Here is a 107097-nt window from a genome sequence, read left to right as displayed (position 1 = left end):
CCTAAAGCGTTTATGCAATTGACAGCTTCAATAGTGTATCAAGTTCGTTGCTCGTTGTCAACAACAATTTGTAACTCACTTGATGACAAGGAATATCATATCAGCCAGAGCCTAATGGGTCAAGCAAAATTAATGCTTTTTTTCAAACCCGAACAAATCAAAAAGAGATGTCTCCTCGAATTGAGGAGACATCCCTTTCTAATCTGAATGAATATTAATTAGTCGTTGCTTATTGATGCCATCCGCTTAAATAACGCGTGCTACTTAATCCGGATGAAGTTGGTAAAAAGTGAATTAACGTTCAACTTTTTCAATCACTGTCTGGCCGCCCATATATGGTACCAACACTTCTGGAATTGTCACACTGCCATCAGCTTTTTGATAATTTTCTAAAATAGCAGCGACTGCACGACCGACAGCTAAGCCGGATCCGTTCAGTGTGTGGACTAATTGTGGCTTGCCGTTATCATCGCGATAACGAATCTGGGCCCGACGCGCTTGGAAATCAGTACAGTTACTGCAGCTTGAGATTTCACGATAACGATCTTGGGCGGGCAACCAGACTTCAAGATCATAGGTCTTAGCCGATGTAAAGCTGGCATCCCCACTCGCGAGTGTGATCACGTGATATGGTAAGCCCAGCTTTTGCAGCAAGTCTTCTGCATCGTGAACCAGGTTCTCAAGTTCTTGCCATGAGTCTTCTGGCTTGGTGAATTTCACCATTTCCACCTTATTGAATTGGTGCATCCGGATTAACCCACGTGTATCACGGCCGGCACTCCCCGCTTCTGAACGGAAAGCTGGTGACAGCGCAGTGAAGCTGATTGGTAATTGTTCCGTTGGAATGATTTCATCGCGGTAGTAATTCACCAATGGCACTTCTGCCGTTGGAATCAAAGTCATTGGTTCGCCTTCATTACTCATCGTGTAAACATCTTCGGTGAACTTAGGAAATTGTCCGGTTCCAAACATGGAATCATTGTTCACCAGGTAAGGTGTAATTAATTCTTCGTAACCTTCCTTTTGGTGTTCATCTAAAAAGAAGTTGTAAACAGCACGTTCTAAGCGTGCACCGGCACCACGATAGTAGACAAACCGACTACCAGACACTTTGCTGGCGCGTTCAAAGTCTAAGATGCCTAAATCTTCACCAATTTCATAGTGCGCTTTGGGCGTGAAATCAAATTCACGCGGTGTGGACCATTTGCGTTCTTCTCGTGCATCCGCTTCGTCCAAAGAAACAGGAACGGAATCATCAGGAAAGTTGGGTAACCGAACTAAGATATAGTTCACCTTGTCATTGAGCTCTGCTAACTGAGCGTCCAAGTCACTGATGGTTTGTCCCACTTCACGCATTGCCGCAATCTGTTCTGTGGCATCTTCCTTGTTGCGCTTCATCTGCGCAATGCTTGAGGAGACTTCATTGCGCTTAGCCTTCATATCTTCTGTTTGGACAATCACTTCACGCCGATCCTTATCCAGCGCGAGTAATTCATCGACTTCCGCGCCTTCAATCCCACGCGCAGCCAACTTTTCCTTGGCCCAATCTGGTTTTTGACGAATCAATTTGAGATCTAACATTGTTTTTCCTCCTTAATTGTACACAAAAAGCCTTCCATCACATTGGGACGAAAGGCTTTATTCCGCGGTACCACCCAAGTTTGATTGCAAGCAATCACACTCAATTGACTGATAACGGCCAGAACCGTGCAGTTCATCACTGCCCACTGTCATGCTGGAATCGGGTTTATTGTGGCTCGCACCAACCGCCACATCTCTGTACTACCCTGTATGCACCTATTCACGTGTTTGTTATTAGAATTAAAATACCGTACTTACCTCAAATTTGCAACTTGTTTCTTATTGCTGTGCTGCTTCGCGAGCCGCATTCACCTTGGCATCCCATGTTTCACGCAGCGCACTATAGAGCTGTCCGAAGTTATCATTGTTGTATTCTAGGCGCCACGGCAAAATCAGTGGCTTCTCAGAACCGATATCGTCACTATCGAGATAAGCGCTACTGATCACGATATCCGCGTCACTCAACGCATCGTCATGTTGGGCGATCTCCACAAATGGAATAGCATTCAAAAAGACCAAGAGATCGATATACCCGATAACCGTCTGTTCAATGACAGGTGCAACCTTGACTGTCACATCTGGCCGAATCTGATAGATATACTGATACAGATTGTTGTAGTACGCCTCACTGAGCTGCTCAACCATGGGTTCCAGCGCCGTCAATTGTCGATCATAGACAATATAGTCAATCGTCTGCTTCACTTGCGCGCGCAAGACATTATTCGTTGGCACCATCTGTAAGCGCAGATTGAGATCCTGTGCCACCATATAAGAGAAGTCGCGACCCAAAACCAACGTGCTCATGCTAATCGTGAGCAGATTGGCGACCAACAACCCATATTCCTCATTGTCCATGTGAAGTTGACCGCGAACATTGTATGGTAGCTGTTCTAGAAATTCGGTGACCAACGTATAGATGGCGGGGTTATAGTGACGGAACCGCTCGATGGTGTCGATGGACTGTTGACCATCTGGCAAAATATAGACCGGTGCAAAGTTGAACAGGAAAAATAGGTTTGCCGTCTCACCGAGTTGTTTTTCCACATCCAATGAATGAATCGCCGTATTGAGTGCTTCATCATCTAATTCCAAATCCCTAAACATATTAGGAATTGGGTAGTTCATCATTTTGCTCTGTTCATCGTAAGTCAACGCATGACCTGACTTAATGCGTAAGAATCCAACCGCCATGTAGATCATCCCCACACGTTCCGTGACGGAATTGGGCCGTTCTTCCTCAAGCATGTTCAGTGAATACCTAAACGTCTGGCGTGCGGTCTCTTCTGAAACAGTTTCAAAAGGCCATGAGGCACCATCTGTCGCTAACCAGAAAACAACACTCAAGAACAAACGTAATTTGCGCTCGTCCCCTTGAAAACGCATGGGTTCATACGCAAAAGAAATATCATATGTCTTGGCATAGTCACGCAAGGGCTTCAAGTGCCGCAGCATGGTTGCCTTTGAGCTATTCTCAGACTTCCAAAAGTCCTCAAACGAAACATTATTTTTCGTCAGAATCGTCATGATAAACCGATATGGATGGGATTTTTTGACCGAATAAAAAAACAGGTCATCCTCCGTCACGGCAAATAAGCGCTTGATAGAAGCGCCCTTACGGTGAGTCAGTTGTTCGAGTTCTTCAATTAAACTCGAATAGGTGTTATAGACACTGCTATAACTCTTGTGAGTGATGATAGCAATCTGCTTGAGATTGATGTCGGTCACGAAATTCTTGTGTTCACGCTGGTCGTTGATTCGATCAACGACGGACGATTGTGCGAGTCTTGCCCGCTTAATATTAACAAACAAACGATATTTTTCATTATCCGATGTCGTTAGAAAAATTTCTATCCTTTCGCATGTTGTGCTCCCCCTAAATATATCTCAAATTATATTACCATTGTTTGGTTAATGTTTGACTAAAAAAGATTAAAAAATTCTCGCTTGCATGCAACCCGCTCAACTCGTAATATAAAACAGATGTGCTTAACAAAATTATTGGGTAAAGAGGGAGCATGATGACTTTGATCGTACTTGCAGGAACTATTGGGGCGGGAAAAACCAGCCTCACACAAATGATTGCTGACCATTTCGGCACAGAAGCCTTCTATGAATCAGTTGATGATAATGAAGTTTTACCACTGTTTTACCAAGATCCAAAAAATATGCCTTTTTATTACAAATTTATTTCTTAAACAAGCGTTTTGACTCGATCAAACAAGCGTACCGTGATGACAACAACGTGCTCGATCGTTCCATTTTTGAAGATTCCTTGTTGTTCCACTTGAATGCTGACTTGGGTCGCGCCACTGATACTGAAGTCCGTGTCTATGATGCGCTGTTAGAGAATATGATGGAAGAACTGCCCTACGCCGCACACAAAAAGCGCCCTGATTTGCTGGTACATATCAAGGTCAGCTTTGATACCATGCTCTCTCGGATTCAGCGCCGTGGCCGCCCTTACGAACAGCTCGACGTCGATCCATCGCTCTACGACTATTACAAAGAATTAAACCAACGTTACGCCGCATGGTACGACGACTACGATGAAAGTCCAAAGATGCAAATCGATGGTGACAAGTTAGACTTTGTCGAAAATGAAGCCGATCGTAAAACCGTCATTGCCATGATTGATGACAAACTCAAGCAGCTAGATGCTGTGACAGATTAATATAAGCCTTAGCGCAATTTACTCTAATTTGATATACTTAAATTAGAGTATTATTGAAGGAGACCCATTGTGCTATTTGAAGAAACGTTTTTGGAAAAAGCTGATTTACAAAAGTTTCAAATGTTTCGCATTCTAAAAGCCAGCGGTACCGGTATCATGACTGTCAATGACCTGAGTAATGAGATGAACATCTCTTACCAGCAGGGATACAATATCTGCCGAGAACTACTGGCAGATCTCGAGACCATGAGCGATCTTCCAATAAAAACAATCCGTAAACAACTCATGCAATTGCGCAATTTCGATATATCGGTGGACGAATATCGGCTCCACCTGCTCGAAGACGCGATCCAGTTTCAATTCCTGGACTACTTGGTACAGGGCAACATTCCAAGCGTTGATCGGTTCTGTCAGGAGCGCTTCATCAGTCGCTCAACCCTTCTGCGCAAGACCGTGCCATTGCGCGACTTGTTAGCCAAGTACCATCTCAAGTTGTCACTGACCAAAGCCGAGATTCAGGGCGATGAAAAACAGGTCCGCTTATTCCTGTTTGCCTTTTATTAGCTTGGGTTCCACGGTGTGGCTTGGCCCATCAAGTCATTGCAGCTGGAACGGGTGGCCGCTCAGTATGAGAAATTGACTAATATTCGAACGAACCCCATCGAAGTCATCCAAGACGAATTGTTTTGGGCCATTTGTCGCTTGCGTATCGCTCGCGGTAAGGTGATTAATTCGTTCTCACGGTTCACAAAGCTGTTCAAAGGTTTTGCCCCGTTTGATGAACCCATCTATGACCAGAGCTCATTTCCAAGTCTCTCACCGCGAACGCTACAAGCGGAATCAGCTTTTTTCCATTTTCAACAAAACCGCGATATCAACTTCACGAATCTGAAGCCGATTGAGGCTCAGTTATATCAATATTTCGTGAGCACAGATACGATCATCCATCACTACGTCGCCCACTTCATCAATTATCTGAAGCCTTATTACAACGATGATGCGCGGCCATTGATTGAGGATCGGTTACTGGTCGTGAATCTGGCCAAAGTCTTCCTGAACTTCTTTCTGATGCAGGATGATCAGGTCAAACTGATCGATTTTTACAGTCCGCAGCGGTTGGAATATGAACAGGCCAAGCTATTGACCTACATCATGCAATTCACTGCGACCCTGCCCGATGATTCCGAGTATCAGGTACTTCGCGATAACAGTGATTCCTTGACGCATATTCTGTATTACCTGCTGGTGCCCTACCTGCGCCAATTCAAGTGGGACGAAGCGGTCAACGTCAAATGCTCATCGGCTTTACCGATTTGGTGAGCTATAACATGTTACTATTCTTACGCGACATCAACATCGTCAATATTTTGCCGGATGAGGCGCCAATCGAAGCGGCGGACCTCATCATCACGTCAATGGATGATCTGGATGAGTTCAATGAATACAATCCCGATGTGGCCGACGACCAAGCTGTGCTCAACTGGAATATTGATTCGACTGAGACAGATTTCTACAATCTCTACATCCGCATCAAACATATCTTCTTGAACAAGGTCATCGAAGTCCCTGTTTCAAAAGAAGCCTAACAGACAAAAATGGCGTTGTGTCAACTCCCACCGAGGGAATGACACAACGCCTTTTTCGTACCGTATTAAAGCACATCTTCTTTATCAACAATGGGCTGTAGCCACGCAAGCGATTGCCGCCACTGCCGTTCACTGCTGACTTGCTGCAACTCGTCGATGGCAGCCTGATTCTTCGTCACTTCATACATCACCCGCTGCATCATTTCAAACCGCGTGAGCAAGCTGTGTTGCATATTTTGGGCCTGCAACCAATCCGAAAACGCCACTCGAACTCATCGAGATTCCAATTCTGTGATTCCAGAAGTCGCAGCAGTAATTGCTTATCATATTGATTCAAGGCGGGTTGTTGCCGGCCATCGCCACCCAACCGTTGCCACAATAACTGCATCACATCGGTCTGCGCATAATCCAGATGTTGCGTTTCAAAATCCCACTTCAACTGCATGTGACGAATGGAATGCAAGACATCATCGTCCTGATTATGCGCTGCCGCGCGATCCAGGAGCCGGCGAATTACCATCGTCGACTCAAGGTCAGTGTGTTGTTTGCTGTAGCCCATCACCGCATGAATATCGATGATGCCCGGCAGATAGTACACCGGAATCAAATGCAAATCAGGAATGCGCTGGCTGATCTGCCGACCAATCTGCGTGAGTGCCATTGTTGGCGACACCCAACCACGCTGCTGTGCCTGTTGCACCCGCGAACACGGATCGTGATGGAACCGATTCTGCCACCACTGTGCCATATCGCTGAATCCGTCTCAACCAGTTGTAAGAGTAATTTGGTTGTTAATCGTATCCACATCATGTGTCACTGCCTTTTCTTTTCAAACTGATCATTACCACTGATAAGTGTAACGGCAAATGAAATCGGTTTCAAGTTATTTCTTTGTACCTTCTTGATGAGCGGACAAATCTGCCTCTTCTAAAGGAATCAGATGCGTCTTATATTTGATCTTGTAATAGAAGAACAGTATCAAGAACAATGGAATCGACATGTAACTGATCAATAACTTATCCCAGTGGAAATTCGTAATCGAGTTGATGTCCTGACCCGCAATGACCACCAAGCTCATCACAATGGCCAAAATTGGCCCGATTGGGAACCACTTTGCGTGATAGACCAGCTCGGTCAACTTGTGTCCCTGGGCAATAAAGGCCTTGCGGAAGCGATAATGTGAAATCGCGATTCCGAGCCAAGCCAGAAAGCCGGTCAGACCGGAGGCAGCCACGAGTAGCTGGTACACGTTGGGGCCCATCACACTGGTCAAGAAGGTCAATGCGCCGACTGCGGTTGTGCCCAGTAAGGCGGCCAGCGGAATCCCCCGATTGTTTGTCTTAGCAAAGATACGAGCCGCAAAGCCTGTCTCGCCCATGGCCCAGAGCATCCGTGTTGCCGCGTACATCCCCGAGTTGGCACTGGATAAAACAGAGGTCAAAATAACGGCGTTCATCACTGAAGCGGCACCGGCCATCCCAATACGATCAAACACTAAGGTGAATGGCGAAATGGCCACATCCTTGGCGCTAGCCCCGAGTAAGCTTGGACTTGTGTATGGAATAATCGCCGCAATCACAGCAATCGCCAGAATATAAAACAGTAAAATCCGCCAGAACACTTGCTTGATTGCCTTTGGAATACTGGTTTCAGGAGTTTCTGATTCCCCCGCTGTAATCCCAATCAACTCGGTGCCCTGAAATGAGAACCCAGCCACGACAAGACGGACAGGGTCGCCGGTAAGCCACCCACAAACGGTGCGTCGCCGATGGTGTAATTGTGCAAGCCGATGGCAGGACCGCCACCCAATACGCCGACAATGGTCAACAGACCAACCGCTAAGAAAGCCAGCACCGTGATCACCTTCACCAAGGATAACCAATATTCGGTCTCCCCGAAGGATTTGACTGAGACAATGTTAATCAAAAATCAACAGTAAGAAGCCGAGGCTAAAAATCCATCCTGGAACATTCGGCAGCCAAAAGTGCATCACAATCGCCGTGGTTGCGACGTCCACCGCCACCGTGATGGCCCAGTTGAACCAATAATTCCACCCCAGTGCGAAACCTAACGCGGGATCCACGAAGCGCGTGGCATAGGTTGAAAATGACCCGGAAACCGGCACAAATGTCGCCATTTCCCCTAAACTGGTCATCAAGAAGTACACCATCACCCCAATTGCTGCATAGGCGAGTAACGCACCACCAGGTCCAGCCGTTGCCACCGCGGAACCACTGGCGACGAATAAGCCGGTCCCGATACTACCACCTAACGCGATCATCGATAAGTGTCGCGTTTTTAACTCCCGTTTCATGCCGTTGTTGCCTGAATCTGCCACAATCCTAACTCCCTTTTTATTAAAATACGCAAAACGCGAATCAGCCCAAACAGACTGATCCGCGTGTGAATACAAAGATTCTGGGGATATCGTCATGTTAGCGCTCCGCATTCCTGCGACAGTCCAGTCATTATTCATGCCTGGCCCAGCAATCCCCTTCCACTCGGGTCTCACTTCGGCGCTCATCCCTTTTACCTTGGCTCATCCAGCTGTGGGCTGTCCTCAAGGTGACTCATGATTCACGCAACCTCTAATCATATGCACTAGACAGCTTATCAGAGCCTGCGTGTTGCTTCAAGGAAAATGACGAAATTCTAATTCTCAGCTTTAGCGATATCGCGCATCGCTTGCTTTGCATTATTTTGGTTTCCAAAAATCGGGGTCGTGCACGGGCAGATGCAGGTTGAAATTATCAAATGTCTCAATCTGCAAATTCCCCTTGGCCAGGTCAAAATCGAGGATGTGCCCACCCATGACATGATCTTCACTCAAGAAATGCAGGTGGAAGCCCGCTGCCACCGCACCCGCATAAATAACGGGTGAGAAATAACCAATAATGGTGCCCTTGATATTGGTGGCATTAAACTCGTGTTGGCCTTCAGCCGTCGCCGCTAATGTGGGATAAGGTTTGGTCTGTGGCAACACTGCCCGGGTATGCATTTGACTGAATTCACCATCCACGCGAATGGCGGCAAACAGGTTCTCAGTCTTCAATTCCTTCAGCGCGATCTGCTTGAGCGCATCACTTGAAGCATCCTCAACCGCAATTTTTGGTTGTGGATGGGCCTTATGAACGTTAGCAAATGGCACGGTTTCATCCGCGTTAACCACGCGCACTTGCCCCATTGCGTTGACCTGATAAACGATGCCGTCCATGATGATCAATTCGCCGTCGAGGCCCTCTAAGGTCCCGATGCCGGTATCACCATGCTTGAGCAATTCGCCCACAGTCTGCGTTCCGGTGAATAATCCGGGCACGAGTAATGCTAATGTGCCGTGCTGATACAGTGTTGTCATGACTTTTCCTCCCACAAATTCGTTGTTTGCTGCCACAATGCAGACAGCACTATCCTAATAGAATTGATCCGCAAGCATGGCTTGGCCGAGGGATTCGTTGTCGCTGTAATCAACAGGAACATCCACAATCACAGGGCCATCTGTGGCAAAGGCTTGATCGAGAACCTTGCCCAAGTCGGCTGGATCATCGACGCGTAAGCCGGTTGCCCCAAAGCTTTCAGCGTACTTCACGAAATCAACTGGGCCGAATTTAACCCCAGCGCTTTCACCATACTTCATCTCTTCTTGGAACTTAACCATATCATAATAGCCGTCATTCCAGATGATGTGAACCAAATTGGCCTTCAAGCGCACAGCCGTTTCCAGTTCTTGTGCTGAGAACAGGAAGCCACCGTCACCGGACACCGAAACAGCCTTCTTACCTGGCCGAACCAATGTGGCCGCAATGGCCCAAGGTAAGGCAACCCCCAGCGTCTGCATCCCGTTTGAGAACAACAGATGCCGTGGTTGATAACTTCTGAAGTGACGCGCCATCCAGATGTAGTGGCTACCGACATCGACAGAAACGGTCATGTCATCATCGACTCGATCTTGCAGGGCCCGAATGATGGCTAATGGGTGATTCAACTTACCCTTGGCTGCAGGCGGTACATCGCGGTCAACCAGTTTTTCTTGCAAGTCTGCCAGATAGTTCTTGGCACTTGGACTCACCTGATAGCCACGCAGCAATGGCGTTAAGATTTCGAGTGTTTGTGAAATATCACCGACCAACTCGGTTTCAGGTTCAAAATTATGATCAATTTCGGCTGGCAGATTGTCGATCACGATAATCCGTGAATCGCGTTCTGCGTTCCAGTTCCGTGGTTCGTATTCGATTGGGTCGTAACCCACCGCAATGACCAAGTCACTTTGCTTGAGCAACATGTCCCCTGGTTGGTTACGGAACAGACCCACACGGCCAAAGAAGTTCTTCACTTGCTTGTGAGAGATGATGCCGGCGCCTTGGAAGGTTTCGACAACAGGTAATTCCGTTACATCGATCAGATTACGGATTGCTTCTGTGACATCACTAGAGGATGCACGCATACCGAGCAGTAAGACAGGCAATTGGGCATCCTTGATTTGGCGTGCCAGGTAAGTTAGGTCACTGGGACTAGCGGGTCCTAACTTAGGTTCCGCTAATGGCTTGATCGGTGCGGAGCTGACTGCTGAATCCGTCACATCCTGTGGCACAGAAACAAAACTTGCGCCCTGCTTCCCAGATGAGGCCGCGCGGTATGCGTTGGCGATAATTTCGGAAACATTGTCCGGATCTTGGACTTCGGCTGAGTACTTGGTGATAGGTGCAAACAAATCGGCATTGCGCATGCTTTGATGTGATGAACGCAATAAGTCGGCCCGTTTAACCTGACCCGCAATCGCAACGACGGGATCCCCTTCAGCGGTAGCCGTCACCAACCCAGTCGCTAAGTTAGACGCACCAGGACCGGAAGTCGCCATCACAACACCTGGTTTGCCGGTCAATCGACCAACGGCAGCCGCCATGAAGGCCGCATTCTGTTCATGCCGGGCCACAATGAGTTGTGGGGCATTCGGATTAATAGGATGTTCAAGACGTTCAAATACACGATCAATTTTTGCACCGGGAATCCCAAATACGTAATCGACATGATGATTTGCCAAACTATCTACGATCAAATCGGCACCAAAGTGTTCTGTTTCGGCCATTTCTGTCTCCTCTTTCCGTGACAACTGTATTATAAAATAATGGACGCTGTTGCTAAAATGAAAAATAAAAACAGCTCAATGCAATTAATTTAGCACTTGAGCTGTTACAAGTCAAACTTAAATCTGTATCATTTTCTAAAAAGCCACCAGTAGCGAATCACGGCCACCAGCACGACAATGCCGAGGAAAACCCCGATCAGTGTGGCCCAGATAGTCCATGGCCAAGGCAAATCACGATTGAAGTCCGCAATCGCTTCGGCGTTCGGATGCAAGACCTGTTTAATCGGCCAGGTTTGACTACCCGCCTGAATCGTCCCGCTCACTTGATAGCTGCTTTCAAATCGATTGCCCGGTGCCTTCACTTTCAGTGGCAACACGCTGTTGGGCGCGATGGTCACATTCGTCATCGTCACCTGCTGAACTGTCGGCGCGACAAACCGATTCCACCAGTGTTGCTCTTGCACTTTTAGCGTCACCTTGACGTGCCGCATCGTGCGCGCCTGCCGATTCTCAACCGGAATCGTCAGCCAAGGATGTTGCTTATCCATGCTGGAAATCGGTGTACCGACCGTTGGATTGAACTCCGGTAGTCGGTCGGTCATCGTGATTGCGACAGGTACCGTAATTTGACCGCGATCTTCAGGCAAGAGCGATTGGTCAATCTGAACTGCAATGGCGCCCAGCACCTCGCCATCAAAGGCGATTGCCGGCAATGTGATTGGGATCGCCACTTCCTTTGAGGTCTGTGGCAGTAACGTCAGCGTCTGTGACTTGACCAGCTGAGTCACTGATGTTGCCGCAGCCAGTGGGCGACTCGCACTGTAACCCAATGTCCCACTCGCTGTGGTCATCGCATTCAGCGGTTTAATCACAATCTGCTTGGCCGCATAACCAAAGTTTGCGACTGATAAAGTCAATGTCTGCTTGCTGCCCGCACTGCCAGAAACTTCAAATCGGTCACTCGGCTGCCGCGTCGTCACTGGTGAGACCGACAAATCGCTGATCGCAGCATGGACCATCTGCTGCGGCCATGCGAACCACGCGAGAAGAATTCCTAACCATAGCCATCTGCGCATGTCTTCACCTCCGACTGTCTTGTTTGCCACGCCAAATACCAATTCCCATCACAATTTCAAACAGCAACAGGGCCACGATAAAACAGGCGAGAAAAAATCTTCCGGCAAGACATTGATGACCGGATCTGTCACTGGATCGAATAGCCAATCCGAGTTTCGAAACAGGATGTGATGGAACGTCACGAAGACTTCATCAAAATTAATCGCCATCAACGCGCCCAAAATAACGGGCACCACGGCACCGATTTGAAACGGACGGACCAGAACGTAACGTCGATGCTGTTGGCGCAACTGATGCCAGTAACGAATGGCGGGCACAATGGTGACAATCAGCACGATGAGCGCCAGCACGAATAGGTTTTTGACATCTGCAAAGTGATGAGCACCACTGACGCTGACCGGGAAGTCACGCATTTTAAGCGGCGAAATCCATGGCACCACCAAGTACAACATCAGTTGCCAATAATTTTGGTTCAACCGGCCAAAGGAGAGATTCGCGATTTGATCGAGGTGGTCAAAATGCACAAAAGTGGAAACAATCCCACTGAAAGTAGAATCGTACCCACTACGGCACCGCTAATAATGGCAATCCACAACAAAACGGTTTTCAAGATTCGCATTAGATTTCCCACTCTGCCAGAGAATCAACAACGTGTGTCGGTTGGATGGCTGCCTGTGCGACTTGTTCTTTAGTCGAGATACCGGTGTAAACCAATAACTGCGGAATCCCAGCATTGATGCCGGCCTTAATGTCCGTGTTGTAATTGTCACCGACCATGACCACTTCATCCGCCTTCAAGCCAATTTTCTTCAAGGCCTGCTGCATGATGATGGCTTCCGGTTTGCCGATGTAAAAGGCGCGCTGCTGTGTGGCCCGTTCAACCATCGCAATCACGGAACCAGCACCGGGCACATGACCGCGTTCATTGGGCAGATTGGTATCGGCGTTTGTGCCGATAAACATCCCGCCGCGTTGAATCGCCAGTGTTGCTAATTCAAACTTGTGATAGGTCGCATCGTAATCCAGACCGACAATCACATAATCTGGATCATACTCATTGAAACGCATGCCGGTATCGAGTAAAGCCTGCTTCAAGCCCAGTTCGCCGATGACGTACATGGACTTATCACTGGCATCGCCATTATTTTGTTCCTGAATATACGCCGCGGTCGCAAGTGATGGCGTGTACACCTGGTCTGGTGTGGCGTGAATATCGTGGTTGGTTGCCAAATTAGCAACAACGTCCTCAGGTGACTTGGTGGTGTTGTTGGTCAAGAACAGGAACGGAATATGCGCTGCCTGCAGGCGTTCAATGAATGCCTTCGCTTCAGGAATACGTTCCTTACCGCGATACATCGTGCCGTCTAAATCAATGAGATAACCTTTATAAGTCAAAATACATGCCTACTTTATTTAGTCTCACGCTGGCGAATGGTAAAGTGCCGTTTGCGTGGCGTTTTGGCCGACCGTTGTTGCCGGGCCGGTTTTCTTGGTGGTTTTTTGTTAGTTGGTGCTGATTGCTTCTTGGGTGCTGCCGGCTTTTGGTGTTGTGCGGCGCAGCCTTTTTTGTATTTTGGTTGTCTTTTTCTTTTGATGCTGGGCGCTTGTTTGACCGGTTAGGCCGCCGATTGCGCGAATGCTTGGGTTTCGGTGCATCCAAGCGGGTCAGCACAAAAATACGCACAACCAAAATTGCAGTATTCATAGAGGTAATCCTCTAGTGCCGTAATCACCTGGTCGTGATTGGCGTGGCGATTGCCGGGCTGATAAAAGCCGCGCAACCGCAGCTGGTCATAACCCCAATCACCGACGATATAGTCATACTTACTCAAGATATCGTTATAGCGATTCTCGAGTGCTTCACGATCGAACGCCTCACGATAATTCTCTACCAGTTGATAGCGACGATCGTCAATCGTTAATAAGTCCTTGCCCAAAACAACGACGCGTTGATCCGTTTCTGGTGCAATCAATGTGTCGATTTGGTCCAGTGACTTTGGTGGCTCTGTTTCTGCCATCCTCATTCCTCCAGTGTGTTGTGCCACGTTTCTCAATCCAAGGGGTACCGCTTGGCCAGATAGCGACCAAAGGCATCACGCAAGAAATCGGGAAACAGCAATTCGTTTTGGCCCATAATTTCGATTGTTGGGAAAAACGGAATAAATAAATAGTGATCGAGTGTTGTTAGGGTATACGTCGCGTCAGCCTCAAGTGATTGGTCCTGCCAGGTGACCACACGCTTAGGCGATACCTGAAGCCCAGCGTAACCGATGTCACCAAAAATCTTACCGCGGAAACTCATGCCCACCATGTGGAATTGACGCAGGAAAGGCCGATTCTTCTCGCCTTCCATCGCTAAGCGCCACATGTCTCGACCCGTTAGCGTCACCCGCATCAGATGCATAGGGTGAGGCAAGAGTGAATGCAGTGTGGCTTTGGTCACCACGCCGGCGTCCAAATCGTGCAGGAAGAGTCCCGCATTCATCAGACTGACATCGGTGTGACCCTCTGCCGCCAAGGCCTCAAGCCCCAATTGGCGCAATGGTGAATCGTGGCGATAGTCGATTGCAAACGCGTGTGGTAATCGGGCCACAGGTTGGGCCGCCAACATGGCGAGTCCCTTATCCCGATAACCGTCGATGATTGCTTGGTCGTCCGGCTCTGTCGGCATCTCACTGACAGGATAGGTGGCCGCCCGGGAGGCCATCACGCGATGATTGTCGTCCAATTCAAGCGTGATTTGACCAACGTAATGACCGTACTTCTCAGCAGCCGTGATTAGCGTGTGACCAACCATCTCGCCCTGTTTTAATAGATGATGGGTATGCCCACCGATAATGACGTTAATCTGTGGATAATGTTTGGCCAAGTAGCGATCCGCTTCAATGCCCAGATGAGACAGCATCACCAAGTCATCATAGGTGCCGGCGATATCATCGAGCAAATCGGGTAGCAAGTCGCCCACTGTTTTAACCCGCCAGCCGTTAGGTGTGTAGGTCAAAAAGAACGGTGCGGTAAACCCAATAATAGCAACCCGTGTGCCTGCCGGTGTCACCTTGTGGACAACCGGATGGGCAAACTTTGGCCGTGTGCCATCGGGTTCAAAGAGATTAGCGAGCGCAACCGGAAAATTCGCATGGTCGTACAGATGTGAAAGGACCGCATGTGAATTGCCGATACCTTCGTTGTTGCCAATGGTCACCGCATCGTATTGCAACTCATTCAGCATCTCGATATTGATCTGGCCATCCGTTGCTTCAGACAGTGGATGTGAACGATCCATCGCGTCACCGTCATCGAGCAGCAAGACACTGTGGCCCGCCGCCCGTTCGCGTTCACGCGTTGTGCGCAAGAACCGCGTAATCTTAGGCCAGTTTTCAAAATGTGAATGCAAATCATTGGTATGCAATATCGTCAGTGTTTCCATCGGCTCACTCCTCCCGCATTAATCCCTATGACCTCTATCTTAAAGAAGTGTGGTTTTCTGGTCAATGCGTATCGTTGACCGATGCCAAGTAGGCGCGCTTCTTTTCAAAAATAGTGAAGATCTCAGCGGCCGTGAGTGGTGCCCCAAAAGGCAATGGTTCAGGGAGCAAGTCGCGTTCCGGTGCGTCCACCCCCACGTTGATATTCTCAGCAACGGGCACCATGCTGTGATGGATATGGCCATGAATATTCAGTGTCTGTTTCACAATCCCCATCAGCAATGGGTAATGTGTCAGGAACAGTTGCGTGTGATTGTCCTTGACGATGGCACCGACATCATGGAATTGATATTTTGGCGTGCCACCCGGCATGGGATCATGCGCGGCGAGATACTTGAACAAGGCGCGATAATCGTGATTACCTTTGATAAAAACAATGCGGCCGTTCAATTGTTCAAGGATTGCGGCCGTCTGTTCGTTGGTCGGTACCTGCTCAGGATTCATGGCGATATCGCCCAAGTGATAGACGACATCGTTATCGTCCACGCGGTCGTTCCACGCCTTAATCATGGCGTTATTCATGTCTGTGACATTAGCAAACAACCGAGGCGCAAAATCATTTTGGCCCAGTAAGTCTGCGTGAAAGAAATGGGTATCTGCGATATAGAATTGCATAAGCGCTCACTTTCTACGCCGGCGGTTGATAATCCAGGTGGTCAGCGGGCCCGTCACCAAAACGGCGAGCATCGCGGCGAGGACCTGGAAGAGTTCCCCCACCAGCACTTTATTATTCAGTAATTGTGATACATCATAGTGCAACCGGACAAACCAGATGAATAGCGCGGCAAAGCCACCAAAGAACCCAAAGAACAAGGTGTTCATGGCGGTGCCGATAATTTCACTGGTCAGTTCATGTTGTGCCTGCGGGGTGTCGAGATCAGCTGTGGTCAATCCAGCCGCAACGGCAATGGCGACCTCAGCGACAGCACCCAATGCACTCATAATACCAGTCGCAATCATAATCTGCTTGAAACTGACTCCGATGAGCAGTGAAAAGCCTTCTAGGGTCTCCCCATCCTCATCGCCAAAACCACCGGTCACGCCATATGTCACCAGCACCCACATCAAACCCGCTAGGCCCAAAAGTACGAGCATCGAGGCTAAAAATGCCGGGCCGGCAATCTTGGTGTTTTGGCTGTTCATAAAGATGGTGATGCTCAAGCCGAGCACCCCTAACACCAGTGCCACGCCAATCGGTTGAAACCCGCCCGCTATGAGAATGATGGTGACAATCAGCAGTAGGGCATTCAGCGCTAACGACGTAAATGTCGTCACCGCGTGTTTGCCTTCCACCGCGAGTAAGAGAACAAAGAGCACTAAAATCAACGCAAGAATGCCATTCATCGTGTTGTCCCCCTTCTCATACTCATCAATAGACTCGTGATGGGCACCGCGAGCACAATCCCAAAGGCACTAATCAATGTCTGTGCCAGACCGAGCCCCATGACCCATTCCACGGTTTGCGCAATGGAGTTACTGTTGCGCAACCACAAAATAGCTTCACTGAAGGTCCCGACCATAAAAATCATCAACAGCACATTGATTAGTGGGCCCAAGATATCGCGACCCAGTGCCATGCCGGTTTGAAATCGCGCCTTACCCGTCTGTGGGCTAGCTGCCAGCGTCATGCTGATGTCACCGACAATGTCCAGCACCGCACCGAGCGCCCCAATCACGACTTGAATATAAAACAGGAGTTGCGGCGCCTGGGTCACGTACTTCACGGTTTCAAGATGAATCCCGGCATAGTTAGTCAAGGTCATGATGGCATACCCTAATGCCACTGCGAGTCCCGTTGCGAGCACCGTCACGCCACTGATGACCCCGGCGAGTGGCTTTAATCCCACAATGAAAACCGCGGTGATTAATGTGAAGGCAATCGCGAGACCACTGAACAACAGACCGACCGACAGCTGCTGATTGGTCACGTCAACGTGCACGGCAAGATAAAATAAACCGGTATTGAGGACCAAACTGATCAACGTCATCCAGAATTGACGGCGCATGGTCAATGCCAGCACCACGATGAACAAGCTCAAGAGACTGAGCAACAGCCAATCCCGCTTGAGATCCTTGATCTGCGGACTTTTACCGCTCGTCACAAACAGTTGGTTGCCTGTTTTCACTTCAAAATCAATCGTGCCACTGTCAGTAAACGTGTTGTTAAGCGATACAGTTTGCCCCTTACGTTTGGTGTTCAGGTACCGCGCTCGAATCTCTTGGTTGGTCTGATGATCCTGATTTTGATTCTCATCCGTTATGGCCTCTGCCTTTTGATTCGTCACCCGGGTCGCCTCGACAATCGGCGCCTGATACAACGGGGCATCCACCCACGCCAACGCGGCGACAATCAGCGGCACAATCACAACGAGCAATAATTTGAGCCAACGTGGCATGGTGGGCCTCCTTTGTTAACCGATGTGGTTTTGTGCCATGATTTCTTGATACGCCTGCTTGATGGGGCCTTCGGGTTTTGCCCATTCTTCCCATGCATCCAGGTCTACCGTTGGAAACGTATAGGTTTCATTGATATAGCTCTCGTAGCGATTCACCGCCGTTGAGTGTGGGATGTTCAGTTGCAAGATGCGCACTGATTTGATCAAATGCTTGAGTGCAGCCGATTCGGCCACTCCATTCATCATGATGTTGCCCAGCTCATTGTAGCGGGTGCCATCGTTACGTGTAATCTCTTGAATCAGGTCGAAAGTTTGGTATCGTTCAGCCATGAGTTGCCTCCCCAAAAGTTGTTTTGCATGTCTTCTATAATAACGCATATCACCGATAATTGTTTTTGATTTGATTTCGTGGTAAGGTTTTACCTAGTCTTAATAAAGGAGGAGGAGCCATGCATCGCCTTTTTCAACTCACTTTTCTCGTCAGTGCCTTTCTGCTACTGAGCGGCTTCACGGTAATCGGTCATCGTGGCGACCCCACCGTGTATCCTGAAGAGACCTTTCAAAGCTTCGATAGTGCGTTCGCGCAAGGCGCCAATTACGTCGAGCTCGACGTGCACGAAACAAGTGACGGCCAAATCGTTGTGCAACACGACAATAATCTGGTGCGGATGACCGGGGTCAATCGCCTGATCAGTAGCAGCACGTTGGCACAAGTGCAGCAGGCCAAAACCAAAACGGTGAGGCCGTCCACAGTCTGGCCGACGTCTTCGCTCATTATCAACACACCAACGCCAAAATTTAATTGAAACCAAAATTGCAAAGGGTGAACCCCATCCAGACCTTGAGGCCAAAATTGCTGCTCTGATTAATCAATATCACTACCAGAATCGGGTCATGTTCCATTCATTCTCACTCAGCAGTCTCAAGCGCCTGCAAAAGGTCTTACCAAATGTCCCGCGCATCCTCATTGTCGGATCCCTGAAGCGCATCACTTTCGACAGCTTCAAGTACGTGGATGGTATCAACATCAGCTCTGACTTAATTACCCCTGACCTTGTCAGCCAATTGCACTACATTGGCAAGAAAGTCTACATCTGGGATGAAATGAACGAGAATCGCGTCCTCTGGAACTGGTTGGTCAACTTGAACATCGATGGTGTCGTCACCAATTATCCGGGTCTCGGCCATGAATTTCAGTCACTCAAGGCCAACGCCGTTTCTGAGAACGTGAATTCGCTCGCCAGCAACACCAGCAATAACGCGTTGCCCATCTACATGAATCCCTACCAACCAGCCGTTCGCAAACGCACCTTGGCACCAAACGCGGTCGTTGACGTCACCAAACGCGTGCGCCTCAATCAGGCCGTTTATTATCAGATTGGTCAAAACGCATTTGTACCGGCCGAAACCATCAATGTGGTCCCGCAAGCGGGTTGGGCCCATCTCTTCTTGAATCATCGCATCATCATCAAGACAGAGGCGCTTCAACTCAGATTGGTGGATGATCCGCTGCAGCCGAGTCCAACCGCGACACAATTGACCAATGGCACCATCGCCACGGTCACCGCGGCGCGTTACTACAACAACCAACTGTGGCTACGGGTTGAATCGGGCTGGTTACCAGCCAGTGAAGCACAGGTGCTGCCACCCGAGACAGATAACCAACTGTGGTTTTACCAATACAGTCAGATTCCACAACAGCTCAAGCCCGTGATTCATTTGCCGAATAATACAGCCCCACTCGTGAGCAATTAGTCATTATTAACCCAAAATAGCGTCTGGAACAACCCCAATCAGGGTTGTTCCAGACGCTATTTTTTACTCTGTGACTAGGCCACAACCACCGCAAACGCCTCAAATGGTGCCAGTGTCTGATCAGCCAACGTAATCGCATGATCGGGATAGTTTTGAATCAACACGTCACTCACAGTGTAACCAGGTAGGGCGATGTGCGCTTCGGTCTTGCCAAAGTTGGCGACAACTAACCACTTCTTGCCCTCCCACTGCCGGGTGTAAGCGAAGACCTGGTCGGGTACCGCCTCGATGGCACTGAATTCACCCCACACCATGATTGGATTCACTTTACGCATCGCAATCAATTGCTGATACGTGTAAAAGATGGACTCAGGGTCGGCCAATGCATCGTGTACATTAATGACCGGGTAATTCGGATTGACCGCTAACCACGGCGTGCCGGTTGTAAAGCCAGCATTGGCACTTTCATCCCACTGCATCGGGGTGCGGGCGTTATCACGGCCCTTGGCATTGATTGACTGCAAAATATCATCCACCGCGTAACCCGCTGCCAAGCGTTCCTGATACATGTTGCGCGATTCGATATCTTCGATTTGATCCAAGTCGGTCACCGTGTGATTCGTCATGCCGATTTCCTCACCCTGATACACGTACGGTGTGCCCTTCATGAAGTGCAGCGCAATCGCAAACATCTTAGCAGAGACCTCGCGCAAGTCGCCGTCATCACCGAAGCGTGACACAATGCGTGGCAAGTCATGGTTGTTCCAAAACAGGCTATTCCACCCCTCATCGCCGAGTTGCGTTTGCCATTTAATGAATACCTCTTTCAATTTCTTGACGTCTAGTGGCACCAAATCCCATTTTTCGCCATCAGGTTTTTGATCCAACATCATGGCTTCAAATTGAAAGACCATCGATAATTCGTGGCGATCGGGATTGGAATACAGCTTGGCGCTTTCTGGTGTCGCCGACCAAGTTTCACCGACCGTCAACAGATCCTTATCCCCAAATGTTGCCTGATTCATCTCCTGCAGATAAGGATGCAACTGTGGACCGTTGCCCGTGATTGCTTGTTCGGGAATCTTCCCAATCAAATCGATCACATCCATCCGGAAACCGCCGATTCCCTTGTCGATCCAGAAGTTCATCATCTGATACACAGCCTGACGCAATTCGGGATTCGTCCAGTTCAAGTCGGGTTGCTTCTTGGAGAAAAGATGCAGATAGTATTGGCCGCTGGCTTCATCAAATTGCCACGCTGAACCAGAGAAACTGGATCGCAAAGCATTGGGTTCATGCCCATCGACCGGATCAGCCCAAACATAGTAATCGCGCTTGGGGTTGTCCTTGCCTTTTTAGCTTCGACAAACCACGCGTGCTCGTCACTGGTGTGATTCACGACGAGATCCATGACGATGCGGATATCGCGTTTCTTGGCTTCCGCAATCAAGCGGTCCATGTCTTGCATGTTGCCAAATTCGGTCATAATGGCCTGATAATCCGAGATATCATACCCGTTATCATCATTTGGACTCTGATAGACAGGACTCAACCAAATCGCGCCAATCCCCAATTTTGCAAGTAATCGAGCCGGGAAATAATGCCCTGCAGGTCGCCAATCCCATCCCCATTACTGTCCTGAAAACTGCGTGGATAAATCTGGTAAATCACTGTGGTCTGCCACCAATGCTGCATGCTGCTTCCTCCTTATGTCATCTGCACCACTCATTGAGCCGCGCATCTATGTATCCGATTTCAATTCACTTCAAACCTTATCATAGCCAACCGATAATGCAACCGCCAATCGCCCTGTTAACGGTAACAACAGCCCGTTGAACCATGGTGCTTTTGTATGCCTGATGTGATAAGGTAGTACTAATCTAACGAAGAAAGCAGGTTGACTCAATGGCAATTAACTGGCAAGCCGAAGCGGCTAAATATGAAAAAGATCTTCTCGCAGATTTAACCACCTTACTGCGAATCAAATCTGAACGCGATATCGAACACAAGACAGATGACGCACCTCTTGGCCCCGGCCCTGCAAAAGCATTACAAGCAATGCTCGCACTGGCAGAACGTGATGGCTTCAAGACCTTAAACGTGGACAACGTGGCTGGTCGCATCGAAATGGGCGACGGCGACGAAATCTTCGGTTTATTCGGTCACATGGACGTTGTGCCTGCTGGTCCAGGCTGGAACACCGATCCTTATGAACCCGTAATCAAAGACGGCAAGATTTATGCGCGTGGTTCATCCGATGACAAGGGCCCAAGCATCGCAGCCTACTATGCCTTGAAGATGATCAAGGATCTGGGCTTACCTGTTAATAAGAAGATTCATTTTATTATCGGGACCGATGAAGAATCCGAATGGGTCGGCATCAACCGCTACATGGAAGTTGAACCAGCACCCGACTTTGGTTTCTCACCTGATGCTGAATTTCCTATTATCAATGGTGAAAAAGGGATTGCCACTTTTGCCGTTAACTTGAAGAATATCGCAGCCAAGTCCGCTGCCTTGACCCTGCAACAATTCACTGCTGGGATTCGGGTTAATATGGTGCCACAATCAGCAACAGCAGTCATCGGTGGCCAACTGCCAGCCGACTTTGATGCCCAGTTGCAAGACTTCACCAAAGCAAATCACGTCACAGCCACCACAGAAGCCAAGGGTAATGCAACTGAACTCACCCTCGTTGGTAAGGGCGCTCATGCGCAAGAACCAAAAGCTGGTGTCAATGCTGCCACCTACTTGGCTACTTTCCTGAATACCTTTGACTTCGATCCTGCGGGCAAGACTTACCTGCACTTGATTGCTGACTTCATGCATGAAGACTCACGCGGCCACAAGCTACAAATCAACTACACGGACAAAGTGATGGGTGAATTGACCGCCAGTCCTGACATGTTTGACTTCAACCAAGATGGCAACAAGCAAATCATGATCAACATCCGCTACCCTCAAGGGACAGATGCCAGTCAGATTCGCGACCAAATCGAAAGCACATTAGGTGAAGACTTGGTTGACGTTACCATCAACGGTCACGCTCAAGGTCCTCACTATGTTTCCGGTGATGATCCATTGGTACAAACCTTGCTCGGTGTCTTCGAACGCCAAACTGGCTTAAAGGGTCACGAACAAGTTATCGGTGGTGGGACTTACGGTCGCATCATCGAACGCGGGGTTGCCTTTGGTGCCCAAATGCCTGATCAAGAAAACGTCATGCATCAAGCAAACGAATATATGCCAATTAAAGATATTATGGCTGCCGTGGCGATTTATGCCGAAGCAATCAGCGAACTCGCTAAGTAAGTCAAATTCTTTTAGATTTAGACCGCTTGCGACTATAATGTAGTTACAGCTGACGGGGATGTCTGCTGTGACCAAAAGGGCCCCACACGATAACAATCGTGTGGGGCCTGCTTTGTGTCTTCATCAAATACTGGGATATCGGCCAGTCGTCATCGCGATAGGCACGATTTAGTGATCGGCCACAATCTTGAGTAAATCGGTCAACCGGCTGATCTGATAAGTCGGTAGAATGGTCGTCCGATTAGGCACGAAATGAGGATTGAACCACACCGAATCGATTTTGGCATTGATGCCACCCTGAATATCGGACGTCAGTGAGTCCCCGATAATCAACGCCTGTTTGGGATCGAATTTAGGGATCCGCTGCATCACGTAGTTGAAGAACGCCATAGTGGGTTTGGGGCTGCCCACCGTATCACTGACAAAAATATCATCGAAATAGTCAATCAAGCCACTCTCTTCTAAGCGACTGATCTGCACGGGCTCGATGCCATTTGAGACGATGTAGCGCTGATAATCACCGAGTTGGGCCAACACCTCAGCACTTTCCGGTAAAATAATCGCCTGTTGATCCAGTAATTGACGGTAGTGCCGTTCTGCCTCCTCACCATCCGCATCGAGGTGCAGGCGAGCAAAAGTTTTCGCAAACCGCTGCTTAAAAATCTGCGGCCGCAAAATTTTACCACTTTCGTAATCTTGCCACAGCTTGGCATTGGTCGCTAAATAGGTCGCCTCAACTTGTGGGGTGTATGGGATATTCATTTTTTCAAAGGTCTGGCCTAAACTCAATAACTCCCCGGCCTTGAAGTCCAGCAACGTGTCGTCGATATCAAATAACAAATAGCGATACATGGTTTCCCTACTCTCTGTCCTGTAATTGTTACTGTTTCTAGCATACCAAATCTTCACTGGAAAACCATTATTTCCTGAAACCTGCGCCTGTTTGGTATATAATTACGATTAACGCACGAATAAAGGTGGGAAATCAATTTGAAGACACTCTCAACGTGGGTGCAGAATTTCAAGGTCTGGCTTGCCAAACACTTAGCACGTTTCTTTGGCGCCAAAAAACTCGAAGTCATCACAATGCAGACGCTAATCAGTCTGCCGCCTTCTATGCCGATGTCAGTTTACAGACGTTTAAAACCGTCGTTTACTACATTATTGGTGTTGCGGGCGTCCTTTTTGTTTAGGCTTAGGGCTATTAACCGGTTATTTTGCAGCCATCATTGACGATACGCCGGTACCAACCCGCGCGGCGCTCAGTACAACGTTACATAACGTTTCACAATCATCGTCACTTTACTTCGCTAATGATGTCAAACTCAGCAATGTCAAAACCGATCTGGTTCGCCAAAATGTCGATCTGAATCAGATGACACCTTGGGTCACCAAGGCATTGGTCGCCACAGAAGATAGCGATTTTTATCAACACCATGGGGTCGTCCCTAAGGCGGTTGTTCGCGCGGTCTTCTCTGACCTCACCGGTGTCGGGAGCCAAACGGGTGGCTCAACCCTAACCCAACAAGTGGTCAAAATGCAGTTTCTGTCTTCAGAAACCACATTCAAACGTAAGGCTGTCGAAATGATGCTGGCGTTACGCCTGGATCACTTTTTCAGTAAAGGCGAAATTCTGCAGGCCTACTTAAATACCGCCACATTGGGCCGCAACAATAAGGGCCAAAATATTGCTGGTGTGCAGGCCGCAGCTGAAGGTTTATTCGGTAAAACTGCCAAAACGCTGACTCTTCCTGAAGCGGCCTTCATCGCTGGGTTGCCACAGAGTCCTTCCGTTTATACGCCATACACCCAAAGCGGCGCCCTTAAAAAGGACCTCTCGGCTGGAGTCGAACGGCAAAAAACGGTGCTCTTTCGGATGTATCGCGCCAACATGTTGAGCAAGACAGAATACAACAACGCTAAAAACTATGACATCACAAAGGACTTCCTGCCAACGGGTAAAGCTACCCAGAGCAGCCAAGAATACAGTTATGTCTATAACATGGTTAACAGTGAAGCGACTGTCATTCTCGCCCAACAATTGGCTAAAGAAGATGGTCATTCAAAGGCTGAGCTGAATAATGACAGTAGTCTCAATCAGCAATACACCGAACAGGCCACCGAATTATTAACCACCAAGGGCTATCGCGTTCACAGTACCATCAATAAGCAAGTTTACGACGCAATGCAGACGGTTGTTAATGAAAACAAATACAGCTTCGGTCAGACCTACACCTCGACACAGATCAACCCTGAGACGGGTGATACTGAAGTTGTCCAGAGCCCCGTTCAAAATGGCTCTGTCTTGTTGGACAATGCCACGGGGGCCATTCTTGGTTTCGTCGGTGGTGTCGATGGTGGTATCAACCATACCTATACAACCCGGTCACCTGGGTCGACCATCAAGCCACTGTTGGTGTATGGACCCGCGGTTGAAAATAAGCTGATCGGTACGCAAACCATGATTGCCGACTTCAAGACCAACTTCAAGAATAATTATAATGTGACGGACTTCGGCGGTCAGATTCAAAACCGGTTCATTCCTGCCAAAGAAGCCTTAGCAGAGTCCTATAATATCCCCGCCGTTAACCTCTACCAGAAACTGCGTGAAACAGTCAACGTCAAGCCTTACATCGATAAGATGGGGATCACGACCTTGACCAAAAACGACTACTCACAACTCGGCTTAGCGCTTGGGGGGACCGATTACGGGGTCACCGTTCAAGAACAAGCGAGTGCCTTTTCAACCTTTGCTCGCGGTGGCACCCACACCGATGCCTATGTCATTGACGCCATTCTCGATCCTGCTGGTAATGCGGTGTACAAGCACAAGGGCAAGACAACCCGCGTCTTCTCACCAAGTACGAGCTACATCATGAGCAACATGCTCAAGGGTGTTGTCACGGATGGGACGGCATCAAGTCTGAACTATCAACTCAATTTCAACACCGATAATTTGATCGGTAAGACCGGGACCAGTAATGAGTACAAGGATATCTGGTTCATCGGGAGTACACCGGGTGTGACCCTGGCCAGCTGGATGGGTTACGATAACGCGGATGGCCGCAGTTATAACCTGAACGAAAGTGCTTCAGAAACCAACTTAGCCTACTGGGCCAAGTTAGCCAATGCCTCATACAAGCTCCTCCCTAACCAGTTCAAATTGGGCAGCACCATGGAACGCCCTGCTGGTGTGAAGAGTGTCAGTGTGAACAAGCAGACTGGGCAAAAGCCGGGCAACGTCACGGTGGATGGTTCCACATACACCGTTAATGGGGACTCCGTCACTGGACTCTACAACGACTGGGAACCCGGTGTGACAACGGCCAACTTTGGTATTGGCGGCACAACCGCTAACTACCACGCCTTCTGGAGTCGTTACTACGGTGGTTATTACACCGATGCCACACAAAATTATGGCTTAGTGACCACAGAAGCTTCAGCGGTCGGCACTGCTGGCTAGCGATTTAGACATGCAAAAGGGGTTGTGACAAAACGTAGTTTTGTCACAACCCCTATTTCAATTTCCGAACAAACTAGACTAATCGCGTTCCAAAACCACAAAAAAGCGAGCCCTCGCAATCCATTTGGATTTTGAAGGGCTCGCTTTGGCGTGACCTAATTATTTTGTTGAATTACGTTCGGTGATATCAAAGCCTAACATCACTGTCTTAGCGTCGATATCTTCTTTGTTCATCATCTTTGTCAACAGACGCATTGCCACCGCACCGATATCGTACAGAGGTTGGTCAATCGATGTGAGTTGTGGGCGAGCCATTTCGGTTAACTTCGTATTGTTACTTGTGATCAATTCGAAATCATCGGGAATGGATACACCCGCATCAACCGCACCATCGAGCACACCGACTGCCAATTCGTCGTCACCGACAACAGCAGCGGTTGCGCCAATCTTTTGCATCTGCTTGAAGGCGGCCATACCAGCGTTATAACTATATTCGGTTTCAAAGACCAAGCTTTCGTCATAAGCGATACCAGCTGCATCAAGTGCTTGCTTGTAGCCCTTTAAGCGGTATTGGCCGTTGATAGGTTGGCGCATTGGGCCGGTAATCAAGGCCACTTGCTTGTTACCATCTTCGATTAACTTGGTTGTCGCAGCCTTCACCGCTTCAACGTAGTCAATGTTCACACTGCCGACTTGTTCATCAGGATCGACTGAACCAGCCAAAACAATCGGTGTCTTGCTACGGGAGAATTCCGCCCGCACTTCATCACTGATTTCGTGACCCATGTAGATCAGGCCATCGACTTGCTTAGCCAACAATGTATTCAGCACTTGCACTTCTTTTTGGCTGTTCTCGTCTGAGTTAGCCAAAATAATGTTGTACTTGTACATCGTCGCAACGTCGTCAATCCCCCGCGCAAGGCTGGAGAAGAACATGTTTGTCACATCGGGGATAATCACACCGACTGTGGTTGTCTTCTTGCTGGCAAGGCACGTGCAACTGCGTTTGGCCGATAGTCCAAACGATCGATCACTTCGAGCACCTTTTTACGGGTGGCTGGTTTAACGTTAGGGTTACCATTCACGACACGAGAAACGGTTGCCATTGAAACGCTAGCTTCACGGGCAACATCATAGATTGTAATTGTTTGCTTTTCCAAAATATTTGCTCCTTAAAATTTGTGTTTTCACTGAACACAATTTCTACTTTCAGTCTACTTTAGCAGATAGCCATCAACAATGCAAGCGTTTTACTGAATTTTTGCATGAAAATTTCAAAACATTTTTCAGAAAGCCGTACCAACATAGGTATGTTATACTGTGGGGGTGCTTATTAACATCACTTGACCCTTTCACTGAAAAATATTGAAAAACATTCTTTTCATATGGAAGGCGAGAATAAGGAGGATTTCGATTTGAACTCACATTTACGCGCATTACAAGACTGGTTAGGCCAACAGAACTTAGACCTTGGTTACATCAGCAATCCTGTCAACATCAACTACTTAACCGGGTTTTACAGTGATCCCGAAGAACGGGTAACCGCATTGATTGCCTTTCCTGATCACGACCCATTCCTATTTGTCCCTGCTCTTTCCGTTGAAGCGGTCAAATTAACGGGTTGGCCCTATGATGTCTTTGGTTATCTCGATCACGAAGAACCATTCAAGTTAATTGCGGATCACATCAATGCCGCAACCAGTACCACCAAGCTTTGGGCCATTGAAAAAGATGACTTACCCGTTTTCCGTTATGAAGCCATCTTGAAGAATTTCCCACAAGCAGCCTTCCCTGCGGATGCATCTCGTTTCTTAGAAGGTCAGAAGTTATTCAAAACGCCTGATGAAATCGCCTTGATGGTCGAAGCCGGACAACAGGCTGATCGTGCCTTTGCTGCTGGCTTTGCCGCAATTAAGGCCGGCGTCACCGAACAAGAAGTCGTGGCCGAAATTGAATACGCCATGATGAAAGAAGGCGTGATGAACATGAGCTTCGACACCATTGTGCAAGCCGGTGCCGATGCTGCTAATCCTCACGGTGGTCCAGAAAAGACGAAGTTGCAACCAGGCGAACTCGTGCTGTTTGACTTAGGGACCGACAACAAGGGCTACATGTCTGATGCCACTCGGACCGTTGCCTTTGGCGAAGTCACTGGTAAGGCCAAGGATATCTATGACGTCTGTCTTGAAGCGCAATTAACCGCTCAAGCAGCCATCAAGCCAGGCTTAACTGCCGCAGAGCTCGACAAATCGCGCGTGACGTGATTACCAAGGCCGGCTACGGTGAATACTTCATCCACCGTCTGGGCCATGGTATCGGGACAAGTACCCACGAATTCCCATCCATCATGGAAGGCAACGACATGACACTTGAACCAGGCATGTGCTTCTCAATCGAACCTGGGATTTATATTCCTGGTGTTGCCGGTGTCCGGATTGAAGACTGTGTCCACGTGACTGAAACTGGTTCCGAAAGCTTCACTCACACAAGCAAGGAATTCACACGTATTGACTAGAGTGCGACAATCCCCGGTCAGCAATCGAGTACTAACGGACTTTGAGTAGCATGGCGGGTTCTGCCATGCGCGAAAAGTGAGTTAGACGGAGATTGTTGGGGTGGGAGCACGTTTAGAGTGCGAAGCCACACGATTTGGCTGTGAGTACTAACGGAGACAAGCGCTACAATTGCGATTTGTGCAATTGGCGCTTGTTTTTGTTAGGCGAAGATTGTTGGGGGGCGGAGCGTGTTTAGAGTGCGACAAAAGGCGCTTAAAACATGAGGATTAGCAATATCTTGGCTAGAAGCTGATATGTGGCTTCGGCAAAGATGAGCTAACCGGTGCTTTGCCTTTTGAAACACGTTTCAGACAAACAAAAGGAGTTGCGCTGGACCCATTGCGGGTCTGGCACAACTCCTTTTTCGTTTCTAAAGTTTGTTTATTTAGCTGAGTCAGGTGTTTCACTCGCTGCTTCTGGTGCTTGGCTTGCCGCAGCTTCTGGTTCAGCAGCCGCTGATTCAGGTGCTGCTGGCGTATCATCATTCTTTGCTTGAACAAAAGCACTTTGACCATCTAAGACAATGTCGTCAAAGTCATCGTTGGCAGCAACTTCAGGGGTTGCGGTGAGCTCGTCACGCAACTGCGCGGTTTGTTCATCGAAATCGCTCAAGCCATCATCACTGACTGTTGGCATCACTTTGGTCTTCAAATCACCAACAACGCCACTTGCGTTTTCGCGCAGGTCTTCGGTGGCTTCCATTGCAAAATCATAATAGTCAGCCGCACGATCAGAAAGTTTGTCTAACTTCTTTTTGGCTTGTGCCTTCAAATCCTCACTTGTTTGTGGGGTTAAGAAATAGGTCGCTGCTAATGCACTTACACCACCGACAATAAAGCCGAGTAAGAAATGTCCATTTTTGCCATGTTAATGCCCTCCTATTTGGTTGGTTGTTCAGTCTTATTCTTTTTAAACATCGCGTAGGCTTTTTGACCAGCCCGTGCGACAACTGTTGCCTTGGTTGTGTTCACAACCCCACCGGAAACTCGAGTGACCAAGTTTCGGGTTGAATTGTTCAATGCGGATACACTCTCACCGAGTTCGCCAACAGCGGTGAAGACAGGATCAATGGTTGCAACCTTCCCGTTCACATCGTTGAGCAAGGTATTGGCTTTGACCAACAACCCCTCTACTTCATGGGTGAGCCCACCCATTTCACTGTTCACAACATCCAATGTCTTGTTGACCTCGGATACGGTTTGTTTCACTTCTTTGGTGACCGCTGCGACCCGCAATACGAAAATCGCAATGCCGACTGCCAAGATTAAGAACGCGATTGCCGCGATTAATCCTGCTACTTCTCCACCTGTCATCTTTCATCCTCCTCGCCGCGTTTGGCTTGAATATATTAAGAATATCATCATTACCGACGCTATTCAATTTATGGCTCGGTTTTGTTACACTGAAATGACAAGTTAGGAGGCCTTTTTGTGCAGTTACTTGCAAAATCATCCACCGACACCCTCGCGCAACAGACCAATTTGGTGCGCCGCTACATCGATTCAATCAATTGGGACGCGATGTTGTCGTCTTTTGTGACGTTAGTTTTTGAACTTTTATTTTCACCATTCTTTTTGGCTGATCAATCGTATCGGCAAACGCATCTTGCGCCACAGCTTTACGCGCTATCAAGCAAAGCGCGCACTCGCAGGTGGTCGCATTTCGACGATTGAGACCTTAGCCACCAATGCCTTTTCTTACCTGGTTGGCTTCTTCTACTTCTACGCCATTCTCTCCACACTCGGTGTTCCCGTCGGCACGCTGATTGCTGGGGCTGGGGTCTTGAGTTTAGCGATTGGGCTAGGGGCACAAGGGTTTGTCAACGATGTCGTGACCGGCTTCTTTATTATTTTGGAAGGCCAGTTAGATGTTGGCGACAGTGTCCAGCTGAATCAGATTTCGGGCACGGTTACGAGTGTTGGTCTCCGCACAACCATCATCAAAAGCGCGGACGGCACGATGAATTTCATTCCCAACCGCAATATCAGTATTGTCAGCAATCGTTCACGCAACAACATGCTCGTCTCAATCAGTCTACCGGTTGAACCCAACGTTGATGTGCACAAGCTCACCGATGTCATCAACCAGGTGAATACTGATCTGGTGCCAAAGTATCAAACCATCATCAAGGCACCCGATCTCTTAGGAATAGCCGCTAATCCCGATGGCACGTTTAGCTATCAGATTCAGATGTACGCCGAAAACGGGGAACAACTCAATCTGCAACGCACCTTCTTGAGTGCCTATCTCAACGCGCTCACCCAGGCGGGCATCACGATTCCGCAGCCCAAGTTAAATCTCAAATAGGCATCTATTCTTACCATCCTTACCAGACACCCAATATTTCCCATATCACTTCACACAATACGTGCACAGTCACGTCACCTCAGGAGGTCCTATGCTTAATTTCATTAAAGGTGCCATCATCGGTATCGCACTGGTTATCCCCCGGTTTATCCGGTAGTATTTTTGCTGTTGTGGTCGGTTTATATGATCGCTTGTTAGACGCCGTTAATCATTTTCGTGATGACCCCAAAGCTCACATGCGCTTTCTATTGCCTGTGGGGCTGGGCGCAGTACTTGGAATTCTGTTATCGACAAAGGCCGTCTTATGGATTACCACCAGCTGGCCGATTCCAAGTTACGCCTTCTTTGTCGGTTTAGTCATTGGAATTGGCCCCTTCATCGCGCGTAAAGTTCGCCAGGTGCCATTCAAATGGGCATATGTCGGCTTGGTTGTATTGGGCTTCTTAGCCATCTATGGTTTGGCCAAACTCGGTGGCACTGAACCCGAGAACATGATTGCGCTCACCAAGCTCAATTCATTAGGGGATTGGGGCACGATGGGCTTTGCTGGGTTGTTCTCCGTGTCCTTGATGGCAATTCCCGGCATTTCGGGTTCCGTCATGCTGATGGTGATCGACCAATACGGCACAATCTATAATGCGGTCGGTGAAATCGGCACGGCGGCCCGATTGCTGCTCAGTGGTAAAACTGCTGAAGCCGGTGTCGCACTGCAGAGTGTGGCGTTACTGGTCCCCTTCATGATCGGTGCCATTATCGGTCTGATTCTGATTGCCAAATTAATGGGTTATCTACTCGCACATTTTGAAGCGCAGGTTTATTACGCCGTCATCGGGATTGTGATTGCTGCCATTGTGATTCTGATTGAAACCGGCATGGTGCCGTATTGGCAAGCCACCTCTGGCCTCCTCGACATCGGACTGGCGATTGTCAGTGTTGTCATTGGGGTTCTCGCCACCCTATTCCTGGACAAACCCGACGCCAAATAAATGTGAGCAAGGGCATCAATGCAAAAGAGGCTGTGACCGACCCCATGCGGGTTGTCACAACCTCTTTTTTGTGGCCATTATTCCAATGGCTTTTTCAGTTTCAAATCATAGTACTCATCCAAGTTATGACTGACAAAGTTAAAACTCTTCATAAACTCGCGCCGTGTCACAATGCCGGTGAATTCGCCGGTTTGCGCGACGACGGGAATGAATGGATCATCAACTAAAATATGCATCACGTTTTCGACATCATAGGGATTCTCGATGGTGCGAACATTGGTGTCCATCACATCGCGAACACAGAGCTCGTCCAGAGGGGCCAAGCTCAAGTTATCGAGGCCCAACATGGTTTCAGTGATCATTGGCATGGATATCAGGCCCTTAAACTTAGAATCGCGATCAAGGACCGGAATCCGGGCGTAACGAACCTTGGTGAGCACCAAGAAAGCATGAGATAATCTGTTCTCTTCACTCACACTGGCAACCATTTCACCGGGGATCAAAAAGTGTTCCTTGTGCGACATCATCATGGCGTTAATCGCTGGATCAATCATGGCTTCGCATCCTCTTTTCCTTTTACACTAATGCTATCTTAACAAGATTCCAGTCAGAAACCAAATGTAAGCGGAAACCTTTACAGAAACTGTAAAAGAGATTTACTATATCATCATAACTTGATAGAATATTCTCATGCGGCTTTTTGCCAGAAATTTAATTGGAGGATTATTATGACTTACGCTTTGGGGACGCGCTTAATTGCCGAGTTCATTGGTACTGCTATTATGGTTATTTTAGGGAATGGCTCAGTGGCCAACGTTGACTTAAAAGGAACTAAGGGGAACGGCTCTGACTGGTTAGTCATCGCTGTCGGTTACGGTTCAGGGGTTATGATCCCTGCCATGATGTTCGGTGGTATTTCCGGTAACCACATCAATCCGGCCTTCACCCTTGGATTAGCCTTCTCTGGCCTCTTTCCTTGGGCAGAAGTTCTGCCTTACATCCTCGTTCAATTTGCTGGAGCAATGGTCGGTCAATTACTCGTGGTTGCGGCATACAAGCCTCACTACGATTTGACGACCAACACCCAACACGTCTTAGGTACATTCAGCACCATCAATGCTACTAAGAGCAAATTAAATGGTTTCATCAACGAATTCTTAGGTTCATTCATTCTTTTCATCGGTGCCTTAGGGATTACCAAAGCACCGTTTTTCAAGGATAACTTGGGAACAGCTCACATGGCTTTAGGTTTCTTAGTGATGACATTGGTTGCCTCATTAGGTGGGCCAACTGGTCCCGCATTGAATCCCGCTCGTGACTTAGGTCCTCGGATTCTGCACGCTATCTTACCACTGCGCCATAAAGGCGATTCAGACTGGGGTTATGCCTGGGTACCCGTTGTGGCACCAATCTTAGCTTCCATCTGTGCGGTTGCCGTTTATAAGTTATTCTTCTTATAGGCCAGTCGAAATCTATCAAGTTAAAACAAAAACTGCCGACACAATGTGTGTCGGCGTTTTTTGTTTATACCAGAGTGAATGTCCTGCTCAACTCAGGCTGCACCTGTGATTGACGATTCAGATATTGAACGTTCAAGGCATGCCGATTACCTGTCACCACAGCATAAGTGCCACCGATGTCGGCAAACTGACCGCGTGGTTGACTGATACTGCCAGGGTTGAGCACGACCATGTTGTCATGGCGCTCCACGCCCAATTGATGCGTGTGCCCGAAGACGATGAGTTGCGCCCCCACTTCTTGGCCCGCCGCAATCAGTTGCGTGAGGTCAAAGTTCACCCCAAAGCGATGGCCATGAGTCATAAAGACCGTAATCCCTGCCACCTCAATCGTGCGCGTCATTGGGAAGGCATCAAAATCCATATTCCCTTGAACCGCCTGATAGGTTTCAAAAATTGAATCCGATGCAGCCAGTTCGGAATCACCCGCATACAGGTAAGCATCCGCGTGTGGATGTTGCTGTTGAATCGATTCGAGAATGGCCCGATCGCCGTGCGTATCGCTGACAATAACCAGTTCCATGAGTATCTCCTCCGTCTTTTAGTGTCACAATGCGTGATTGCTGTACCAGTCACGCCATAGTTGTTCCAGTTGCCGCATGGCATTACCGCGATGGCTCACAGCGTTCTTCTCATCTGCCGTCATCTCGGCCAGGGTTTGATCCGTGCCCTCGACTTCAAAAATGGATCATAGCCGAAGCCGTTGTCTCCGCGTGGAATGCCCACAATGCGGCCCAATACATCCCCCGTCAACGACCAAATCCTGCTCAGGATGATTGGGTTTGGCAAACACCAGTGTGGTGTGGAAATTAGCGGTGCGCGCTTCGGCAGGCACCTCTGAGAGCTCCGATAAGAGCTTTGCGTTGTTGGCGGCGTCATTGTGCCCATCCCCCGCATAACGCGCTGAAAAGACCCCTGGTTGGCCACCTAGCGCATCGACTTGTAACCCTGAGTCATCCGCTAATACGGGTAGCTCTAATTGCCGTGCATAGCCGTCAGCTTTGAGGCGTGCGTTCTCTTCAAACGTGGTCCCAGTTTCCGCGACCGATTCGAGTTCGGGAAAATCGAGCAGCGACTTGACTGTAATCCCATCTTTAGCAAACATCGCCGCAAACTCACGCGCTTTACCCGCATTCTTCGTGGCCACAACCACGGTCGACACCGGCGTTGTTGATAGGTGACCGGTAAGTCTTCGATCTCCGCACGTTGGGCGTTCAATTGGTCCAATTGAAGCCAATCCTGGGCAATCTGCTCAAACATCTCTGGTGAGCCTGTGGTGTAGAACTCGCGCATTTTTGGTTCCGTCACGTCATCGTTTGCGATATCAAAATAATCCAGCAAGGTGGACACTTCACTCACGGTCTCGCTACCGGGATCAATCAGTGTGATGTCATCGCCCATCACGTTGAATCAATGGTCGCAACAATGGATAATGTGTGCAACCCAAAATGAGCGTGTCGAGCCCCGCGTGTTTGAGTGGCGCCAAGGTTTCCATGACAATGCGTTTGGCAATTGGCGAACGATATTCGTTGCTCTCGACAACGGGCACAAACTTGGGTGCTGCCAGACTGGTCACTTTGACCGCGGCATCTTTTTGATGAATTGTCCGCGCATAGGCATCTGAGCGCACGGTTCCCTCGGTCGCAATGACACCTAAGTGCTTGTTCTTGGTCACCTTGAGGGCGGCGCGACTACCGGGGAGAATCACCCCAACAACAGGAATAGGCAGCTGTGACTTCACGATATCAAGGGCTGCAGCGGTCGCCGTGTTACAGGCAATCACCAGTAATTTGATGTCCTTTTTGAGCAAAAATTGACCATTTGCCAAGTAAAATCGACCACTTGTGCGGCCGGACGTGGACCGTATGGCAGGCGTGCTTGGTCCCCTAGAAAAATCATGTTCTCGTGTGGCAATTGCTTGAGTGCTTCTTTGAAGACAGTCAATCCTCCCACACCCGAGTCAATAAACCCAATTGGCTGTTTGTTCATTTCTAAAGGTCCTCTCTTAGATAAGTCTGAACCTTTATTGTGGAATTTTTCGACTAAAAATTCAAGTCCGGCTGTTTTCATGGTTGATTTCGTATATACTTATGAGCAGGAGAATGCCCCCACAGTGGGGATTAAAGGAGTAAATTATGTCATCAGATTATTCAGCAATGCGTACTAATACAATCACCAGTCCACTTTTTGGGCAAACTTTCTTGCGCGACTTACTACTGCCCGACCTCTTGGGTGAACAGCAATCCAATATCCTCTATTGGGCGGGGCGTGAGCTTGCGATCAAGTTGCCCACCGCAGAAGCGGATGTGCCAGCGCTTTTTGAACAGGCCGGGCTTGGGACCCTCAGCCTGCTCTCCAGCAAGAAAGCTGAACGTCATTACCAATTGACCGGTGATGTTGTCCAAGCACGCCTGGATCATATTGACCAACCCGACTTTCAACTTGAAGCCGGTTTCTTGGCTCAGCTTCTCCAACAAGATTTGGGTATTGTTGTGGAAGCCAATAGCCAACCCGACGCCAAGCGGCACAGTGTTGAACTGATTGTTGGCCTCGATCCAAAAGAGGCGCAACCAATGGCATCCCCTTTGATTGATGATCTCGTCGACTAATCTTAATTTCAACTAAAAAAGAAAGCATCTGTGATTCCCCTTTTACAGGGCGTCACAGATGCTTTCTTTTTGTTGTCGAGACCAAACGCGTTCACACGCGACTAGTCAACTTTCACCGGTGCCTTGGCGTTTTGCCAAGATTTGGTGTAGAAGTGATTATTCATCTTGTAGTGCTGAGGATCAGCCTTCAAGTCCTTCAAGAATGGTGCGACACTTTGATCCATCTTGAGCCAGCCACGCCAGCCAATGTGAATCGTATCTTCCATGAAGTAAGGTTCCGCGCCATCTTGTGTCAAATCGAGAATATGCTCGAAGCCTTGAGACCGCAATTGATACTCAATCTTGCGGGTAAAGTCGTTGATCATGTTCATATCGAGGCCAGTGTAATCAGCCCAACGCGCATTGATTGGCGGAATGACGAACATGACGTCCATCTTCTTTTGGCCATCGTGTTCAGCAACAATTGGAAGTCAGAAAATTCAGGTGAATAACGATAATCAAAGTTCTCTTGAGAATCCTTGAGCCGCTTGATATGTGATTTCACACGCTGGTTGTAGAAACTGTTCTTGATTTCATACGGATTACCAGCAGTTTCTTTCTTCCCAATCTTGATGGCTAACTGATCGAGCGTACCGAAGTTGTAGTCAGCTGGTAAGGCTTTTGCCGCCTTATCGATAGTAGCTTGGTTACTACCCGGTGCAATCTGTGAGAATAAGGCATCTTCGTGGTCGAGCATGTTGGCCTTAAAGTCAGTGATATAAGCTCGTTGGTACCCCGTGATTGGTTTGCCCAACGCGATATTCTTCAGGGCATCCTCGACGGTCCCATCTGAACTCCCGGAAGGAAAGTCCAACATCCGTGAAGCCGCATAACGGTCCGCGGTATTGTTCTTGGCATGTTCGACAAAGTACGCCACCTGAGCGGGTGAGTAGAAGAAGTCGAACATGTTCTTATTGACCCCTTGTTTCACAAACCACTGTGGTGAAATGATCACAACGGCCTTCTTCCCGGTCATATTCGTCATCGCATTCATGGACAGGAAATGGGTCAATGATTGCGTGCCGGCCTTCCCGAGCAGGAATGGGGTGTAATCACGGTGGTACTTCTGGGCCAGAACAGAGGGATGGAAGCTATCCATCCGCAACAGTTCAGATGAACCGATAAACGGCACATAATTGTCTTTGGCAGCGGCATTCTTGATTCGTTGCCCCTTCAAAACATTATCAGAAAGAGATGTCGCTGCTTTACTCATCGTTGATTGGCTGGGGGTGCCGAAGCTAAACGGCAAAAGCAGCAGTCCCAGTACTAAGACCGCAGCAATGGCTAAGGGGCCGAGCACCCGCCAAATGGTCTTATTTATTTTCATTGCATACTTTCTACTTTCGCAATAATTTTGTTTGGTGTGGACCATTCGTTACGATCGAATTCTGAAACGGGCACATCGATACCGAACTGATTTTGAAGTTCCAGTAATAATTGCACAGTCCCCATTGAATCCAGCAAGCCGGTTTCAAATAAATCAAGGTCCAAGTCTGTTGCAACTTCGTCAGAACCTGTCAAGTCTTCTAACGCTTCAATGACACCATTTTTAATCGCTTCATCAGCCATAATATGTTACCTCACTTAGTTTTATTTTTAGTGGAACCAGAGTTTGTCTAAGAATCCTGAGAAAATCAAGAACGAGAAGCAGACCGTGTTAAAGGTCAAGAATACAGATAAGGCGTAAGTGAACTTGTTACTTGGCAATGAATCCTTGTGCTTCTTCTTGAAGCGAATCCAAGCATCCGTCAAGTTGATCAACAAGGCATGGAACAGCCCGTAGACGATGTAATACCAAGTTTCACCGTGCCAAATCCCCATAATCCCGAAGAGAACGAAATAACCAATCGCGGCGGTGACCACGCGGCTTTTGACCCACTTGTGTTTCATCATGAAGAAGACAAACCGCATGTAGATATAATCACGGAACCAGAAACTCAAGCTCATGTGCCAACGATTCCAGAAGTCCTTGATATTGTATGAGATGAACGGCTTGTTGAAGTTCATTGGTGTTTCGACCCCCATCAGATAGGAGATCGCAACGGCGAACAAGCTGTAACCCGCAAAGTCAAAGAACAGATACATGGAATAGCTGTACATGACACCGACCAACGGCCATGACAGGCCTAAGAAATTACCGTGTGCGAGAAGTGCGAGATGCTCATAGTGTGGATACAACAGCGTCCCGAACAGATAGCCCAGAATGAACTTGTACAGGAAGCCAAGCATCAGATAATGGATGGCCTTACTGAAAAGTTCCGTATACTTCTCAGGTGTTGGGGCTGAATCGTAATCCTTTAGGAAACGCCGGTAACGGTCGATTGGCCCACTTGAGATGGTCGGGAAGAACAGCAAGAATTGCAGGAATCGAACAAAATTAACTTCTTTGATGGCACCGTCACGCAGTTCCATGATCATGCCGACCACTTTGAAGGTCAGGTAACTGATCCCTAAGAAGCCTAATAACGAAGGGTGCGTGGAAAACAGTGGTGTGAATTTGACCACCGTTAAGGGTGCAATCCCCAAGATAACCGCCATGTAGAAGACCCAGGTCTTATTGCTTGAGTTCTCCTTGGTGCGGTACTTGGCATAGAGCCAAACCAATAACGTGTTATACGCGATGTACAAGATAAGTGCCTTACCTTGCGGCCATTTGTCAGCATCAAAAATCAATACCAGAAAGAACAGTGAAAAGATGCTCTCATAGATGCGGTGTCGGCGGCCGTGGAACATACCGATAATGACGGGCACCAAGCCGATCAGGAGGTAGACAAAGTACATCGGATTTTCATAAGGTTGTAAATTAAGCATGCGGGTTAACCTCGGCAATCAAGGCCTTGCGATCGACCTTCCCATTTGCCGTCAGTGGCAGTGCGTCACGGTACACGATTCGTTGTGGAATCATATACTCCATCACTAACTCGCCTAGTTCGGCCTTAATTGTTTTGGTCAAGGCCATCGCGTTATCGACCGGGGATGTCTGAGGGACCACATAGGCGATCAATTGCGTCACCTTGTGCTCCTTGTCATAACGCGGAACGGTGGTAGCTTGTTTAACTTCCTTGACCTGCGCAAGGTTGTGATCGATGTCTTCCAGCTCAATCCGATACCCGTGAAGCTTAACCTGGAAATCAGTCCGCCCACGATAGAAGACTAACCCATCTTCATCCATGGTCACCAAATCACCTGTGCGATAGCCGGCATGACCATCTGCATCAAAGAAGGCTTTGGTTGTCTTTTCGGGATTGTTGAGATAGCCCTTTGAAACACTTGGGCCAACAATCATCAATTCGCCTTCAACACCAGGTGCGACCTTCTTACCGGCTTCATCAACGACATAGACTGTTGTGTCCGCCTTAGCATACCCGATAGGCAAGCGATCATACTTGGCAGTAATTTCTGATGTGATTTGCATCCCGGTGACCGCAACTGTGGCTTCGGTTGGGCCATAAGTATTGTAAACTGCTGCATTTGGGAATCGTGTGTTCAAGGCAACAGCGGTCTTGTTGGTCAGTTCCTCACCGCAGAACAAGAAGTGACTCAGGTCTGGATAGTGTGCTTGATCAAAATTAGGATCGAGCAAGGCAATTTCAACAAATGATGGTGTTGACACCCATTCGTTCAAGCCCAGTTCTGGCAAGACCTCAAACAGGCGCTTGAAGTTGTCAGTCACTTGCTTTGGAATAGCCTTCAGTGTGCCACCCAGTACTAATGTTGGATACAGATCCATAACGGATAAGTCAAATGAATATGGTGGTTGCGACATGGCAACGACGCCAGGCTTCAACCCGAAGTCATCCACGTTCCAGTTCACATAGCTGAGCAAGTTGCTGTGGCTGATTTGAACCCCCTTAGGGAAACCAGTCGTCCCACTGGTGAAGATGATGTAGTAATTATCGTCACCCTTCACTTGCTTACTTGCATCGTAATTAGGATTGCCCGTCTTAACAGCCTCTTGAAGTAATGCAGCATCGATAATTTGCACATCGGGTACTTCAATGGGTAATGGTTCAACCGCAATAATGGCTGGTGAGCCGGCAACCTCTTGCACCTGAGTAATCCGTTCGCTAGGGCTGTGCGTATCGATTGGAATATACGCGTGACCTGACTTAGACAGACCCAAGAAGGTTGTAATCATTTCGAATGTTTGCCCACCATAGACAATGATTGGTGCCTTCTCTGGTAATACCTGACTGAAGAAATTAGCTAACCGATCTGAGTCTGCTTTGAGTGTGGCATATGTGTATTGGTTGTCTCCGTAAACATATGCGATTTGGTTGGGTTGATCAGTGGCAACCTGATCAATTGCATGAATAATATTGTCGACCATAAGCGACTCCCCTCCACTAGAATTCATTATAGATAAACTTGCTGTTGTTGATGCCACTGTAGCTGTACAGATATACGAGCGCCATCAAAATGAAAAAATATGCGATAGTCCAAAAACGAACTGAAATGTCGCGTTGTGCCACAATTGTTTTAATTTGGCGATCACGCTTCCCCACCCCATTTATTTTTAAGTTCTTGACCATTATAGTTTTTCTGGAAATTGCTAAACTGTTTCGCCTCTCAATCACCTAACATTTTGTTAGATGAGCTCATTTTGAGCTGAAAGCAAGTAATTACAATCAATTTTCCAGGATTTTCCGCTATTTATAGATTTCGCAAGTGCAGGTATTTTGATCAATCGCCCACAAAAAAGAGGTCACGACAATTGCCGTAACCTCTTTCTGATTGAGACACCATTAGGCCGTGTACTTAGCCAATGCTTCTTCGAGTTGTTCCTTGGTGTGATAACCAACTAACTTCTCGACAACTTCGCCATCTTTTTTGATGATCATTGTTGGAATCGCCATAATCCCAAAAGATTGTGGGGTTTCTGGATTGGCATCAACGTCCATCTTGACGAACTTCACATCATCGCGGCTTTCAGACAGCTTTTCGATGACAGGACTTTGCATCCGACAAGGACCACACCATGTTGCCCAAAATCAGTCAGGACAACGCCTGAATCGGTCTCTGCTTTGTAATCTGTATCTGTAACAGCTTGAACCATTTGAAATACCCCCTTACTTTTTGTAACCACAAGTATACCGCGTTTAACGCAGTTGTGCAAACGCCCTGTTTACTACTTGAATTCAACGATGGTCGCGCCGGAGCCACCCGAGTTTGAGGGGCAAAGCCAAATTTTTTAACTTGGCGGTTGCGCTTCAAGTACTGCGTGACCCCATTGCGAATCGCACCCGTGCCCAAACCATGCACAATAGTGATCTGGGGATAGCCGGCCAGCAAGGCAGCATCGATATAACTATCCAAGTTGGCCATTGCTTCATCATAGCGCTGACCGCGCAGATCAAGCGTGGTGGATGGGCCACTATTCATGCCGCCACGCACCGTAGCGACACGACGCTTAGGCTGACTCTTTTCCACCTGTGCTTTTTGAAGATCAGTCGTCGCAACTTTCATCTTCAGAATCCCGAGTTGGACCTGCCAGTGCGTCTTATCCAGTTGTTCGAGCAAGGTCCCTTTTTGACCATAGCTGGTCACCATGACCTCGTCGCCAACCTTGAATGACTGCTTGGCCTTTTCGCGTTTCAGCACCTTGTTCTTCTTCAGTGGCGCCTCTTCTTGACGCAACTGCCGCAGCCCTGTCTTGGCATCAATCAATTGATTTCTTTGATGCTACCGGCGTTATCCAGTTGCATCTGACGCAAATCCTTGATGATTTTATCTGCCTTAACCTCGGCATTTTCAACGATTTGGTTGGCCTGCCGCTTAGCTTGTGCCACTTGCTTGTCGCGTTCTTCTTGCAACGTGGTATAAGCAGTTTGTAGTTCTTGATGCAACTTCTGCGCATCCGCCAACTGTTTCGTCAAATCGCGATACTCGCTTTCGGCCGCATTGCGCTGGTTTTCGAGGTCACTGATCATATTGTTCAGCTCGTGGCTGTCATCACTGATCAATAACTTTGCGCGATTGACAATATCCGGATTCAAGCCCAAACGCAGGGAGATATCAAACGCGTTACTGCGCCCTGGCACCCCGATCAACAGGCGATAGGTCGGTTGCAAGGTGGTGACATCGAATTCCATGGAGGCATTGATGGTCCCCGGTGTATTGTAACCGTATAACTTGAGTTCGGGATAATGCGTGCTGGCAACCACATAGGCCCCAATTGCCCCCACTTGATCCAGGATGGCAATCGCTAGTGCTGCCCCCTCTTGAGGGTCAGTCCCGGCGCCCAATTCATCAAACAGGACTAAGCTCTTGTCGTCCAAATCCGCCAGAATCTGCGTAATATTTTGCATGTGTGAGGAGAATGTACTCAGGTTCTGTTCAATCGACTGTTCGTCACCGATATCAGCGAACACCTGACTGAAGATACCGACCGTACTCTCTTCCGTTGCGGGAATAAATAAACCCGATTGGGCCATCAACTGAATCAATCCCAAGGTCTTCAGTGTGATGGTCTTCCCACCGGTGTTTGGCCCAGTGACCACAATGGCCTGATACTTCTCACCGATTGTAATCGTATTGGCAACCACTTGCTTGGGATCGAGTAAGGGGTGCCGCGCATCGATCAGATTCACGAAATTGCTGTCACTGATCAATGGCTCTGTGGCCTTCATTTGTTGCGCATACTTTGCTTTAGCATTGATAAAGTCAAAATGACCTAAGATATTGGCATTATCGGCCAACTCACTGGTATATGGTGCAACCTGATTCGAGAGTTCAGCCAAAATCCGATTGATCTCGGTATTTTCTTCAATCTGTGCTTCGCGCAACTGATTGTTCATATCCACAACTGCTTGCGGTTCGATGAACAGCGTCTGTCCGGTCGCACTCTGATCGTGGACCACACCACCGAACTGATTCCGATATTCGGCCCGTACGGGAATCACGTAACGGTCATCCCGAATCGTCACAATCGGATCACTCAGGTACTTGGCAGAATTGCCACGCGTGTACCCTTCCAGACGCTTGCGAATATCATTTTCTAGGCGCTTGATCTGTTGGCGCACACCGCGCAGATGGGCACTGGCATCATCCAGAATGCGACCATCTTCATCCACGGCCGTGCGTAATGCTTTGGCTAGTGCCGGTACGGCGGTCAATTGATCTTGCAATTGATACACCTGACGCAGATCAACGTTATCTTGCAGATCGACCAAGAAGCGATCCACCGCGGCAACAGTCGAAAGAATGCGACTCAGGCCAGCGAGTTCCTGCCCATTGAGCACGGCACCGATATCGACCCGCTTGAGTGCCGGGCGAATGTTTTCAAGCATCGGCACGGGAATACCACCCTTGAGACGTAAAATGGTGACCCCGTCTGCGGTTTCATCTAACGCGGTTTGCATCGTGAGCGCGTCACTCACGGGTTTGAGCTGGGCAACCATATCAAACCCCACAGCCGTCACAATATAGCTCTGCAACGTCTGCTGGATGCGATTAAATTCGAGAATATCTAGTATTTTTTATTCATCATTCACCACTGTTTTCTTGTTAATAAAATACGGAAAGGTTGTGCCAAAACATCTTCCGTTTTGCGCACAACCTTTTTGACGGACTATTATGATTGAACTACGCGGCAATAATCCACCACTGCGTAAAGAGATTGGTTAAACCTGGGCTATAGCGCACAATCAGGCGTGCCAGGAGCGAGTTTTGCAGCCCGCTTTGAATGCCTGCAACTGGAATCAACGCGAGCAGATACAAGATCATAAAGACAATCAGGTATCCGACCAGCAAGTTGAGCAAGCCGCCCAGTATCCAGCTGAGTCGTGGATTGTGGCCCGCATACGTGAGCTGATGGAACCAAAGCGCCACAAACCGCGTCACCAACCAGCCGATGCCAAAGATAAACACAAAGGCAAAGCCACGATAAAACGCAGCGTCGAGCGTTAAGCCCACCTGATTGGTAAAGAACGTAAACGTGCTCTGCTCCGTTGCGGATGGGTATGGCACAACGAGAGTCAATTGCTTGCCCAAACCATCAGCCAACAAATAGGCCACGCCGAAACTCAACGCATAGCCCAAGGTATTGAACAGCTGCATGTAGAGTCCTCTGCGTGCACCTGAGTAGAAAAAATATGCCAAAGTTAAAAGTATTAGTATCGAAAGCATCTATCCCAAAGTCCTCTAATCTGCTTGATTCTGATCGTGAGCCAATTGATTGACCTGATCAGATAGCGCATTAAATGCCAGTAGCATTGCTGCCTCCTCGCGCGATAACTTCGGGTCGAGTCGGTGGATTTGTGTCAGTTGTTCATTTAAGAGTTGCGTCACTGTTTCAAAGTGAGCCTGAGAACCGGGACCCACGATTGTGTAACTTTTACCCGCGATAACGGCTTTAAACCGTCTTTTTGCTCTGCCAAAAACGTCCTCCTTGAGTGTATCAACGGCTTATTTTACCATGAAAACACGTAATGTGCCAGAGCGTGACAAAAGGCGCGTAAACATGAGGATTAGCAATATCTTTGCCAGAAGCTGGTTTGTGGTTTCGGCAAAGATGCGCTAAACGGAATTTTTTGCCTTGTGGAGCGCGTTTATAATCGACAATTTCCGTTTAGCAATCCACAACACAACGAAAGAGACTGTAACCACCCACTTGGGCAATCACAGTCTCTTTTGTCGAAAAATGGTTTGATTTACTTGTCTTCCAAGTGTGAATCGTCATCCGCTAAGAATGTGTTCAACACTTCTTCAATCATTGCCCATTCGTCATCGTTTTCAATGGGATACAGGTCGCCTTGGCTCGCATCGCCATTCTCGTCTGGTGTGAAGGAGAAAGCTTGAATTTCAACTTCCTCGTCGTCTTCAGCACTTTGTGGGTAAAGCAAGACATAGCTCTTACCATAATCTTCGGAATCAAAAGTGAACAAAACTTGATAGAGTTCTTCGTTCCCTTTATCGTCAATTAAGGTGATCAATTGTTCGTCTTCACCTGGTTGTAAATGTTCATCAGCCATGACTGACCCTCCTTTAGTGGTGGCAATCGCCTACCAATTATTATTCTTTTGTTAACTTACCTTTGCCATCCAAGTAGCCCTGAAGAATCATCTGTGCAGCTAACTTGTCGATCACTTGTTTTTGGCGCTTGCGACTCGCATCCGCTTGCTCAATGAGCATGCGGGATGCTTCGACCGTTGTTAAGCGTTCATCGACAAAATCAATCGGTAAACCGAATTTGTCGACCAACATCTGACCGTATTCTCTCGCCTTCTCCGCACGAGGCCCTTGTGTGTTGTTCATGTTCTTAGGCAAGCCCAGAACAAAACCAGTCACCTCGTACTGCGCAACGAGTTCAGCCACACGATCGAGACCAAAAATGGCCTCATCTTCGTTAATACGGATAATTTCAAGTCCTTGTGCGGTCCAGCCCAGCGGATCGCTGATGGCGACGCCGACTGTGCGTGATCCCACATCCAGACCCATAAGCCGCATTATGCTTTCTCCTTATTCAGGTAATGACGAACCAATTCTTCAATGATTTCGTCACGCTCGTGCTTCCGAATAAGACTTCGTGCATCGTTGTAGCGTGGAATGTACGCAGGATCTCCCGAAATCAGGTAGCCCACGATTTGATTGATGGGGTCATACCCTTTTTCTTCAAGTGCCGCATACACGGTCTCTAATGTTTCACGAACATTCTTAGGATTGTTATCCCGAAAATCAAAGTGGACGGTTTGATCTAATGTGCTCATTCTTAACACCTCTATTCTGCCCAATTCATCTTATATTTTACTTGAAACGCTCTCAAAGTACAATCATCGACTCTGAATTAGCCCAGTAAAATTGTTTTTGCCATGTTGAGGGCGGCAGAAATCCCATCTGGCTTCTTACCACCGGCTTGGGCGAGGTCATCACGACCACCGCCACCGCCACCAACGCTTGGTGCGATTTGCTTAATCAATTGACCAGCCTTCACGTCGTGGTCGTTGGCATTCTTATTGGCACCAACCAACAGACTCACCTTGCCATCGACGGCAGTTGCTAAGACCAGCACATCTGATGCATTCTTTTGTTTCCATTCATCAGCCAATTGCCGCAATTCATTCATCCCGGCAACCTTGACGGCTTGGGCGATCAAGGTCAGCTCCCCTACCGTTTCAGCAGAATCAAAAATCCCAGCGGCCGCTTGTGCCGCTAATTGTGCCTGGAGACCTTCAATTGTCTTTTGGGCCGCCTTCAAGTCTGCCTGTAATTGTGCAGCCTTCTGTGGCGTCTTGTTGATCTGATCGACCTTCAATTCATGCGCGGTATCGTTCAACAAGGCCTGTTGCTGGTTGAGGTATTCGAAGGCTTCACGTGATGTGACGGCTTCAACCCGGCGAACACCGGCACCAATCCCGGATTCAGATGTAATCTTGAACAGACCGAGTGCACTGGTGTTGCTTGGGTGTGTCCCACCATCGAATTCCTTGTTGAAATCGCCGATGGAAACCACCCGCACGATATCGCCGTACTTGTCGCCAAACATCGCGATAGCGCCCAATTGCTTGGCGTGTTCAATGTCAGTTTCAATCGCACTGATTGGCAGGCTTGCCCAGATCTGTTCATTAACAATGCGTTCCACTTCTTGCAGTTGTTCTGGGGTCACTTGACCAAAATTAGTGAAGTCAAAACGCAGGTAGTCAGGTTCAACCAATGAACCCGCTTGATGCGTGTGTTCGCCAAGTACCATCCGCAAGGCTTGATCGAGCAAATGCGTCGCCGTATGATTCTTTGAAATCTTATTGCGGCGTTCTGCTTCGACCTCGAGCCAATAGGTTTGGCCGACCTTGAGTTCACCCACAACATCAACGGTGTGCAGGTTCTGGCCGTTTGGTGCGTGTTGAACATCGGTTACGTGAGCAACCACGGTGCCATCGATCAACTTGATATCCCCGTGATCGGCCACTTGGCCACCCATTTCGGCATAAATGGTGTTTCGTCAAATAACAGTTGCGCTGTCCCATGATCCAGACTGTCCAGTGCTTTGTCCGCGGTAATGATGTCCATCAACTTGGCATGCTTGTCGCTCAATTCAGTGTAACCGACAAACTTGCTTTCCGTCTTGATGTCCATCAATAATTCGTTTTGACTCCCCATGGATTGATCATCGGAACGAGCGGAACGAGCACGTTGGCGTTGTGCTTCCATTTGGGCCTTGAAGCCATCCATATCGACACTCATGCCCTCATCTTCAGCGTATTCAGCAGTCATTTCAACGGGGAAGCCAAAGGTATCAAACAACTTGAAGGCTTCTTCACCGGCAATTTGGGTCTTGTTCTCGGCCTTTAAGCCATCAATAATCTGGTTCAACAGATTAACCCCAGCATCCAAAGTTTCACGGAAACGGGCTTCTTCAGACCGAATCACCTTTTGAATGAAGGCTTGGTTATCCAGAATTTCTGGATAGTAACTCTTCATGATATCGCCAACGACGGGCACTAATTGATACAAGAAATCCTGCTCAATGCCCAACTTCTTGCCATTCAACACAGCCCGACGAATCAAGCGCCGCAGCACGTAGCCACGGCCTTCATTACTTGGTAACGCGCCGTCACCGATAGCAAATGTGACTGTCCGTGCGTGGTCGGCAATAATCTTGAATGACACATCGTCTGCCGCATTCTTGCCGTATTCGCGGTGATCGCTGAGCTTAGCGGTCGCCTGAATAATTGGCATGAATAGATCGGTTTCAAAATTGGTCTTGGCGTCCTGAATCACAGCGACGAGGCGTTCTAAGCCCATCCCGGTATCAATGTTCTTATGTGGTTGTTCCACGTAGCGGCCATCTGGTAAGTGATTGAATTCAGAGAACACGATGTTCCAGATTTCAAGGTAGCGTTCATTTTCGCCACCAGGATAATTTTCAGGGTCATCGTCTGCCACATTGTTGAAGGATTGACCACGATCATAGAAGATTTCGGAGTCTGGACCACTTGGGCCTTCACCGATATCCCAGAAGTTATCTTCCACTTCAAAAATATGATCATCACTCAAGCCAACGACATCATGCCAGATGCGCTTAGCTTCTGTATCTTTAGGATAAACGGTCACGTACAACTTAGCGGGATCGAGTGCCAGCCATTGGGGACTGGTCAAGAACTCCCAGGCCCACGGAATCGCCTGTTCCTTGAAGTAATCACCGACGGAGAAGTTCCCGAGCATTTCAAAGAAAGTCAGATGCCGTGCGGTCTTACCGACGTTTTCGATATCGTTTGTCCGAATCGATTTTTGCGCATTGGTAATTCGGGGATTCTCGGGCACGACGGAGCCGTCAAAATACTTCTTGAGGGTGGCCACACCGGAATTAATCCACAAAAGGGTTGGATCATCCACTGGTACTAATGATGCACTGGGTTCAATTGCATGTCCCTTGCTCTTAAAAAAGTCTAGAAACATCTGGCGAATTTCGCCACTACTGAGTTGTTTCACTGCTATCCCTCCAAAATAAAAACACCGCTGCAATATCAAGGACGCTCACGCGCGGTACCACCTTGTTTGCAACGATGTTTATCGTTTACCACTTCATTTGTCTCGTTCACTTGTCAAAACAGGGAGCGCGCGTCACACCGACTGAGAATCTCGCAGCTATGATTCTCTTTCTGAACAGTGGGCAGTGCAAACGCGTATATCCTGATTCGTGTTTCATTATAAAAGTTTTAGCAAAGAAGTGCAAGCGAGCTAACGGCTCTTGTTGGCCTTCTTGGACGCACGCAACGCTTCACGTTTTGCAATCCGTGAGTTCTTGCGCCGTTCTTCAGAAATCGCCTTTTGCACACGCTTCTTGTAACCGGGCTTGTGCTTGGCCTTTTCCTTCTTGGCCAGCCCCTGAATGGTTTGGCTCAATTCTTCTTGCTTGGGCTTGCGGTTGACCCGGCGATTGCGATCGTACCCGTCCACAATCTCGCCGTTTTTGATGGACTTGGGTTCAAACTTGATGCCCAAGTGTTCCAATTCCGCAATCTGTGCTTCTTGCCCTGGCATGTATAACGTAATCGCTGTTCCAGACATGCCATTACGGCCGGTCCGACCGACACGGTGAATGAAGAATTCATTGTCGGCTGGAATTTCGGCATTGATGACATGAGAGACACCCTTGATATCGATCCCACGAGCGGCCAAATCGGTTGCCACGACGAATTGATACTTGAGGTCTGCGACTTCCTTCATGATGCGATTGCGTTCACGTGGTGGCACGTCCCCATGAATCTTAGCGACATTGAGCCCCTGATCTGTCAGGTAAGCATGAATCTTGTCGACGCTGGTTTTGGTATTCGCAAAAATCAGCACTAAGAATGGTTGGCCAATTGTCAGCAATTGATAGATCAATTGGTTGCGATCACGACTGTTCACGGCAATCAACCAGTTTTCAACCGTGTCGGCGATCACGCTCTGTGGCTTGATTTCAAACACGGTCGGATTGGCCATATATTTCTTCAGGAACGGCTGTAACTTTTGTGGAATGGTAGCTGAGAACACCAGCATCTGCAACTGACCTGGGAAGGTGGACGCAATCTTATCGACTGTGTTCAGGAAACCCATGTCGAGTGTCATATCCGCTTCATCGACAACAAAAGTGTTAGCCGTGTAACTCTTCAATGCGTTGGCATCGATCAGGTCGAGAATCCGCCCCGGTGTCCCGATCACAACGTGTGGTTGTTGACGCTTCAGCTTATCGATTTGGCGGGCCTTATCGGTACCCCCGACGAAACGACTGATGCGAATTGGTGAGTCCTTATCGAGCAGCTGGCTCGCAACCGAATAAATCTGGTTGGCGAGTTCACGGCTAGGTGCCGTGATTACTGCTTGAACGGTATCACTATCGGCATTGATTCGGCTGATGATTGGCACTAAGAAGGCATGTGTCTTCCCACTACCGGTTTGACTCTGCCCAATGACACTTTCACCACGTAAAACAGCGGGAATTACCTGCTGCTGAATCGGGGTTGGGTTTACAATATCCATCTTGGTCAGTGCCTGAATCATTGTTTCTGGTAATTGGTATTGCTTAAATTGATTATCCATTCGTCACTCTTTCTCGTAATTTGTTGCGATGGTGATTAATTCTTGCACCATCTGGTCAATTTCTTGTTTGTCAGCCGCTTTGGCACCGCTGGCCAGTGGATGACCACCGCCATTGTGCGCCTTAGCCAACTCGTTGATGATGGGGCCTTTGGAGCGCAGGTTGACGCGATAAGTGCCATCAACCTGTTCCACAAACAGCATCCAGGCTAACACATTGCCCAACCGACTGGGGGTGTTAACCGCGGCTTGAACCTGGTCATCTTCCAGGCCAAGCTCCTTGATGCGCTGCCGCGTGATAATGGTGTATGCGGCACCGCCCTGCTCGATATGCAGGTTCTCAAACACTTCACCCTGTAACCGTGCTTGACTCAGCGTAATTTCGTTCATCTTCTGATTCACAGCAGTCGGATCAAAATCATAACTGATCAACTTAGCGGCCGTTTCTAAGGTATGTGGGGTGGTGTTATTGAACATGAAGCGTCCCGTGTCACCCACAATCCCGGCATAAAACAGGCGAGCGGCAGGTGCAACCAACTTCAACTTGCCATCCATACTATCGATGAAGCTCATCAACAGTTCGGATGTCGAGCTGGCCGTTGTGTCCACCCACGTGATGTCCCCATATGGATCGTCATTGGGATGGTGGTCGATTTTGATCAACATCTTGCCCATGTTGTAGCGTTGATTAGCGACCCGCGGTGTATCTGCGGTGTCCGTCACAATCACCAAGGCATCGCGATAGGTTTCGTCTGGGATTTCATCCATCTCAGCCAACCATGACAAGTTGCCAACGTCACCATCGCCCACGGCATAGACCGACTTGTCAGGGAAAGTTGCCTTAATCGTCGTCGCCAGGCCGACCTGTGATCCCAATGCATCGGGATCGGGCCGTTCGTGACGGTGAATGATGATCACGTCATTTTGTTCGATTGCGTTAAAAATATCTTGCTGAATTGTCATCGATTAGTTCCTCTCTAATAATTGGCAAGTCACGACAGCTTTCGCGATGCGGCGACCATCACTGGTCAGATCGACATCGAGACTGGCATGACTGCGATTGAGTTCGAGTGCGGTAATCGCCAAGTTGACCCGCGACTCCAACGGCACCGGCCGAAAGTTATTCAAGGCCATCTGCTCCACCAACACATTCTGATATTGATTGTGGCCCAAAAAGGCGGTGACCGCTTGATTGACAACCTCGGTAAGGACCCCGAAACTCAGCGCCCCTAAGCTATTGGTCATCATTGGCAGTGGCTGGAACTGATAGTTATTCCCCGAAAGATCGGCGGCCTCAATTTGTTGCGCCACCTGATCGGCAAACGTGCCATCACTGGTGCCTTGGTGTGCAGTACCACTCAGGCTATTAGCGATTGCCCGCTGTGTCACCATGCCGAGAAGTTGCCAACTGTCATCCACCACGGGGAGGCGTTCGACGCCATTGCCCTGCATGGTATGACTCACCGTTGCCACACTGAGATACGGCTTCACCGTCAGCGGATCACGTTGCATCACCCGATCGATCAACATCGATGGCTTTTTACCCGCAACATCTTTTGGCGTCACTACCCCAACCAAACGGCCGGTATTGGTTACCACAGGAACAGTCACAGGCGACAGTTGTTGATAATCTGCCACGGTATCTTCTGGATGCAAGACGACCAATTGTAACTTAGGCGTATAGACACTGGCAACCGTCACAATATCTTGCTTGATGGCTTGATCCGATAATGCGCGGTTAATCAGTGTCGCCACTGTAAAGGTATCGTTATTGGTCTGCAGCACTGGTAGCGCCAGTTCATTGGCCAATTGAATCACAGCCTGACTGGTTTCAAAGCCACCGGTAATCAACACTGCAGCCCCATTTTCAAGTGCCAACTGTTGGGCCTCTTCCCGATTCCCCACAATCATCAGTGAGTTCTGGGTGATATATGGCCCCATCGCAGCCTTGGTCATGGCCCCAATCACAAACTTATTCAAGCGCTTATTCAAGCCGGACTCACCGCCAAGAACGCGTGCATCGAGCATCTCAACCAGTTCCGCAAAACTGAGTTGATCGTCCGGATTAGCGGGCTTTTGTTCGATCCGAATCGTCCCTACGCGTTCAATCGTGGACACAATGCCCGCGGTTTCAGCGTCCTTGATTGCACGATATGCAGTGCCTTCACTGACGCGTAAAGCCTTGGCAATGGAACGCACTGATATTTTTCGCCGACAGCGAGGTCAGCGATATAATTTAGAATTTGTTCATGCTTGGTTGCCATCTCAATTTCCTCCACAGTCTACTTGAGTATAACATAGCATTCACAGCTATTGATTGAGATTCAGGTCAATATTTTCATATTGAATCGGATCGAGATTCGTCACCGTAATCCCGAGCAGCCTAATCAATAACTCGCTGGGTTTCTCTTGCTGCCACAGTTCTTGCGCCGCCGCTAATATTGTCGCCTCGTCTTGAATGTAGTGATCCATCGTCACCCGTTTGGTGTGGGTTTCAAAATCCCGATCGCGCACTTTCAGCACCACTGTCTTGCCGTGCTTTTGGCCTTTTTGCAGCGCCGTCGCGACCAGATTGGCCAGGAACTGTAACTGATTTTGAACTTGCTCTTCAGTTGTCAACACGGCGCCATATGTGCGTTCTTTCCCGATCGATTTGGCATCACGCACCGCGACCGGGCGATTATCCACACCACGGGCATGTTGATAGAGCAGAAAACCCATCTTGCCGAACAGATCGATTAGCGTTTGCTGATTGAGTTGGCGCAAGGTCTTGCCATCCGTGACCCCCAAATCGGTGAGTTTGGGCAACGTCTTTTTACCGACGCCGCGAAATTGACCGATTGGGAGCTGATCCAGGAATAAAAGCGCCTGCTCGGGCATGACCACCGTTCGGCCCGCCGGCTTGTTGTAGTCAGACGCCTGTTTGGCCAAAAACTTGTTGTACGAGATCCCGATCGAACTGGTCAGGTGTGTTTGGGCACTGATCTGTTGTTGCAGCCACAGCGCCAACTGGATGGTGCTACTGAAATGATGATTCGCCGTTACATCCAGATACGCTTCATCGAAAGCCACGGGTTCGACCAAATCTGTCACCTGATGAAAATCGTGTGTATCTGCGCCGAGACCGCCCGATACTTGGTGAAATCAGGATCTTTGAACACCAATAACTGTTTGGGAATCAGCTTGAGCGCCTGATTCGATGGCATCGCCGAGTTGACCCCATACTGTCGCGCGATGTAATTGGCCGTCGTGATGACACCCTTGCTCCCTGTTTGGCGCGGATCGTGAGCAATCACCAAGGCCTTTGACTTGTATGCGGGGTGATCGCGTTCTTCAATCGACGCGTAAAAAGCATCCATGTCCACGTGAATAATTTTGCGCGACGTATCATTGGGCAATGGCAGATCAAATAGTGCCAAGTGACTCACTCCTTTCCACGCTAGCTTTGCTACCAAATAAAATAGGGGATCTGACAATATTGCCAGCCCCTACTGTGTTGCATCGTGAGTTAGTCTGCTAACTCGATTTTGTTGGTTGGAATACCCAGTGATGGCCATCCGCTTCAAGCAGCGCTGCCGCCGCCACAGGCCCCATTGTGCCAGCCGCATAAGTTGGCATATTAGGCATTTGATCCCAGGCCTTGCGAATCACATCCACGAATTGCCAAGTCTGAGCGAGTTCTGTCCAGTGCGTAAAGTTGGTTTGATTCCCACTCAATGCATCTAAGAGTAACCGTTCGTAGGCTTCAGGCGCCTTGTTAACGGACTTATCGTCATGTGTAAAGCTCAAGGTCTCGTTTTCGAGTTCGAACTCTTGGCCCATGTTCTTCCCGTTGATTTGAAGGCTGTACCCTTCCTTTGGTTCAACGTAGATGGTGAGTTGGTTTGGCTTGTTCTCGCCGTTGGCTGCAAAATATTTGGTGCCGTTGGCTTGAAGGTAATCGTGACCTGCGTTGACTTTTGGGTCAGGCGCTTACCGGTCCGCACATAGATTGGCACACCACGCCATTCAGGCATATCCAATTGCAACTTCCCAGCCACAAAGGTTTCAGTCATGGAATCAGGTGCAACGCCATCTTCTTGACGATAACCAGGGACCGTTTTGCCATCAATCGTTGCTTCAGTGTACTGTGCGCGAATGAAGTTGGCACTGGCTTCAGCAACCGTGTAAGGGTGTAAGGCATTGAAGACTTCATCCTTCGCCGCATGAACGGCATCGGCTGTAAAGGCAGTTGGCTTCTTCATAGTCAAGTAAGCGAGCAATTGCATGATGTGGTTTTGCACCATATCGCGCAAGGCCCCCGCCGTTTCGTAATAACCGGCACGTTCTTCAACCCCGACCACTTCGGCCAAGGTGACCTGAATGTTATCGATATACTTGTTAGACCAGACAGGTTCAAAGAACTGGTTGCCAAACCGCAAGGCGAGCAACGCTTGAATCATTTCCTTACCTAAGTAGTGGTCAATCCGATAAATCTGATCTTCATTGAAGGTGGCGCTGATGGAATCGTTCAACGTCTTTGCACTCTCGTAATCATGCCCGAATGGCTTTTCGATCACCAGCCGGTTAAAGCCATCATCTGTGAGTAACTTTTCAGACTTCAGGTGACTCGCGATTGTGCCAAAGAAGTTAGGTGCCATCGCCATGTAGTACAAGCGATTGCCACCGACACCGTATTTGTCATCGAGCTTCTGCGCTAATGTCTTCAAAGTGACATAGTGTTCGGCGTCTGTCACGTCATGGGATTGATAGTAGAAATGGCTCGCAAAAGCGGCCACTTTCTTAGGCGTTGCTTGTGGCAAGTTCGTCACAGCAGCTGTCACGATTTCTTGATAGTAATCGTCACTCCAAGGCCGCCGGGCCGTACCGATCACCGCAAAGTGATCTTGTAATTCACCACGGTTAAACAATTGAAACAGGGCTGGGTAAAGTTTACGCTTCGCCAAGTCGCCAGAACCACCGAATAAAATAATGACTGCTTTTTTTCATCCATTTGTGACACCGCCTTTTTAATGTATGTGCGCTTGTGGTTGGACAAAAACATGCCCACTGCGCGCGTTCATGAATGGGATCTGCCGGCCATCGACCGTTTTTAACGTGATGGTATCGTCCGACTTAGCCGTAATTTCGACCTGATCACCAATCTTTAAGTTCAGCTGTCCAATATAGTCAATTAATGCGGATTCGTCAAGAATTCGATCGATAATCGCAAAATCGCCGACTTCTAGCTGTTCGAGGCTCAAGCGACTCTGCGGTTGATAGTGACCGCTCGCATCTGGAATCACGCCACCGTGTGGACAGAATTGTGGGTAATTGAGCCGTGCTGCCAAGCGATTGGCCATCTCGGCCGTTGTGGCATGTTCGAGTGCTTCTGCTTCCACGTGAATGGCATCCACAGGATATTGTAATTCTTGCACCAAGAACACTTCCCACAGGCGATGATTGCGCACTAATAGCGCGGCTGCCCGCCGACCGGACTCAGTCAATTGAATCCCTTGGTAAGGCGTATGCGTCACATAATTTTGTTCCACTAATTTGCTGATCATTTCACTGACCGATGCTGCTGAAACCTGCATCCCGCCGACAATTTGCTTGTTACTAATCAGCTCTTCGTCGCCACCCAGTTCCATGATTAACTTCAGATAATCTTCTTTGTTTGGCGTCATTGTTTCCCTACCTTATTTTAAATAAGCATTATTTACCTCTCTCTATTATGCCTGATTTGACACAAAAAACACGCTTTTTGACGGCGTGTTTTCAGTAAAGGAGGAAAAATTAGTGTTGCTTTTGAGGACCGTTGTATTCGTCCAAGATAATTTGCTTCAAATCGCTGATTAATGGTTCTTGAGGGTTCGTCACCGTGCAGTTATCGGTGTAAGCTAATTCGGCTAAGTTATCCACAGCTGCATCGACTGCCTGCTTGCTGATACCTTGATCCTTCAAACTCATCTTGATGCCAACCCGATCGGCCAGATCAATGATTGCTTGGACATAAGCTTCAACCAATTCAGCTGTCGTGTTCCCCTTCAAGCCCAAGTAGCGCGCAATTTCAGCGTAATCTTCATCGGCACGGAAGTAGTTGTACTTCGACCAGATGGCCCGCTTCTTTGGTTGACTCGCGTTGAAGCGGATTACGTGTGGCATTGTGATTGCGATACAACGGCCATGAGGCAAGTGGAACTCCTGACCCAGTTTGTGAGCGATACTGTGGTTGATCCCAAGTAATGCATTCGCAAAGGCCATCCCGGCAATGGTGGAGGCATCATGCATCTTGGCCTTGGCAACCAGGTCACCCTTGTAGCTATCTTCCAAGTTATCAAAGACAGACTTGATAGCTTGCAGGCTCAGACCGCGCGTATAGTCTGTCGCCATTGTGGAAACAAAGCTTTCTGTGGCGTGACACAAAACATCCAATCCGGTATCTGCAACAACCACTGGTGGCACACTTTCGATGAATTGGCTATCGACCAAGGCAACGTTTGGTGTCAACGCATAGTCGGCTAATGGGTACTTGATGTGGGTCTTGGAATCCGTGATGACCGCAAATGGGGTCACTTCAGAACCGGTCCCACTGGTGGTTGGAATACATACCAACTGGGTCTTGCGCAGCTTAGGGAACTTGTAAGTCCGTTTACGGATATCCAAGAACTTTTGCTTTGCACCAAAGAAGTCAGCGTCTTCTGCTTCATAGAATAACCACATACCCTTGGCCGCATCCATGACGGACCCACCACCGATGGCAATAATCGTATCGGGTTTGAAGTCCTTCATCATTTCAGCGCCCTTGTAGACGGTGTCGGTACTTGGATCAGGCTCAACATCGACAAAGGTTTGCATTTGGATAGGATCAACACGTTGACCCAAAACATCTTCAACGACTTTGATGTAGCCGAGTTTCTCCATGCCACGATCACCGACGATAAAAACGCGGTTGAGGCCTTCCATCTTTTCGAGGTAACGAACAGCATTCTTTTCAAAATAAATCTTAGGTGGCAGCTTCATCCATTGCATGTTGTCGCGGCGCTTTGCCAATGTCTTGATGTTCAACAGATCAACGGTGCCGACGTATGTGAGACGGAGTTGCCACCGTATGAGCCACAGCCCAGTGTCAGACTAGGAATCATTTCGTTATAGAGATCCCCGATCCCACCTAAAGCGCTCGGTGTGTTGACAAGAATCCGGCAGGCTTGCATGCGTGTGGCGTAGTCAAGTGCCAAGTCGTCATCTTGGGTATGGATTACAGCGGTGTGGCCCAAACCACCTAAGTCGAGCATGGCTTCTGCCTTGTTGAAGGCATCCGCATGATCCTTTGCTTTAATCATCGCTAAGACTGGGGATAACTTTTCGCGAGACAATGGGTACTTGTCACCCACATCCTTGATTTCAGCTACCAGAATTGGTGTTGCCTCTGGTACCTCGATGCCGGCCCATTCAGCGATTTGGTGGGCGCTCTTCCCGACAATGCGTGGGTTAACCGCGTGCTTTTCTGGGTTGATGACTGTTTCTGTTAATGCAGGGATTTCCTTGTTCTTTACAATGTAAGCCCCTTGTGCTGCAAATTCGGCTTTGACTTCTGCGTAGATGCTTTCGTCAACAATCACGGCTTGTTCAGAGGCACAAATCATCCCGTTATCAAAACTCTTACTGAGAATCAAATCGTTAACCGCTTGCTTAATATTCGCTGTGGCTTCGATATAGGAAGGTGCATTCCCCGCGCCAACCCCGAGTGCTGGCTTACCTGATGAATAAGCGGACTTGACCATGCCTGGGCCCCCAGTTGCTAAGATGGTGGCGATACCAGGGTGCGTCATCAATTCCTTTGTCGCATCCATGCTTGGTGTTTCGATGTATTGCAGGGCACCGTGTGGTAAACCGGCCTTTTCAGCGGCAACACGCAAGGTATCGAGCGCTGCGGCAGAACTCTTTTGAGCACCTGGGTGGAAGGCAAAAATGATTGGGTTACGTGTCTTAATCGCAATTTCTGCCTTGAACATGGTGGTACTTGTTGGGTTTGTGACAGGTGTGACACCTGCAATCACCCCGATTGGTTCAGCGATTTGGACCAGATTACGTTGCTTATCTTCATTGATGACACCCACTGTTTTGTTGTCTTTGATGGCGTGCCAGATTTCTTCGGTCGCAAACATGTTTTTGATGGCCTTGTCTTCATAGACACCACGACCTGTTTCTTCAACCGCAAGTTTTGCCAACTCCATGTGTTGGTCGAGACCGGCAATCGCCATTTGGTGCACGATGTGGTCAATCTTTTCTTGGTCAAAAGTACGTAATTCAGCGAGAGCTTGCTTGGCGTTCACAACTAATTTGTCAATCATTGTTTCGACGGTTTCTGTAGAAGCGGCTTGATCTGTAACTACGGTTGATTTCAACATGATGTTTCCTCCGTTTTTGTTTGTTAATTATTTCACGAGTAAAATATACCGCGATTTTGTGAATTTGTAAACAAAAACTTGCGAGTTTTTTTTAAAATATTTTTTATCCGCTTTGTAACAACGTTTGTCATTTAATTTAATTGTGTAACTGTGATCAACGAGTCGGTCGCAACCACAAAAAGAAGAAGCGAGAACAAATCCTTTCGGATCATTCTCGCTTCTCTATTTGTGAAGAAATTACTTGTCGTCGTTTGATGTTGGTTCGGTGTAAGGCTTGTCATCGGCTGCTGGGGCATCCTTTTCAGGTGCTGCACTGGCAGCTGGTGCATCAACAGGCTTTGCAGCGGCAACAGGTGTTGTTGCTGCACCGTTATCAACAGTCCGAATGGCGGACAAGTTGAAGGTTAAGAAGATACCATCAGCATCAATGACAACAGTTTGCTTGTCTTCGTTGATTTCATCAATCTTCCCGTGTAAGCCACCGATTGTGACGATAGCATCGCCCTTTTTCATGGCGTTTAACATTTGTTTGCGTTGTTCTTGTTGTTTCCGTTGTGGCCGAATCATGCTGAAATACATGAAACCACCCATCACAACTAACAAGATAATCATACTCATTCCTTGCACTTAAGGCACCTCATTTTCATAGTTTTTCATCTCTAACTGTAACAGATTCAGCGATTGAGTACCAGTTTTGGCTAGAAATTCTTCGCGTTTGCGGTATTGTACCCATACTCTTCAAAGAAGCTTTCTTTGAAGTCAAGCAAGGCGTCATTGGCGATAGCTTCGCGAACCTGTTGCATCAGGTGCAACAAGAAGTACAAGTTGTGATATGTCGTCAATCGCATCCCAAAGGCTTCATCGGTATGGATCAAGTGACGGATGTACGCGCGGGTGAAATTGCGACATGCATAGCAGTTGCAGTTATCATCCAGCGGTGAGAAGTCACGTGCATACTTCGCGTTCTTGACTACCAACCGACCGTGACTCGTCATCACGGTCCCATTACGGGCAATCCGTGTTGGCAGAACACAGTCAAACATGTCAATCCCGCGCAGTGCGCCATCAATCAAGGCATCGGCAGAACCCACACCCATCAGGTAACGTGGCTTGTTTTCTGGCAATAATGGTGTTGTGAAATCGAGCACCCGGTTCATCTCGTCCTTGGATTCACCGACGGACAACCCACCAATAGAATATCCAGGAAAGTCCATGCTGACCAGATCTTTTGCGCTCTGTTCGCGCAGGTCTTGGAAACCGGCACCCTGAACAATCCCAAACAGGGCTTGATAATCAGGGTTCTTATGGGCTTCCAAACCACGTTCTGCCCAGCGGCTGGTCCGAGCGACACTCTTTTTGACATAGTCATAGCTTTCGAAGAATGGTGGACATTCATCAAAACTCATCATGATGTCTGGCCCCAAGGCGTTTTCAATCGCGATGGCCTTCTCTGGACTCAAGAACATTGGCGCGCGTTCAAGTGATTCTTGAAGTGCACACCCTCTTCTTTGATGTCACGCATGCCGGCTAATGAGAACACTTGGAAGCCACCGGAATCAGTCAAAATCCCCTTATCCCAGTTCATAAACTTGTGCAGGCCACCGGCTTCTTCGATGAGGTCTTCACCGGGGCGCAACCACAAGTGGTAAGTGTTGGCCAAAATAATTCCGGCACCCATTTCATCGAGTTCTTCAGGGGCCATGGTCTTAACGCTGGCTAATGTCCCCACGGGCATAAACATTGGCGTTGGAAATGTCCCATGCGGGGTGATAATTTCACCCAGACGGGCGCCAGAATGCTTATCTTGGTGAATCAGACGGTACTTGATCGCTGGTTCCATAAATTAAATAACTCCTTTTCAAATCATCGCGTTAGTTATCAACAAGTTTGTCCTAAAATAAATAACAATCGTCACTCAGTCTAACAAACCTGATCAATTTTGACCAGCGCAATTATTTGATAAACATCGCGTCCCCGAAGCTGAAGAAGCGGTAGCGTTCATCGATTGCGTGTTGATAAGCATTCAGAATGTTATCACGACCGGTAAATGCGGCCACTAACATCACAAGGGTTGACTTAGGTAAGTGGAAATTCGTAATGAAGGCATTGACCACACGCCATTGATAGCCAGGCTTGATGAAGATATCAGTCCAACCAGAATCTGCCTTGATTTCACCATCAAACTTGGTCCCAATGGTTTCCAAAGTCCGAATCGATGTCGTCCCGGTGGCGATAATCCGGCCACCGTTTTGCTTCACTTCGTTCAACGTGTCGGCTGCGTCTTGCGTCAGACGATAGAATTCACTGTGCATCTTGTGATCTTCGATATTGTCCACAGAAACAGGTCGGAACGTGCCCAGACCAACGTGCAAGGTCAAATAAACCAACTTCACACCCTTAGCTTGCGCTTGGTCCAATAATTCCTTGGTCCAGTGCAATCCGGCTGTTGGTGCCGCTGCGGAACCAATTTCCTTGGCATAGACGGTTTGATACATCTCGGGATCGTCCAGCTTTTCCTTGATATATGGTGGCAATGGGGTTTCACCCAATTGTTCCAAGACTTCCATGAAGATGCCATCATAGCTGAATTCAACAATCCGGCCACCGTGTTCGAGTTCTTCGGTCACCGTTGCGACCAGCAAGCCGTCACCAAAAGTAATCTTGGTGCCAACGGGTGCTTTGCGTGAATGCTTCACCAGTGTTTCCCACTTGTCGCCTTCAATGTTATTGAGCAAGAGGACTTCCATGTGGGCACCGGTATCTTCTTTGACACCGTATAAGCGTGCTGGCATCACGCGGGTATCGTTCATTACCACCGCGTCACCGGGATTCAAGTAGTCCAAAATATCATAGAAATGTTTGTCTGCCATTTCGCCGGTTTCATGGTCCAAGACCAACATGCGGCTGGCGTCACGTTCCTTGAGTGGTGTTTGCGCAATTAATTCTTCGGGTAAGTTGTAATCAAAGTCTTCAGTTGTTAACACAGTAAATCCTTCCAATCCATTAAATTAGTTGTTATATGGTAATCCCAAGTGCTCATAAGCTGCTTGTGTCGCCATCCGCCCACGCGGGGTGCGCTTCAAAAAGCCAATTTGCAACAGATAAGGTTCATACATTTCTTCAATTGTGGCGCGTTCTTCGCCGATATTTGCGGCAATGGTATTCAACCCAACCGGGCCGCCATTATAATCGCGAATCATCAGTGCGAGCAGCTTACGATCGATTTGATCCAAGCCTCGTGCATCCACCTGCAGCTGCGTCAGCGCGTGCTGCACAATATCGAGCGACACGGTTTGAGCATCCGCCACATCCGCAAAATCGCGCACGCGCTTGAGCAGGCGATTGGCAATCCGTGGCGTACCACGCGATCGCCGTGCGATTTCGTGAGCACCTTGATCCTCTAAGGTGAGATCAAACACATCGGCAGATCGGAACACAATCTGCGTCAATTCTTCATCGGTGTAATAGGCCATGTGTGCCGAAATACCGAAGCGATCACGCAATGGTGCCGACAGCACCCCAGCGCGCGTTGTCGCCCCAATCAGGGTGAATGGTGGCAACGGGAAATGTACCGGATGTGCGGTCGGTCCCTCACCCACCACGATATCGATATAGAAGTCTTCCATCGCGGAATACAGCATTTCTTCGACAATTTTAGGTAAGCGATGGATTTCATCGATAAAGAGCACATCACCTGGTTGTAATTCATTGAGTAACGCAACCAAGTCTCCTGGCCGCTCGATGGCGGGACCGCTAGTCGTGCGGATATTCACACCCAGCTCATTAGCGATAACTAAAGCCAATGTCGTTTTACCCAACCCAGGTGGGCCGTACAGCAACACGTGATCAAGTGACTCTTCACGCTTCTTGGCGGCGGTGATATAGATGTCGAGCTGATTCTTCACTGCCGTTTGCCCGATATATTGCGCAAGCGTTTTGGGGCGCAAGGTCTGCTCGATTACCGTCTCAGCCGAACTGGCCGGCTCTTGTTCAACTAGACGTTCATCATTTGCCATGATTTCCTCCCTACTTAGTGGTCAAAAGCCGCAAGCCGGTGCGTAGGTACTCATCGGTTGATAGTGCAGCCTCTTTCAGTAATGCCTTTTCAACTTTTGCAACTTCACGATCGGAATAACCCAGCGCACTCAATGCGGCCAACGCATCAGCTAGCGCAGTCGGCACATCACTTGTTGGTTCATCCAACAGGCTCGGCTGTTCAACCTTGTTTTTCAGATCCAATACAATCTGAGAAGCGGTCTTCTTCCCAATACCCGGAAACTTGGTCAAAAAGTTGATATTCTCTTCTGCAATCGCATTGCTCAGTGTCTGTTGATCGCCGTTGGCCAAAATCGCGAGTGCGGATTTCGGACCAATCCCAGTGACCGATAACAGTTGATTGAACATGCGTTTTTCGTCCGCGGTTTGAAAGCCGTATAGACTCTGATCGTTCTCGCGAATGATCTGTTGCACATAAACGGTCATGGCTTGTTTTTCAGCAAACGCATAAGGATTGCCAACCAATAACCGATAACCTACACCCTGCACATCGAGCACGATATAGGATGGAAAGCGGTCAACAACTTGACCAGTAAGATATTCGTACATTATTTTCAACTCCACAGCACGTATGTTTGGTCTATTGTAGCATATTATGTACCTAATTGTGAGCCAATGCCGGAACTGTCGCGGCAAATGTGATTCAGTGATGACACATCGCATTCAATCATAACACCGGTTCTAGTCAAGCGCATACATGCTCTGGTAAAATATAACAAAAGGTGGTGAAGCCATGTCTTCAGTGACATCACGGCGGCTAATCAATCTCATGACAGTCGTCACACTTGGGGCAACAGTTGCCCTGACGATTTACTGGTTCAATTTGGGGCTGTTCGATGATATCCCGACGCTCCAAAACTACCTCAATCACTCCGGCTTACTCGGGCCACTCATCTTTATTTTGATTCAAATCATTCAGGTCGTGATTCCCGTCATCCCCGGCGGAATCAGCACCGCTGCCGGTGTCATTTTATTTGGCCCTTGGTGGGGCTTTGTCTACAACGACATCGGCATCACGATCGGTTCGCTTATCAACTTCTGGTTGGCGCGCCGATATGGTAAACCATTTATTCTACACATTATTTCTGAAAAGACCTATGACCGCTACATCGGCTATACCACAAATCAACGCAAATTTGACTGGTTATTCGGCCTCGCCATTGTCCTTCCTGTGGCCCCCGATGATATTTTATGTCTGTTGGCCGGGCTCACCAAAATGACCTGGCGCCGATTCTTTTGGATTATCGTCTTGGGTAAGCCAATCACCATTGCGGCCTACAGCTTAATTCTCGTGACGGGCGCGCACTGGCTGGGACTGTAGCAGAGTGTGACCATTCCTGATCAACAATCGAGTACTAACGGGCTTTGATGGACATGGCTGGTCTGTGCCATGTGCGAAAAGCGAGTTGGACGGAGATTGTTAGGAATGGGAGCACGTTTAGAGCGTGAGCACTAACGGGACTAGCGCAATAATTGCGGGTTATGCAATTGGCGCTAGTGTTGTTAGGCGGAACAGGCAGTGTGGGTGAACACGTTTAGAGCGCGAACAGCCGACACCCTTGTCATTACAAAAAAAGAGAGTCATCACACAACTTCCTGTGCGATGGCTCTCTTTTTAATACACTAAATTTCATTTGTCAGCATGCGATACAGGGTACTGATAGGTAGACCCATCACGTTATAGAAATCACCATGGATTTCTTTGACCAATAGCGCACCATCACCCTGAATCCCATACGCTCCAGCCTTATCGGCATATTCATCGGTTTCAAGATAAGTCTCAAGCATCGCCTCATCGAGGTCCCAGAACAAGACATCGGTTTGAACCACCGCTGTCTTGACCACCTGATTACCCAGGTGCACATACAGACCAGTATAGACTTGATGTGTTTGACCGCTGAGTTCTTGAAGCATCCGCCGGGCATCGGCTTCGTCCTTTGGCTTACCCAACAACTCATCATGGAAGCTGACCATCGTGTCCGCCGCAATAATTGTCGCATCGGGATAATCTTTGGCCAGTGCCTCTCCTTTTGCAGTCGCAAGTTGTTGCACGTATTCTTGGTGGCAGCACGGGGAGCGCTCGCTCATCAATCTTGGCTGGCTTCACTTCAAAAGCCGGCACAATGCGTTGCAACAATTCCTGCCGCCGTGGCGACTGACTGGCTAAAATAAACATTATTCCCACACTCCACTTTCATGACTGTCTTGAATTCGTTTGAACATCTTATTGAGATCGTTATCTGAGAAATGAATCAATACGGGCCGACCGTGCGGGCAGTTGTAAGGATTCTCTGCCGTTGTCAACTGCGTGAGCAATGCACTGGCCTGTGCCGCATCCAGATGGTGATTGGCCTTGATGGCACGGCGACAACTCATCATGATGGCTGTGGCTTCACGGAACTTGGCCACGCTGATGCGACCATCCTTCAATACCCAATCAATCATCTCGCGAATCGTGGCCTCTTCTTGCCCTTCCTTAAACCAGGTTGGATGACTCTGGACGATAAAGGTGTTCTGACCGAAGTCTTCCAGAATCACACCAACATCCGCGAGTAATTCACGGTGTTCCCGAATGCTAACTGCATCACTGGCTGGATAATCCAAGACGATTGGGACCAATAAGCGTTGTTGATCATTACTGACCTCACCAATGGCTTGCCGATAGTACTCGTAATTGACCCGTTCCTGTGCCGCATGCTGGTCCACGATATAAAACCCATCCGGGCCTTCTGCCAACAGGAACGTCCCGTGCATCTGGGCCAGGAACCGAAGCTCTGGAAATCCCGTCGGTTGTGGCTCATGAATCGGTTCCTCAACAACCGGTTCCGGTGAGACTTGTGTGGCCGGCTCACGGTTGTATTTGTCATCCCACGCTGCGAGACGCTCTGGTTCCTTAAAAATCGAGGTGCCATCCAGTTGCGTGATGTCTAACCCATAATCGGGATCTGTGCTGGTATCTTCTTCAACCCGTGGCTCTTCAGTCGGTGTTGGCGTTGGTGGCGATACCACTTTTTCGCGTGCCGGTGCCTCATGAATCGGCGCACTCACCGCATTCATTTGAAGCGCGAGTTGATCCATGTCGAGCGGCTTACTCTTTTGAAGATTGTGTAAAGCGTCTGGAATCAAATTCTGTTGTGCAAACCGTTGCCGGACCGCCTGTTCAATCAGATCTCCGAGCTGATCCTCTTTGCTCAACCGCACCTCTTGCTTCGTCGGATGCACGTTGACATCAACCAACAACGGGTCCATCTGAATATCGAGAACCGCAACGGGATAGCGACCAACCATCAGTTTAGAGCCGTAGCCGGCAATGAGTGCCTTGGTCAATTGATAATTCTTGATATAGCGACCGTTAATCATCAGTGACAGATAGTTACGGCTGGCGCGAGTTGTATCCGGCAGGCTCGTGTACCCAGTCACCTTGAAATCGAGGTCTTCGGCTTCAATACCCACCATGGCTTTTGCCACATTCACGCCATAGATACCGGCAAGCGTCTGTTGCAAATCATTATGGCCCGCTGTTTTGAGCATCAGGTTATTATCATTCCGCAATGTGAATGCAATCTGTGGATTGGCCAGCGCTAATCGATTCAAGATATCCACAATTTTGGCCAGCTCAGTCTGTTGCGACTTCACATATTTGAGCCGCGCTGGGGTGTTGTAGAACAGCGACTGCACCTTAATCTGGGTCCCTGGACGCACCGCTACGGTCTGTGGCTCTTCCATTTGACCGCCTTCGACAGCGACCTTGGTGCCGATACCTGACTCAGTGGCCGTTTCCAATTGCACCTTGGCCACCGCGGCAATACTAGCCAGCGCTTCACCGCGGAACCCCAGTGAATGCACATTAAATAAATCCCGAGTCGTCAGAATTTTGGATGTGGCATGCCGCAGAAATGCGGTGGGCACATCTTCCGCCTCAATTCCGGAGCCATTGTCTTGAACCTGAACCAGGCTGAGACCTGCATCTTGAATGCGCACATCAATCTGAGTGGCACCCGCATCAATACTATTTTCAACCAGTTCCTTGACCACCGATGCAGGACGTTCAATCACTTCACCGGCAGCGATCTGGTTGCTCAAATCAACCGAAAGTTGATGAATTTTGCCATAAGATCACTTCTTTAATTGTTTTTGTAAATGATAAATCAGATTCATCGCATCCATTGGCGTGGCCGTCAAGAGATCGAATTGACTTAATTTCTTCAATACCGGATTAGACTTGTTCTGTTGAACGGGCTCTGGCTCAAAAAGATCTAGTTGCCCGGTTTCTTCTTCGACTTGACTGTCCTCAGGCTGCGTTTCTTCGACTTGAACAGCCGCAACGTGTGGCGTTGTGACATCCTGGTCGCCTTCAAGGTCCGACAAAATACTGTCGGCACGCGTTAACAGGTCATCTGGTAATCCCGCCAGTTTGGCGACATGAATCCCATATGACTTGTCTGCAGGACCTGCTAGCATCTTGTGCAAGAAGACCAAGTTACCGTGTTCCTCAACGGCACCAACGTGGACATTTTGCAGTTTGTCGAGCGTGGTCTCAAGTCCTGTCAGTTCGTGATAATGCGTTGAGAACAGCGTCTTGGCATGCACGTGGTCGTGCAGATACTCGATGATGGCTTGGGCTAGTGCCATCCCATCATACGTCGCTGTCCCGCGACCAATCTCATCAAACAGAATCAAACTGGATGCTGTCGCGTGACTCAAGGCAGCGTTAGCCTCCAACATTTCAACCATGAAGGTACTTTGACCTGAAGCCAGATCATCTGCCGCCCCAATGCGAGTGAAGATTTGATCGAACACGGGCAAGTCGGCTTGATCGGCGGGCACAAAAGAACCGATCTGCGCCATCACCACAATCAGCGCGAGTTGGCGCATGTAGGTACTCTTACCCGACATGTTGGGTCCCGTAATCAGGAGCATGTCGACATTATCATCCATCACGACATCATTGGGAATATACTGTTGTTCACCCAAGACCTTCTCAACCACTGGGTGTCGGCCATTCTTGATATCAAGCGCGTGCGTCCCCGCGTGCATCACTGGCCGCACATAGTGTTGGTTCTCGGCAACGACGGCAAAACTCTGTAAGACATCTAACGTGGCAATCTGCGCGGCCAATTTTTGCAGCCGTTCAATCTGGGCCTTCACCTGTTCGCGAATTTCTTGGAACAAGGTGTATTCCAATGTTGTTGCGGACTCCTCAGCTTCCAGAATCAGGGTTTCCTTCTCCTTCAATTCCGGCGTGATGAAGCGTTCCGCGTTGGTTAACGTCTGTTTGCGCTCGTAACGTCCCTCTGGCACATTCGCCAGTTGGCCCTTGGTGACCTCAATATAGTAGCCAAAGACTTTGTTGTAGCGAATTTTGAGGTTGTGAATGCCGGTTGCCTCACGTTCGGAGGCTTCCAGCTCAGCCAGCCATTGCTTACTGTTGGCCATTACGTCGCGATAATTGTCCAACTTTTCGTTATAACCGCGCAAAATCAGATTGCCCTCGGTCACTGAGATCGGTGCCTCCGGTTCAATTGCGCGACGAATCAGATTGGCAATATCGCTGACCGGATCAATGGCCTTTTCCAATGAGGTGAGACTGTCATCCTCAAAACGCAACAGAATATCTTGCACCGCTGGAATTTGATCCAGTGAGGTCTGCAGCTGAATCAGGTCTCGGCCATTGACGGTACCAAACGCCACCCGGCCTGCCAAACGTTCCAGATCATAAACCTTGGTCAAGCGCTCTTGCAGTTCACTGCGTTCAAAGAAATGATCGAGCAGTGCTTGAACCTGTTGCTGGCGGCGATTAATCGCCACCATGTCGATTAATGGGCGCTCCAACCACTGCTTCAAGAGGCGGCCACCCATGGCGGTCTTGGTCTCATCCAGCAGCCACAGTAACGTATCTGCCTTTTTGCCGGTCCGACTGTTCGAGAGAATATCCAAGTTAGCGCGCGCGTCCTGATCCATTTCAAGGAAAGCTGATGGCTGATAGGCCACCGCTTTTTGAATGTGGGCCAGGCCCCGTTTTGGGTAATCAAGAGATATTGCATCAAGCGCTCAACAACAGCGACTTGATCAGCATCAGCCAAGTCCTGCGCGACATAACTCGCCTCGGCTTGTGCACCCGTATCAGGTTGAACGGAGAGAAGCCGGTCGCCCTGCTTGAAAGCGGCTTGGTCGTCCTCACTGAGAGCGGGGTCAATCACGATTTCCTTGCTGCTCAAAGCAGCCAATTCATTTTGCACCGCAAACCGACTCGGAAGCGTGGTGACCTTGAGTTCACCGGTCGTCAAATCGGTATAAGCGAACGCATAACCGGACGGCAAGGCCAGTACCGCAGCCAGGTAATTATTGGACTTCGCAGCGCCCGCCTTGATATCCATCGTGGTCCCTGGGGTGACCAATTGGACCACCTCACGCTTGACCATCCCCACTGCGAGCTTAGGATCTTCCACCTGTTCACAGATGGCAACCTTGTAGCCTTGATCCACCAGAATATCGATATAGCTAGCGGCTGCATGATGCGGTACACCCGCCATAGGAATGGGATCATCCGCATTTTTATTCCGCGCCGTGAGCGTCAATTCGAGCAGTTGCGCGCCCTTAATCGCATCATCATAAAATAATTCATAGAAGTCACCGATACGATAAAACAAAAAGCATCAGGATATTGATCCTTGATGGCCTGATACTGCTGCATCATCGGTGTTTCACTGGTTTTTGCGGCATGTGTGTCTCCCTTACTTTCTTGACTTTCTTTGACCTATTGTAGCAACAGACTGTCCTAACGGCAAGAAGGCGCATTAATGAACAAGCGCTTCGGGCCGGTGGCAAAAATGAAGTTGTGACAAAAGACGCTTTGAGTGGGAGGATTAATCTATTTGTTCGGAAATTGAAACAGGAGGCTGTGACAGCACCCTTACGGGTCGTCACAGCCTCCTATTTCTACTTGTCACATCTTCAACTATTCTTTCAAGTGGTAACTATAGGTTGAAATAATGATGTTCTCGCGACTCGCAAACGCAGCCCGCAGACGCAAACTGGTCTGGTTATGCAAGATATTTTGCCAAGGTTTCTTTGGCGTAAATTGTGGAATCAAGACGGTTGTCGTAAAGTTCCGTTTGTCCGCGTTTCGCGCAATGATATCCACGAAGCGAATGACAGGACCTTCGACTGACCGGTATGAGGAATGCAGGTCAACAAACCGCACATTCGGGAAGTCTTCCCTGAATTCAGATTGTGTCTCCTGTTCCTTATTTGGATTCTCATCCATCGAGACGTGCATCGCAATGACGTAATCACCAATCGATTGCGCGTAGTTCAGCGCGCCGCGGGTAACCCGTGTCACATTACCGACTAACACGATAACGGTACTACCATCGTATTGATGCATGGCAATGTCATCGGGCAGGCGTAATTGTGCGGCCACCTTGTCATAGTGATCGCGAATCTTGTAGAAGACAAAGATCAGCAATGGCATGATGATGAAGAATGGCCAGATATCTGGCAAGCGATAAACGAACAAGATGACTAAGATGGCAAATGAGATCAAAGCCCCGGTAAAGTTAGCCAGGCTCTTGTTGATCCAGCCCTTACCGCGATGGCGCCACCAGTGAATAATCATCCCTGATTGCGACAGCGTGAACGGAATGAACACGCCGACCGCATACAGCGGAATCAAGCGTTCGGTGCTCCCTTGGAAGATGGCAATCAAGATGGCAGAGCCAAATGCCAGCGTCAAAATCCCGTTAGAATAACCCAACCGATCGCCACGATCCATATACATGTGCGGCATGAACTTGTCTTTAGCCAAGTTGAAGGCCAACACGGGAAACGCTGAGAAACCGGTATTAGCAGCCACGGCCAAAATCAGGGCCGTGGACAGTTGAATCACGTAATACATGATGCCGCTGCCGCCAAAGGTTGCTTTCGCGACTTGTGAGAGCACGGTTACTTTTGCGACGGGCACAATACCGTACCAGTAGTTCAAGAATGTAATCCCGGCAAAGAAGAAGCCAAGAATGGCCGCCATGATTGCCAGTGTCGCTGCCGCGTTCTTTTCACGTGGCTTCTTGAAGAATGGGACCGCGTTACTGATTGCTTCAACCCCGGTCAGCGAACTGGAACCACTCGAGAAGGCACGGAAGATTAACGCCATGGAAATCCCAGGCACCGCCGCGCCGACAACAGATGTCGCCTTAAATGGAATGGCACCTGTCGCGATTTGATAAATCCCCCAAACAATCATAATCGTGATCGTAATGACGAATAGATAGACCGGAATCATCAGGAACGACGCCGATTCGCTCATCCCCCGCAGATTCATTGCGGTCAAAATGACGATAATGATCAGCGATATCGCGACTTGATGCCCGTAAAGCGCCGGAATGGCCGATGTGATGGCCTCGCGCCCGCGGATATGGAAACCGCCACCGTTAGCATGTAATCGATCAACAACGAGCCCCCAGCGACCAACCCGGCATTCTTACCCAGGTTCTCGCTAGAAACCACATACGCACCGCCACCGCTTGGATAAGCATGAATATCTGGCGATACGATAACGTGAGTGAGATCAATAAGACTAAAACAAACGCAGCAATCGGTAATGAATACCAGATTGCGGCTGCAGACAAGGTCGTCAGCACCAAGACAATTTGTTCGGTCCCGTAAGCGACTGATGACAATGCATCAGAGGATAACATGGCGAGCGCTTTAAACTTGGTAAGTTTCTGCCCGCCTTCCTCAGAGGATTTCAATGGTCGCCCAATAAAATCCGTTTTAACTGTGACATATTTTATGAACTCCATTCACTTTAGAAAATATTGAATTTCTCTCAAACAGAAGCCATTCTACCCCAATTGAACCATGAATTCTATCAAAGTTAAAAATAATTGTGATTTACGATATAAACGCTTACTTTTTGTTAGCTATAAAACCGCCGATGTCGCGTAATAGCAGCATCGGCGGTCAGCACTAATCGATTTTGTGTTCGATAATCACGAGGTCCTTGAACCTCTTCAACTTCTTGTGAGTTTCACTTTCAATTTCAGCTTTGGCAGCTTGATTGATTTCGATATCGGTTCTCGCAACATCCGGCATCAACTTCTCAATCACAAAGTTGATTTGATCGTCGGTAATCCGGCGGCTGTCGTTGGTCATCACGATATCGATTTGGGAAAAGGCATCGATGTAGTAGACATGCACCGCACCTAACGTGTACGTCGTAAAGAATTTAATCGCCCGTGACCCGTACAAGTGGCGGACCGTATTTGGAATCATTTTGTGAAGACTGGCATTTAATCGAATGGGATTCTCAATTAATTTCATCATATCATCCTTTCCCTATTTCACTATGGATTTATTTTAACACTTTGCACGCCTAACGCGCGCGTAAACGCCTCTAAAATATCAGCTAGCGGACCAAATCGAAGGCACAAAAAAGAGCCAGGCACCACCCTGGCTCTACGATTCTAAACCCGATTGTGTTTAATTTAATTACATCATGCCGCCCATAGCAGCAGGATCCATACCACCAGCAGCTGGTGCAGCGGCACCGGCTGGTTCTGGCTTATCAGCCACAACAGCTTCAGTCGTCAACATCAATGCTGCAACAGAGGCCGCATTTTGTAATGCTGAACGTGTTACCTTAGTAGGGTCGATGATACCAGCCTTAGCCATATCAACCCATTCGTCAGTAGCAGCGTTGTAACCAAAGCCAACCTTTTCGCCCTTCATCCGTTCAACAATGACAGAGCCTTCAAGCCCAGCATTGATCGCGATTTGACGAACAGGTTCTTCTAAGGCACGCAGAACGATGTTAATCCCTGTTTGGACATCGCCAGTTTCCTTGAGGTCACTGACAGCCTTGATTGTGTTGATCAAAGCAACACCACCACCAGCAACATAGCCTTCTTCAACGGCCGCACGGGTCGCATTCAAAGCATCTTCAATCCGATACTTGCGTTCCTTCAATTCTGTTTCAGTAGCCGCACCGACCTTGATGACAGCAACACCGCCGGCTAACTTAGCCAGACGTTCTTGCAGCTTTTCACGGTCGAAATCACTTGTTGTTTCAGCGATTTGGCTCTTGATGATATTGACACGTTCTTCAATGGCATCCTTAGAACCAGCACCTTCAACAATTGTGGTGTTGTCCTTTGTCACGGTGACCTTGCCAGCTTGACCTAATTGTTCAAGCTTGGTGTCCTTCAAGTCTAAGCCGAGATCGGATGTGATCACTGTTGCACCAGTCAAGGTTGCGATATCTTCAAGTTGTTCCTTACGCCGGTCACCAAAGCCAGGTGCCTTAACCGCAACAACATTGAAGGTCCCACGAATCTTGTTCAGAACTAATGTTGGTAATGCTTCGCCATCAACATCGTCAGCAATGATTAACAAAGCCTTGCCTTGTTGCACGATTTCTTGGAGTAATGGTAAAACATCTTGGATATTTGAAATCTTCTTATCTGTGATCAAGATGTAAGGATTGTCGAGGTCTGCTTCCATCTTATCGTTGTCGGTCACCATGTATTGTGACAAGTAGCCGCGATCGAACTGCATCCCTTCAACAACAGAGAGTTCAGTATCAATCCCTTTACTTTCTTCAATGGTGATAACACCGTCATTACCCACTTTTTCCATCGCGTCAGCAATCAGTTGACCGACTTCTTCGTTAGCAGAAGAAACGGAAGCAACTTGTGCAATTTCGCTCTTGTTGGAAACCTTGTGAGAAATCTTGTGTAATTCATCAACAGCCGCATTGGTTGCGAGTTCAATCCCACGACGAATGCCAACAGGGTTAGCACCGGCAGTGACGTTCTTCATTCCTTCGCGAATGATGGCTTGTGCCAATACCGTCGCGGTGGTTGTCCCGTCACCAGCGATATCGTTGGTCTTGCTTGCAACTTCGGCAACTAACTTAGCACCCATATTTTCATAGTGGTCTTCAAGTTCGATGCCCTTAGCGATTGTGACACCATCATTTGTGATTTCTGGTGAGCCATAAGACTTTTCGAGCACAACATTACGACCCTTTGGCCCAATTGTTGTCTTAACTGTATCTGCTAATTTGTCGACACCACGGAGCATTGCTGCGCGGGCGTCTTCAGCGAATTTAATTTCTTTGCCATATTTTATCACCTCAAAAATAGTTTTTAATTACTCAGCGATTGCCATCAAATCTTTTCGTGGAGTACGAGGTAATCCTTACCTTCATACTTCACTTCGGAACCGGCGTACTTGTCATACATCACAACGTCGCCTACTTTAACGGCAACAGGAAGTCGTTTGCCTTCGGGGCTCAATGCGCCTTCGCCGACAGCGACAATCTTGCCTGATTGAGGCTTTTCTTTCGCATTGTTAGCGAGCACGATGCCACCAACAGTTTCTTCTTGATCTTCTAAAACTTCAACAATAACGCGATCACCTAATGGTTTTAACACGACAATCCCTCCACTTAAAACAAATTGATTTTTAGCACTCTTTATTCTCAAGTGCTAACCACAACTGCTATGATACCCAGTTTCGACCTGAATTGCAACCCTTAATTTGCACTCTCACGGGTTGATTGCTAAAAATCCACGAATAGGCCGAAATAACAAGATTTTCATCCACATCAAATCAATCATTGGCCGCCAATTTCCTTAAAGATTTCAACAAATTTGGCCTGTAAGTCAATTTTTCCGCAAACTTTGCTACACTAGGCAGATAAGATTGCACGACAAAGGAGTTAATGAAATGGAGAGGCGGATGAAGAACCGGCCCACAAAGTCTCGGCCGATACTCAAGCTACTGCTCATGATTGTCAGTATCGCCCTGTTTACAGCGGCTGCGTATGGGTTACGGCTGTACAGCCAAACACGCTATGCACTGGGGGATACTTACCGAACACTCAATAACGGCAAGGTGGCAACGGCCATTAAAGATAAGAAGCCGTTTGCCGCCCTGCTCCTCGGGGTTGATACTGGCGCGGATGGCCGAATTGATAAGGGGAATTCCGACACCATGATCGTGGTGGTCGTGAATCCGGCCAAGAAGAAAACCACAATGATCAGTATTCCGCGGGATACGGCGGCGCAACTGATTGGCACCGAACACTTCAATATGCAAAAGATCAATGCGGCCTATAATGTTGGGGGCTCCGATATGGCGATCAACACGGTATCGAAACTGACCAACGTGCCTATCAATTATTTCCTCACCGTCAACATGGGCGCACTCGAAAAATTGTAGATGCGGTTGGTGGCATCGATGTCAATGTGCCATTCTCATTCACCAGCCATCACACAAATAACGAGCACTTCACAAAGGGCCCGATGCACCTCGATGGCAAAATGGCATTGGTCTACTCGCGGATGCGGTACGAAGATCCCAATGGTGACTACGGTCGGCAGGCACGGCAGCAACAGGTCATCAAGGCAATTTTGAAGAAGGCCACCTCAATGGATGCGCTGGGTAATTTCACCGATCTGCTGAACACCGTCTCCAAAAACATCGCCACCAACCTGAGTTTGATGACATGTTAGGGGTATTCCAGAACTACCGAGCGGCCGCAACCACAGTCTCATCGGATCACTTAGCCGGCAAGAACGCCTGGGTCTATCCGGGCCCCGCTTCCTACCAGATTCCATCGACTGAGGAACTGCAACGCGTGTCAGACAAGCTACGCAAGGCACTCGATTTGGAACCTGAAACCATCAATAATCAAAACGTGCGTGAAAATAATGCGAATACCTCATTTGATTTCAATAGTGACCAAGATCAGACCTACACGATCTTCAATCCTGAAGAATAAAGTCACTTGCAAAGAAATGAACACAAAAGGCGCTGTCAACATCCACTTAGGATGATGACAGCGCCTTTTTGCTAGTGATTATTCTGCTTCTGAATCCTTATCTTGCAAGGTTGGCCCGTAGTGTTCCAAGAAGTAGATCAATGTCTGTAATTCTGTAGCCAAGTCCACGTTCTGAACGCGAACATAATCTGGCACGGAGATACGCAATGGGGTAAAGTTCATGATCCCCTTAATGCCCGCCTTAACCAAATCATCGGTGAGTCCTTGTGCTGCGTCCGTTGGTACAGTTAAAATCACAATCTCAATTTGTTGCTCTCTGAGTTGTTCCACCATATCTTCCATCGGATACACTGGCACACCACTTTGAATGGTGCCCGCCAAATTAGGATCAACATCAAATGCGGCACTGATGCGGATGTTATTGGCTTGCCGGAAGTTATAGTTGAGTAAGGCATGCCCCAAGTTACCAACCCCGACTAACGCCACGTTGGTCAACCGATCCTGATTGAGGATTTTCTTGAAAAACTTCAAGAGGGCCAGGACATCATAGCCGTAACCACGCTTACCCAATGCCCCAAAATAGGAAAAATCGCGGCGAATGGTGGCTGAATCCACCTTCACTGCTTCTGAAAGTTCTGTGGAAGAAACCTTAGTTGTGCCTGAATTTGCTAAAAAGTTGAGGTACCGATAATACAATGGGAGTCGCTTTGCTGTCGCCTTTGGAATGACTGCTTCAGCCATGAATCTCCCCTCCTAACCATGAATTTGTCTTGTGAATATCCCGACATACTGTAAAGCCAGCATAACTGGTTTATGCCTTTAACGCAAGAGATTGGCTCTAGATTGTTCAATTTTTTTTCACATGCGGTTCAAAAAATCCAAGGCGAGATATGTTATAGTTAATCCTAGACACTATTAACGGAAGAAGGAACAACAACGTGATTATTCTTCAAGCCCAACAGGTCGGCCGAAGCTTTGATGGCATCACCCTCTTTGCTGGTGTTAACCTTGAAGTTCAAACCAATTCGCGCATCGGATTGGTCGGCCCAAACGGTATTGGGAAAACCTCTTTACTCAAAATTCTCGCGGGTGAAGTCGCCCCCGACGAAGGTCAGGTAACGACAACCAAAGGCATGCGCTTGGGTTATTTAGCACAAGACTCAGGCCTTGATTCGAGTCGCACAATCTTTGCAGAAATGCTGACTGTATTCGAACCCTTGATGGCACTCGAACAGCGCATGCACGACTTGGAAGCACAAATTGCTTCCCCTGATCTCGATGATGACACTATGGCGCAAGTGATGAAGCAATACGACCAGGTGCAGCATGATTTTGCTGAACAAAATGGATACGGCTATCAAGCCGAAATCCGCACCGTGTTGCATGGCTTCCAATTCGATGAAGCCACCTATGAGATGCCCATCAGTAACCTCTCCGGTGGTGAGCGCTCGCGTCTGGCACTGGCCAAGTTACTGCTCGAAAAGCCTGACCTGTTGATTCTGGACGAACCAACCAACCATCTGGATATCACCACACTGGACTGGTTAGAAGGCTATCTGCGCGGCTATGACGGTGCTATTTTGACCGTCAGCCATGACAATACTTCTTGGATCATGTGGTCAACGAAATCTACGAAATCACACAACACCACGCTGAGCACTACAAAACCAACTACTCGGGCTACCTCAAGGAGAAGGCCGAACGCTCCGCTCAATTGTGGAAAGCATACGAACGCCAACAAGCAGAGATCGACAAGCTGCAAACCTTTGTCGATAAGAATATTGTGCGCGCAAGTACCACCAAACAGGCGCAGAGTCGCCGCAAACAGTTAGAAAAGATGGATCGCATCGAGCGGCCCATCAACGACAATCAATCGGTGCACTTCCAGTTCACCCCTGAAAAATCCAGCGGGAATGAGGTCTTGCAGGTGCGGGACGCGACCGTTGGCTACGAAGCCGACGAACCCATGGCTGGCCCAATCAACTTCCAGGTCAATAAATACGACCGCATCGCTATCATCGGTCAAAATGGGGTCGGTAAGTCGACCCTGCTCAAGAGTATTCTCGATCAGATTCCATTTTTGACTGGATCAGCACGGTTTGGGGCGAACGTCTCAACAGGCTACTACGATCAGGATCAAACCCAACTGCACAACAACAAGACCGTCATCAGCGAAATCTGGGACGACCATCCCACCACACCGGAAAAAGATATTCGCAGCATCTTGGCTGCCTTCTTGTTTGACGCGGATGATGTGCAAAAGTCAGTGCACTCACTCTCTGGTGGTCAAAAGGCGCGGCTCGAATTAGTCAAACTCGCGATGAACCACGACAACTTCCTCATCTTGGATGAACCGACCAACCATCTGGATATCAATAGTAAGGAAGTGCTCGAACACGCACTCGCCGATTTTGACGGTACTATTTTGTTCGTCTCACATGACCGTTACTTCATCAACGAACTCGCCACACAGATTATCTCGATTCAACCCGATGGTAGCACCACTTACCTGGGTAATTGGGACTATTATCAAGAGAAGCTGGCGGAACAAACGGCTGAGGCTGAAGCCGCTCAGGCACCTGCTGAAGCGGAAGCTGCTCCTAAGGCCGCAACCGCCTATCAGGCATCCAAGGCTGATCAGCGGCAACAGCGCAAGCTCGAGCGTGAAATCGAAAGTCTTGAAGCCAAGATGAGCGATCTGGAGGAAGCGGTCACCAAAGTCGAACAGGATATGACCGCACCCGACGTCTTGACCGATTACGTCAAGATGCAAGAGCTCCAAACCAAGCTCGACAATTTGCATCAAGAACTGAGCGAAACTGAGACAGAGTGGGAACAAACCAGTCTGGATTTGGAAGAGTTAACAAATAAATAAATTAAAAACACTTGGCCTGATAATGAGCCAAGTGTTTTTTAATTTCAAAATATTAACAACCATTAAAAACATTTTTTTGAACATGCAAGATAAAACCATTAATTCAGTTACTGTGCATCAACAAGTCGTTTGGTGATAGCCCATAGCTGTTCAACATCTTCAGGGCGTGTTAACCCAGTCTCTTTATCTATAATTGAACTATAAATATGTGGAATAACTTGTTTAACCCCAGCATCTAATGCAATCTGAAGAATCTCTTCAAAATTATCAAGATCAATGCCGCCAGTAGGCTCGAGGTTGAAATCATACTTTGCACAAGCTTCTGCTACAGCCTTAAATTCATCCTCATGCTTTAAGCCGCCCATTGGGAAAAATTTAAATGAAGTGGCACCCATATCTTGTAACAGGGCAATCGCTGTTTCAACTGGTACTTCAGCTGCTGGTTGTTGGCTACTCAATGGACCTGTCGCAATGTTAACAATACCAACTTTTCCAGTTGGAGAAACTAAACCGTTAATAGCGGTCTCATTTTGTCCAATCAAAGCTCGGCTTGTGCCCACTCCGGTAAACACCTGATTAACATGCTGAGGTTGTAAAACTGCTGAAACACGGCTCACCATCTGACTCTGTTTTGGGTCGCCCGCACCAAGACCTACTGAAATCGCATTTTCAGTAACTTTTTGATACCGTTTCATATCCTCGATGGCAGCATCGTCGCTACTATAATTTTTGGTCAGAACACCGACAACAACATGGCCTTCAGCAACTTTGTAAATTTCTTCGGCATTGTCCACGCTGCCTGCTAACACATTCAGTGCAACTCGGTTTTTGTAATAATTTGGGGTTTTATTCATTATTATTTCTCTCCTAAAATTTCTTGTAAACGACTCGTAATAGCGTCCATCTCAGCTTGATCAACTGCGCGAATATCAAATTCAATAATACCTTCATTGGCACGATACTCACGCGTATAGATTGCCGGATCGCCGGACTTCAATTCAGTCGTGATTTGCTTTGCATTCTTTGGACTATCTTCATCAACACTCAAGGCCGCCCGATAAATTTCCCGGCCTGCACTATCTTGCACTGCAGTGACGTGAATATGTGGCAAGTCATTGAGTGCATCCACAAATGGTGTCAGCCGCTTCTTCATATCCTCGCCAGATTCAGATCCAACTTCTAAGTAATGTGTCAATGCTGCTGTAAATCCAAGAATATTTTCTTTACCAATCTTCATTGCGCGGCCAATACCAACAGATTGAAGTTTCAACCAGTCAATATATTGCTTTTTACCAAAGACGAGGCCTGACGCTGGGCCTTCAAGGGCCTTTGCGCCGCTAAAGATAACAATATCGACACCCATATCAACGTATTGTTTAAGGTCTTCTTCTGCTGCAGCGTCGAGAATCAGTGGCAATTGATGTGCATGCGCAACATCAAGCGCTTCTTTAATTGTCAGCATGCTCTTCTGAACGGCGTGATGACTCTTAACATATAAGACAGCGACAGTCTGATCAGTAATCATCATATCGACATGCTCTGGTGTACACATGTTAGCGTAGCCTGCCTCAACTAAGTGGCCTCCACCAAGTTCAATCATCACTTCTTCAGGTGCACCGTAGTCCACATTGTGCCCTTTTGGCATCACAATTTCACGCTTTTGATACCGTGTATCAAAAGGATGATATGCATGATAGCGCTCCCCATGACCAATCAGCCCTGCAATTGCCTCAGCGATACCAGCGGATGCTGAATTAACAACCACTGCCCCCTCTGCACCTAATTGCTTGGCAATGAATGCCCCAGTTTGATCAACAAGATCAGCAATTTCAAAGAAGTGCGTATCCCCGAACCGTTGTGCATCAATAGCGACCTCAGGAACCTTTGACACCCCAAGAATTGTCATTTTCCCACTTGCGTTGATTACATGTTTGAGTTGATACTCTGAATAAACGTCTGCCATTACTTCTCCTCCAAGTTAAATACTTCACCCGCAACGATTGCGTGAGTCGGGATAATCTGCTCATGACCAATCATTTCAAAGCCATTTGAATCTGTCAGTACTTTATCATCATGTGTCGTTCTGAAGATTGTAAGATCACCATCCGCTCCAGGGCGTAAGCGACCCTTTTGTAGTAAGTTGAAATTGTCAGCAGGAGCAAAGGTTACCATCCGCACAACTTCTGGCAAAGTATAGCCAATTGCCAACATCTTCTCCATGGTCGTTGCCATGTCATACACTGGCCCATTTTCACGATTACGATGATAAATATCTGTACTCAATGATTTCGGTGCCAATCCTAAATCGCGGGATATTTGGGCGGTACGGAAATTAAAACTGTCTGTCCCATGGCCGACATCAAAAATAACACCACGATCGTATGCATCATAAACATAGTCGAAGACATTACCATCTTTGTCGAGCATCCCGTTTTCCTTGCCATTATATGCGTGAGTCAAAACATCGCCTTTACTCATGGCTTGTAGGATATCTTTTAAATCAGGGGGATTAGCTCCGACATGCACCATAATTGGCATGTGCCCTAACAACGCTTGGTATGACTTCGCTGCCAACAAAGGTTTAATCCCATTATCAACAACAACAGAATGACTTTCTCGTGCCTTGATACCAATAATAAATTCTGGTAACCGTTTTACAGCATCAAACAGTGCTTGCTTATTCACCCTGGAAATATCCCCGAGTTCATCTTGGGCTAAGATTCCTGTCCGCGAAATGTTAATCAAGGCATAGACATTCGTCTTTTTGCTTGCGTTAATTGATAGAAATCATCGATGTTATCGGCACCTGTTGATCCAGCATCAATAACGGTTGTAACCCCACTCTTATAGCCATCTAAATCAGGATCATCATAGTAGAGGGTTAACTTTTCATAACAGTGAACGTGATCATCAATCCAGCCAGCTGTCACGATTGCTTGATGATTGAGATCAATCACCTTTTACCTGTTGCACCCTCGAGCTTTGTTGCAACTGCACTAATTTTTCCATTCAATAAGCCTACTTCAATAGGTTCATTTCGTTCTGTCTTACCGTTTTTAATATATACATCAAACACAATTATGCCCCCACTACTTTAATCCGATTGGGAAGAAGAATCCCATAACCATCGCGCCAATAATTGCACCACCGGGAATTGGCTTTTTCCAAGCATAAAATAATGCTGCACCAATCGTTGAACCAATGCCAATAGGAATTGATGCACTAACCGCGCTAAGAATAATCAATGGTCCAAGGAAGCGTCCCGTTTGATTACCAGCACCCATCATGACATCTGCACCAAAAGTCGCTTGGGATTGCCCCACTGTGTACTTCCGAACGAAGAAAATAATGAGTCCAATAATTAAACCGATAATTGCGCCTGTTAACAATGCTAAGCCAAAATTTGAGACTAGCGGCTTAAAGCCCATGCTGAGCAAAATAGCTGGAATCCCAATACCAATACCTGTAAGAATAGAGCCACCCAAATCAAGAATACCAACTAATGAGCCTTCTAAAATACGGGCAAACAGGAAACTTGCACCGAATGCTGCTGCCGCACCGTATGAACCACCTTCAATACCAGCCTTCAGCATTGCAACAATCGCAACTTCATTAAAAGCACCAACACCAAAGTTGTAATACATTGATGTCCCGGCAAAAACACCGGCTGCCATCATAGTAACGATAACGACAAAGCCCCAATCAGCATGCCAAAAATCTTTTGATTCAATTGGATTTTCATCTGCCATTTTTCATTCCTCTTTTCTTTTAATTATTTAACTGACATCATTTGATGTAACTGATCTAGCCAATTTGGTGTGCCAAGATTAAATGATTTGAGTAAATTCAAGTCGAATCCACGGAAGAAACCACTAAGAACGAATAAGGTAATGGCAGCAATCAGAATGATCTTCGTCGTGCGAGTCCAACCGATTTCATCAACACCCTTACCAACCAAAATGCCGAGCACAACGCCAGGCACCGCATTACCCATGATCAAAGCACTAATACCACCAAACACGGTACCAAACAGACCGGACCGACGACCGGCATCAATGGCTGCAAGCCAGAAAAGAATTGGCATGACAAGATTAATCAACTGATCGGCCGCTGGCACCAAAACTTTAACTGCAGTGACTTGAAGAGACGCAGGAATCGAGGAGGAAGTCACATTTAAAAATGCAACAACAATAATCCCGATAACAGTACCAACCAGCCCCATTTTTTAGGATTGTGAACCGTTGCAGCTACATCTTTGTTTTTCGTAAGTAAAGCTGCAGCAGCCCAGTTCGGAATCACACGATGGGTAATATCCTGAGTGAAGGCCCCAGCGCCCACTGTTGATGCCCAAGCATTAAAGAAGAAGCCTAACCCAAATGAGAAATGTGAGGCGGGATCGCCTTCTGCGGCGTTCATTTCACCCAATGTTCTGAATGCCCCTAGTGCTTGAGTAGCTGGTGCCGTGAACATTCTGGCCGCACCCACGCCAGTCGCAAATCCAACTAAACCACCAATAATAACTGATTGAAAAAGAATAACTAACACGTTCACACTATTCATCTCCCTTAACTAAACGCCATAATCTAGGAATCAAAGGTAGCTCATCAGGAGATGTTTGTTTGTGCACATTAAAAGCTAAGGTTTCAAGAGCAATACTGTTGATTTGCACAGTCACTTCAAGTATGACATGGTAAATTGTTCTCACTCGCGGAAAAAAGAAGAATAAGAATCGTTCTTTATACATGCTCTCATCTAACTGAATAGGGGTAACGGTGATGGGAACAATCTGAAGCATTGTTTGACTCTCATTTCCTACCAATTGTTTTTGAATATCCGCCAATGCTGCCGCAAAAGCCTGCTGCTTTGTATCACCTTGACCTTGAACCCTAACGGTCACATCCTGCATCTGATTGATGGCTGCCATATTGGTCTCCTCCTATTTCTGTTCTGGATACTTTTTGAGATACGCTTCCATAATCTTTTTGCCTAGTTCTTCTTGGTCCATAAATCCGAATCCAAGCACTGTTTTTCCATCCTCAATGGCCGTAATTCCTTCTTGAATGGATCGCATGCCATGACGTTCTGGATAACCGAATTGAGTATTAGCTGTGATTGCACCGGCACCGCCACTACCACAGAATGAAAACCCTAAGTCTGCATTTTCGCTATGCATCACTTGACCTAAACGCATATCAGCACCCATGCCCGGAACAACAATTGCCTCACCACCTGCTGCCTCAATACCTTTTGCAACGTTTTGTCCTTTACCCATACGATCTGCAATAACAACTTTAACCATGATTAATGCCTCCTATAATTTGTTTTGAGCTGCTTCAAAATGAATTGATAAAACATATGGCTCTGCCTCTGACAAATGACCGATATGTTCAGTTATTTGTCGGGCAATTTGCAACGAAACGGGTGAAACTTCGGCAAACAGTTCTGGATCTACTGCGGCCATCTGTTCGCCAGACTGAGATCTCATCACCATTTCAATTACATGATTTGCAAGTACCTCTGTTTGAACCTCTGTAAACTGAATATTTTGTTGTTTTGCCAAGTTCAGTGCATATATGATCTCTTCCTCAGCCTCTTTAGCCACTGAACTTTCGTCCAGCATTTCGTGAACTTTATCTGACAGCGTTATCATTTCAACGACAAACCTTTCTGTTTATTTTTCACTTAACTGCACATACTCTAGTAGTGCATTAATTTCGGAATTGTTAATTTTGAGATTATGTTGATCAAAAATCTTTTGAACAATATGACCTAGTTCTGTATCCACATGATATTGATTAGCATCGAACTGCTGATCAAACATAATACGGTGCACTGCTAAGAAAACATGCATTCGAAACGCGTCCTGGTACTGACGCTTAATCGGGGGTAATCGAGTAATCAAATCCCCTGTGATTTCAAACATCATCAAAATAATAGCTTTTGTGTCAGACTCAAGCGCATTGTCATCCAAATCAGATTCAGCAGTATTATTTGTCAGCATCAGGGCCTCCTCAGGTGTTTTTAACTGCTTTGCCACTGCTGCTTTGATCCTCGTCAAATCTTCCTGAGTTGGTAATGGTTGAACCTCAATAACGGGAGTCTCAAAATTTGGTAATGGAAAAATGCTAATCACCAAATCCGGATGTAATTGCTGTGTGACCAATTTTGCGTTATTGATCGATGCAAAACCAGCAATTTCGACATTAGCAATTGTTGCCTTGATTCGTGATTGAATCAAAGTTGTCACACCCAGACCAGTGGCACAAACATACACAATTCGAACTTTCCGCTGCGCTTTTAAATCTCGTTGAAGTGAAACAAGAAAATGTAAAGCAATATAGGATACAAAACCATCTGTTACAAGGTCATTCTGAGCCTGAAATTGTTGCTGACATATTTGACTCAGCGAAGTAAATAGATCCGGATAATTTGCTTTAATATCTTTAACAAAGGGACTATACGCTGAAGTTGCTGGATTATTGTTAAGCGATTGTGCCAAATGGGTGTACAAGTTCTCCTGTAGCTGACCATCCGATGTGTAATCATGACCGGTTACCTGGCTCACACCTGTAATTAACGCATTGGTCACTTCAACTAAATTTTGCGTATGTTGTGATAATGTCCCACCCTGATCTACCCGGATGTAGTGGTAGTCGTCTTTCGACAAAGTTAAATCATAGTATTGGAGACTGTCCCTTATAATCAAGGCCACTGAATCTTTGTCTAATTCACTAATCAAAATCTCTTGTGGACTATTCATTAAGTGATTAATACTTAATCGACTAATCGTGATTACCAATCGAATCATCATATTGAGAATTTGACTCAAATCATTGACAATGATTTCTCGTTTGAGCACAAAATGCATCACAATATTAAAAACTCGATTTAAATTCAAATCATTCGTAAAAACCAAGGTTTGTGTTAAATCAATATCATGATTGAAATAACTTAGCAGTTCACTTTGAAATCCTTGTCGATTTAGTTGATCTTGTAGAACACGCGCCATGAGCGCTCGTTGATTCTCTTCAGTACCATCTAACTCAAAGCCGTAATAGTTTTATTGACTAATGAAACATGGAATTGGCTCAGATACTGCCCTATTTTCCGCAAATCATTCTTTAGAGTGGTGTGACTAACGTTAATACGCGTTTGCAATTGCTGAATTGTGATATACCCCGGCTCCTGGAGCAAAATCAGCAGCAGAAGTTGCATTCTATCGCTTGGGCGAAGATATCCATCATCAATTTGGGCCACTGTATCAACCTCTTGACGAAGCCTCTGTGCTTCATTAGCATCAATTTGAAACCAGATACCAGCATGTGGGCGACTAATCAGTTCATTTGAACGATAACCCAACCATTCTCTAATTCTTTTGAGATCATATTTAATTGTTCGAACGCTCACATGCTCGTTATCCGCAAGGGTTTGTGTGATAATCGGTGTACTTGAATTGAGTAGTTGTTTAACAATCTCTTTTTGACGAATTGTTAACTGCATTCGGTTACCCCCTCCTCTTCGGTACCTAACACCATCATTATTAAACGCTTTCAAAAGTGAAACAAGATGAAGGTCTTGCACGATTAATCGTGCAATAAATATGATACTTTATTCACAATCTTTATACCACTCAGTTTTGGGCACAAAAAGTCCGCCTTTTCCAGGCAGACTTATCACGTAAATTTTACTTTGCTAAATTCAAGCCCTGTTGTAAGACAGTTTCGCCATCCATCATGCCGTAAGCCTTCATGTCGATGACTTCAACAGGAATCCCCTTATCGGCTAACTTGGTCTTGAATTGGCCTTCCATGAAACGAACTTGAGGGCCGAGCAACAGAACATCGACATCAGTTGATTCCAACTTGTTGTCGGCATCTGATGCCCCTGTTGCGAAGATGTTTGCTTCGATCCCATCCGCTTCTGCAGCCTTTTGCATCCGTGATACTAACAGACTGGTTGACATCCCAGCCGCACATACTAACATAATTGTTTTTTCTGCCATGGTGGCCACTTCCTTAATCATCTTTATTTGGATGTAATCGAATTCAGAAATCGGTTTCATCAATACCTATATGATACCGGTTTCACTAATTCCTGTCAACACCTCAACCATCAATTTTCATTGGTCTATGCCAAAAATCGTTCTTTATCGTCAAAAAAGCACGTGAGTCACGCTATAAAAGCGATGAACACGTGCTTAAAATAAAATGTTAACGTTATTTTATTCGAATTGAAACTTTCATGAAATCAACTAGGCGTGCACAAAAGCCAAACCTGGTTCTGCGTTGAGCGTTTGATCGGCCAAGTGATGCTTCATCAGTTCCACATGCGCCGCAGCACCGACCATGGCGCCGTTGTCCCCAGTCAAACGGATTGGTGGCATTACCAGGTCGATATCTGGGGAGGAAATCGCTAATTGGTTAGTCAATGCCTCACGCAGACCCTGATTCGCCGCCACACCGCCTGCCAATACCAACTGCTTCACTGGATACTGTTCGAGTGCCTTCACGGTCTTTTGCACCAACGTATCCACAACAGCGGCTTGGAAACTAGCCGCCAAATCTTCTCGATTCAGCGTCTCACCAATCTGATCAGCGTGATGCACCGTGTTGATGAAGGCAGATTTTAACCCACTGAAACTGAAGTCGAGATTGTCTTCCTTGACCATTGCTCGCGGAAAATCAAATGTATCCTGGCCCAAATGTGCCAAACGGTCGATTTCCTTACCAGCAGGATATGGCACACCGAGCACGCGACCAATCTTGTCGTAGGCTTCCCCAGCGGCATCGTCACGGGTTTCGCCGATGATTTCGTACTCACCAGCAGCGGCCATGTAAACGAGCTCTGTGTGGCCACCAGAGACCAATAAAGCCAACAGTGGAAATTCCAGTGGCTTAACGAAGCGGGCCGCATAGATATGCCCCGCCATGTGATTAACCGGAATCAATGGCAAGTGGTGCGCATAGGCGATTGCTTTGGCAGCTGAAACGCCAATCAGCAAGGCACCGACCAAACCCGGCCCGTAAGTCACGGCTACAGCGGTCAAATCATCATAAGTCACATCGGCTTCCTTGAGCGCCGCGTCAATCACCAATGTAATCTGTTCGACGTGGTGACGGCTGGCCACTTCTGGTACGACCCCACCAAAGCGCTGGTGACTGTTAATTTGGGTAGCGATGATGTTGCTCAGTATCCTATCCCCATTTTCGATGACAGCCACACTCGTTTCGTCGCAGCTGCTCTCAAAAGCTAAGATTAATTCACGTTTGTCCACAGAATAAACTCCTTTCACGATCAGTCCAATGGCAGCCACATGTCTAATGCGTCCATGTGATCGGCCACGTAATACCCTCTTTTGACTTTACCGGCTAAAAAGCCCAATTGCTTGTACAGGTCCTGTGCAATCTGATTGTCGACCCGCACCTCAAGCGTCATTTTCTCAACGCCGAGTGACTTCGCCTTATCAATCATGACTTGCATCAAAAACCGCCCCAAACCACGGTGTTGCCAATCCGGATCAATGGCAATGTTGGTCACGTGGGCTTCTGTCCGGCTGAACCAGCAACCGATAAAGCCAACCATTTCTTGATGGTCATTGAGCAACACCAAATAAATCGAATGCCCCACCTTCCGTACTTCGGATAGGAAAGCCAAACGATCCCATGGCGTTTCATGATAAATCTCTTGCTCAATCAACAGCGCCGTATCAATATCATCTTCTGTCATTCGCCGCATCTGATAAGTGCGGTCTTTAATGGTCACCGTCTGTGCCGGAATCTCCATTTCGGGTGCCGGCTCCGGTTCCAACCAAGTTTTAAACTTTCTCCACATAAGGTCGATGCCCTCGTTCGTCATGTGTCTTGAGCCATGTTGTTTCCGCTTCGGTCAACCGCAAGTAGCGCGGCACAAAATCAAAGACGGAAACAGACTTTTCATTCATTCCTAATTCCGCTAAGCGAGCCGCGCTGGGAATCCCAGTCAGGGCGTCAGCGAGTGTGGCCTGTTCGCCCATAGTGGTCCGAATTTGGTCACCAAACATGGCCACGTCACTCCCCACAAAATAACAGGTTGCTTGAGGGCAACCAGCTCGTCTAGCAATGTCGGGACGTCAATGTGCCGATCATTGAGCACATTGACCAGTTGTTGTCAAGCCATTGATAGCCGCCGGCAAATACTTGATTGCGGCGCGCGTTCATGAGTGGCACGATTATCGCGTCGGTCCGGCGAACATTGGCGGCTAACACCGCCAAGCTCGAAATGCCGACTAACTCTTTTTCTAACGTGTAAGCCAACGTCTTCGCTGTTGTGACCGCGATCCGAATCCCCGTGTACGATCCTGGGCCATCCGCGACAACGATGCGGTCGAGTTGTTCAGGGGTCAGCGCACTGGCCGCCATCAATTGTTCAATGGCTGGCATCAATTGCTGACTGTGCGTTTGTTTCCGATTAATCGTGATTTCACCCAGCAAATCGTGATCATTCATAACGGCAACACTCATCGCCTGATTCGAAGTTTCCAGTGCCAAGATATACATAAATAGATTACTTCCGTTTCCAAATAAGGTGGCTCTAGTTTACCACAAGATGCCGTCCAGCTGAAGCGCTGAGTCTATGGTAGAACAACGCAGCGTCATAAAGCGTAATCATGATGCAACACAAAAGGGACAGCCATCAGCGCAAGCGCTAGTCACTGTCCCACTATTTAATCGACTCGATTCAAAGCATTGTTATTCATCCAGATGGAGTTGTGGTCGCATCCGTTCAACCTGCTTCAAGACCAGATAAGCGACGATGGACTGAATGGGCCATACAATCGCATTCTTGAGCACGCGGATGCCGATAATTCCTTGCCAAGGTGTTCCCATCATATTCAGCCATATCGTGGTTAGAATGACATTACTGATGAGAATCACCAAGAAGACGGCGATAAAGGTGCGGCCCACGGTCACCTTCTGCTTGTAGAAGAAGGTCCCGTAGATAAAGGCACCGATGGCAGCCGACAGCGTAAACCCTGGAAAATTCATCCCGCCCGTGATTAAAATCCCGAGCTGATCAGCCAGCGCTGCGGCAACTGCTGCCCACCAAGGACCCAAGATGTACCCCATCATGATCGTGGCGATAAAGACCAGACTTACCTTCACAAAGGCAGGCCCAACCGTGAAACGCGCGAGAATCAGATTCATCGCGATCAACAAGCCCATGATGACGGTATTCTTGACCGACAACTTGGTACTAGAAAAACTGAGTGTTTGCATAATGACAATCCCCTTTTGCGGAGACGCCTCAATAAAATCGGCGAATGCGGAACTAGCATCGCAGCTGCAGCTTTCGTCCGGTGTTCACATTCCGTTCCACCAGCACTTACGCGCTAATTCCTACTCCTCTATTTTTGGTACTCCTTCACTATACGCGCACCCTTGCAGAAAATAAAGTCAGTTGTACAAAATCAAATAAAGTTCACATATTAAACTAATATTTCGGCTCATGTGGTTTGAGCGAACGCCAATCGATAAAGCCCGCTTGAAGCCCGCGCAACAAGACTTCAGCACTACCGATATTGGTCGCTAATGGCACCCCAAACACATCTGACAGACGAATGAGGGCATTCACATCTGGTTCATGGGGTTGTGCAGTCAGCGGGTCGCGGAGAAAAATCACCAGATCGATCTCATTTTGGCAATCATTGCCCCAATTTGTTGATCCCCACCATAGGGGCCGCCATTGACCGCTTCAATCGTGAGATCTGTCTTGTCCATGATCTGTTCGCCGGTCGCACCCGTCGCCACCAAATCGTGTTGTTTCAAAATGGGCTCATAGGCAGTAGCGAGGCGAATCATCTCTGGTTTCTTCTCATCGTGCGCAATTAATGCAATTTTCATGTGGGTCCTCCTTGTCAAAGTGAAAAGATTTGTTAAGCTAGTAATATCGACGGATACGAAAGGAAAAAAGTCATGAAAAATATTTGGTATTACACACCGGTGGCACCATCTCGATGACGGCAGATGCATCCGGTTCAGTGGCGCCCAGTGAGCGCAATCCATTGCTTGACGCCGACCTCAGTTTGAACGGCCGGGTCAAGCTGACCACTGAAGAAATTTTCAATGTGCCTTCACCCCATGTAACGCCTGAACTCATGTTACAACTGTCCAAGCGCATTCAGCAAGCCGCAGCAACCGGCATGGATGGCGTGGTCATCACTCACGGAACCGATACGCTGGAAGAGACCGCCTATTTCTTAGATCTCACCATCAGCTCAGACATTCCGGTCGTGATTACTGGTGCCATGCGGTCATCCAACGAAATCGGTTCTGATGGACTATACAACTTCAAGAGTGCCATCCAAACAGCCGCTAGTGAAGGTGCGCGCGGCAAGGGTGTCTTAGTCGTGATGAACGATGAAATTCACACGGCGCGATACGTCACCAAGACTCACACCACAAACGTTGCCACCTTCCGGACCCCTACTTTTGGCCCCGTTGGCTTGGTCACAAAGATAGTGTTCGGTTCTTCCAAGAACTGATTAACCAAGAGGCTGTCAATATCGATCACGTGGTTGAAAATGTTTTCCTGTTGAAGGCTTATGCGGGGATGGACAGCGCCTTGTTTGAAGTCTTACCTGAATCGACCAATGGTGTCGTGATTGAAGCGCTTGGTGCCGGCAATCTACCACCTGCAACACTGCCTGGCATCCGGTCATTGATCGAACGCGATATTCCCATTGTTTTGGTTTCTCGTTGTTTCAACGGTGTGGCCGAAGATGTTTACGACTATGAGGGCGGTGGCGTCCAACTCAAGAAGATGGGTGTTATCTTCTGTCAGGGGCTCAATGGGCAAAAGGCACGGATCAAGCTGATTGTCGGCCTGAGCAACGGCAAGACAGGCAGCGAATTGGCACATTACGTGGACAACGCAATTAGCTAAAAAGTGTGAACAGCGCCGGGTAACAATCGAGTACTAACAGACTTTGAGTACCATGGCGATTTTGCCATGGGCGAAAAGTGAGTTAGACGGAGATTGTTGGCGCTGAGAACACGTCTATAGATGAAGCCGCAAGGTTTGTCTGTGAGCACTAACGGCGCCAGCGATTCAATCATGGTTTGTATGATTGTCGCTGGCATTGTCAGGCGGAACAGGCATTGCGGGTGAGCGCGTTTAAAGTGCGAACAGCGCCGGGTAACAATCGAACGTAAAACAGGGGGTGTGACAAAACTATGTTTTGTCACACCCCCTGTTTCAATTTCCGAACAAAATAGATTAATCGTGTTCCAAAAGACTGAGAATTCCGGTTAACTAGGATTGATTCAAAGCCTAAGTTCAGGCTTTATCATCAATCCCTGTTAATCCTCATTCTCAAAGCGTCTTTTGTCACAACTTCATTTTTTATATTTCCAAACAATAAAGCCTAATTACATTCTCAAAACGCCTTGAGTCACAGCTTTTTTGCTACAAGCTACGCCACGTCATTTGCGCTTCCGCATTCACAACGTCGCCACTCATAATCTTGTGGCGCGTTTCGGTTTCACTGACCAGTTCGGCCACCGCAATCGGTGTTTCATCGCCGTAAGCGACTTCGCGTTCATAGCGAATGTCGATGCTGACCAATTCGTGTTGCTGCAACCATTCCGCACCCAGGCTGTCTTCCATCCAATCGAAGTAATGGGCATTGTTTACATGACCATTGCTGTCGATGTCAAAGTAGCGGACGCGATATGGGGCCCGAATCGTTTCATTTTCAATCTTTTGGATGCGTGGGAATCGCTTGACCGTAGTCGCTTCTTCAGCACCCACACGATTAACGATTTCCGCCTTGATTGGCAACAACTTGCGCGTTTCGAGGTCCATCATGACCCATGTGCCCTCAATAGTTGCCAGACGATTGCCATCTGCATCATTGATCCAGTAATCGCGATAAGTCAGGAAGCGATTGTAACTGCGCGCTGCCGTACCGACTTCCACCAGCTCTTCAACCTCTGGCATCCGGTTCACCGTGATGTGGTACTGGGTGATGACCCAACCGGCACCCAACTCTGCTAAGGCTGGCACGCCCGCATCGTGTTCGTCCAGTTGATGTTCCGATGTCAGCAACATGATATTCACCAGTGTGCTCAGGCTGATGGTGCCCTTTGTCGTCCCAAAAAGAATGGCACCCGGTATTGCTCGCTATATTCCATGACAATTGCTCCTTATGACGCGATCCGATTCGGCACAGGTGGTCAAACCAGCCAACGCTTATTAGTTAATTTCGTGATAGGCATTATAAACAGTTTGTTTCTTGATATTGTGTTGCTTGGCGATCATTTTGATGGCGTCGTTAGGCTTATTGCCTGCCGCCACGGCATCCGCCACCGCTTGTTTGAGGTCGTCGTCCGAGCTCAAGTCGGGCAATGCATCGGGTGTTTTGCCGGCAACGAGCACCACATATTCACCGCGGGCATCTTCATTGGCATAAGTCGTCAATTCCGACAGTGAGCCGCGAATAAACTCTTCAAACTTCTTGGTCAGTTCACGCGCCAATACCGCTTGGCGATCACCGAGCACTTCTTGCATCGCCGCTAATGTCTTACCCAGTCGATGTGGCGATTCATAAAAATAATCGTCTGCATTTCATTTTTCAGCTCGTTTAACACTTGTTGCTGCTGACCGGCTTTGCGGGGCAAGAAGCCATAAAACATGAATGGCTGTGGCGCTAAGCCTGATGCGATCAATGCCGTTGTGGCCGCATTGGCACCGGGTAATGGCACAACCGGAATATCAGCCGCAATGGCCGCATTCACCAGCTCGTGGCCGGGGTCAGAGATGGACGGCATCCCGGCATCACTCACTTGCGCGATGGTCTCGCCCTGCTGCATCCGCGCAATCAATTCGGGAATGCGTTGCTGGGTGTTATGTTCGTGGAAACTGATCTGTTTGGTTTCAATCTCAAAATGATTCAGTAATTTTTGCGTATTGCGTGTATCTTCGGCCGCAATGAGGTCGGCCTGATTCAACACATCGATTGCGCGAAAAGTCATATCATCGAGATTACCGATGGGTGTGGGCACCAAATAGAGTGCCCCACCGGTACTATTTTTAAAACTGGATTGTCGTTGCATTAACGTTCCCCATAAATGATATCTAAACAAAAGGCACAGGCTTCATCGTCAATGCGGCGCTGACCGTAAAACATCGCGCAGACGTGGAACCCTTCCTCGTAGAGATTTTCTAAGTTTAATTTTGATTTGGATAGCTCAACGGCACCCGTTGACTTGTCATCCGGTGCCTTTTGAATCTCTTGAAGGTGTTCACGCAAATGGCGATTCTCGATTTCAAGTTCCGCATTGCGTTCAACAATCTCAGCCATTTCTTTTTGAAGTCGCTGGATTTGTTGGACCGTCTTTTGTAAGTCGCCTTCAAGCGTCGTGAAGCTATCATACAGTGTTTTCTTATCCACAGGATTCACCCGATTAATTTTAGTATGAGTTGTTCTAAATCTGACTGGAAGCTGACGTTTTGATCGAGCTGTTGTTGCGCGACCAAAACAGCTGCGGTTTGATCCGCTAATTGGGCACCCGACTGCTGACTCAGGGCGTTGACCGCACCGCTTTCAATCTCATTGAGTTGATAGTGATGACGCATCGCTAATTGATAGGTCAATGCAATTAGGGTCAACAACTGGGCCTGATCAGTGGTGTTTTTGGCAATCGGCAACAGCTGGCTCTGCACCTGGATGAAGGCCTCCAAGTCACGTTTGGCGACCTTGTTCAATAACTGATCAACCGCTGTGAGTTGGGCATTGAAGGCCTCATCTTGGGCGAGCGCCAAAGCCTGTGCTGGCTCATTGGCCATGCGACTCGCAAACCGGGCCACATTGCGCGCAATCCCCTCATCGACCAGACTCGCCTCAATGCGACTGGCATCCGCTGGTAAGAAGGTAATCATCTGCGCTCGGCTCAAAATAGTAGGCAACAAACGATTCTTTGCACTCGTTAATAATATCACAAGTGTATTGGCAACGGGTTCTTCATAGAACTTCAGCAAACTATTGCTGGCTCCTGTTGTCATTTTGTCTGCATCATTGATGATGAAGACACGCTGATTGCCTTCCATCCCAGACTTGCTCATCTCTTGCTTGAGCTCACGGATGGCATCAACCTTGATGGTTTTGTCTTCCGTGCTGATTGTCACCACATCCGGATGATTGTGACTCAGGATGCGTTGGCACTCAGCACATTCGCCACATGGGGAACCGTCTTGCACATTCAAGCAGAATAACCGCATCGCTAACCACTGAGCCACCTGCATCTTGCCCACCCCCGCGGGGCCAGCAAAGATATAGGACTGGCTCAGCTGGTCAGCCGCAATCACGCGCTTGAACTGCGTAATCACCCGCGTTTGCGTGGTTTCAATGGGTAACATGCTTAGAACCGATGGAAAGCTTCAATTGGCATGACAAAGACGGTGGCACCACCGACTTGCACTTCAATTGGGTAGGCCATTGAACTGTCCGATGTCGCATCCAGATTAACGGGTGGGGTCATAAACTGTTCCCGTGTCTGGGCGGTTGACTTGATGATATCGAGCACTTCTGGCACCCGTTCGTCTTCAATCCCAATAATGAAGGTCGTGTTACCCGCCTTCAAAAAGCCACCGGTTGTCGATAACTTGGTGGCGCGAATATTGGCATCAATAAATTCACTACTCAACACGTTACTATCTTTATCTTGAACAATCGCAAGCACAAGTTTCATGATGATTCCTCCTTGTTTTGAACACACGCTACGTCGTTATTATTGCCACAGTGCGGGTAATTTAGCTTTGAGGACCGCCAGACATTCTGCAGTGACCTCTGCTAATTCACGCGTCGCATCGATGGCGATGATGCGCTCTGGATTAGCCGCCAGCAAACGCTGGTAGGCTGCCGAGACGCGCTGATGAAATTCAACGGTCTCTTGATCCAGGCGATCAAATTGATTTTGACGGTGCTGGCGAATACGGGCCAGTCCCACTTCAACCGGCACATCTAGGTACAGCGTCAGATCGGGATTCAGGCCGCCGGTTGCGAATTGATTCATCGCGAGAACAGCTTCTTCACCAATTGACGACCACCGCCTTGATAAGCCACTGAACTATCCACAAACCGATCACAGACCACTACTTCATCGCGCGCCAATGCTGGCAGAATCACTTCGACCAGATGTTGGCGACGTGATGCCGCGTAGAGCAATGCTTCGGTGCGCGCATCCATCTCAGTGAATTCAGGGTTCAAAATCACATCCCGAATTTTCTCAGAGATCTTCGCGCCACCAGGTTCGCGGGTCAAAATCACAGGTTGATTAAAATGTTGTTTCAATTGGGGAAGCAGTTGGGTCAGCACGCTGGTTTTCCCTGCGCCATCTGGTCCTTCAACCGTAATAAATGTTCCTGCCACAACCATTTCCTCTTTTCTTAAGTCTACCATTAGTCTACTGGAATTCTAAAGGCTTGCAAACTGTTAATTCAAATTCACCAACAAAGGGGTGTGACAAAACTAAGTTTTGTCGCACCCCTTTTATTAGATTTGCGAGCAATTGAGACTAATCGCGTTCCAAAAGGCTGAGAACTCCGATTAACAGAAAGTGTTTGAACTCGCGCTCAGCAACTGAGCACCAGTATAGGTTCGTTTAATTGGCGGTATTGGCCAATAACGAACCAGGCTGGGCACAAGTTGTTGCGAGTTCAAACACGGTAATGGATTGTTTCAAATCCTTGTTCTCAAACCGCCTTTTGTCACAGTTTCTTCTTGTCACACTTCGATTAATAATCACGATTCATGCGCTGGGCAGTGATTGCCGCTACCTGCTTGGGCGAGACTTGGCGCACCCGGGCTTGGTGATACAAAAGTTAAAGATGCCTTGTTGAATCAACAGACTCATTTTGAGTTGTTCATCCGTGTCGGTCATCTGTGTCATCAAATCACGTTTCAATCGAATCTGCAGTCGGGCCTCTTCAATATCTTCCAACAACTGTTGATCCGCTTGTGTTTTTAACTGATGCTTTGTTCGCCCAAACATGCGTCGCACTCCTTTATTCGTTACAGTTCTGTTCGGCCTTCAACCGCTTTGAGTAAGGTCATTTCATCCGCGTACTCGATATCGCTGCCGACCGCTAAGCCGTGAGCTAAGCGCGTCACTTTGATGCCAGCGGGCTTAATCAACCGAGCCAAATACATGGCGGTTGCTTCCCCTTCTGGTGTCGCATTCGTCGCAAGAATCACTTCTTTGATGGCTTCATTGGTCTGCAGGCGTTTGATCAAGCTTTCGATGTTGAGGTCTTCTGGCCCCAAACCTTCGATAGGTGATAAGACCCCATGTAGCACGTGATACAAGCCATGGTAATCGTTCATGCGTTCAATACTCATCAGATCCTTGACCTGCTCGACCACCAGCACTTGGCTCTGGTCGCGCGTCTGGTCACGATCGATTTCGCACGGATCTTCATCCGTGATATTGCCGCAAATACTGCAGTAGTGCAGATCCTTCTTGGCGGCGACCAGACTCTTCGCGAATTGATCGACGTCATCTTGATTCATGTCAATGGTAAAAAAGCTAAGCGCGTTGCTGTTTTGTTCCCAATACCGGGCAGCCGCATATAACTATCGATTAATTTCGCAATCGGTTCTGGATATTGCATGTTTCAACTCCAATTCTTACATTAACCCTTGGGTGTACTTGCCCATCTTGCTTTGGGTTTCACTGTCAATCTGTGTCATTGCCGCATTAACGGCCTCAATAATCAAATCTTGTAACATGTCAGGATCATCGGGATCGATGGCTTCTGGCTTAATCGCGATATCCTTCATATGTTTGTCACCAGTAAAGGTCACGGTCACCATATCAGATGCAGATGTCCCAGTAAATTCGGCTGCATTTAATTCACCTTGAGCAGCTTCCATTTCCTTTTGCATCTTTTGTACCTTTTTCATCATGCCTTGCATATTACCCATTCCACGCATTATCATCATTCCTTTTCATTTAGTCGTTTTTAATTGAAACATTGGGTTCATCGCTGCCAAACATCGCGGTGATGGTGTCCACCACCGGATCTGTTTTTGGCTCAGGTTGAGCGGCGGTGTGTTGTGGCGCGCCCTCTTCCTTGAGGTATTGCTTACGAATCTTAGGCCATTCATCGGTTTGCACCAACACAATCTTGAACGCCTTTTGCGTGAGTCGTTCAAGGCCAGAGGTCAACTCGGTCATCAGTGCGGCATCCTTCATCGCCCGTTCCACAAGAATATCATAATCAAAACTCACAATCACGCCATCGGGACTCGCGGCGACTGGCTCACTGATTTTCATCATCGCCCGCTTGGTCACACTCAACATGTTCAACAAGTCTGGCCAAATCTCTTTGAGATTAATCAAGTCTTGTTTGGTTGCCGCCCCCAATATCGGATAAATCTCGTGTTTATTGATTTTGACCGGCTTTGCCTTCGCCCGTGGCTTCGGTTTCGCTGGTGCTGGGGTCCCTTGTTGAATCTGTTGACTGAGCATTTCAATCTGTTGCCGCAGGGTATCCAATTCCTGCGTATCTGGCGCTGGCGTTGATACGGGTGCTGCCTGCGTCACTTCTGGTGTCGGTTGACCCAATTGAATGGTCGCCACTTCCAGATAGATTTCAGGATGATTGGTCAGCCGTAATTGTTGTTGCGTCTGATTCAAGACATCAATCATGTGATAGAGCGTAGGGGCCGCAATGGCTTGCGTTAAGTCGGTGAATTGTTGGTCCATCAAACTCAATTCAACTTCGTCCATCAGTGCCGGTGCTTGCTGATTAACCAACAAGTCACGGCAATAGGCGATGAGGTCCTCGATCAGACGACCGGCATCTTTACCTTGATCTAAGAGGGCCGTCACAATCTTGAGCGCTTCAGGAATCTCGCCTTGGCTCACCGCGTTGAGATAGGCGCCAAGCTGTGCAGTGGTGACCCCACCCGTGACGTCCAGTGCCGCATCCGCGGTGACGTGATTATCGCTAAACGAGAGCACCTGATCGAGAATCGACAAGGCATCCCGCATGCCACCTTCAGCGGCTTTAGCCACAATCGTCAGCGCTTGATCATCATACGTGACCCCTTTTTCATCTAGCACTTGCTCGAGGTGAGTCACAATGTCATGTGTTGTGATGCGCCGAAAATCAAACCGTTGCGTCCGAGAAATAATGGTAGCCGGAATCTTTTGCGGTTCCGTCGTGGCCAGAATAAAAACCACATGTGCCGGTGGCTCTTCCAGTGTTTTTAACAATGCGTTGAACGCACCGGTGGATAACATGTGGACTTCATCGATAATGTAGACCTTGACCTTGGCCTCTGTTGGCGCGTACTTGGCCTTGTCGCGAATGTCACGAATCTCATCAACCCCATTATTAGAGGCCGCATCGATTTCGATCACATCCGTCAGACTGCCAGCGTTGATTGCCAAACAAATAGGGCAGGTATTGTCCGGTTCGCCATCGACCAAGTGTTCACAATTCAACGCCTTGGCGAGAATCTTAGCAACACTGGTCTTCCCCCGTTCCCCCGTGGCCCGGTGAACAGATAAGCGTGACTGGTTTGCCCCGTCATCAGGGCGTTTTTTAAGGTCTGAGTGACCGCCCCTTGCCCGATGACATCAGCAAAGGTTTGCGGGCGCCAGACCCGATATAAGGCTTGATAACTCACCACTAGCATCCTTTCTTTTCGCTCTATCCAGTTTAACATATCTGCGCGAAAAAAGAGGCGCTGCCACAAAACCTCATGAGTTTTGTAACGACACCTCTCAACTTTTTAACTAATCGACACGCGATTAGATGATTGACTTAAAAACTTAAGGCACATGGAGAACCTACCTTAGTGCTGCTTCCTTCCGGACCTGACACGATTCGGAAAGCCGCCATTGCCTCAAGGCCTTTCGGCAAAATCTATTATACGACATGTGCGCGCATTTGGCTACCCGTTCTTTTTAGCAGCTTTGCGTTTTTGCGAATATTGCCAAAAAAAAGTTTTGAGTAGCTTGGCACTCTTGTCCGCCTGCACACCAGAAATCACGTCAACTTGATGATTAAAGCGCGTGTCGGTCAAGAGATTGAGCAATGAGCCGGCCACACCCGCCTTGGGATCAGCCGCCCCATAGTAACAACTGCGAATCCGACTGTTAATGATGGCACCCGCGCACATGGGACAAGGTTCCAGGGTGACAAAAATATCGGCCCCTTCTAAGCGCCATGAGTCCACGGTGGCACACGCCTCTTCAATCGCCAAGACTTCAGCGTGCAACAGACTATTTTGGCTGTGTTCGCGCAAATTGTGGCCACGACCAATAATCTCGCCATCCTTGACGATGACGGCACCAATCGGCACTTCGCCAATGGCCATGGCATCACGCGCTTCTTCCAGCGCTAATCCCATATAATAATCGATTTCTATCTGTGGCAATGCCATGTCTTTCACCTCTCATTGGACGTCTTATCGCGGTGACTATTTTGGCGGAAATGTTACAATAAAGGCAAGTCAATTGGTCAATCAAAGGAGCAATGTCTATGCCGTCACTCGCTGAACTTCAATTATTATTTCCAACACTGATCACCCAGCCGCCATTTCCAATCGATAGCGTGGTATTCAGTGTCGATACCAAACAGGTTGCGATTCCCACGCACGATCTAACCTCGCGTGAATCTGCGCTATTAACAGCACTCAACGGCAATCACGAGAATCACAATCCCTGGTATCAATTCCTGAATGCTAACGCGGCTGCCCCGCAAATGGCACATCCGGTTCGTCTTATCTACTTTACTGTTGATTTTGCTCAAGCGCAAGCCAGTTCTGCGAGTTGGCTGGCCGCATTGCAAGAATTATTCACGCAGACGGTCACCAGTTACTTTATTGACGCCACACACGGTGTCATCATTGAGGAAGAAACCAGCACCAATCCCAGTCTCGACGATCTCGACGGCATGATTCAAACCGTTGACGGTGAGCTCTATACCAAAACCAGCTTATATGTCGGTCATTTTTGGGCCGTCAATCAGCAACTCGTTGCCATCGTTCACGAGGAACAGGCGCTGGCCGCGATGAGCCATACCCGCCCCGTCACCACGCTGCAACATCAGGCGTTGCGTTTTTACACCCAATCCCATCGCCCAACGAGCCCGATTTTGACGCAACTGACGGCGGACCTCGCCGCACTGGATGACGATTACCTGACCATCATCACAACATTGTACAATCATCAAGGCAACCTCAGTTCAGCTGCCAAAGCACTCTATCTACACCGTAACACACTGCAATATCGACTCGACAAGTTTCAAGACCTCACCGGCTTTTCTTTGCGACAAATGGATGACCTGGTCTTCTGTTATCTCCTTGTGCTTCATCAAGAATCAACCCACTAAAAAAACGGCCAGCTGGCCGTTTTTTGTATCACAAGCTTACTTGATCGCTCGCAAAATATAATACCCGCGATCCTTTTTGATGACATCTGCTTCGCTGTAGACCTCGCGCATCAACTTCAATGCGGATGGCGCACCCTGTTTCTTCTGGAGCACCACAAAAAGCTGACCGCCCTCGCTGAGATGTGCATCGGCACCGGCAATAATGTCCGTCACAATCGTTTTCCCAGCACGAACCGGTGGATTGGTGACAATCACGCCGAAGTCACCTGTCACAGCTGAATAGCGATCCGATTCCAGAATCGTCACGTTCTTCACATCATTAGCATCAGCGTTGCGCGTAGCCAGACCAAGCGCCCGCTGATTGACATCCGTCATCGTGATTTTGCGGTCGCCAAAATGTTTGGCCAGGCTCAGACCGATGGGGCCATAGCCGGTCCCAACGTCCAACAGTGCCCCTGCTGGCAGGTCTGATGCAATCACGGTTTCAATCAGCACGCGGCTGCCATAATCAATCGTGTGCTTCGAAAACACACCGCTATCTGTGGTAAAACGCAGCCGGTTGCCCGCTAATTCAAAATCAAATTGGTGCTCATCGTGTTCCAGATCGGGATCATTGGTGTAGTAATGATTCATTCGTTATTGTCCTCTTTCTTACTGCTCAAATTCAGTGCACTCAGGCTCACTTTGGCGAGTCGTTGTTGGAAGAAGCCCAGTTGCGACTTGGCCATCACTTTTTGATTCACCACGGTCATGATTTGGATCATGATGAACAAGAGTGAATGACGACGTTGGTAAGCGACATACTTAGGTAACCACTCAGTGACATACTTATTCTTGTATGACCGCAAGCCTTGGAAGCCATAGAAGCGATAACCATACTCATAAATCAGGTGGAAAATTCGTTCTTCAATAAAGGCAAACTTGGATGTCCCGACATTCGCCAGTGGTGCCATGCCCAGATCAAACCGCTGGTAACCCGCTGCTTGGGCCTCTAAGAATAAGTTCACAAAGACCTCATCCATAATCCCTGATGGCGCATCGTCACTCGAACGCATCAAATCAATACTGGTAATTTGATCTTTCAGCATCGGCATTGCATTGGCAAACGCGACAATCTGGCCATCGGTATTCTTCACAACGGCGACCGGTGATTGATTGAGGTAGAACTGGTCAAAGAAGCCTAGACTGAAGCCCTTTTCTGGCCGGCTTCCAGCCATGAATCAGACACCGCTTTGAGGGATGCCAATGTGGCCTCATCAAATGGTGGTTCCAGCCAACTGAACGTATAGCCCTCGCGTTCAAACTTATGAATCAGGGCACGTTCACCCTTGCGCTTGGTTCCCGCCAATGTGAATGCCTGTACATCAACATAACCCTCTTCGCCGAACTTCAGGAAGTCGAAACCGTATTCGTGCAACTGCATGGTGAGTTGTTCCGAAATCTCATAGAACACCAGACTTAGATTCTGCTTGTCGGCCAGTGTCATCAAATCGACCACCGCCGCACAATCTTATCCGGGTTCCCCACGGTTCACCCATGATAATCAGTTTATCAGCCTTTTTGCGATAAAGGAAGAAGACTTGGTCGTGATCATCTTCGCGATAGAAGTGAATCGACTTATCACGCGTGTAGGCCAAGTGGCTCACCTCATTGCCGCCAAACTCGTCGATAACCGCGGCAATTCGCTTGGCATCAAACCCGTCATTCAGGTTTGTCGTTGGCAGTGAAAGGTACCAATAGATCAAATAGAGCGTTGCCGCAGCCACCAAGACTCCCACCAGTGTCGTCAACCAAATTCTTTCTGATGGGAATAAGAAGACTTCCGGAATCCGCTTGTGGTGAATGGCCGGCGCATTGTAGAAACCAGAGATCGCATAGAACAGGAATGTGGTGCCAAAGATACCCCAGTCAATCAGGCGCGTTCCCCACGAGAAGTCCAGGCGATCGCGGGTCAGTTCTTGACGCGTCAACACAACCGCCACCACAATAATCGCTAAGAAAATAATAAAGCGTAAGCTGCTATCTTCTTTGATTGAGGCAATAATCGCAACGACCAACATAATCACCGTCGGCCAGTATGCGCGCTTGACCTTGCTGGCAATCCCCCGACCAAAGCCGAGAATCAAGAAGGCCATCAGAATATTGGTGACCCGATCCAAAAAGAAGAAGGTGTATGGATACAACTGGACGTACACTTGATTCCTGAAGGCGAGATCAGGTGCAATTCCGCGCAACAGGAGCATGATGCCTGAGAAGTACAGGAACACCACCAGAACCGTGTGTGCGACCTTGCGCAAGACTTGCAGTGGTAATCCTTCCAGGAAGGCGTTGAGCTTCTTCCCGGCGTCTTGAGCAAAGAGCACGGCACCAATGATGAATGGAATCACGTAGTAAAACAACCGATAGAACAACAGCCAGACCACGGCCAAGCTGCTATCGATACCGATTTGCCCCAATGTCAAAATCATGAAGACATCAAAGGACCCTAACCCACCGGGCACCATGGAAACCACACCTAAGACATTGGCCACCATGAATGCGGGTAGAATGGCCGCTAAATCCGCTTTAACGCCTAAGAAAGAACCAATCAACAAGAAGAAGCCAGCCGCAAAGCCCCATTCAAAGAAGGAGCCAATGGTCAGCCGCAACTCGCGTTTAAATGGCATGTCCGCAAAAATGCCGAATCACGCACGTGACTCACAATCATCAATAATGGGAAATAAGCGGCGCCACCGACCAACCAAATCCAATATTGGCTGAACGCTCGCCCGATACCGAAGCCATAGATGAGCACCAAACTGACCAGTGACCAGAGTGATAAGCCCGCAAGCAGGAACAGGGCAATTTTTGAGATGGCTAACAGAATTTGCTTTTGTGTCGCCTTTTCGTGATAGAAATTGGCGCGTAAACTTGCTCCCAAAAAGCCACCAAATCCGGCAATATTGGTAAATGAGTTAACAATCCAACCCGATTTGGCAATATACCAAGGCTTGTATTCCCCGGGCAATAACTCGGTAATGGTGAAATCATAGTTGAGCATCGGCGTTACGGCCAAGATTCCGAGTACCGTCAACAGCAGTAACGAGAGTGGCCCCTGACTGGCCAGGCTCGCCTTGACGGCCTCACCATTCAGATCTTTACTGATGCGACCGAGCTCGATAATGACGAAGACTAGGACGGATAATACAAACAATACCTTCAATGCAGTCAAATGCTGCTTAACAAATTGAGTCAAACGGTGCCAAGCTGCTTTCATCGAAAATCCTCCATTTCATTCTCTCTATTATATCTATAATGGTAACAAAACGCAGGTCAGATCACCCGTATGACAAAAGTGTTAGTGTGTCGCCCTGTTAGTTGTGCGTTTTGCCGGCATATTAACGGTCCACTATGGCGCATCAAATCACGCGCTCAACGCTATCATTCGATTGTATTTATGATATAATTCATCTATCTAAAAGGAGGAGATTAAATGACATTGAACAAACGTTTTGCTAAGTGGGTCTTAGCACTCGGCTTAGGATTGGGACTCGCTGTTGGCGGCCAATCCGTTGCCCAACAGGTAGGCGCTGCTAGTGGCGTCATCACCATTCATTATGTGCCTGGGTACGGTGTGGCACTCTGGAATTCACCTAACACAGGTCGCCAAGCAATCAAGGGCCGCATCTTGAAAGATGGCACCAAGTGGAAGTTCTCCCAGATCAAGCAAGTCAACGGTAAGACTTGGTATCAGTTGGGAACTAATCAATGGGTAGAGGGTACCTATGCGAAAACAGGTAATGCCGCCCCTGCAATCACCGCTAAAAAGGCACGCTACATATCACCTACAAACCGGGTTATGGTGTCTTAGTGCGTACACAACCCAACGGTGCAGCGGTTAAACCCGCTAAGTATCTGATGAACGGCACTTCATGGCAATACACCGCAACGAGTGTGGCTGCCGGCAAGACCTGGTATCGTGTTGGCACCAACCAATGGATTGAAGGCACTTATGTGCAAATGGGATTAGCACCAAAGCCTAGCGCTCCAAAAGCACCCGCCGCTTCACATCCCGCAACCAACCTCTCAGGTTACACGAACACGCAAGGTGCAAGTAGTATCATCGGGGACCGTTCCTCAATGATCTTCCACTTGCCTCGTCAGCGTAACTATAGAGTTAGCAACGCTAATGTGGTCCGCTTCAGTTCCGCTGCCAGCGCAATCGCAGCTGGCTATCGTCAATCTAAGCGTTAAACACAAAAAAGGTGCGACACGAATCAAATCGTGTCGCACCTTTTTGGTAGGCTGAAATTACTTAAGAGTAACTGTTGCGCCAACAGCTTCAAGAGTTTCCTTGATCTTGTTAGCTTCGTCTTCAGCCACGCCTTCCTTAACGTTTGCAGGAGCGCCGTCAACAAGACCCTTAGCGTCCTTCAAACCAAGACCTGTGATTTCGCGAACAGCCTTGATAACCTTAACCTTTTCTTGGCCAGCTTCGCTCAATTCAACGTCGAATGAATCCTTAGCTGCAGCAGCATCGCCACCAGCAGCACCAGCAGCTGCAACAGGAGCAGCAGCAGTAACACCGAATTCTTCTTCAATAGCCTTAACTAAGTCGTTCAATTCAAGGATGGAAGCATCTTTGAGTTGTTCAACGATTGCATTTGTATCTAATGCCATAATTGTTTCCTCCAATTTTTAAATGTATAGCTGTAAATTATTATGCAGCTGGTTCTTCGTCCTTGCTGTCGGCAACAGCCTTGACAGCGTAAGCCACGTTGCGAACAGGTGCTTGAAGTACAGATAACAGCATTGAGAGCATGCCATCGCGATCTGGTAACTTCGCGAGTGCCATGATTTCTTCAAGACTAGCAACCTTACCTTCAATGATCCCGCCCTTGATTTCTAATGCGTCGAATTGATCCGCATACTTCGCCATAATGCGAGCAGGCGCAACAACGTCTTCGTCAGAGAATGCAACAGCAGTAGGACCTGCGAATACTTCGTCAAGTGCTTCGTAGCCATTGGCGTCAGCGGCACGACGTAAGTAAGTATTCTTGATAACTTCCATCTTCACCCCGTTGTCACGGAGTTCTTTACGTAAGTCAGTCACTTCGGCAACAGTTAAACCACGGTAGTCAACAACAACAACGCTAGCTGCGTTCTTGAATTGTTCAGATACGCCTTTAACGATTTCTGCCTTTTGTGCGATAATCTTTTCACTCATTTGTTTCACCTCCTGTAGTTTGGTTGAAGTTTTCTGCATAAAAAACTCCATGCCCACCAAGACATAGAGGTATCTAACGATCTGATACCACCTCGGCAGGATATTAAGGCTTTCGCCACCTGAGTCTTAGGTAGAGTGAATTAACACAAGGAGTAATATACCATGAGGCAAACTTAAAAGCAAGTCGTTATCTTAATTTGGGTGGCAACCTGATTTTATACCGCGCGATTAATTGGTATGCATAATTTGGCTTGAGTTTGAGAAGAAAGCAGGAACGTTTCAACGAATAAGAAGCCAGCGCAAGCCGCAGTCGTTTTGCTTGCCAATCCTGCTTACCGCCCCCGTTCTCTATCACTTTCTCTAAGTGACAATAAGCAGTCATCAGACTTTCTTTACTTGTCACCACACTTACCACATTATCGCTAACGAGATACTGAGCGACATATAGAAAACCATTGCTATTTTTCGCTGCAATCAGTCTCACTTTATGTCCATTTAAATCATACAAAAGCTTTAACATCTCCTTTTTAATGTTATTAGTGTAAGTAGGTACAAATATAAACGGAACCCAAAAAGAGTCCGTGGTTCCTCAATGATCTGACATTCATCTAAAACACTTACACTAATGAACATATTCTAGCTATAATACCACTCTTATAGTATTATATCAAATCGTGTCCTGGCCCTTCTCTCGTTAAAACCATTTTGTGTTTACTCTAAGTCAATACAAAATTCACAGGTCATACTCAATGTTGCCAAGGCTGCACAACTCTGCCGCTTCCAACCATCCAATTAAGAATGACAGCTATGGCATTCCCCCGTCTTCGATAATGCTTAGCCTATTTGATCTGACATCCAGCTAAAACAGCGTTGTCACGGGCTTATCATTAATTACTGTGCTTAACCTATTTGATCTGACATCCAACTAAAACATAAGGCTGCCAACGATGCCCATCAGTTTA

At 48.0% G+C, this 107097-nt stretch carries 73 protein-coding genes, 1 other RNA gene, 37 pseudogenes, 2 riboswitches and 1 other annotated feature; of the genes and pseudogenes, 20 read left to right on the top strand and 91 right to left on the bottom strand.

Annotation, left to right across the window (positions count from 1 at the left end):
• Positions 1 to 294: 294 nt before the first annotated feature.
• Positions 295 to 1581 carry a serine--tRNA ligase gene (gene serS / locus JCM17471_RS03750; RefSeq protein ID WP_054776867.1) on the bottom strand — a complete coding sequence of 429 codons (1287 nt, stop codon included), beginning with the start codon at positions 1579 to 1581 and terminating at the stop codon, positions 295 to 297.
• Between the two features lie 279 nt (positions 1582 to 1860).
• On the bottom strand, positions 1861 to 3390 hold the full coding sequence (locus tag JCM17471_RS03745; RefSeq protein ID WP_054776866.1) for a helix-turn-helix domain-containing protein: 1530 nt from the start codon (positions 3388 to 3390) through the stop codon (positions 1861 to 1863).
• Between the two features lie 209 nt (positions 3391 to 3599).
• Between JCM17471_RS03745 and JCM17471_RS03740 the strand changes: the two are divergent.
• The 4 genes and pseudogenes from JCM17471_RS03740 (at position 3600) to JCM17471_RS03725 (ending at position 5838) form a co-directional block, all read left to right on the top strand.
• Positions 3600 to 4252 (top strand): annotated as a pseudogene (locus JCM17471_RS03740) (deoxynucleoside kinase).
• A gap of 69 nt (positions 4253 to 4321) precedes the next feature.
• Positions 4322 to 4816: a helix-turn-helix domain-containing protein gene (locus JCM17471_RS03735; RefSeq protein ID WP_054776865.1), complete on the top strand. Its 495-nt coding sequence runs from the start codon at positions 4322 to 4324 to the stop codon at positions 4814 to 4816.
• Positions 4817 to 4831: 15 nt separating this feature from the next.
• Positions 4832 to 5572, top strand: a complete 741-nt coding sequence (locus tag JCM17471_RS03730; RefSeq protein WP_054776864.1) for a hypothetical protein — start codon at positions 4832 to 4834, stop codon at positions 5570 to 5572.
• Positions 5573 to 5580: 8 nt separating this feature from the next.
• On the top strand, positions 5581 to 5838 hold the full coding sequence (locus JCM17471_RS03725) for a hypothetical protein (RefSeq protein ID WP_156321582.1): 258 nt from the start codon (positions 5581 to 5583) through the stop codon (positions 5836 to 5838).
• 65 nt (positions 5839 to 5903) lie between these two features.
• Here JCM17471_RS03725 and JCM17471_RS13910 read toward each other — a convergent pair whose 3' ends face one another.
• From JCM17471_RS13910 to JCM17471_RS03660, 14 genes and pseudogenes are all read right to left on the bottom strand, one after another.
• Positions 5904 to 6071: a hypothetical protein gene (locus JCM17471_RS13910; RefSeq protein WP_156321581.1), complete on the bottom strand. Its 168-nt coding sequence runs from the start codon at positions 6069 to 6071 to the stop codon at positions 5904 to 5906.
• Entirely contained in the window at positions 6038 to 6586 is a 549-nt protein-coding gene (locus JCM17471_RS03720) for a hypothetical protein (protein WP_156321580.1), read from the bottom strand. The genes JCM17471_RS13910 and JCM17471_RS03720 overlap by 34 nt, the downstream gene beginning before the upstream one ends.
• A gap of 135 nt (positions 6587 to 6721) precedes the next feature.
• A pseudogene (locus JCM17471_RS03715) lies at positions 6722 to 8152 on the bottom strand (amino acid permease).
• 114 nt (positions 8153 to 8266) lie between these two features.
• A riboswitch (Lysine riboswitch) is annotated at positions 8267 to 8437 on the bottom strand.
• A 53-nt stretch (positions 8438 to 8490) separates the two neighbouring features.
• A pseudogene (gene budA / locus JCM17471_RS03710) lies at positions 8491 to 9193 on the bottom strand (acetolactate decarboxylase).
• 54 nt (positions 9194 to 9247) lie between these two features.
• Positions 9248 to 10921 (bottom strand): acetolactate synthase AlsS, encoded by a 1674-nt coding sequence (alsS, locus tag JCM17471_RS03705; protein ID WP_054776860.1) that lies wholly within the window; start codon positions 10919 to 10921, stop codon positions 9248 to 9250.
• 128 nt (positions 10922 to 11049) lie between these two features.
• Positions 11050 to 11997, bottom strand: coding sequence for a WxL protein peptidoglycan domain-containing protein (locus JCM17471_RS03700; protein ID WP_054776859.1), 948 nt, complete (start codon positions 11995 to 11997; stop codon positions 11050 to 11052).
• Between the two features lie 48 nt (positions 11998 to 12045).
• Entirely contained in the window at positions 12046 to 12522 is a 477-nt protein-coding gene (locus tag JCM17471_RS03695) for a TIGR01906 family membrane protein (protein ID WP_225354106.1), read from the bottom strand.
• A gap of 94 nt (positions 12523 to 12616) precedes the next feature.
• Positions 12617 to 13393, bottom strand: coding sequence for a TIGR01457 family HAD-type hydrolase (locus tag JCM17471_RS03690; protein WP_054776858.1), 777 nt, complete (start codon positions 13391 to 13393; stop codon positions 12617 to 12619).
• Positions 13394 to 13614: 221 nt separating this feature from the next.
• Complete coding sequence (locus JCM17471_RS03685; RefSeq protein ID WP_082395196.1) at positions 13615 to 14016, bottom strand: YutD family protein; 402 nt, start codon at positions 14014 to 14016, stop codon at positions 13615 to 13617.
• 32 nt (positions 14017 to 14048) lie between these two features.
• Positions 14049 to 15425 (bottom strand): bifunctional metallophosphatase/5'-nucleotidase, encoded by a 1377-nt coding sequence (locus tag JCM17471_RS03680; protein WP_054776857.1) that lies wholly within the window; start codon positions 15423 to 15425, stop codon positions 14049 to 14051.
• Positions 15426 to 15486: 61 nt separating this feature from the next.
• Positions 15487 to 16098, bottom strand: a complete 612-nt coding sequence (locus JCM17471_RS03675; protein WP_054776856.1) for a metallophosphoesterase — start codon at positions 16096 to 16098, stop codon at positions 15487 to 15489.
• Positions 16099 to 16104: 6 nt separating this feature from the next.
• The gene (locus tag JCM17471_RS03670; protein WP_054776855.1) at positions 16105 to 16827 is read right to left on the bottom strand and encodes a YibE/F family protein; all 723 of its coding nucleotides are present in this window, start codon (positions 16825 to 16827) and stop codon (positions 16105 to 16107) included.
• Positions 16824 to 17879, bottom strand: coding sequence for a YibE/F family protein (locus JCM17471_RS03665; protein ID WP_054776854.1), 1056 nt, complete (start codon positions 17877 to 17879; stop codon positions 16824 to 16826). The genes JCM17471_RS03670 and JCM17471_RS03665 overlap by 4 nt, the downstream gene beginning before the upstream one ends.
• Positions 17880 to 17894: 15 nt before the next feature.
• Positions 17895 to 18209 (bottom strand): hypothetical protein, encoded by a 315-nt coding sequence (locus JCM17471_RS03660; protein ID WP_054776853.1) that lies wholly within the window; start codon positions 18207 to 18209, stop codon positions 17895 to 17897.
• Between the two features lie 119 nt (positions 18210 to 18328).
• On the opposite strand from JCM17471_RS03660, the gene JCM17471_RS16745 reads away from it, so the two are divergent.
• Positions 18329 to 18685, top strand: coding sequence for a glycerophosphodiester phosphodiesterase (locus JCM17471_RS16745; RefSeq protein ID WP_225354105.1), 357 nt, complete (start codon positions 18329 to 18331; stop codon positions 18683 to 18685).
• Positions 18686 to 18773: 88 nt separating this feature from the next.
• Positions 18774 to 19634, top strand: a complete 861-nt coding sequence (locus tag JCM17471_RS03655; RefSeq protein WP_263849402.1) for a glycerophosphodiester phosphodiesterase — start codon at positions 18774 to 18776, stop codon at positions 19632 to 19634.
• Between the two features lie 74 nt (positions 19635 to 19708).
• On the opposite strand, the pseudogene JCM17471_RS03650 reads toward JCM17471_RS03655, so the two are convergent.
• A pseudogene (locus JCM17471_RS03650) lies at positions 19709 to 21329 on the bottom strand (glycoside hydrolase family 13 protein).
• A gap of 210 nt (positions 21330 to 21539) precedes the next feature.
• Between JCM17471_RS03650 and pepV the strand changes: the two are divergent.
• Positions 21540 to 22946, top strand: a complete 1407-nt coding sequence (gene pepV / locus JCM17471_RS03645; protein ID WP_054776852.1) for a dipeptidase PepV — start codon at positions 21540 to 21542, stop codon at positions 22944 to 22946.
• A gap of 168 nt (positions 22947 to 23114) precedes the next feature.
• On the opposite strand, the gene JCM17471_RS03640 is transcribed toward pepV, so the two are convergent.
• Positions 23115 to 23798 (bottom strand): YjjG family noncanonical pyrimidine nucleotidase, encoded by a 684-nt coding sequence (locus JCM17471_RS03640; RefSeq protein WP_054776851.1) that lies wholly within the window; start codon positions 23796 to 23798, stop codon positions 23115 to 23117.
• Positions 23799 to 23974: 176 nt separating this feature from the next.
• Here JCM17471_RS03640 and JCM17471_RS03630 point away from each other — a divergent pair.
• Positions 23975 to 26409: pseudogene (locus tag JCM17471_RS03630) on the top strand (transglycosylase domain-containing protein).
• A gap of 159 nt (positions 26410 to 26568) precedes the next feature.
• Here the strand turns inward: JCM17471_RS03630 and ccpA are convergent.
• Positions 26569 to 27569: pseudogene (ccpA, locus tag JCM17471_RS03625) on the bottom strand (catabolite control protein A).
• Between the two features lie 255 nt (positions 27570 to 27824).
• Between ccpA and JCM17471_RS03620 the strand changes: the two are divergent.
• A pseudogene (locus JCM17471_RS03620) lies at positions 27825 to 28924 on the top strand (M24 family metallopeptidase).
• 421 nt (positions 28925 to 29345) lie between these two features.
• Here JCM17471_RS03620 and JCM17471_RS03615 read toward each other — a convergent pair.
• Together JCM17471_RS03615 and JCM17471_RS03610 are read right to left on the bottom strand one after the other, a co-directional pair.
• Positions 29346 to 29798: a YtxH domain-containing protein gene (locus tag JCM17471_RS03615; protein ID WP_054776848.1), complete on the bottom strand. Its 453-nt coding sequence runs from the start codon at positions 29796 to 29798 to the stop codon at positions 29346 to 29348.
• 44 nt (positions 29799 to 29842) lie between these two features.
• The gene (locus JCM17471_RS03610; protein WP_054776847.1) at positions 29843 to 30277 is read right to left on the bottom strand and encodes a DUF948 domain-containing protein; all 435 of its coding nucleotides are present in this window, start codon (positions 30275 to 30277) and stop codon (positions 29843 to 29845) included.
• A 117-nt stretch (positions 30278 to 30394) separates the two neighbouring features.
• On the opposite strand from JCM17471_RS03610, the pseudogene JCM17471_RS03605 reads away from it, so the two are divergent.
• A pseudogene (locus tag JCM17471_RS03605) lies at positions 30395 to 31271 on the top strand (mechanosensitive ion channel family protein).
• A 91-nt stretch (positions 31272 to 31362) separates the two neighbouring features.
• Positions 31363 to 32257, top strand: a pseudogene (locus JCM17471_RS03600) (DUF368 domain-containing protein).
• A gap of 77 nt (positions 32258 to 32334) precedes the next feature.
• Here the strand turns inward: JCM17471_RS03600 and cbpB are convergent.
• Complete coding sequence (cbpB, locus tag JCM17471_RS03595) at positions 32335 to 32811, bottom strand: cyclic-di-AMP-binding protein CbpB (RefSeq protein WP_054776846.1); 477 nt, start codon at positions 32809 to 32811, stop codon at positions 32335 to 32337.
• 174 nt (positions 32812 to 32985) lie between these two features.
• On the opposite strand from cbpB, the gene JCM17471_RS03590 reads away from it, so the two are divergent.
• Positions 32986 to 33717 carry an MIP/aquaporin family protein gene (locus tag JCM17471_RS03590; RefSeq protein WP_054776845.1) on the top strand — a complete coding sequence of 244 codons (732 nt, stop codon included), beginning with the start codon at positions 32986 to 32988 and terminating at the stop codon, positions 33715 to 33717.
• Between the two features lie 64 nt (positions 33718 to 33781).
• On the opposite strand, the gene JCM17471_RS03585 is transcribed toward JCM17471_RS03590, so the two are convergent.
• From JCM17471_RS03585 to racE, 3 genes and pseudogenes are all read right to left on the bottom strand, one after another.
• The gene (locus JCM17471_RS03585; protein ID WP_054776844.1) at positions 33782 to 34297 is read right to left on the bottom strand and encodes a YfcE family phosphodiesterase; all 516 of its coding nucleotides are present in this window, start codon (positions 34295 to 34297) and stop codon (positions 33782 to 33784) included.
• 24 nt (positions 34298 to 34321) lie between these two features.
• Positions 34322 to 34879, bottom strand: a pseudogene (locus JCM17471_RS13305) (non-canonical purine NTP pyrophosphatase).
• 89 nt (positions 34880 to 34968) lie between these two features.
• Positions 34969 to 35763, bottom strand: a pseudogene (gene racE / locus JCM17471_RS14910) (glutamate racemase); the annotation flags it as partial.
• Between the two features lie 143 nt (positions 35764 to 35906).
• Here racE and JCM17471_RS03575 point away from each other — a divergent pair.
• Entirely contained in the window at positions 35907 to 36383 is a 477-nt protein-coding gene (locus JCM17471_RS03575; protein WP_404820125.1) for a DUF2507 domain-containing protein, read from the top strand.
• A 101-nt stretch (positions 36384 to 36484) separates the two neighbouring features.
• On the opposite strand, the pseudogene dltD reads toward JCM17471_RS03575, so the two are convergent.
• The 25 genes and pseudogenes from dltD to ruvA all read right to left on the bottom strand — a co-directional run bounded on the left by dltD (position 36485) and on the right by ruvA (position 63433).
• Positions 36485 to 37749, bottom strand: a pseudogene (dltD, locus tag JCM17471_RS03570) (D-alanyl-lipoteichoic acid biosynthesis protein DltD).
• Entirely contained in the window at positions 37746 to 37991 is a 246-nt protein-coding gene (dltC, locus tag JCM17471_RS03565) for a D-alanine--poly(phosphoribitol) ligase subunit DltC (protein ID WP_054776842.1), read from the bottom strand. Before dltC ends, dltD begins: the two are co-directional and overlap by 4 nt.
• Before the next feature lie 27 nt (positions 37992 to 38018).
• A complete protein-coding gene (gene dltB / locus JCM17471_RS03560; protein WP_054776841.1) occupies positions 38019 to 39233 on the bottom strand; it encodes a D-alanyl-lipoteichoic acid biosynthesis protein DltB in 1215 nt (404 codons plus the stop codon).
• Positions 39226 to 40752, bottom strand: coding sequence for a D-alanine--poly(phosphoribitol) ligase subunit DltA (gene dltA / locus JCM17471_RS03555; protein WP_054776840.1), 1527 nt, complete (start codon positions 40750 to 40752; stop codon positions 39226 to 39228). Before dltA ends, dltB begins: the two co-directional genes overlap by 8 nt.
• Before the next feature lie 16 nt (positions 40753 to 40768).
• Positions 40769 to 40917: pseudogene (locus JCM17471_RS03550) on the bottom strand (teichoic acid D-Ala incorporation-associated protein DltX).
• Between the two features lie 250 nt (positions 40918 to 41167).
• A pseudogene (trxA, locus tag JCM17471_RS03545) lies at positions 41168 to 41478 on the bottom strand (thioredoxin).
• 72 nt (positions 41479 to 41550) lie between these two features.
• Positions 41551 to 43897 (bottom strand): annotated as a pseudogene (locus JCM17471_RS03540) (endonuclease MutS2).
• A gap of 109 nt (positions 43898 to 44006) precedes the next feature.
• Complete coding sequence (locus JCM17471_RS03535; RefSeq protein ID WP_054776839.1) at positions 44007 to 44549, bottom strand: CvpA family protein; 543 nt, start codon at positions 44547 to 44549, stop codon at positions 44007 to 44009.
• A gap of 15 nt (positions 44550 to 44564) precedes the next feature.
• Positions 44565 to 44768 carry a cell division protein ZapA gene (locus tag JCM17471_RS03530; RefSeq protein WP_054776838.1) on the bottom strand — a complete coding sequence of 68 codons (204 nt, stop codon included), beginning with the start codon at positions 44766 to 44768 and terminating at the stop codon, positions 44565 to 44567.
• 305 nt (positions 44769 to 45073) lie between these two features.
• A complete protein-coding gene (locus JCM17471_RS03525; RefSeq protein ID WP_054776837.1) occupies positions 45074 to 45394 on the bottom strand; it encodes a DUF1292 domain-containing protein in 321 nt (106 codons plus the stop codon).
• Between the two features lie 40 nt (positions 45395 to 45434).
• Complete coding sequence (ruvX, locus tag JCM17471_RS03520; protein ID WP_054776836.1) at positions 45435 to 45869, bottom strand: Holliday junction resolvase RuvX; 435 nt, start codon at positions 45867 to 45869, stop codon at positions 45435 to 45437.
• Positions 45869 to 46129 (bottom strand): IreB family regulatory phosphoprotein, encoded by a 261-nt coding sequence (locus tag JCM17471_RS03515; protein WP_054776835.1) that lies wholly within the window; start codon positions 46127 to 46129, stop codon positions 45869 to 45871. Before JCM17471_RS03515 ends, ruvX begins: the two co-directional genes overlap by 1 nt.
• A gap of 77 nt (positions 46130 to 46206) precedes the next feature.
• Positions 46207 to 48848 (bottom strand): annotated as a pseudogene (gene alaS / locus JCM17471_RS03510) (alanine--tRNA ligase).
• A gap of 249 nt (positions 48849 to 49097) precedes the next feature.
• Positions 49098 to 50441, bottom strand: coding sequence for a DEAD/DEAH box helicase (locus JCM17471_RS03505; protein WP_054776834.1), 1344 nt, complete (start codon positions 50439 to 50441; stop codon positions 49098 to 49100).
• A gap of 3 nt (positions 50442 to 50444) precedes the next feature.
• The gene (locus tag JCM17471_RS03500) at positions 50445 to 51401 is read right to left on the bottom strand and encodes a DHH family phosphoesterase (protein WP_054776833.1); all 957 of its coding nucleotides are present in this window, start codon (positions 51399 to 51401) and stop codon (positions 50445 to 50447) included.
• Between the two features lie 3 nt (positions 51402 to 51404).
• A pseudogene (locus tag JCM17471_RS03495) lies at positions 51405 to 52702 on the bottom strand (DRTGG domain-containing protein).
• A 46-nt stretch (positions 52703 to 52748) separates the two neighbouring features.
• Positions 52749 to 53857 (bottom strand): annotated as a pseudogene (dinB, locus tag JCM17471_RS03490) (DNA polymerase IV).
• Positions 53858 to 53946: 89 nt separating this feature from the next.
• A pseudogene (gene zwf / locus JCM17471_RS03485) lies at positions 53947 to 55411 on the bottom strand (glucose-6-phosphate dehydrogenase).
• Between the two features lie 36 nt (positions 55412 to 55447).
• Positions 55448 to 56104: a metal-dependent transcriptional regulator gene (locus JCM17471_RS03480; protein ID WP_054776832.1), complete on the bottom strand. Its 657-nt coding sequence runs from the start codon at positions 56102 to 56104 to the stop codon at positions 55448 to 55450.
• A gap of 109 nt (positions 56105 to 56213) precedes the next feature.
• Positions 56214 to 58828 (bottom strand): annotated as a pseudogene (gene adhE / locus JCM17471_RS03475) (bifunctional acetaldehyde-CoA/alcohol dehydrogenase).
• Positions 58829 to 59065: 237 nt separating this feature from the next.
• Complete coding sequence (yajC, locus tag JCM17471_RS03470; protein WP_056992503.1) at positions 59066 to 59446, bottom strand: preprotein translocase subunit YajC; 381 nt, start codon at positions 59444 to 59446, stop codon at positions 59066 to 59068.
• A gap of 80 nt (positions 59447 to 59526) precedes the next feature.
• Positions 59527 to 60668, bottom strand: a pseudogene (tgt, locus tag JCM17471_RS03465) (tRNA guanosine(34) transglycosylase Tgt).
• Positions 60669 to 60780: 112 nt separating this feature from the next.
• Positions 60781 to 61812, bottom strand: a complete 1032-nt coding sequence (queA, locus tag JCM17471_RS03460; RefSeq protein ID WP_054776830.1) for a tRNA preQ1(34) S-adenosylmethionine ribosyltransferase-isomerase QueA — start codon at positions 61810 to 61812, stop codon at positions 60781 to 60783.
• A 24-nt stretch (positions 61813 to 61836) separates the two neighbouring features.
• Positions 61837 to 62844, bottom strand: coding sequence for a Holliday junction branch migration DNA helicase RuvB (gene ruvB, locus JCM17471_RS03455; RefSeq protein ID WP_054776829.1), 1008 nt, complete (start codon positions 62842 to 62844; stop codon positions 61837 to 61839).
• A 10-nt stretch (positions 62845 to 62854) separates the two neighbouring features.
• Entirely contained in the window at positions 62855 to 63433 is a 579-nt protein-coding gene (gene ruvA / locus JCM17471_RS03450; protein ID WP_054776828.1) for a Holliday junction branch migration protein RuvA, read from the bottom strand.
• Between the two features lie 184 nt (positions 63434 to 63617).
• On the opposite strand from ruvA, the gene JCM17471_RS03445 reads away from it, so the two are divergent.
• Entirely contained in the window at positions 63618 to 64205 is a 588-nt protein-coding gene (locus JCM17471_RS03445) for a TVP38/TMEM64 family protein (RefSeq protein ID WP_054776827.1), read from the top strand.
• A 302-nt stretch (positions 64206 to 64507) separates the two neighbouring features.
• On the opposite strand, the pseudogene JCM17471_RS03440 reads toward JCM17471_RS03445, so the two are convergent.
• From JCM17471_RS03440 to groES, 7 genes and pseudogenes are all read right to left on the bottom strand, one after another.
• A pseudogene (locus JCM17471_RS03440) lies at positions 64508 to 65060 on the bottom strand (Maf family protein).
• Complete coding sequence (mutL, locus tag JCM17471_RS03435) at positions 65060 to 66988, bottom strand: DNA mismatch repair endonuclease MutL (RefSeq protein WP_054776826.1); 1929 nt, start codon at positions 66986 to 66988, stop codon at positions 65060 to 65062. The pseudogene JCM17471_RS03440 and the gene mutL overlap by 1 nt, the downstream one beginning before the upstream one ends.
• A 12-nt stretch (positions 66989 to 67000) precedes the next feature.
• Positions 67001 to 69581: pseudogene (mutS, locus tag JCM17471_RS03430) on the bottom strand (DNA mismatch repair protein MutS).
• Positions 69582 to 69842: 261 nt separating this feature from the next.
• A pseudogene (gene kimA / locus JCM17471_RS03425) lies at positions 69843 to 71685 on the bottom strand (potassium transporter KimA).
• 166 nt (positions 71686 to 71851) lie between these two features.
• Positions 71852 to 72205 carry a DUF1827 family protein gene (locus JCM17471_RS03420; RefSeq protein ID WP_054776825.1) on the bottom strand — a complete coding sequence of 118 codons (354 nt, stop codon included), beginning with the start codon at positions 72203 to 72205 and terminating at the stop codon, positions 71852 to 71854.
• A 168-nt stretch (positions 72206 to 72373) separates the two neighbouring features.
• Positions 72374 to 74014 (bottom strand): chaperonin GroEL, encoded by a 1641-nt coding sequence (gene groL / locus JCM17471_RS03415; RefSeq protein ID WP_263849403.1) that lies wholly within the window; start codon positions 74012 to 74014, stop codon positions 72374 to 72376.
• A gap of 21 nt (positions 74015 to 74035) precedes the next feature.
• Positions 74036 to 74319: pseudogene (groES, locus tag JCM17471_RS03410) on the bottom strand (co-chaperone GroES).
• A gap of 295 nt (positions 74320 to 74614) precedes the next feature.
• Here groES and JCM17471_RS03405 point away from each other — a divergent pair.
• Positions 74615 to 75671: pseudogene (locus tag JCM17471_RS03405) on the top strand (LCP family glycopolymer transferase).
• Positions 75672 to 75749: 78 nt separating this feature from the next.
• Here the strand turns inward: JCM17471_RS03405 and JCM17471_RS03400 are convergent.
• Positions 75750 to 76412 (bottom strand): redox-sensing transcriptional repressor Rex, encoded by a 663-nt coding sequence (locus JCM17471_RS03400; protein ID WP_054776823.1) that lies wholly within the window; start codon positions 76410 to 76412, stop codon positions 75750 to 75752.
• A 197-nt stretch (positions 76413 to 76609) separates the two neighbouring features.
• Between JCM17471_RS03400 and JCM17471_RS03395 the strand changes: the two are divergent.
• A pseudogene (locus JCM17471_RS03395) lies at positions 76610 to 78546 on the top strand (ABC-F family ATP-binding cassette domain-containing protein).
• Between the two features lie 107 nt (positions 78547 to 78653).
• On the opposite strand, the gene dagF reads toward JCM17471_RS03395, so the two are convergent.
• The 16 genes and pseudogenes from dagF to mgsA all read right to left on the bottom strand — a co-directional run bounded on the left by dagF (position 78654) and on the right by mgsA (position 90425).
• Complete coding sequence (gene dagF / locus JCM17471_RS03390; protein WP_054776822.1) at positions 78654 to 79400, bottom strand: 2-dehydro-3-deoxy-phosphogluconate aldolase; 747 nt, start codon at positions 79398 to 79400, stop codon at positions 78654 to 78656.
• Positions 79401 to 79402: 2 nt separating this feature from the next.
• Positions 79403 to 80509, bottom strand: a complete 1107-nt coding sequence (locus JCM17471_RS03385) for a DgaE family pyridoxal phosphate-dependent ammonia lyase (RefSeq protein WP_054776821.1) — start codon at positions 80507 to 80509, stop codon at positions 79403 to 79405.
• A pseudogene (locus JCM17471_RS03380) lies at positions 80509 to 81622 on the bottom strand (amidohydrolase/deacetylase family metallohydrolase). Before JCM17471_RS03380 ends, JCM17471_RS03385 begins: the two are co-directional and overlap by 1 nt.
• Before the next feature lie 13 nt (positions 81623 to 81635).
• Positions 81636 to 82295: a DUF4310 family protein gene (locus JCM17471_RS03375; RefSeq protein ID WP_054776820.1), complete on the bottom strand. Its 660-nt coding sequence runs from the start codon at positions 82293 to 82295 to the stop codon at positions 81636 to 81638.
• A 23-nt stretch (positions 82296 to 82318) separates the two neighbouring features.
• Positions 82319 to 83097, bottom strand: a pseudogene (locus JCM17471_RS03370) (DUF4311 domain-containing protein).
• 1 nt (position 83098) lies between these two features.
• Positions 83099 to 83470 (bottom strand): DUF4312 family protein, encoded by a 372-nt coding sequence (locus JCM17471_RS03365; protein ID WP_054776819.1) that lies wholly within the window; start codon positions 83468 to 83470, stop codon positions 83099 to 83101.
• Positions 83471 to 83482: 12 nt separating this feature from the next.
• Positions 83483 to 83845 carry an SFCGS family glycine-rich protein gene (locus JCM17471_RS03360; protein WP_054776818.1) on the bottom strand — a complete coding sequence of 121 codons (363 nt, stop codon included), beginning with the start codon at positions 83843 to 83845 and terminating at the stop codon, positions 83483 to 83485.
• Positions 83846 to 83857: 12 nt separating this feature from the next.
• Positions 83858 to 84196, bottom strand: a complete 339-nt coding sequence (locus JCM17471_RS03355) for a PRD domain-containing protein (protein WP_054776817.1) — start codon at positions 84194 to 84196, stop codon at positions 83858 to 83860.
• 21 nt (positions 84197 to 84217) lie between these two features.
• Entirely contained in the window at positions 84218 to 85555 is a 1338-nt protein-coding gene (locus JCM17471_RS03350) for a BglG family transcription antiterminator (protein WP_082395194.1), read from the bottom strand.
• 29 nt (positions 85556 to 85584) lie between these two features.
• Positions 85585 to 86046, bottom strand: coding sequence for an HTH domain-containing protein (locus tag JCM17471_RS13295; protein WP_082395193.1), 462 nt, complete (start codon positions 86044 to 86046; stop codon positions 85585 to 85587).
• 184 nt (positions 86047 to 86230) lie between these two features.
• Entirely contained in the window at positions 86231 to 86548 is a 318-nt protein-coding gene (locus tag JCM17471_RS03345; protein ID WP_054776868.1) for a PTS sugar transporter subunit IIB, read from the bottom strand.
• Between the two features lie 249 nt (positions 86549 to 86797).
• Positions 86798 to 87820 (bottom strand): tRNA (adenosine(37)-N6)-threonylcarbamoyltransferase complex transferase subunit TsaD, encoded by a 1023-nt coding sequence (gene tsaD / locus JCM17471_RS03340; RefSeq protein WP_054776816.1) that lies wholly within the window; start codon positions 87818 to 87820, stop codon positions 86798 to 86800.
• 20 nt (positions 87821 to 87840) lie between these two features.
• Complete coding sequence (rimI, locus tag JCM17471_RS03335) at positions 87841 to 88329, bottom strand: ribosomal protein S18-alanine N-acetyltransferase (RefSeq protein WP_404820126.1); 489 nt, start codon at positions 88327 to 88329, stop codon at positions 87841 to 87843.
• Positions 88330 to 88360: 31 nt separating this feature from the next.
• Positions 88361 to 89081, bottom strand: a pseudogene (gene tsaB, locus JCM17471_RS14400) (tRNA (adenosine(37)-N6)-threonylcarbamoyltransferase complex dimerization subunit type 1 TsaB).
• 192 nt (positions 89082 to 89273) lie between these two features.
• Positions 89274 to 89801 carry a folate family ECF transporter S component gene (locus JCM17471_RS03325; protein ID WP_054776814.1) on the bottom strand — a complete coding sequence of 176 codons (528 nt, stop codon included), beginning with the start codon at positions 89799 to 89801 and terminating at the stop codon, positions 89274 to 89276.
• A gap of 36 nt (positions 89802 to 89837) precedes the next feature.
• Positions 89838 to 89931, bottom strand: a riboswitch (THF riboswitch).
• An 84-nt stretch (positions 89932 to 90015) separates the two neighbouring features.
• A pseudogene (gene mgsA, locus JCM17471_RS03320) lies at positions 90016 to 90425 on the bottom strand (methylglyoxal synthase).
• A gap of 113 nt (positions 90426 to 90538) precedes the next feature.
• Here mgsA and JCM17471_RS03315 point away from each other — a divergent pair.
• A pseudogene (locus JCM17471_RS03315) lies at positions 90539 to 91467 on the top strand (asparaginase).
• Between the two features lie 522 nt (positions 91468 to 91989).
• Here the strand turns inward: JCM17471_RS03315 and JCM17471_RS03310 are convergent.
• From JCM17471_RS03310 to JCM17471_RS03260, 12 genes and pseudogenes are all read right to left on the bottom strand, one after another.
• The gene (locus JCM17471_RS03310) at positions 91990 to 92634 is read right to left on the bottom strand and encodes an acyl-[acyl-carrier-protein] thioesterase (RefSeq protein WP_263849401.1); all 645 of its coding nucleotides are present in this window, start codon (positions 92632 to 92634) and stop codon (positions 91990 to 91992) included.
• Positions 92635 to 92778: 144 nt separating this feature from the next.
• Positions 92779 to 93638 (bottom strand): annotated as a pseudogene (rsmI, locus tag JCM17471_RS03305) (16S rRNA (cytidine(1402)-2'-O)-methyltransferase).
• Entirely contained in the window at positions 93638 to 93976 is a 339-nt protein-coding gene (locus JCM17471_RS03300; protein WP_054776813.1) for a DNA replication initiation control protein YabA, read from the bottom strand. Before JCM17471_RS03300 ends, rsmI begins: the two are co-directional and overlap by 1 nt.
• Before the next feature lie 5 nt (positions 93977 to 93981).
• Positions 93982 to 94941: a DNA polymerase III subunit delta' gene (gene holB, locus JCM17471_RS03295; protein ID WP_054776812.1), complete on the bottom strand. Its 960-nt coding sequence runs from the start codon at positions 94939 to 94941 to the stop codon at positions 93982 to 93984.
• 2 nt (positions 94942 to 94943) lie between these two features.
• Positions 94944 to 95273, bottom strand: coding sequence for a cyclic di-AMP receptor DarA (darA, locus tag JCM17471_RS03290; protein WP_054776811.1), 330 nt, complete (start codon positions 95271 to 95273; stop codon positions 94944 to 94946).
• A gap of 39 nt (positions 95274 to 95312) precedes the next feature.
• Positions 95313 to 95953, bottom strand: a pseudogene (tmk, locus tag JCM17471_RS03285) (dTMP kinase).
• 403 nt (positions 95954 to 96356) lie between these two features.
• Positions 96357 to 96575 carry a DUF2508 family protein gene (locus JCM17471_RS03280; protein WP_054776810.1) on the bottom strand — a complete coding sequence of 73 codons (219 nt, stop codon included), beginning with the start codon at positions 96573 to 96575 and terminating at the stop codon, positions 96357 to 96359.
• A gap of 20 nt (positions 96576 to 96595) precedes the next feature.
• Positions 96596 to 97194: pseudogene (gene recR / locus JCM17471_RS03275) on the bottom strand (recombination mediator RecR).
• A 16-nt stretch (positions 97195 to 97210) separates the two neighbouring features.
• Positions 97211 to 97516, bottom strand: coding sequence for a YbaB/EbfC family nucleoid-associated protein (locus JCM17471_RS03270; RefSeq protein WP_054776809.1), 306 nt, complete (start codon positions 97514 to 97516; stop codon positions 97211 to 97213).
• Between the two features lie 19 nt (positions 97517 to 97535).
• Positions 97536 to 99220: pseudogene (gene dnaX / locus JCM17471_RS03265) on the bottom strand (DNA polymerase III subunit gamma/tau).
• Between the two features lie 139 nt (positions 99221 to 99359).
• Positions 99360 to 99446: signal recognition particle sRNA small type (gene ffs / locus JCM17471_RS13290), an RNA gene on the bottom strand.
• A 41-nt stretch (positions 99447 to 99487) separates the two neighbouring features.
• Complete coding sequence (locus tag JCM17471_RS03260; protein ID WP_054776808.1) at positions 99488 to 99979, bottom strand: nucleoside deaminase; 492 nt, start codon at positions 99977 to 99979, stop codon at positions 99488 to 99490.
• Between the two features lie 98 nt (positions 99980 to 100077).
• Here JCM17471_RS03260 and JCM17471_RS03255 point away from each other — a divergent pair, with 98 nt between their 5' ends.
• Positions 100078 to 100929 (top strand): helix-turn-helix domain-containing protein, encoded by an 852-nt coding sequence (locus tag JCM17471_RS03255; RefSeq protein WP_054776807.1) that lies wholly within the window; start codon positions 100078 to 100080, stop codon positions 100927 to 100929.
• 36 nt (positions 100930 to 100965) lie between these two features.
• Here JCM17471_RS03255 and JCM17471_RS03250 read toward each other — a convergent pair whose 3' ends face one another.
• Together JCM17471_RS03250 and mprF are read right to left on the bottom strand one after the other, a co-directional pair.
• Positions 100966 to 101562, bottom strand: a complete 597-nt coding sequence (locus JCM17471_RS03250; protein WP_054776806.1) for a class I SAM-dependent methyltransferase — start codon at positions 101560 to 101562, stop codon at positions 100966 to 100968.
• Positions 101559 to 104185, bottom strand: a pseudogene (gene mprF, locus JCM17471_RS03245) (bifunctional lysylphosphatidylglycerol flippase/synthetase MprF). The gene JCM17471_RS03250 and the pseudogene mprF overlap by 4 nt, the downstream one beginning before the upstream one ends.
• Positions 104186 to 104401: 216 nt before the next feature.
• Between mprF and JCM17471_RS03240 the strand changes: the two are divergent.
• On the top strand, positions 104402 to 104779 hold the full coding sequence (locus JCM17471_RS03240) for an SLAP domain-containing protein (RefSeq protein ID WP_054776805.1): 378 nt from the start codon (positions 104402 to 104404) through the stop codon (positions 104777 to 104779).
• Positions 104779 to 105162 carry a sunset domain-containing protein gene (locus JCM17471_RS03235; RefSeq protein WP_054776804.1) on the top strand — a complete coding sequence of 128 codons (384 nt, stop codon included), beginning with the start codon at positions 104779 to 104781 and terminating at the stop codon, positions 105160 to 105162. The genes JCM17471_RS03240 and JCM17471_RS03235 overlap by 1 nt, the downstream gene beginning before the upstream one ends.
• 57 nt (positions 105163 to 105219) lie before the next feature.
• Here JCM17471_RS03235 and rplL read toward each other — a convergent pair whose 3' ends face one another.
• From rplL to JCM17471_RS03220, 3 genes are all read right to left on the bottom strand, one after another.
• Entirely contained in the window at positions 105220 to 105588 is a 369-nt protein-coding gene (gene rplL / locus JCM17471_RS03230; RefSeq protein ID WP_054776803.1) for a 50S ribosomal protein L7/L12, read from the bottom strand.
• 40 nt (positions 105589 to 105628) lie between these two features.
• Positions 105629 to 106135: a 50S ribosomal protein L10 gene (gene rplJ, locus JCM17471_RS03225; protein WP_054776802.1), complete on the bottom strand. Its 507-nt coding sequence runs from the start codon at positions 106133 to 106135 to the stop codon at positions 105629 to 105631.
• Positions 106136 to 106164: 29 nt separating this feature from the next.
• Positions 106165 to 106284, bottom strand: a sequence feature (ribosomal protein L10 leader region).
• 38 nt (positions 106285 to 106322) lie between these two features.
• A complete protein-coding gene (locus JCM17471_RS03220) occupies positions 106323 to 106643 on the bottom strand; it encodes a DNA ligase-like domain-containing protein (RefSeq protein WP_054776801.1) in 321 nt (106 codons plus the stop codon).
• Between the last annotated feature and the right edge of the window lie 454 nt (positions 106644 to 107097).

It is taken from the genome of Lacticaseibacillus saniviri JCM 17471 = DSM 24301, assembly GCF_001311785.1.
Taxonomy (GTDB): Bacteria; Bacillota; Bacilli; order Lactobacillales; family Lactobacillaceae; genus Lacticaseibacillus; species Lacticaseibacillus saniviri.
Note: the sequence above shows the minus strand (reverse complement) of the source record. Positions and strands in the feature narration are given on the sequence as shown.

Excerpts from the sequence above, each read along its gene's own strand:
- JCM17471_RS03685 (WP_082395196.1), bottom strand. The coding sequence starts at position 14,016 with ATGGCAGAAACAGAGCCACCAAAGTCACTGGACCAAATCGACACATTG.
- ruvX (WP_054776836.1), bottom strand. The coding sequence starts at position 45,869 with ATGCGGCTTATGGGTCTGGATGTGGGATCACGCACAGTCGGCGTCGCC.
- JCM17471_RS03310 (WP_263849401.1), bottom strand. The coding sequence starts at position 92,634 with ATGTTGCTGACATCGGAACATCAACTGGACGAACACGATGCGGGCGTG.
- JCM17471_RS03260 (WP_054776808.1), bottom strand. The coding sequence starts at position 99,979 with ATGGCATTGCCACAGATAGAAATCGATTATTATATGGGATTAGCGCTG.
- JCM17471_RS03535 (WP_054776839.1), bottom strand. The coding sequence starts at position 44,549 with ATGCTTTCGATACTAATACTTTTAACTTTGGCATATTTTTTCTACTCA.
- JCM17471_RS03670 (WP_054776855.1), bottom strand. The coding sequence starts at position 16,827 with ATGAATGGCATTCTTGCGTTGATTTTAGTGCTCTTTGTTCTCTTACTC.
- JCM17471_RS03700 (WP_054776859.1), bottom strand. The coding sequence starts at position 11,997 with ATGCGCAGATGGCTATGGTTAGGAATTCTTCTCGCGTGGTTCGCATGG.
- JCM17471_RS03660 (WP_054776853.1), bottom strand. The coding sequence starts at position 18,209 with ATGGCTGAACGATACCAAACTTTCGACCTGATTCAAGAGATTACACGT.
- pepV (WP_054776852.1), top strand. The coding sequence starts at position 21,540 with ATGGCAATTAACTGGCAAGCCGAAGCGGCTAAATATGAAAAAGATCTT.
- JCM17471_RS03385 (WP_054776821.1), bottom strand. The coding sequence starts at position 80,509 with ATGGCAGACGTTTATTCAGAGTATCAACTCAAACATGTAATCAACGCA.
- JCM17471_RS03655 (WP_263849402.1), top strand. The coding sequence starts at position 18,774 with ATGTTCCATTCATTCTCACTCAGCAGTCTCAAGCGCCTGCAAAAGGTC.
- JCM17471_RS03680 (WP_054776857.1), bottom strand. The coding sequence starts at position 15,425 with ATGGAAACACTGACGATATTGCATACCAATGATTTGCATTCACATTTT.
- JCM17471_RS03720 (WP_156321580.1), bottom strand. The coding sequence starts at position 6,586 with ATGGCACAGTGGTGGCAGAATCGGTTCCATCACGATCCGTGTTCGCGG.
- JCM17471_RS03500 (WP_054776833.1), bottom strand. The coding sequence starts at position 51,401 with ATGACAATTCAGCAAGATATTTTTAACGCAATCGAACAAAATGACGTG.
- JCM17471_RS03360 (WP_054776818.1), bottom strand. The coding sequence starts at position 83,845 with ATGGTTAAAGTTGTTATTGCAGATCGTATGGGTAAAGGACAAAACGTT.
- JCM17471_RS03675 (WP_054776856.1), bottom strand. The coding sequence starts at position 16,098 with ATGCAATTCTATATCGCAGATACCCATTTCTTTCACGCAGACTTACTG.
- JCM17471_RS03350 (WP_082395194.1), bottom strand. The coding sequence starts at position 85,555 with ATGGCGCGTGTTCTACAAGATCAACTAAATCGACAAGGATTTCAAAGT.
- JCM17471_RS03365 (WP_054776819.1), bottom strand. The coding sequence starts at position 83,470 with ATGGCAGCCATCAATCAGATGCAGGATGTGACCGTTAGGGTTCAAGGT.
- yajC (WP_056992503.1), bottom strand. The coding sequence starts at position 59,446 with ATGAGTATGATTATCTTGTTAGTTGTGATGGGTGGTTTCATGTATTTC.
- dltA (WP_054776840.1), bottom strand. The coding sequence starts at position 40,752 with ATGGTCGACAATATTATTCATGCAATTGATCAGGTTGCCACTGATCAA.
- JCM17471_RS03640 (WP_054776851.1), bottom strand. The coding sequence starts at position 23,798 with ATGTATCGCTATTTGTTATTTGATATCGACGACACGTTGCTGGACTTC.
- JCM17471_RS03420 (WP_054776825.1), bottom strand. The coding sequence starts at position 72,205 with ATGAAATTAATTGAGAATCCCATTCGATTAAATGCCAGTCTTCACAAA.
- JCM17471_RS03355 (WP_054776817.1), bottom strand. The coding sequence starts at position 84,196 with ATGATAACGCTGTCAGATAAAGTTCACGAAATGCTGGACGAAAGTTCA.
- JCM17471_RS03445 (WP_054776827.1), top strand. The coding sequence starts at position 63,618 with ATGTCTTCAGTGACATCACGGCGGCTAATCAATCTCATGACAGTCGTC.
- JCM17471_RS03515 (WP_054776835.1), bottom strand. The coding sequence starts at position 46,129 with ATGAGCACATTAGATCAAACCGTCCACTTTGATTTTCGGGATAACAAT.
- JCM17471_RS03725 (WP_156321582.1), top strand. The coding sequence starts at position 5,581 with ATGTTACTATTCTTACGCGACATCAACATCGTCAATATTTTGCCGGAT.
- serS (WP_054776867.1), bottom strand. The coding sequence starts at position 1,581 with ATGTTAGATCTCAAATTGATTCGTCAAAAACCAGATTGGGCCAAGGAA.
- darA (WP_054776811.1), bottom strand. The coding sequence starts at position 95,273 with ATGAAACTTGTGCTTGCGATTGTTCAAGATAAAGATAGTAACGTGTTG.
- JCM17471_RS03250 (WP_054776806.1), bottom strand. The coding sequence starts at position 101,562 with ATGAATCATTACTACACCAATGATCCCGATCTGGAACACGATGAGCAC.
- dagF (WP_054776822.1), bottom strand. The coding sequence starts at position 79,400 with ATGAATAAAACCCCAAATTATTACAAAAACCGAGTTGCACTGAATGTG.
- JCM17471_RS03255 (WP_054776807.1), top strand. The coding sequence starts at position 100,078 with ATGCCGTCACTCGCTGAACTTCAATTATTATTTCCAACACTGATCACC.
- JCM17471_RS03270 (WP_054776809.1), bottom strand. The coding sequence starts at position 97,516 with ATGCGTGGAATGGGTAATATGCAAGGCATGATGAAAAAGGTACAAAAG.
- JCM17471_RS13295 (WP_082395193.1), bottom strand. The coding sequence starts at position 86,046 with ATGCAGTTAACAATTCGTCAAAAAGAGATTGTTAAACAACTACTCAAT.
- JCM17471_RS03400 (WP_054776823.1), bottom strand. The coding sequence starts at position 76,412 with ATGGCTGAAGCAGTCATTCCAAAGGCGACAGCAAAGCGACTCCCATTG.
- ruvA (WP_054776828.1), bottom strand. The coding sequence starts at position 63,433 with ATGTACGAATATCTTACTGGTCAAGTTGTTGACCGCTTTCCATCCTAT.
- alsS (WP_054776860.1), bottom strand. The coding sequence starts at position 10,921 with ATGGCCGAAACAGAACACTTTGGTGCCGATTTGATCGTAGATAGTTTG.
- rimI (WP_404820126.1), bottom strand. The coding sequence starts at position 88,329 with ATGGAGATTCCGGCACAGACGGTGACCATTAAAGACCGCACTTATCAG.
- JCM17471_RS16745 (WP_225354105.1), top strand. The coding sequence starts at position 18,329 with ATGCATCGCCTTTTTCAACTCACTTTTCTCGTCAGTGCCTTTCTGCTA.
- JCM17471_RS03480 (WP_054776832.1), bottom strand. The coding sequence starts at position 56,104 with ATGACGCCAAACAAAGAAGATTATCTGAAGTTAATCATGGAACTGGGT.
- JCM17471_RS03585 (WP_054776844.1), bottom strand. The coding sequence starts at position 34,297 with ATGGAACTGGTTATTGTCAGCGATACGCACGGCGATCGGGCCATTCTC.
- holB (WP_054776812.1), bottom strand. The coding sequence starts at position 94,941 with ATGTTACCCATTGAAACCACGCAAACGCGGGTGATTACGCAGTTCAAG.
- JCM17471_RS03345 (WP_054776868.1), bottom strand. The coding sequence starts at position 86,548 with ATGGCAGAAAAAACAATTATGTTAGTATGTGCGGCTGGGATGTCAACC.
- JCM17471_RS03240 (WP_054776805.1), top strand. The coding sequence starts at position 104,402 with ATGACATTGAACAAACGTTTTGCTAAGTGGGTCTTAGCACTCGGCTTA.
- JCM17471_RS13910 (WP_156321581.1), bottom strand. The coding sequence starts at position 6,071 with ATGCAACACAGCTTGCTCACGCGGTTTGAAATGATGCAGCGGGTGATG.
- ruvB (WP_054776829.1), bottom strand. The coding sequence starts at position 62,844 with ATGGCAAATGATGAACGTCTAGTTGAACAAGAGCCGGCCAGTTCGGCT.
- rplJ (WP_054776802.1), bottom strand. The coding sequence starts at position 106,135 with ATGAGTGAAAAGATTATCGCACAAAAGGCAGAAATCGTTAAAGGCGTA.
- rplL (WP_054776803.1), bottom strand. The coding sequence starts at position 105,588 with ATGGCATTAGATACAAATGCAATCGTTGAACAACTCAAAGATGCTTCC.
- JCM17471_RS03665 (WP_054776854.1), bottom strand. The coding sequence starts at position 17,879 with ATGCCACGTTGGCTCAAATTATTGCTCGTTGTGATTGTGCCGCTGATT.
- JCM17471_RS03505 (WP_054776834.1), bottom strand. The coding sequence starts at position 50,441 with ATGGATAATCAATTTAAGCAATACCAATTACCAGAAACAATGATTCAG.
- cbpB (WP_054776846.1), bottom strand. The coding sequence starts at position 32,811 with ATGATTGATCCAGCGATTAACGCCATGATGATGTCGCACAAGGAACAC.
- JCM17471_RS03325 (WP_054776814.1), bottom strand. The coding sequence starts at position 89,801 with ATGCAAACACTCAGTTTTTCTAGTACCAAGTTGTCGGTCAAGAATACC.
- JCM17471_RS03375 (WP_054776820.1), bottom strand. The coding sequence starts at position 82,295 with ATGGCAGATGAAAATCCAATTGAATCAAAAGATTTTTGGCATGCTGAT.
- dltC (WP_054776842.1), bottom strand. The coding sequence starts at position 37,991 with ATGGCTGATGAAGCGATTAAAAATGGTGTCATTGAAGCGTTAGAAGAC.
- dltB (WP_054776841.1), bottom strand. The coding sequence starts at position 39,233 with ATGCTTAATTTACAACCTTATGAAAATCCGATGTACTTTGTCTACCTC.
- JCM17471_RS03525 (WP_054776837.1), bottom strand. The coding sequence starts at position 45,394 with ATGGCTGATGAACATTTACAACCAGGTGAAGACGAACAATTGATCACC.
- JCM17471_RS03590 (WP_054776845.1), top strand. The coding sequence starts at position 32,986 with ATGACTTACGCTTTGGGGACGCGCTTAATTGCCGAGTTCATTGGTACT.
- JCM17471_RS03280 (WP_054776810.1), bottom strand. The coding sequence starts at position 96,575 with ATGTTTGGGCGAACAAAGCATCAGTTAAAAACACAAGCGGATCAACAG.
- JCM17471_RS03610 (WP_054776847.1), bottom strand. The coding sequence starts at position 30,277 with ATGACAGGTGGAGAAGTAGCAGGATTAATCGCGGCAATCGCGTTCTTA.